This is a genomic window from Aliidiomarina soli, from assembly GCF_003986975.1.
Classification (GTDB): Bacteria; Pseudomonadota; Gammaproteobacteria; order Enterobacterales; family Alteromonadaceae; genus Aliidiomarina; species Aliidiomarina soli.
Genome location: NZ_PIPO01000003.1, coordinates 115,344 through 230,686, shown reverse-complemented (window position 1 = coordinate 230,686; position 115,343 = coordinate 115,344). Strand labels below are relative to the sequence as shown.

At 51.5% G+C, this 115,343-nt stretch carries 110 protein-coding genes, 12 tRNA genes, 1 pseudogene and 1 other annotated feature (2 of these 124 cut by a window edge); of the genes and pseudogenes, 40 read left to right on the top strand and 83 right to left on the bottom strand.

Features of this window, described 5'->3' with window-relative positions; genetic code table 11:
• On the bottom strand, nt 1-34 hold the 5' portion of the coding sequence (locus CWE14_RS07660; RefSeq protein WP_126798831.1) for an amidohydrolase family protein. It extends 3,062 nt beyond the left edge of the window; the window shows 34 of its 3,096 coding nt (coding positions 1-34); its start codon is at nt 32-34; its stop codon lies off the left edge, out of view.
• Between the two features lie 194 nt (nt 35-228).
• On the opposite strand from CWE14_RS07660, the gene CWE14_RS07655 reads away from it, so the two are divergent.
• The 3 genes from CWE14_RS07655 to CWE14_RS07645 are packed head-to-tail and all read left to right on the top strand — an operon-like array spanning nt 229 to nt 1,771.
• A complete protein-coding gene (locus CWE14_RS07655) occupies nt 229-699 on the top strand; it encodes a c-type cytochrome (RefSeq protein ID WP_126798830.1) in 471 nt (156 codons plus the stop codon).
• A 15-nt stretch (nt 700-714) separates the two neighbouring features.
• The gene (locus tag CWE14_RS07650) at nt 715-1,362 is read left to right on the top strand and encodes a cytochrome b/b6 domain-containing protein (RefSeq protein ID WP_126798829.1); all 648 of its coding nucleotides are present in this window, start codon (nt 715-717) and stop codon (nt 1,360-1,362) included.
• A 43-nt stretch (nt 1,363-1,405) separates the two neighbouring features.
• Nucleotides 1,406-1,771, top strand: a complete 366-nt coding sequence (locus CWE14_RS07645) for a response regulator (protein WP_126789787.1) — start codon at nt 1,406-1,408, stop codon at nt 1,769-1,771.
• 36 nt (nt 1,772-1,807) lie between these two features.
• Here the strand turns inward: CWE14_RS07645 and tyrA are convergent, their stop codons facing one another.
• The 9 genes from tyrA to rpsP all read right to left on the bottom strand — a co-directional run bounded on the left by tyrA (nt 1,808) and on the right by rpsP (nt 7,723).
• Nucleotides 1,808-2,935, bottom strand: a complete 1,128-nt coding sequence (gene tyrA / locus CWE14_RS07640; protein WP_126798828.1) for a bifunctional chorismate mutase/prephenate dehydrogenase — start codon at nt 2,933-2,935, stop codon at nt 1,808-1,810.
• Between the two features lie 39 nt (nt 2,936-2,974).
• On the bottom strand, nt 2,975-3,580 hold the full coding sequence (locus tag CWE14_RS07635; RefSeq protein WP_126789789.1) for a DNA-J related domain-containing protein: 606 nt from the start codon (nt 3,578-3,580) through the stop codon (nt 2,975-2,977).
• A gap of 48 nt (nt 3,581-3,628) precedes the next feature.
• A complete protein-coding gene (locus CWE14_RS07630; RefSeq protein WP_126798827.1) occupies nt 3,629-4,582 on the bottom strand; it encodes a DUF4097 family beta strand repeat-containing protein in 954 nt (317 codons plus the stop codon).
• Between the two features lie 10 nt (nt 4,583-4,592).
• Nucleotides 4,593-5,108 carry a hypothetical protein gene (locus tag CWE14_RS07625; protein ID WP_126798826.1) on the bottom strand — a complete coding sequence of 172 codons (516 nt, stop codon included), beginning with the start codon at nt 5,106-5,108 and terminating at the stop codon, nt 4,593-4,595.
• Nucleotides 5,098-5,613 carry an RNA polymerase sigma factor gene (locus CWE14_RS07620; RefSeq protein WP_126798825.1) on the bottom strand — a complete coding sequence of 172 codons (516 nt, stop codon included), beginning with the start codon at nt 5,611-5,613 and terminating at the stop codon, nt 5,098-5,100. Before CWE14_RS07620 ends, CWE14_RS07625 begins: the two co-directional genes overlap by 11 nt.
• A gap of 138 nt (nt 5,614-5,751) precedes the next feature.
• Nucleotides 5,752-6,117: a 50S ribosomal protein L19 gene (rplS, locus tag CWE14_RS07615; RefSeq protein ID WP_126789793.1), complete on the bottom strand. Its 366-nt coding sequence runs from the start codon at nt 6,115-6,117 to the stop codon at nt 5,752-5,754.
• 32 nt (nt 6,118-6,149) lie between these two features.
• Nucleotides 6,150-6,911, bottom strand: coding sequence for a tRNA (guanosine(37)-N1)-methyltransferase TrmD (gene trmD / locus CWE14_RS07610; protein ID WP_126798824.1), 762 nt, complete (start codon nt 6,909-6,911; stop codon nt 6,150-6,152).
• The gene (gene rimM / locus CWE14_RS07605; RefSeq protein ID WP_126789795.1) at nt 6,911-7,438 is read right to left on the bottom strand and encodes a ribosome maturation factor RimM; all 528 of its coding nucleotides are present in this window, start codon (nt 7,436-7,438) and stop codon (nt 6,911-6,913) included. Before rimM ends, trmD begins: the two co-directional genes overlap by 1 nt.
• Before the next feature lie 33 nt (nt 7,439-7,471).
• Nucleotides 7,472-7,723 (bottom strand): 30S ribosomal protein S16, encoded by a 252-nt coding sequence (rpsP, locus tag CWE14_RS07600; RefSeq protein WP_126789796.1) that lies wholly within the window; start codon nt 7,721-7,723, stop codon nt 7,472-7,474.
• 392 nt (nt 7,724-8,115) lie between these two features.
• On the opposite strand from rpsP, the gene CWE14_RS07595 reads away from it, so the two are divergent.
• Complete coding sequence (locus tag CWE14_RS07595) at nt 8,116-8,631, top strand: hypothetical protein (protein WP_126798823.1); 516 nt, start codon at nt 8,116-8,118, stop codon at nt 8,629-8,631.
• 13 nt (nt 8,632-8,644) lie between these two features.
• Here the strand turns inward: CWE14_RS07595 and CWE14_RS07590 are convergent, their stop codons facing one another.
• The 7 genes from CWE14_RS07590 to CWE14_RS07560 form a co-directional block, all read right to left on the bottom strand.
• On the bottom strand, nt 8,645-9,649 hold the full coding sequence (locus CWE14_RS07590) for a hypothetical protein (RefSeq protein WP_126798822.1): 1,005 nt from the start codon (nt 9,647-9,649) through the stop codon (nt 8,645-8,647).
• A gap of 187 nt (nt 9,650-9,836) precedes the next feature.
• Complete coding sequence (locus tag CWE14_RS07585; RefSeq protein WP_126798821.1) at nt 9,837-10,244, bottom strand: hypothetical protein; 408 nt, start codon at nt 10,242-10,244, stop codon at nt 9,837-9,839.
• A gap of 65 nt (nt 10,245-10,309) precedes the next feature.
• On the bottom strand, nt 10,310-12,277 hold the full coding sequence (locus CWE14_RS07580; RefSeq protein ID WP_126798820.1) for a hypothetical protein: 1,968 nt from the start codon (nt 12,275-12,277) through the stop codon (nt 10,310-10,312).
• Nucleotides 12,278-12,343: 66 nt separating this feature from the next.
• Nucleotides 12,344-14,284 (bottom strand): hypothetical protein, encoded by a 1,941-nt coding sequence (locus tag CWE14_RS07575; protein ID WP_126798819.1) that lies wholly within the window; start codon nt 14,282-14,284, stop codon nt 12,344-12,346.
• Between the two features lie 688 nt (nt 14,285-14,972).
• On the bottom strand, nt 14,973-15,728 hold the full coding sequence (locus CWE14_RS07570) for a hypothetical protein (protein ID WP_126798818.1): 756 nt from the start codon (nt 15,726-15,728) through the stop codon (nt 14,973-14,975).
• A gap of 68 nt (nt 15,729-15,796) precedes the next feature.
• Nucleotides 15,797-17,080, bottom strand: coding sequence for an HlyC/CorC family transporter (locus tag CWE14_RS07565; protein ID WP_126798817.1), 1,284 nt, complete (start codon nt 17,078-17,080; stop codon nt 15,797-15,799).
• Between the two features lie 80 nt (nt 17,081-17,160).
• A complete protein-coding gene (locus CWE14_RS07560; RefSeq protein WP_126798816.1) occupies nt 17,161-17,955 on the bottom strand; it encodes a cytochrome C assembly family protein in 795 nt (264 codons plus the stop codon).
• A gap of 159 nt (nt 17,956-18,114) precedes the next feature.
• Here CWE14_RS07560 and ffh point away from each other — a divergent pair, with 159 nt between their 5' ends.
• Entirely contained in the window at nt 18,115-19,485 is a 1,371-nt protein-coding gene (gene ffh, locus CWE14_RS07555; protein WP_126798815.1) for a signal recognition particle protein, read from the top strand.
• Between the two features lie 22 nt (nt 19,486-19,507).
• Here the strand turns inward: ffh and CWE14_RS07550 are convergent, their stop codons facing one another.
• Entirely contained in the window at nt 19,508-20,194 is a 687-nt protein-coding gene (locus CWE14_RS07550) for a transglycosylase SLT domain-containing protein (RefSeq protein WP_241972349.1), read from the bottom strand.
• 39 nt (nt 20,195-20,233) lie between these two features.
• The gene (gshA, locus tag CWE14_RS07545; protein WP_126798814.1) at nt 20,234-21,826 is read right to left on the bottom strand and encodes a glutamate--cysteine ligase; all 1,593 of its coding nucleotides are present in this window, start codon (nt 21,824-21,826) and stop codon (nt 20,234-20,236) included.
• 84 nt (nt 21,827-21,910) lie between these two features.
• Between gshA and CWE14_RS07540 the strand changes: the two genes are divergently transcribed.
• Nucleotides 21,911-24,544 carry a response regulator gene (locus CWE14_RS07540; protein ID WP_126798813.1) on the top strand — a complete coding sequence of 878 codons (2,634 nt, stop codon included), beginning with the start codon at nt 21,911-21,913 and terminating at the stop codon, nt 24,542-24,544.
• Nucleotides 24,541-24,708: a hypothetical protein gene (locus tag CWE14_RS14740; protein ID WP_198675745.1), complete on the top strand. Its 168-nt coding sequence runs from the start codon at nt 24,541-24,543 to the stop codon at nt 24,706-24,708. Before CWE14_RS07540 ends, CWE14_RS14740 begins: the two co-directional genes overlap by 4 nt.
• Nucleotides 24,709-24,799: 91 nt before the next feature.
• Here the strand turns inward: CWE14_RS14740 and CWE14_RS07535 are convergent, their stop codons facing one another.
• From CWE14_RS07535 to CWE14_RS07495, 9 genes are all read right to left on the bottom strand, one after another.
• The gene (locus CWE14_RS07535; RefSeq protein WP_126799099.1) at nt 24,800-25,885 is read right to left on the bottom strand and encodes a sodium ion-translocating decarboxylase subunit beta; all 1,086 of its coding nucleotides are present in this window, start codon (nt 25,883-25,885) and stop codon (nt 24,800-24,802) included.
• A gap of 48 nt (nt 25,886-25,933) precedes the next feature.
• Nucleotides 25,934-27,739: a sodium-extruding oxaloacetate decarboxylase subunit alpha gene (gene oadA / locus CWE14_RS07530; protein ID WP_126798812.1), complete on the bottom strand. Its 1,806-nt coding sequence runs from the start codon at nt 27,737-27,739 to the stop codon at nt 25,934-25,936.
• Nucleotides 27,740-27,763: 24 nt separating this feature from the next.
• A complete protein-coding gene (locus CWE14_RS07525) occupies nt 27,764-27,994 on the bottom strand; it encodes an OadG family protein (RefSeq protein ID WP_126789803.1) in 231 nt (76 codons plus the stop codon).
• A gap of 175 nt (nt 27,995-28,169) precedes the next feature.
• A tRNA-Arg gene (locus CWE14_RS07520) sits at nt 28,170-28,246 on the bottom strand.
• 42 nt (nt 28,247-28,288) lie between these two features.
• Nucleotides 28,289-28,365 (bottom strand) — tRNA-Arg (locus CWE14_RS07515).
• 76 nt (nt 28,366-28,441) lie between these two features.
• Nucleotides 28,442-28,534, bottom strand: a tRNA-Ser gene (locus tag CWE14_RS07510).
• A gap of 163 nt (nt 28,535-28,697) precedes the next feature.
• Nucleotides 28,698-28,892 (bottom strand): carbon storage regulator CsrA, encoded by a 195-nt coding sequence (csrA, locus tag CWE14_RS07505; protein ID WP_126789804.1) that lies wholly within the window; start codon nt 28,890-28,892, stop codon nt 28,698-28,700.
• Nucleotides 28,893-29,143: 251 nt separating this feature from the next.
• Complete coding sequence (gene alaS / locus CWE14_RS07500; protein ID WP_126798811.1) at nt 29,144-31,741, bottom strand: alanine--tRNA ligase; 2,598 nt, start codon at nt 31,739-31,741, stop codon at nt 29,144-29,146.
• Nucleotides 31,742-31,866: 125 nt separating this feature from the next.
• On the bottom strand, nt 31,867-32,343 hold the full coding sequence (locus CWE14_RS07495; RefSeq protein ID WP_157981795.1) for a regulatory protein RecX: 477 nt from the start codon (nt 32,341-32,343) through the stop codon (nt 31,867-31,869).
• A gap of 144 nt (nt 32,344-32,487) precedes the next feature.
• Here CWE14_RS07495 and CWE14_RS07490 point away from each other — a divergent pair, with 144 nt between their 5' ends.
• The gene (locus CWE14_RS07490) at nt 32,488-33,189 is read left to right on the top strand and encodes an SIMPL domain-containing protein (protein WP_126798809.1); all 702 of its coding nucleotides are present in this window, start codon (nt 32,488-32,490) and stop codon (nt 33,187-33,189) included.
• Here CWE14_RS07490 and CWE14_RS07485 read toward each other — a convergent pair.
• Genes CWE14_RS07485 through CWE14_RS07460 form a run of 6 tightly spaced genes read right to left on the bottom strand, consistent with a single transcriptional unit; the run spans nt 33,186 to nt 38,125 of the window.
• The gene (locus CWE14_RS07485) at nt 33,186-34,286 is read right to left on the bottom strand and encodes an agmatine deiminase family protein (RefSeq protein WP_157981794.1); all 1,101 of its coding nucleotides are present in this window, start codon (nt 34,284-34,286) and stop codon (nt 33,186-33,188) included. The genes CWE14_RS07490 and CWE14_RS07485 overlap by 4 nt on opposite strands.
• Nucleotides 34,267-35,205, bottom strand: a complete 939-nt coding sequence (gene rluB / locus CWE14_RS07480; protein ID WP_126789809.1) for a 23S rRNA pseudouridine(2605) synthase RluB — start codon at nt 35,203-35,205, stop codon at nt 34,267-34,269. Before rluB ends, CWE14_RS07485 begins: the two co-directional genes overlap by 20 nt.
• 2 nt (nt 35,206-35,207) lie before the next feature.
• A complete protein-coding gene (gene scpB, locus CWE14_RS07475; RefSeq protein WP_126798807.1) occupies nt 35,208-35,819 on the bottom strand; it encodes an SMC-Scp complex subunit ScpB in 612 nt (203 codons plus the stop codon).
• Nucleotides 35,816-36,598 (bottom strand): segregation and condensation protein A, encoded by a 783-nt coding sequence (locus CWE14_RS07470; protein ID WP_126798806.1) that lies wholly within the window; start codon nt 36,596-36,598, stop codon nt 35,816-35,818. The genes scpB and CWE14_RS07470 overlap by 4 nt, the downstream gene beginning before the upstream one ends.
• 23 nt (nt 36,599-36,621) lie before the next feature.
• Nucleotides 36,622-37,245, bottom strand: a complete 624-nt coding sequence (locus tag CWE14_RS07465) for an L-threonylcarbamoyladenylate synthase (protein WP_126789812.1) — start codon at nt 37,243-37,245, stop codon at nt 36,622-36,624.
• Nucleotides 37,246-37,249: 4 nt separating this feature from the next.
• A complete protein-coding gene (locus CWE14_RS07460) occupies nt 37,250-38,125 on the bottom strand; it encodes a PHP domain-containing protein (RefSeq protein WP_126798805.1) in 876 nt (291 codons plus the stop codon).
• 391 nt (nt 38,126-38,516) lie between these two features.
• On the opposite strand from CWE14_RS07460, the gene CWE14_RS07455 reads away from it, so the two are divergent.
• From CWE14_RS07455 to trpA, 6 genes are read left to right on the top strand one after another with little or no spacing between them, the layout of a single operon-like run.
• Nucleotides 38,517-40,109: an anthranilate synthase component 1 gene (locus tag CWE14_RS07455; protein ID WP_126798804.1), complete on the top strand. Its 1,593-nt coding sequence runs from the start codon at nt 38,517-38,519 to the stop codon at nt 40,107-40,109.
• Complete coding sequence (locus CWE14_RS07450; protein WP_126798803.1) at nt 40,106-40,732, top strand: anthranilate synthase component II; 627 nt, start codon at nt 40,106-40,108, stop codon at nt 40,730-40,732. The genes CWE14_RS07455 and CWE14_RS07450 overlap by 4 nt, the downstream gene beginning before the upstream one ends.
• Nucleotides 40,720-41,724 carry an anthranilate phosphoribosyltransferase gene (gene trpD, locus CWE14_RS07445; protein WP_126789816.1) on the top strand — a complete coding sequence of 335 codons (1,005 nt, stop codon included), beginning with the start codon at nt 40,720-40,722 and terminating at the stop codon, nt 41,722-41,724. The genes CWE14_RS07450 and trpD overlap by 13 nt, the downstream gene beginning before the upstream one ends.
• Nucleotides 41,721-43,184, top strand: a complete 1,464-nt coding sequence (gene trpCF, locus CWE14_RS07440) for a bifunctional indole-3-glycerol-phosphate synthase TrpC/phosphoribosylanthranilate isomerase TrpF (RefSeq protein WP_126798802.1) — start codon at nt 41,721-41,723, stop codon at nt 43,182-43,184. The genes trpD and trpCF overlap by 4 nt, the downstream gene beginning before the upstream one ends.
• A complete protein-coding gene (gene trpB / locus CWE14_RS07435; RefSeq protein ID WP_126798801.1) occupies nt 43,181-44,383 on the top strand; it encodes a tryptophan synthase subunit beta in 1,203 nt (400 codons plus the stop codon). Before trpCF ends, trpB begins: the two co-directional genes overlap by 4 nt.
• Entirely contained in the window at nt 44,380-45,207 is an 828-nt protein-coding gene (trpA, locus tag CWE14_RS07430; protein WP_126798800.1) for a tryptophan synthase subunit alpha, read from the top strand. Before trpB ends, trpA begins: the two co-directional genes overlap by 4 nt.
• Before the next feature lie 18 nt (nt 45,208-45,225).
• Here the strand turns inward: trpA and CWE14_RS07425 are convergent, their stop codons facing one another.
• Nucleotides 45,226-45,522, bottom strand: a complete 297-nt coding sequence (locus CWE14_RS07425; RefSeq protein WP_126798799.1) for a hypothetical protein — start codon at nt 45,520-45,522, stop codon at nt 45,226-45,228.
• Between the two features lie 17 nt (nt 45,523-45,539).
• Nucleotides 45,540-46,661, bottom strand: coding sequence for an AI-2E family transporter (locus tag CWE14_RS07420; protein WP_157981793.1), 1,122 nt, complete (start codon nt 46,659-46,661; stop codon nt 45,540-45,542).
• Between the two features lie 138 nt (nt 46,662-46,799).
• Here CWE14_RS07420 and CWE14_RS07415 point away from each other — a divergent pair, with 138 nt between their 5' ends.
• Nucleotides 46,800-47,699 (top strand): TIGR01777 family oxidoreductase, encoded by a 900-nt coding sequence (locus CWE14_RS07415; RefSeq protein ID WP_126798798.1) that lies wholly within the window; start codon nt 46,800-46,802, stop codon nt 47,697-47,699.
• Between the two features lie 19 nt (nt 47,700-47,718).
• On the opposite strand, the gene CWE14_RS07410 is transcribed toward CWE14_RS07415, so the two are convergent.
• On the bottom strand, nt 47,719-50,217 hold the full coding sequence (locus tag CWE14_RS07410) for an ABC transporter permease (protein WP_126798797.1): 2,499 nt from the start codon (nt 50,215-50,217) through the stop codon (nt 47,719-47,721).
• A complete protein-coding gene (locus tag CWE14_RS07405; protein ID WP_126798796.1) occupies nt 50,207-50,887 on the bottom strand; it encodes an ABC transporter ATP-binding protein in 681 nt (226 codons plus the stop codon). Before CWE14_RS07405 ends, CWE14_RS07410 begins: the two co-directional genes overlap by 11 nt.
• Between CWE14_RS07405 and CWE14_RS07400 the strand changes: the two genes are divergently transcribed.
• Together CWE14_RS07400 and folK are read left to right on the top strand one after the other, a co-directional pair.
• Complete coding sequence (locus CWE14_RS07400) at nt 50,888-51,520, top strand: arylesterase (protein WP_241972348.1); 633 nt, start codon at nt 50,888-50,890, stop codon at nt 51,518-51,520. It abuts the gene before it with no gap.
• Nucleotides 51,517-51,825, top strand: a pseudogene (folK, locus tag CWE14_RS14885) (2-amino-4-hydroxy-6-hydroxymethyldihydropteridine diphosphokinase); the annotation flags it as partial. The gene CWE14_RS07400 and the pseudogene folK, both read left to right, overlap by 4 nt.
• Before the next feature lie 135 nt (nt 51,826-51,960).
• Here the strand turns inward: folK and CWE14_RS07390 are convergent.
• The 7 genes from CWE14_RS07390 to gltX form a co-directional block, all read right to left on the bottom strand.
• Entirely contained in the window at nt 51,961-52,701 is a 741-nt protein-coding gene (locus CWE14_RS07390) for an SDR family NAD(P)-dependent oxidoreductase (RefSeq protein ID WP_126798794.1), read from the bottom strand.
• Between the two features lie 224 nt (nt 52,702-52,925).
• Nucleotides 52,926-53,001 (bottom strand) — tRNA-Glu (locus tag CWE14_RS07385).
• A gap of 145 nt (nt 53,002-53,146) precedes the next feature.
• Nucleotides 53,147-53,222, bottom strand: a tRNA-Glu gene (locus CWE14_RS07380).
• Between the two features lie 118 nt (nt 53,223-53,340).
• A tRNA-Glu gene (locus CWE14_RS07375) sits at nt 53,341-53,416 on the bottom strand.
• A 22-nt stretch (nt 53,417-53,438) separates the two neighbouring features.
• Nucleotides 53,439-53,514 (bottom strand) — tRNA-Ala (locus tag CWE14_RS07370).
• A gap of 208 nt (nt 53,515-53,722) precedes the next feature.
• A complete protein-coding gene (gene can / locus CWE14_RS07365) occupies nt 53,723-54,367 on the bottom strand; it encodes a carbonate dehydratase (protein ID WP_126798793.1) in 645 nt (214 codons plus the stop codon).
• 1 nt (nt 54,368) lies between these two features.
• Entirely contained in the window at nt 54,369-55,778 is a 1,410-nt protein-coding gene (gltX, locus tag CWE14_RS07360) for a glutamate--tRNA ligase (RefSeq protein ID WP_126798792.1), read from the bottom strand.
• A gap of 224 nt (nt 55,779-56,002) precedes the next feature.
• On the opposite strand from gltX, the gene CWE14_RS07355 reads away from it, so the two are divergent.
• Entirely contained in the window at nt 56,003-56,593 is a 591-nt protein-coding gene (locus tag CWE14_RS07355; protein ID WP_126798791.1) for a DUF4377 domain-containing protein, read from the top strand.
• A gap of 19 nt (nt 56,594-56,612) precedes the next feature.
• Here the strand turns inward: CWE14_RS07355 and CWE14_RS07350 are convergent, their stop codons facing one another.
• The 7 genes from CWE14_RS07350 to CWE14_RS07320 form a co-directional block, all read right to left on the bottom strand.
• Nucleotides 56,613-56,819, bottom strand: coding sequence for a DUF2061 domain-containing protein (locus CWE14_RS07350; protein ID WP_126799096.1), 207 nt, complete (start codon nt 56,817-56,819; stop codon nt 56,613-56,615).
• A 216-nt stretch (nt 56,820-57,035) separates the two neighbouring features.
• Nucleotides 57,036-57,111 (bottom strand) — tRNA-Val (locus tag CWE14_RS07345).
• Between the two features lie 62 nt (nt 57,112-57,173).
• Nucleotides 57,174-57,249: transfer RNA gene (locus tag CWE14_RS07340), tRNA-Val, on the bottom strand.
• 46 nt (nt 57,250-57,295) lie between these two features.
• Nucleotides 57,296-57,371: transfer RNA gene (locus CWE14_RS07335), tRNA-Val, on the bottom strand.
• A gap of 90 nt (nt 57,372-57,461) precedes the next feature.
• Nucleotides 57,462-58,706, bottom strand: coding sequence for a hypothetical protein (locus CWE14_RS07330; protein ID WP_126798790.1), 1,245 nt, complete (start codon nt 58,704-58,706; stop codon nt 57,462-57,464).
• Nucleotides 58,706-60,715, bottom strand: coding sequence for an excinuclease ABC subunit UvrB (gene uvrB / locus CWE14_RS07325; RefSeq protein WP_126798789.1), 2,010 nt, complete (start codon nt 60,713-60,715; stop codon nt 58,706-58,708). The genes CWE14_RS07330 and uvrB overlap by 1 nt, the downstream gene beginning before the upstream one ends.
• Before the next feature lie 11 nt (nt 60,716-60,726).
• Nucleotides 60,727-62,136 (bottom strand): MATE family efflux transporter, encoded by a 1,410-nt coding sequence (locus tag CWE14_RS07320; RefSeq protein WP_126798788.1) that lies wholly within the window; start codon nt 62,134-62,136, stop codon nt 60,727-60,729.
• A 225-nt stretch (nt 62,137-62,361) separates the two neighbouring features.
• Between CWE14_RS07320 and CWE14_RS07315 the strand changes: the two genes are divergently transcribed.
• The 3 genes from CWE14_RS07315 to CWE14_RS07305 all read left to right on the top strand — a co-directional run bounded on the left by CWE14_RS07315 (nt 62,362) and on the right by CWE14_RS07305 (nt 64,431).
• Nucleotides 62,362-63,549, top strand: coding sequence for a pyridoxal phosphate-dependent aminotransferase (locus CWE14_RS07315; protein ID WP_126798787.1), 1,188 nt, complete (start codon nt 62,362-62,364; stop codon nt 63,547-63,549).
• 694 nt (nt 63,550-64,243) lie between these two features.
• Nucleotides 64,244-64,320 (top strand) — tRNA-Asn (locus tag CWE14_RS07310).
• Between the two features lie 34 nt (nt 64,321-64,354).
• A tRNA-Asn gene (locus CWE14_RS07305) sits at nt 64,355-64,431 on the top strand.
• Between the two features lie 86 nt (nt 64,432-64,517).
• Here the strand turns inward: CWE14_RS07305 and CWE14_RS07300 are convergent.
• Nucleotides 64,518-65,048 carry a phosphatase PAP2 family protein gene (locus CWE14_RS07300; RefSeq protein ID WP_126798786.1) on the bottom strand — a complete coding sequence of 177 codons (531 nt, stop codon included), beginning with the start codon at nt 65,046-65,048 and terminating at the stop codon, nt 64,518-64,520.
• Nucleotides 65,049-65,314: 266 nt separating this feature from the next.
• Between CWE14_RS07300 and rsxA the strand changes: the two genes are divergently transcribed.
• Genes rsxA through nth form a run of 7 tightly spaced genes read left to right on the top strand, consistent with a single transcriptional unit; the run spans nt 65,315 to nt 71,417 of the window.
• Nucleotides 65,315-65,899, top strand: coding sequence for an electron transport complex subunit RsxA (rsxA, locus tag CWE14_RS07295; protein WP_126789834.1), 585 nt, complete (start codon nt 65,315-65,317; stop codon nt 65,897-65,899).
• Nucleotides 65,896-66,465, top strand: a complete 570-nt coding sequence (rsxB, locus tag CWE14_RS07290; RefSeq protein ID WP_126789835.1) for an electron transport complex subunit RsxB — start codon at nt 65,896-65,898, stop codon at nt 66,463-66,465. Before rsxA ends, rsxB begins: the two co-directional genes overlap by 4 nt.
• Nucleotides 66,462-68,306, top strand: coding sequence for an electron transport complex subunit RsxC (rsxC, locus tag CWE14_RS07285; RefSeq protein ID WP_241972347.1), 1,845 nt, complete (start codon nt 66,462-66,464; stop codon nt 68,304-68,306). The genes rsxB and rsxC overlap by 4 nt, the downstream gene beginning before the upstream one ends.
• The gene (gene rsxD / locus CWE14_RS07280; RefSeq protein WP_126798785.1) at nt 68,306-69,385 is read left to right on the top strand and encodes an electron transport complex subunit RsxD; all 1,080 of its coding nucleotides are present in this window, start codon (nt 68,306-68,308) and stop codon (nt 69,383-69,385) included. The genes rsxC and rsxD overlap by 1 nt, the downstream gene beginning before the upstream one ends.
• Nucleotides 69,382-70,023, top strand: coding sequence for an electron transport complex subunit RsxG (rsxG, locus tag CWE14_RS07275; RefSeq protein ID WP_126798784.1), 642 nt, complete (start codon nt 69,382-69,384; stop codon nt 70,021-70,023). Before rsxD ends, rsxG begins: the two co-directional genes overlap by 4 nt.
• Nucleotides 70,020-70,778, top strand: coding sequence for an electron transport complex subunit E (locus tag CWE14_RS07270; RefSeq protein ID WP_126798783.1), 759 nt, complete (start codon nt 70,020-70,022; stop codon nt 70,776-70,778). Before rsxG ends, CWE14_RS07270 begins: the two co-directional genes overlap by 4 nt.
• 3 nt (nt 70,779-70,781) lie before the next feature.
• Nucleotides 70,782-71,417 (top strand): endonuclease III, encoded by a 636-nt coding sequence (nth, locus tag CWE14_RS07265; protein ID WP_126798782.1) that lies wholly within the window; start codon nt 70,782-70,784, stop codon nt 71,415-71,417.
• A 69-nt stretch (nt 71,418-71,486) separates the two neighbouring features.
• Here nth and CWE14_RS07260 read toward each other — a convergent pair whose 3' ends face one another.
• On the bottom strand, nt 71,487-72,395 hold the full coding sequence (locus CWE14_RS07260; RefSeq protein ID WP_126798781.1) for a flagellar protein MotY: 909 nt from the start codon (nt 72,393-72,395) through the stop codon (nt 71,487-71,489).
• A gap of 270 nt (nt 72,396-72,665) precedes the next feature.
• Between CWE14_RS07260 and rnt the strand changes: the two genes are divergently transcribed.
• Nucleotides 72,666-73,274, top strand: a complete 609-nt coding sequence (gene rnt / locus CWE14_RS07255) for a ribonuclease T (protein WP_241972363.1) — start codon at nt 72,666-72,668, stop codon at nt 73,272-73,274.
• Between the two features lie 64 nt (nt 73,275-73,338).
• Here rnt and CWE14_RS07250 read toward each other — a convergent pair whose 3' ends face one another.
• Both CWE14_RS07250 and grxD read right to left on the bottom strand, forming a co-directional pair.
• Nucleotides 73,339-73,944: a peroxiredoxin gene (locus CWE14_RS07250; RefSeq protein ID WP_126789841.1), complete on the bottom strand. Its 606-nt coding sequence runs from the start codon at nt 73,942-73,944 to the stop codon at nt 73,339-73,341.
• A gap of 80 nt (nt 73,945-74,024) precedes the next feature.
• Nucleotides 74,025-74,387, bottom strand: coding sequence for a Grx4 family monothiol glutaredoxin (gene grxD / locus CWE14_RS07245; protein WP_126798780.1), 363 nt, complete (start codon nt 74,385-74,387; stop codon nt 74,025-74,027).
• 243 nt (nt 74,388-74,630) lie between these two features.
• Here grxD and CWE14_RS07240 point away from each other — a divergent pair, with 243 nt between their 5' ends.
• Nucleotides 74,631-75,212 carry a superoxide dismutase gene (locus CWE14_RS07240; RefSeq protein WP_126798779.1) on the top strand — a complete coding sequence of 194 codons (582 nt, stop codon included), beginning with the start codon at nt 74,631-74,633 and terminating at the stop codon, nt 75,210-75,212.
• Between the two features lie 186 nt (nt 75,213-75,398).
• Here the strand turns inward: CWE14_RS07240 and fadR are convergent, their stop codons facing one another.
• Complete coding sequence (fadR, locus tag CWE14_RS07235; RefSeq protein WP_126798778.1) at nt 75,399-76,109, bottom strand: fatty acid metabolism transcriptional regulator FadR; 711 nt, start codon at nt 76,107-76,109, stop codon at nt 75,399-75,401.
• A gap of 170 nt (nt 76,110-76,279) precedes the next feature.
• Between fadR and CWE14_RS07230 the strand changes: the two genes are divergently transcribed.
• Nucleotides 76,280-76,837 carry a disulfide bond formation protein B gene (locus CWE14_RS07230; RefSeq protein WP_157981792.1) on the top strand — a complete coding sequence of 186 codons (558 nt, stop codon included), beginning with the start codon at nt 76,280-76,282 and terminating at the stop codon, nt 76,835-76,837.
• Here the strand turns inward: CWE14_RS07230 and CWE14_RS07225 are convergent.
• From CWE14_RS07225 to CWE14_RS07180, 10 genes are all read right to left on the bottom strand, one after another.
• Nucleotides 76,834-77,331: a YcgN family cysteine cluster protein gene (locus tag CWE14_RS07225; RefSeq protein WP_126798776.1), complete on the bottom strand. Its 498-nt coding sequence runs from the start codon at nt 77,329-77,331 to the stop codon at nt 76,834-76,836. The two genes, CWE14_RS07230 and CWE14_RS07225, sit on opposite strands and share 4 nt — an antisense overlap.
• 15 nt (nt 77,332-77,346) lie before the next feature.
• Nucleotides 77,347-78,027: a fumarylacetoacetate hydrolase family protein gene (locus CWE14_RS07220; protein WP_126798775.1), complete on the bottom strand. Its 681-nt coding sequence runs from the start codon at nt 78,025-78,027 to the stop codon at nt 77,347-77,349.
• A gap of 6 nt (nt 78,028-78,033) precedes the next feature.
• Nucleotides 78,034-79,035 (bottom strand): lytic murein transglycosylase, encoded by a 1,002-nt coding sequence (locus CWE14_RS07215; RefSeq protein WP_126798774.1) that lies wholly within the window; start codon nt 79,033-79,035, stop codon nt 78,034-78,036.
• Between the two features lie 11 nt (nt 79,036-79,046).
• Complete coding sequence (locus tag CWE14_RS07210; RefSeq protein WP_126798773.1) at nt 79,047-79,322, bottom strand: YcgL domain-containing protein; 276 nt, start codon at nt 79,320-79,322, stop codon at nt 79,047-79,049.
• A gap of 36 nt (nt 79,323-79,358) precedes the next feature.
• The gene (gene rnd, locus CWE14_RS07205; RefSeq protein ID WP_126798772.1) at nt 79,359-80,507 is read right to left on the bottom strand and encodes a ribonuclease D; all 1,149 of its coding nucleotides are present in this window, start codon (nt 80,505-80,507) and stop codon (nt 79,359-79,361) included.
• Nucleotides 80,504-82,162, bottom strand: a complete 1,659-nt coding sequence (gene fadD / locus CWE14_RS07200) for a long-chain-fatty-acid--CoA ligase FadD (RefSeq protein WP_126798771.1) — start codon at nt 82,160-82,162, stop codon at nt 80,504-80,506. The genes rnd and fadD overlap by 4 nt, the downstream gene beginning before the upstream one ends.
• A gap of 172 nt (nt 82,163-82,334) precedes the next feature.
• Nucleotides 82,335-83,198, bottom strand: coding sequence for an alpha/beta fold hydrolase (locus tag CWE14_RS07195; RefSeq protein ID WP_126798770.1), 864 nt, complete (start codon nt 83,196-83,198; stop codon nt 82,335-82,337).
• Between the two features lie 13 nt (nt 83,199-83,211).
• A complete protein-coding gene (locus tag CWE14_RS07190) occupies nt 83,212-83,898 on the bottom strand; it encodes a Slp family lipoprotein (protein ID WP_157981791.1) in 687 nt (228 codons plus the stop codon).
• Between the two features lie 26 nt (nt 83,899-83,924).
• A complete protein-coding gene (tsaB, locus tag CWE14_RS07185; protein WP_126798768.1) occupies nt 83,925-84,641 on the bottom strand; it encodes a tRNA (adenosine(37)-N6)-threonylcarbamoyltransferase complex dimerization subunit type 1 TsaB in 717 nt (238 codons plus the stop codon).
• Nucleotides 84,638-86,617, bottom strand: coding sequence for a DNA repair helicase YoaA (locus CWE14_RS07180; protein WP_126798767.1), 1,980 nt, complete (start codon nt 86,615-86,617; stop codon nt 84,638-84,640). The genes tsaB and CWE14_RS07180 overlap by 4 nt, the downstream gene beginning before the upstream one ends.
• A gap of 167 nt (nt 86,618-86,784) precedes the next feature.
• Between CWE14_RS07180 and CWE14_RS07175 the strand changes: the two genes are divergently transcribed.
• Nucleotides 86,785-88,800 (top strand): YfiR/HmsC family protein, encoded by a 2,016-nt coding sequence (locus CWE14_RS07175; protein WP_126798766.1) that lies wholly within the window; start codon nt 86,785-86,787, stop codon nt 88,798-88,800.
• A gap of 22 nt (nt 88,801-88,822) precedes the next feature.
• On the opposite strand, the gene CWE14_RS07170 is transcribed toward CWE14_RS07175, so the two are convergent.
• The gene (locus CWE14_RS07170) at nt 88,823-89,173 is read right to left on the bottom strand and encodes a hypothetical protein (protein WP_126798765.1); all 351 of its coding nucleotides are present in this window, start codon (nt 89,171-89,173) and stop codon (nt 88,823-88,825) included.
• A gap of 195 nt (nt 89,174-89,368) precedes the next feature.
• Nucleotides 89,369-89,484, top strand: a sequence feature (His leader region).
• A 51-nt stretch (nt 89,485-89,535) separates the two neighbouring features.
• Here CWE14_RS07170 and hisG point away from each other — a divergent pair.
• From hisG to hisIE, 8 genes are read left to right on the top strand one after another with little or no spacing between them, the layout of a single operon-like run.
• Nucleotides 89,536-90,432, top strand: a complete 897-nt coding sequence (gene hisG, locus CWE14_RS07165; RefSeq protein WP_126798764.1) for an ATP phosphoribosyltransferase — start codon at nt 89,536-89,538, stop codon at nt 90,430-90,432.
• A 5-nt stretch (nt 90,433-90,437) separates the two neighbouring features.
• Nucleotides 90,438-91,805 carry a histidinol dehydrogenase gene (gene hisD, locus CWE14_RS07160; RefSeq protein ID WP_126798763.1) on the top strand — a complete coding sequence of 456 codons (1,368 nt, stop codon included), beginning with the start codon at nt 90,438-90,440 and terminating at the stop codon, nt 91,803-91,805.
• A complete protein-coding gene (gene hisC, locus CWE14_RS07155; protein ID WP_126798762.1) occupies nt 91,802-92,914 on the top strand; it encodes a histidinol-phosphate transaminase in 1,113 nt (370 codons plus the stop codon). The genes hisD and hisC overlap by 4 nt, the downstream gene beginning before the upstream one ends.
• Nucleotides 92,915-92,925: 11 nt before the next feature.
• The gene (gene hisB, locus CWE14_RS07150) at nt 92,926-94,002 is read left to right on the top strand and encodes a bifunctional histidinol-phosphatase/imidazoleglycerol-phosphate dehydratase HisB (RefSeq protein ID WP_126798761.1); all 1,077 of its coding nucleotides are present in this window, start codon (nt 92,926-92,928) and stop codon (nt 94,000-94,002) included.
• Nucleotides 93,999-94,631, top strand: a complete 633-nt coding sequence (gene hisH, locus CWE14_RS07145; protein WP_126798760.1) for an imidazole glycerol phosphate synthase subunit HisH — start codon at nt 93,999-94,001, stop codon at nt 94,629-94,631. Before hisB ends, hisH begins: the two co-directional genes overlap by 4 nt.
• Entirely contained in the window at nt 94,625-95,362 is a 738-nt protein-coding gene (hisA, locus tag CWE14_RS07140) for a 1-(5-phosphoribosyl)-5-[(5-phosphoribosylamino)methylideneamino]imidazole-4-carboxamide isomerase (protein WP_126798759.1), read from the top strand. The genes hisH and hisA overlap by 7 nt, the downstream gene beginning before the upstream one ends.
• Complete coding sequence (hisF, locus tag CWE14_RS07135) at nt 95,344-96,117, top strand: imidazole glycerol phosphate synthase subunit HisF (RefSeq protein ID WP_126798758.1); 774 nt, start codon at nt 95,344-95,346, stop codon at nt 96,115-96,117. Before hisA ends, hisF begins: the two co-directional genes overlap by 19 nt.
• A 42-nt stretch (nt 96,118-96,159) precedes the next feature.
• Nucleotides 96,160-96,780 carry a bifunctional phosphoribosyl-AMP cyclohydrolase/phosphoribosyl-ATP diphosphatase HisIE gene (gene hisIE / locus CWE14_RS07130; protein ID WP_126798757.1) on the top strand — a complete coding sequence of 207 codons (621 nt, stop codon included), beginning with the start codon at nt 96,160-96,162 and terminating at the stop codon, nt 96,778-96,780.
• Between the two features lie 125 nt (nt 96,781-96,905).
• Here hisIE and CWE14_RS07125 read toward each other — a convergent pair whose 3' ends face one another.
• From CWE14_RS07125 to CWE14_RS07060, 15 genes are all read right to left on the bottom strand, one after another.
• A complete protein-coding gene (locus CWE14_RS07125) occupies nt 96,906-98,249 on the bottom strand; it encodes an MATE family efflux transporter (protein WP_241972362.1) in 1,344 nt (447 codons plus the stop codon).
• A 124-nt stretch (nt 98,250-98,373) separates the two neighbouring features.
• On the bottom strand, nt 98,374-99,561 hold the full coding sequence (locus tag CWE14_RS07120) for an aminotransferase class V-fold PLP-dependent enzyme (RefSeq protein WP_157981790.1): 1,188 nt from the start codon (nt 99,559-99,561) through the stop codon (nt 98,374-98,376).
• Between the two features lie 103 nt (nt 99,562-99,664).
• Complete coding sequence (locus tag CWE14_RS07115; protein WP_126798755.1) at nt 99,665-100,423, bottom strand: alpha/beta fold hydrolase; 759 nt, start codon at nt 100,421-100,423, stop codon at nt 99,665-99,667.
• A gap of 28 nt (nt 100,424-100,451) precedes the next feature.
• The gene (locus tag CWE14_RS07110; RefSeq protein ID WP_241972346.1) at nt 100,452-100,850 is read right to left on the bottom strand and encodes an MAPEG family protein; all 399 of its coding nucleotides are present in this window, start codon (nt 100,848-100,850) and stop codon (nt 100,452-100,454) included.
• A complete protein-coding gene (gene adk / locus CWE14_RS07105; protein WP_126798754.1) occupies nt 100,847-101,491 on the bottom strand; it encodes an adenylate kinase in 645 nt (214 codons plus the stop codon). Before adk ends, CWE14_RS07110 begins: the two co-directional genes overlap by 4 nt.
• Before the next feature lie 117 nt (nt 101,492-101,608).
• The gene (htpG, locus tag CWE14_RS07100) at nt 101,609-103,534 is read right to left on the bottom strand and encodes a molecular chaperone HtpG (protein ID WP_126798753.1); all 1,926 of its coding nucleotides are present in this window, start codon (nt 103,532-103,534) and stop codon (nt 101,609-101,611) included.
• A gap of 118 nt (nt 103,535-103,652) precedes the next feature.
• The gene (gene recR / locus CWE14_RS07095) at nt 103,653-104,252 is read right to left on the bottom strand and encodes a recombination mediator RecR (protein ID WP_126798752.1); all 600 of its coding nucleotides are present in this window, start codon (nt 104,250-104,252) and stop codon (nt 103,653-103,655) included.
• A 27-nt stretch (nt 104,253-104,279) separates the two neighbouring features.
• Complete coding sequence (locus CWE14_RS07090) at nt 104,280-104,612, bottom strand: YbaB/EbfC family nucleoid-associated protein (protein ID WP_126789872.1); 333 nt, start codon at nt 104,610-104,612, stop codon at nt 104,280-104,282.
• Nucleotides 104,613-104,635: 23 nt separating this feature from the next.
• A complete protein-coding gene (gene dnaX / locus CWE14_RS07085) occupies nt 104,636-106,567 on the bottom strand; it encodes a DNA polymerase III subunit gamma/tau (RefSeq protein ID WP_126798751.1) in 1,932 nt (643 codons plus the stop codon).
• 50 nt (nt 106,568-106,617) lie between these two features.
• Nucleotides 106,618-107,160 carry an adenine phosphoribosyltransferase gene (locus tag CWE14_RS07080; RefSeq protein ID WP_126789874.1) on the bottom strand — a complete coding sequence of 181 codons (543 nt, stop codon included), beginning with the start codon at nt 107,158-107,160 and terminating at the stop codon, nt 106,618-106,620.
• Complete coding sequence (locus CWE14_RS07075; protein ID WP_126789875.1) at nt 107,150-107,527, bottom strand: response regulator; 378 nt, start codon at nt 107,525-107,527, stop codon at nt 107,150-107,152. The genes CWE14_RS07080 and CWE14_RS07075 overlap by 11 nt, the downstream gene beginning before the upstream one ends.
• A 193-nt stretch (nt 107,528-107,720) precedes the next feature.
• Entirely contained in the window at nt 107,721-107,843 is a 123-nt protein-coding gene (locus CWE14_RS14835) for a hypothetical protein (protein WP_275065554.1), read from the bottom strand.
• 152 nt (nt 107,844-107,995) lie between these two features.
• Entirely contained in the window at nt 107,996-110,884 is a 2,889-nt protein-coding gene (locus CWE14_RS07070; RefSeq protein ID WP_126798750.1) for a TonB-dependent receptor domain-containing protein, read from the bottom strand.
• A gap of 299 nt (nt 110,885-111,183) precedes the next feature.
• Nucleotides 111,184-114,105: a TonB-dependent receptor domain-containing protein gene (locus tag CWE14_RS07065; protein WP_126798749.1), complete on the bottom strand. Its 2,922-nt coding sequence runs from the start codon at nt 114,103-114,105 to the stop codon at nt 111,184-111,186.
• 298 nt (nt 114,106-114,403) lie between these two features.
• Nucleotides 114,404-115,343, bottom strand: partial view of a tetratricopeptide repeat protein gene (locus CWE14_RS07060; protein ID WP_126798748.1) — the 3' portion only. It continues 452 nt past the right edge of the window; the window shows 940 of its 1,392 coding nt (coding positions 453-1,392); its start codon lies off the right edge, out of view — the gene reads right to left on this strand; the stop codon is at nt 114,404-114,406.

The following is a 115,343-nucleotide window of genomic DNA, read 5'->3' as shown; positions in this document are numbered from 1 at the left end:
GCAAACAACTTGCCAGACGCCCTTTCCCCTTCATGTGGATCCCCTATATTCTAATTTACTTATATTTTGTGTATGTTCAGGCCAGTAGGCATTAAAACCGACTGAACCAGGAAGCACAAGAGAGCCGCCCGTTTAGTAAGTTAAATCCACAGCTTTGCTCGACAAACCGCGATAAATCTCTAAACTAAAATAAATTTCAACCTTTACAAATAATTAAAGGATGCTCTCATGCACACAACTATGCTCCGCTCGCTTAGCCTGCTCACTCTGTTGGGCATTAGCTCACTCAGCTTTTCCGCCCATTCTTCTGCCTTTACCGAAGCAGAAGAAGCCGTCGAGTACCGCCAGTCGGCACTCCAGCTGATGCGCGAAAACTTCTCCGTCATGGCCGACATGGTTCGGGGTGACATTGACTACGACGCAGCCACATTTGAAACCCGCGCGGAGGCTTTCTATCATGCCAGCCATTTACCCTGGGATGGGTTCCGTGATGCAGGTGAAAACTTTCGCGGTGATGGCGACGCTCTGCCCGCCGTATGGGAAAACTGGGATGATTTCAGCCAACGCATTGAGCAACTTAAAAGCGATGCCAAAGCATTAAGTGAGGCATCCGCCAGTCAAGATATGAGTACCATTCGTAGCGCATTTATGAGCACTGCACGCAACTGCCAACAATGCCATGACCGCTATCGCGAGTAACCAGGACGACTAGCAATGACCCACTTAGTTCGCGTCTGGGACAGTTTCGTCCGCGCCTTTCATTGGATACTGGTGCTATTACTGCTTGGCCTGTGGTTTACCGGCGGTAAAATTGACTACATCGACATACACGTCAAGCTGGGGTTGTTCACCCTGGCGCTTCTTATTAGCCGCCTGATGTGGGGAATCGTCGGCAGTGACAGTGCCCGTTTCGCCGATTTCGTACGCGGCCCGGTGCGCGCGTTGCGCTTTTTGCGCGATGAAATACGCGGTAGAAACCCAGAGCTTGCTGGGCACAACCCGGCCGGTGGCTACATGATCCTGCTGCTATTGGCGCTGGTGCTGGCACAAGCAGTAAGTGGGCTGTTTACCAATGATGATCTGTTCTTCATGGGTCCACTGGCGAACTGGCTCGATTATGACACCCAGCGCATGCTGACCCGCTTTCACGGGACTAACTTTAACTGGATCCTTATTGCTACCGCGGTTCATATTATTGCGATATTTATTTATATGGCGCGCAATAAAGATCTAATTACGCCCATGTTCAGTGGTAACAAAAAGCTAAGCAAAGACACCGCAAAACCCCGTATCATCAACGGGGGCATTGGCTTTGCCATTTTTATTGCCAACCTGGTCTGGGTATTTTGGTGGCTTGGTTAGCATGCTACACTAGCCGTTCACTTATACGACGAGCAAGGTTGTTATGCACACAGTGTTGATTGCCGATGATGATTTCATCAGCCTTGAAGTGCTCAAAGCGATGCTGGATGAGTATCCACTGGATTTACTGGTCGCCAACAATGGCGAAGAAGCCCTTAAGCTGGCCCGGGAAGGTGAACCCGAGCTGCTTATTCTTGATTACGACATGCCCGATATGACGGGCGCCGAGGTTTGTCGGGCATTGCGCGAAGACGCGCAATTCAGCGATCTCCCCATTATTGCCTTAACCGGGCATCAAAGTGTCTCAGAACTGAATGCTTGCCGCATGGCTGGCATGAACGAAACGTTGCACAAGCCAGTTTCACCGGACAGTCTGCACGTGATTATGCAGCATTATCTGAGTTTGTAAGGTAGCAGGCGGATTGAGATCGGACTGAAGCCACCTTCAACGTGCTTTTGCATCATCCGCCTGTTGCAATAAAGCGCTCGACTCGGCCAGAAATGCCTCCGCATCCTCGCCAAACCAGTCGGCTACTTTATTAAACTCGGCAATAAAACTGTCCCGGCCGCCCTGTTCCAGCGCTTCCAGCAAATTCGCGAAGCGTTGCAGGTAGCGCCGGATCATGGCGAAATTCTGCGGAGCGTCGAGAATAATATCGGCATACAAAGCCGGGGACTGAGCAAACAACCGTCCGACCATCATCAGTTCGAGACGGTAAATCGGCGAACTCAGGGTTTTTAACTGGTTTAGGCTGGCATCCTCCTCCATCAGATGAACACCATACGCGAACGTACTCATGTGACGCATAACCTGAATCAGGCTCATGCTCTCATCGTGAGATGTTGCATCCAGCCACTCAATATGTGCGCCCCAGGTCTGCAACTGAGTAATTAACCAGCTATAAGTTTCAGCTTGACGTCCAGCGGTGGCCACAATCAACTGCTTTGCCATGCTGGATACATTGGGACCGAACATCGGGTGCAGGCCGACCACGGGCCCTTGGTGAGCCGCCAGCATCGCTTCCAGTGGTCGTGACTTAACTGAGGTTAAATCTGCCAGCACGCAATCCTGAGGCAAGTTGGTTAAGCTACTAATCACTGCTTCAGTGCTGGCAATAGGCACGCTCACAAGAACCAGCGCCGCATCTGCAACCGCCTCTGGCAATGTCTCTACGTTGTCGGTATCAATCACATGCACCGGATAACCAGATAACTCAAACCAGTGCACAAACAGAGAGCCAAGCTGGCCGCGACCACCAATTACCACCACTGCGCGATCATCCTCACGTGCTTTTTTAAAACCGCGACCTTTCTGGCTCAGGTAAGACTCGCGCATCACTCGTCGTAAAACATCTTCAGCTAACTGAGGGTTAATTCCCTGCTGACGTGCTTCTTCGCGTCTGGCAGCGAGCAGTGCCCGTTCCCGTTCAGGAACATAAAGCGGTTGGCCTAACTGGGATTTTATCTCGCCGATCTCGCCGGTGACCTGTAAACGCTGGGCGAGCAAGCGAACCAGTTCGCTATCAATAGAATCAATCCGGGCACGCAATGCATCCAGGGAAGGTTTTGCCATGGTTACAATCTCATTTTTATGAAAGCAAAAGTTTAAACACTAACTACGTATACCGTTTTGCAACACCTGTCGCAGGACTCCATACGCCCATTGCAGTGACTGCATGGCATCGCTACTACCACCTTTATCAGGATGTTTATGGTGAACTTGCTGCCGATACAGACGCTTTAACTGACGTTCATTTTCCGGCATGGTCTGCACATCCATAATCATCATCGCCTGACTGCGCTCGTCTGCGCTCACGCTCACCACATCATGGCTGAAGCGACGCCAAAATCCATCCAGCAATGCTTCCACGTCATCACCACTAGTTTCTTTCAGGTGGCTAATATCCAGATAGTACTCGGCTAAAGGGTCGGTCGACTGAAGCCCTTTATCATGTCCATCCGCTAAGGGCTGCAGTTCAATCGAAAGCGGCTCAATGCGCAAATCCGAGAAGCCCTCCCCCCGCCACTGTTCACGTAACAGGTAGAGGCAATGAAAGAGCAGAAAATGAGTCTGAAACAAGCTCAGACTTCCGCGCAGAGCACGCTCACTCAGTAATTCATAGGGTTCGTTCTGTAATATTCGTATCAGTTCAAATTCACTCAAGGGTTGCACCTGAGTCAGTAAAATTTCACTGATAGCCTGTTTCATCGCTTGCATTCATTTACCATAACAAAAAGCTCTGCCGTAGCAGAGCTTTTTTCACCGCTATTCGCTGCGGGTCCTGAATTCAATGGTGCCACTGACAGATCTCACATCCACACGCCCCTGACCATCGCCAAGGCTAAACCGTAGGTTGCGGGCTGGCCCATAAGTCGCTCGTTCAGCCTGGTCATCTGACAGATGATTGTTAATCTGACCTCCGGCACTGGTGTTGACACTGAAACGGGCATCCGCCGTAGCGGGCAAGTTAAAAATAAGCCGACCGCTGACTGACTGAGCCTGCAGTCGCGGTGACGATGCACCCAGAGTCACTTCGGCCTCACCACTGACACTGTTCACATTTATAGTGGTAGCATCGGGCAGCGCAAGACGAACCCGACCACTGACCGTAGAAACTGACACTTCCTCTGCCTGCGACTGCACCTCAATGTTGCCGTTTACGGTTTGATACGCAACCCGTCCGCTTGAGTTGGTATCTTCAATACCGCCATTCACCGTGCCCAGCTCAATACGTCCCTGATTGTTCTCGCTGCGGATATTCCCATTTACCGTTTTCAGACTGACCTGAGTGCTCAGACTCTCGCCGTGCACCGCTCCGTTGACGGTACTCAGCGAACTGGCACCTTCAATACCACGCGCCCGGACATTCGCATTAACCCCTTCGAAGCGAACGTCAGCCTGCACAGGGACGCGAATTGTTAATCGTGAGCCTGACTGCCGGCTGTCCGCCTGAACCTGTTGGGGCATACGAACTTCAAAGCTGGTAAAGCCATCGTCTGACTCTAAATTATAACCTTCAGCCAGACTATCAAGCTCACCCCTGACCTCAAAGGTAGCCTGCTCATGGGCAATAATCTCAACTTCACCGCGCATATTTTTAATGTAAATTCGCTCGTTCGCGCTGACCTCACGTGATTCATTGATGACCTCAGCGGCCATACTCACGCTGCTCAGTAAGAGCGTTATGCTTGCCAGTGCTACTGCTATATTTTTAGACATGGATGTCTCCTTAGCTCAGCGTTGCTGAGTGGTAACTGGATATGGCCTGTAACCAGGCCAGTTGTTGTTGGTACACATCCTCGAGTTGTTGCAGCAACCCCGGGTTGTGTGGTTGAAAACTAAGAGCAAAACGAATCTCTGCCACTGCCGAACGAAACATCTCTAACTGATGATCCACATCACCCCAGTTACTGTCGGCGCTATGCAGAACATGAATCCGCTCAGCGATAGCCGTTTCATACGCAGTGATAACCTCGGCTTCGGCGGAGGCTTCTACTGCAACGCTAAAGTCCGGCTGCTGGTCCCCCGGCGGCACATAATTCACCGCCAGTAAGACAGCGACCAGCAAAACACTGGCCACAGCGCCCCAAACAAAAGCCTGCCTCCCCTGCGCAGGTTTGTGCGCTGTAGGTTGTTCGAGTTCAGGCTCAAGTCGAGCCCACAAATCAGTCTGCGGGGTAATCTCCCGACTCAGGCTGGCGATCTGTTGCTCCAGGTATAGATCCGGGTCCTTTTCATGACTCATGAGATAACGCCTCCTTCAGCAACTGCCGCGCACGAAAATAATGAGATTTACTACTACCTTCGGCGATGTGCAGTAACTCAGCGACTTCGCGATGGGTATGCCCTTCAATGGCAACTAACACAAATACCGCTTTTGACTGCGCCGGTAAGCGCTGAATAGCTCGCTCGAGTTCATTGTCGAACGCGCCCTCCGCAGTGGCTTCGCTTTCATGTTCATCGCCAACCTCGACCAGCCGTACCTGCTCCCGTCGCCACATATCAATCGCTGTGCGCTTAGCGATACTGTGCAGCCAGGTGGTAAACTGGCTGTTAAATGAGAATTCCGGTAACTGTCGCCATACTTTGATAAAAACCTCCTGAGTGGCCTCCTCCGCTCGCCCTCTATCACTGCATAAGCGACGGCAAATGGCGTATACCCGGCCGACATAGCTCTCGTAAAGCTGACGAAATGCCGCTTTATCACCCGCCTGGGCATGTTGAATTAAGCCTTTCTCAGAATTAGTCATAGTTGGTTAATTTATTGCTTTACCTGGTTAGTCGCAGGCGGTACCAAAAAGGTTTAAACAGAAGTTACTTTTTGCCCATAAAAAAAGCCCGCACAAGGCGGGCTTTTCTGCAAAACGTTAGCGGGTAAGCTAAAAAGCTTACTTAGTCGCCAGCTTCTCGCGGATACGTGCAGACTTACCTGAACGCTCACGCAAGTAGTAAAGCTTAGCACGACGTACCGCACCACGACGCTTCACATTAATGCTATCAACTTGTGGGCTGTGCGTTTGGAATGTACGCTCAACACCTTCACCGTTAGACACTTTACGAACCGTGAATGCACTGTGCAGACCACGGTTACGCTTACGGATTACAACACCTTCAAAGGCCTGCAAACGCTCGCGTGTTCCTTCTTTAACCTTAACACTCACCACAACGGTGTCGCCCGGAGCAAATTCCGGTAAATCTTGCTTAAGCTGCTCGTCTTCAAGCTGCTTAATAATATTCTGATTAACTTTAGCCATGATAATCTCTCTTCCTAGAATTACACTGCCCGTTACTCTGCGCCGTCCTGGTGTTCTTCAATGAAGACTTCCAGTAAACGCTGTTGCTCGTCAGTCAGAGCTAGGTTGTTTAAAAGTTCAGGTCGACGCAACCAGGTTCTGCCTAGAGCCTGCTGCATTCGCCATTGACGAATTTTTTCGTGGTTGCCACTCAGTAAAACCGAGGGCACCTGTTTACCATCCAACACTTCAGGGCGAGTATAATGCGGGCAATCCAGCAAGCCATCAACAAACGAATCTTCTGCTGCTGAAGCCTGGTGACCCAATACGCCCGGCACTTGTCGTGCGAGGGTATCAATCATCACCATTGCCGGTAACTCACCGCCACTTAACACAAAGTCGCCAATTGACCATTCCTCATCAATGTCGGATTCAATCACCCGCTCATCAATGCCTTCGTAGCGCCCTGCAACCAGTACCAGTTTATCGTACTGACTTAGCTCCAGAACTCCGCGCTGGTCTAGCTTGCGCCCTTGTGGTGACAGGTAAATAACCCGAGCACCTTCACCGACCCCTTGTTTCGCTGCAGCAATGGCCGCACGGAGCGGTTCCACCATCATCAGCATGCCCGGACCACCGCCATAAGGCCGGTCATCAACCGTACGGTGTTTGTCGTGGGTAAAATCACGAGGATTCCACGTTTCGACACTAAGCAGATCCTGCTCCACCGCGCGGCGGGTCACGCCGTAACTGGTAATTGCTTCAAACATGTCAGGGAATAAACTAACCACCCCAACCTGTAATGCCGCGGCCATTAAAAGTCCGCAGGCCAGTCCACGGTAATCCGTTTTTCTTCACGATCCACTGCAACCACATACTGTGACTGAATGAACGGAATTAAACGCTCCCGCTTTCCAAAAGCATCATTGCTGTTTGCCGTCACCACCAGGACATCATTCGATACCGTTGGCAGCATCTGGCTCACCGTGCCCATGTCATAGTTTTCAGTGTTAACCACTTTCAACCCGACCAGGTCACGCCAGTAAAACTCGTCTTCCGGTAATTCCGGCAGTTTATCTGCCGAAACCGCGATTTGCCGACCTACCCACTGCTGTGCAGCGTCGCGGTCGTCAATAGTCGCAAACTTGGCAATTAGCCCTTTGTTGTGCCAGCGCCATTGCGCGACCTCAACAGACTGCCAATTCCCTTCCTGGCCTAACAGCCAGGGTTGGTATTCGAAAATACCTTCGGCCTGATCCGTAAAACTAATGACCTTCAACCAGCCCTTAATGCCATAGACCGCACCTAAGGTGCCTAAAATGACTGGGTTGTTGTCGCTCATGTTTACTCCAGAACCGTTAATAAATCAGCAAAGTTACGCAGCTGCTTTGTTTGCGTCTTTGACTAATTTTGATACACGCTCAGACAACTGTGCGCCCTGGCCTACCCAGTGCTCCACACGCCCTAAATCAACGCGTAATTTTTCTTCCTGACCACGTGCTACCGGGTTAAAGAAACCGACATTCTCGATGAAACGACCGTCACGGGCGTTGCGGCTGTCGGTAACAACCATTTGGTAGAATGGACGCTTTTTTGCGCCACCACGTTGTAAACGAATGGTTACCATACCGTCCTCTACAATGTTAATGAATGTTTCTAAGGATAAAGAAAGCCTCCCGACCGAAGTCAGGAAGCGCGCCAATTGTACGCATTTTGATGTGAAATGCAAGGTAAAACAGCGTTACTGGGGTTAGCTGCAGGTTCACTCAATCTGTTAACTCTGCACGCTCGTTCGTTGCGCAAGCAACTCGCGTACGTCTACATTAGGAGATGCGTGTAAGCAGTAAAATAACGCCTGAAAAAAATTTCTAAATAGATGTCACAGACCTTTAGCATGGTTTATACCAAGCAAGTAACTAGTATCATTAGCAACCGTTGCAATGTCATTTGCAGCGTATTCTTAATCATTCTCCACAAGGCATTGTAATGTTCAGATATTTATTAATAGGAGGGTTCTTGATGACCCTGACAACTGGGTGCACCACCACATCGGCAAAACCACAAAAGCACCGTGACTTGCTGCCTGAGCAAGCTAAGCTCACTCTTATCCTAATTGATGAAGCCTATTTTTTCGACCTCAAAGAGTCCGACGAAGCGGCGTTCCATTTAGCCGCTGCTGAGATTAAAGCGGATCAAAGCCTCAGCGATAATTTTGACAAATTTCTAAGTCAGTTCATCGCTAAAATACCCTTTTATGGTGAAAACTGGCGTGATACCTATAACCACACGCTTGTATTTTATGTGCAGGGACACCAGCAACTCGACCCGCTGCGAGGTTATCAGGTGACCAACGCAGCAGGTGAGACCATCAGCCAGGGTTTCCAGTTAATTCCGGGCGATCATTTGCTCGAACTTTCAATTTTACCCAACAAATATAGCCTCAATGGCGATCTACAAATTGGCATTGCGCACAAAAGTGGCAACATGCTGGAGTTCACTATCCCGCAAGCTGCTTTACCCTCGCCGCCTGGCTGATACTGCATTCTGCTTAGGCGTCAGGTGTCCATTTATGCAATCCTGCTGGCAGTGCTTTGAATGCCAGGACCCGGCAACGTGACCAGTAGACTGAGAGCGCCAGTAGCCCAAGCCCCACCACCAGACCGGTAATGGCAAAGTTGAGGCTGACAATACCGTATTCCGCGAGTACCTTGCTGTAAGTAAAGACCAGCACACTCAAGGCCGCCAGCATTAAGGCGCGGCGGTCTACCCACAATGACACTAACGCCAGGCATGCGTAGATTAATGTCACTGCAACGGCATGCCACAAGGTAACCGAGTCCTCGCCATACATTGCGACGAAACTAAACGCACCTGAGACAATCAGCGGCGCTGCCAGAATATGTAACCAGAAAGCAACGTCCGCGCGATAGTTATTTCGCTGCGGGTCTTTCACATCCCACCACATGGCAAATATAAACACCGCGATCCCCATCGCTAGTTGCAAAATGGGAATGCTAACCAGTACGCCATGGATCTGTCCGGCTATCGTCAACTGCCCACCTAATACCAAGGTGCCGGCGATCATAGCGACCGCAACAGGTACTTTAAAGCGCCACCAAAATAACATCTGCAAAGCCGCGGCGAACAGACACACCAAGCCCGCTCCCCAGCCCTCGAAACCAAAGCTCAGGACTAAGAAGAAGACACTAGCGCCACCAAAAGCGAGCGAGAGCGCTACGCCGGGTAACGCCATGTGTCGACGGCGCACAAAATACTCAGCCAGCGCCCAGGCACCAACGGCAACCCCGACACTAGGGCTCAAGCCAGTAAGATGGCCGAACAAGCTACCAAGCGCCGCAAGTACAAGCGCACAAGCCACGACTACAAAGATGTCGTTGAACCCGGAGATTAAACGAAAATGTTCACTATCCTGGGGCTGAGCTTCGGTGCTCGCAACACCATGCACATGCGCTTTTACATCGGCGAACTGTTGATCAGTTAAAATACCTGCATCTACGCAAGACTGAAGATCTTCATTTGTATAATCTGTCACGACCTTGATTCCTTAAATATCCGTGAACGTTAAAATCGGTACACTCGAGGTAAAGCTACTCGCGGCGCACGCTGACAACTATCTCATTATCATCGAATGCCAGACACAAGCCATTCGCATATAAGCATTGCCTGATCCAGCTTTGCACCAGCATATTCCTTCCTTTGCTTGTCATCTTCCACATCCTTTAGGGACCACGCCGCACTGATCGAGCCTGGTCAACTCGCTTAATCAGGTCGGCAACTATCGGGCTTTGGGTAAACGGAAACCACTTGTTTAGCGGGCAAAATGCCAGTTCCTTTCCTAATGGCCCTGAAGACCGTGCATGGATTGTGACGCGCTCAGGGTTTGTCATATGCTCGTAACTAATATTAATAATATCTTCCAGTTTGACTCGCTGCCGCTTGCCCTTTTTATAGAAGACCAGAGAATCACCCTCATCATAAGCCTGCACCAGATCGCCATACGCCTTTTTAAATGCTCTATAACCAAATACCAGCATCAGTGGAGGCACGAGCGCAAAAAGCATACCGCTGCCAAATGCGGTGTGATAGAACATCAGAATGCACATCCCTGCAGTGACAGTGAACCACATAGCGGGGAATACCTTCCCCGCTAAAATCAGTGATTTAGATATTCTCTTCCTGTTCTTCATCTTGCTTATTGAGCCTGAATACCGTCACCAGAGAGCAGTGGAAGCTCAACTTCATATTCGTGCAGCGTCGTTTGGCCCTTATACCAGATCTCGACCGTCTCTGGTTCACCATAGAAATAGTAAACATCGACTGCGACTCGTCTGAGGTGCGGATGAAAAAAGGTATCTTTGCGGATTTCTGCCAGATACCCATGGCTGTCTTTGACGAAGACCTGGTTTCTGCGCTGAGTGACTTCATCCGTCACCTCTGCAATCTCACGTGGCTCGAATACGGCGTAATCAATCATCAATTGATTGCCGTTCAGCGTGATACCAGTAGGCAGGTCATCTTTGGCGTAGCTGTCCTTGATCAGATTTGGCGCCACAATCATCGGCAGTTTAGCTTTGACACTCGCAGGTTGAGCGGTGAACTGGTCGGGATTAAAGAGCAACTGCCCGATCATAAACGGATATTCGATCTTTCTGTGTTGGTACTCATAAGCACGGGCCTCACTTTCAGGTCCCTCTGTACCTTCTATATTACTTTCAGTCTCTTCTGGCTCCAGGGCTTCAACAGGCTCGCCCTGTTCATCGTAAAAATCGAATGTCGCCAACACATGAAGCCCGCCTGCGCGGTCGCGCTTATTCAGAAAGAAATCACTTTGTACCGGCGGATAAAACCATGACATATGACTAGAGTATTCACTCTCGGCGAACCCTTCACCGGGGGCATGCTGATATTGGACCATTCTCATTTGTTGCTGCAGTAGCTCTTCATTTAACTCAACAACAGATGTTCTAAGCTGAATACGCCCGTCATAAACCGGGGCAGTGAGCGGAATTTGTGGCAAGGCACGCAGATTTTCTTCGCTCGCGGCCATCGGTGCTGGGGAATTATACACAGGGAGCTCCAGTTCCCGTCGAACCTCCTCACTATCCTCGGAGTAAACCATCAGCGTGATCAGCGCTTTGTCCACAGAGCCGTTGAACGCCCGTGATAAAAACAGTTTCCGGCCCTGCTCTTCTTTCAGCGTGTCGCGCAAGTTAATGAGCTCACTGCGCGCCGTTGCTTCATCCAGCGTTCCTTGGTCCGCGCGGTTAAACAGATCATCCAGCAAATTGTCGATGCGCTGCGCACGATGCAGTGGTTCCCGCTCTGTACCGCGCCATGCAATGTAATTGCCATACTCATCGACTGCCTCGGCGAGCACATCCTGACTACCAAAATCCATGCTCTGACCTTCAACCGCGTCGATCTCGATTGCGTAGCGCCCTTGTTCGAACTCTAACAAGGTCACTAAGTAGCCGTCCTGCTCCATCGTCTCCCCGACATCAGCAGCAGTGAATTCAAATTCAATCAGATTGGCCGGCAATTGGGCATCAAACTCAGCCGAAACGGTCGCCGGTTGGGGGTCATCCGCGGTAAATTCGCCCTGGTAACAATAGAAGTCTCCGCGATGAACAATATCATTGGTTTCGCGCTCCCCATTTGCGACATCAGGCATCTGCAGCACATCGCCGTCATCAAGTGTCATCTGTAAATAAGCCAGCCGATGGCGAAACGGAAATTCAAACCCTTCTTTCAGCACAAAGCCCTGGTTATGTGAATAGCGCAGGCAAAGCGAATGTTCGCGGCTGTTAATCGGCACCAGGCTCTGCACATAGGCTTCAGTCATTGCTGCCATATCATCATAATCATGCAGATGAAGTAACTCTGGCTGGGTATACTCAAACCCGTCAAAGTGCATCTGGTGTGGAATCAGGTTCATCATTGAGTAAAAGTTGCCCATTTGCTCTTGCCATAGTAACTGGCCAAGCTCTCTATTCTCTTCAAGCTTTTCCAATACGGCGGAACGGGCGTCGTGAACTCTCTCCAGCTCCTCAAATTGCTCTTTTACACTCATACTGCTTTGCTCCTGCTCCGTGTCCATGTCGCCTGTGCAACCCGCTATTAGCATCGCACTGACTAACCCAACCCATCCTGTCTTTGTCATCTTCGTTAATATCCTTACTTATGTGCTTACAACCTATTGTTTACGGTTTAGCGGGGCTGATGCCCCTTAGTCAGCGGCGCTGTATTCTCTCAACAATCGAATATCGAAGTCATAATCAACATATTCGGTGTCGCCCAGGTACCAAAACTCAACGGTGTCTGGCTCGCCATAAAAGTAGTAAATATCTATCGCGACCCGGCCAGGTCGAGCGTGAAACGAGTGAACTTTCTTCATTTCTGCCAGATACCCACGAGCATCTCTGGCAAACAGCTGATTTCTGCGCTCGACTAGCTCGTTATTAACCTGGTTAACCTCTCGCGGTTCAAACACGGCATAATCAACAATCAACTGATTTCCATTCAGGGTCATACCTGCTGGCAGCTCGTCTTTGCTATAACTGTCCTTGATCAGATTAGGTGCAACCATAATCGGCAAGGTGCCTTGAACCCGCACCGGTATGCCGGTAAGGCGCTCAGGGTAATACAGCAACCCACCCACCATAAATGGGTTTTCCAGGCGTCGGCTGCGCGTCTCAAAGCCAATATCTTCGATTTGAAGATCTTTTAGCGTCGGGTCGCGCACGAGTTCGCCGTGCTGATCATAAAAGTCGAACGCAGCCAGCACAAAAAGCCCTGCGCGGTCTCGTCGATCAAGCAAAATATCGCTTTGAACCGGAGGCGTGAACCAAAGTATTTCAGCAGGATAATCATTCGGCGGGGCTTTCATCAGCCTTTGCACGGTTTCAATGCGTTGCTGCATCTGTTGCGCATCTAAGTCCACAATATCGGTTCTTAACGCCGCACGGTCATCGTAAACCGGCACCGTCACGGGAATTTGTGGCAAGGTATTTAACTGAGCCTGACCCGCGCCTGACAAGTTCGAGAACCTGTGTACCGGCAATGCCAGTTCTCGGCTGACCAGCTCGCTGTCATCGGAATAAACCATCAACGTAATTAGGGCTTTGTCGATCACACCGTGGAACTGCCGTGACAAATACAGCGAGCGCCCCTGTTGTTCATCCAGCATGTCGCGCAATGCCCCAATTTCACTGCGTACTGTTGCCTCATCAACGGTCCCCTGCTCTGCCCTGGCAATCAGATCGCCCAGCAAATCGTCGAGCTTTAGCGCACGCTCATGTGGCTGCCGGCGTGTCGCCCACCACTCAATATACTCGCCATGTGCATCCACCGCTTCAGCCAGCACGTCGCCGCTGCCAAAATTCAAAGGGACACCCTCAGCCGCATCGATCTCAATCGTGTACAAGCCTGTTTCAAGCTCCAGCAGGGTGACGACATAACCGTCCTGTTCCTGCGTCTTGCCTACGTCCGCGGCAGTGAACTCAAATTCAATCAGCTTGTCCGGCAGCTGTGCATGAAACTCACCAGTGACAGTCGCTGGCTGTGGATCGTCCGCCGTAAAAGACCGCTGATAACAGTAAGAATCCCCATTGAAAGAAATATCATCGGTCTCACGCTGACCATTCTCGACGTCAGGTATCTGCAATACATCACCGTTATCCAATGCCATCCGGGAATAGGTCAAACGATGACGGAACGGAAATTCAAACCCTTCGCTAAGCGCAAATCCCTGATGCCTTGGCTGTGAGTAACAGAAAGGATGGTCCTGACTTTGAATCGCCAGTAAGCTTTGTAAATAGGCCTCTGTCATCTCAGTCATGCCGCCGTAATCATGCATACGAAGTAACTGCGGCTGGGTATACTGAACTTCGCTGATGCCTTCGCCGACAACGAAAGGCATAATGCCGAGCAAGGTATGAAAATTAGCCTGTTGCTCAGCCCATAATAGCTGTGCCAGTTCCCGTTCATGTTCGAGTGTCATCAACAGGTCGCGACGAGCCTTGTGAACTTCGCTCAGCTCATCAATTTTCTCAAGTTGCATTTTCACATTCATACCGATCTGCTCCTGCCCTGATTCCTTGGTCCCTGCACAGGCAGTCATAAGCATTGTGGTGACTAGTGCGATCCCTACCTTATTCATGCCCATCATGGTGTATCCCTTCCTTTTGATGCAGTATCGACCCTGGTATATGTGAGGGTTAGCTGATAAACGAAAGATTATCATTTTCGTTTATGTCTGAGAATTACAGGTGAGAGATAAACGTCATGCTTTACAGGATCTTAACTAAAAAACTCCGGAGACCTCGCATGCAACTCACACACGAGATCATCCGGGCCAGCGGGACTGGCGCATCGGGGTCGTCGCCCCAGTGAATGCGAGCGATATTTTCAAGATATCCATTGATTGTTTCAATCTGGATGCGACTGGGGACACTGTAGGGCTGAATAAAACAGACTTCGACGATGCTTTTTCCCCCAGAAAGGAACGCCCAGAAAGGACAGGTCCAGCGCTCCGATAAGCAGGTCGTCTTCTCATCTAAGGCTGTTATACCAATGCCTTAACTCCATTCTTGTCCACTTAAGTCCATTTCCATTGACTGTTCAGGTGATGAGCTGTTGGAGGATGGTCCAGGTTGAGAACAGTATACTGGCCATAAAACCGACAAAAACAAGCCCCAGAAAGGTATAAAAGCCAAACCTCGTAGCGTTTACAAGACAATGATATAGCACAGAAAAGAATGGTTCTGACGCTACTGCAGGCCTTTCTGCCAGCGAGAACCCGCGGGACCAGGCACTGCCGAGGGTATACAGCACGCCTGCCAGCATCCCAATGTAGATTATCGAAAAATACGCTTCAAGAAAGAGGATCCAACCCATCCCTTACGAGGCCTTCTCTGGAACCACCAGGACAAAAAAGGATAACCTTTTACAGCATCTGGCGGGGGCTGCTGCAAAAGGCCATATCCGGGGTCGATGTCCAGCGCTTTCGTTTCCATCGCTATCTCCCGGATTGCAATAATGGAGCGGTTTGATTTCGCCGCGTCCAATGCGTCCTCTGCACGAAACGACCACAAATCCACGCCTAAAGCGGTATACCAGAGGCTGATCAATTCGCGGTTATTCTGCGCGCGGCCGGCCACCACGACCTCTTTGGCCAGATCTGCCATATCCAGCTTTGCCGGCGGTATTGCATCATCACCAGTGAGCACACCTGATGTAACAAACTGCTGCCACAACGGCGAGCCCGCGTCACAGTATAAGTAAGGTGGATCGATATAACCCGCAGTTGGATTGGTATCGCCATTCCATCGTTGCTCAGGGTGAAGGCCGACGAAAGTAAAATCCCGCACATTATCAAAAAATGCCTGATGCGCTGAATAGTCAGGATGCTGAGTAGGTTCAAACTGATAGACAAATTTATGCTTCAGCAAAATATCCAGCACCCGAAGGTGAGTGAACCCCGTGTCCCAGGCTTCCTGGAACTGATACAGATTATAAAATAAAGTTCGCAGTTCCATGCTGTCGTGCTGACCAGCCTGGTCAAGGCATCTAATCGAGGTTTCAACCAGGTCTTCAAATTCGTGCATCGACATGCTGCAGTTCCCTATGCTTGTATACCACCGAAGGGCCCTTTCGAGCCCTTCGATAGAATCGACTTTACTTATTTTTTCTTGCGTTTGCGTTTACTAGGCATGACGCGAACGGTCTTGACCATGTTGTTTTCGACCTCAGTGACTTCGATCCGGTAAGGACCCACCACGATGCACATCGGATTTTCCGGAATGTCGCCAAAGGCTTCAATGATCAATCCATTAATCGTTTTTGGTCCGTCAGTGGGGAAATTCCAATGCAGATCTTTATTCAGCTCACGCAGGTTAGCAGTACCTTCGATCAGGTAGCTTCCATCCGCTTGCAGCTGGACATGGTCACTAGTGACACCACTAATGGTAGTGGTAAAGTCACCAACAATTTCTTCAAGGATATCTTCCAGCGTAACCAGCCCCTGAATATCGCCATATTCGTCGACGACTAAGCCAATGCGTTCTTTATTACGCTGAAACTTCAACAGTTGCACATTGAGCGGGGTACCTTCAGGAATAAAGTAGATATCGCGAGCAGCACGGACCAGAGATGCTTTATCCGGTTCTGCCTGGTAGCGGGTGACTAATCGCATCATATCCCGAGCATGAAGAAAGCCGATGGCATCGTCTATTTGACTGCGGAATAGCAAAACCCGGGTGTGTTGCATGTTCATCACCTGCTTCATGATAGCAGGCCATTCCTCATTGATATCGATGGCAATGATTTCATTGCGCGGGATCATAATGTCATCAACGGTTACTTTTTCCAGATCGAGCACACTGACCAGCATGTCCTGGTGACGACTTGGAATAAGTGAGCCCGCTTCATTTACGATAGTTCGCAACTCGTCAGCGCTCAGTGCATCCCGCTGCTGCTCGTTAGGGTTCATCCCGAACAGTTTCATCATGTTGTTAGTGATGAAGTTTAACGCAATGACGAACGGAAGCATGACCTTCATTAGCAACGTAATCAGAATCGAACTCGGCATTGCCACCCGTTCAGGGTTCAGCGCCGCAACAGTTTTCGGCGTTACTTCAGCGAAGATCAGAATAACCAGAGTCAGCACTATGGTCGCAAAAGCGATACCGGCGTCACCGTAGAGACGCATCCCGATAATGGTGGCTATTGCCGAGGCGGCAATATTAACCAGGTTGTTGCCAATTAAAATAAGACCAATCAGACGATCAGGTCGGTCAAGTAATTTACTGACCCGCTTAGCCCCGCGATCCCCACTCTGCGCCAGGTGGCGAAGCTTGTAGCGGTTGACCGAGACCATGCCAGTTTCCGTGCCGGAAAAATAGGCAGATATAATAATGAGTACGGCTAATATAATAAAAAGCGTACTCGTCGATATGTCGTCCAAGGGGGGTTCCTATTCTATTCGAAAGAGTAATAACTGTACGGCGTTCATGCAATAAGTCAAGGCTGTGCGCAGCACTCACCTCAGGCTAAAAGAACGTCCCGTACAAAGCGACTGCCATAATAGGCAAGAATGAGTAGCAGGCTGGCAATCAGGGTAATAATAACCGCCGGTTTACCGCGCAGTCCGCGCCAGTAATGAACCACCAGAATACCGTTAAAGGTTAGCCAGGCAACCAGGCTGAGTGAAGTCTTATGCAACTGACCAGGCGCGAACATATTCTCGACAAACAAAAATCCGCTGACAATCGCCAGGGTAAGCACGCCAGTCCCTACTGTCAGCAAGCGGAAAAAATAATTCTCCACCGTCATCAATGGCGGCAGGTTGTCACTTAACGCCTTGGCTTTGCGCTGCTTAAGCAGTCGATTAAGGTACAACAGTTGTAACGAATACAGTGCAGCCAGAGCAAGAATACTAAATGCCAGTAAAGACAAGCCAATATGTAAAGTGACACCCGGTTGCACGGTAATAGCATGGCCTGCGCGCAGCGGTGTCACAGCAACCAGTAGCAGGCTGAAAATGGCAAATGTGAAAATAACCGGACGCAGCAGGTTGGCTTCGGCCCGTAAACCACGACTAAGGTTGAAAATAGATAGCAGTGCCGCAATGATCAACAACGTGGCGGCCATATTGAAGTGGCGGAACCCCGTTTCATTGAGCACCAACGCAATACTTAACACGTGGGTGAACACCGCGACAGCACTACTGACTTGAATGCGACGCTGACCCCAGCGCGGCGATGCAGCAAAACGCTGGCCGGTAAAGACAACCGCCATCGTGTAACTGACGATACTAAGCATCAGCAGGAAGCTAATCATGTCAAGCTGAACCTTGTAGTAGTTGTAAGGTTAGTAAGTGTAAGTTCATGTTTTATGGAAAGTTCATCATGTTGGGTTGAGTATACTGCGCAACATCGCCAAACCCAACCGTCTTAAGGTATAATAGCGCAAACTTTTCCCACAGGACGTAACGTTACTATGTTCGAGAATCTAAGTGAACGATTATCGCAAAGCCTGCGCAACATTGGTGGCCGCGGCCGCCTGACTGAAGACAATATTAAGGATACTTTGCGCGAAGTGCGCATGGCGCTGCTCGAAGCAGATGTCGCACTGCCGGTGGTTAAAGAATTTATTAAGGCAGTCAAAGAGCGGGCTATTGGTGCCGAGGTCAATAAAAACCTCAACCCAGGTCAGGTCTTTATCAAAATTGTGCGTGAAGAGCTGGAAGCAGCCATGGGCGAGCCGAATGTCCCCCTCGATCTGGCAACTCAGCCACCCGCAGTGATTATGATGGCGGGTTTGCAGGGGGCTGGTAAAACCACCAGTGTCGGCAAACTGGCTCGTCACCTGAAAGAAAAGCAAAAGAAAAAAGTCATGGTGGTCAGTGCTGACGTCTATCGGCCAGCCGCGATTAAACAGTTAGAAACCCTGGCTGCAGAAGTGGATGTTGAATTTTTCCCATCAACAGTAGATCAGGACCCGGTCACTATCGCCAGCAATGCCATTGCCCAGGCACGTAAGCAATTTATGGATGTGGTACTGGTCGATACTGCAGGTCGCCTGGCGATTGATGAAGCGATGATGGATGAAATTGGTCGCTTGCATAAAGCCATCAACCCCATCGAGACGTTATTTGTAGTCGACGCCATGACCGGTCAGGATGCGGCCAATACCGCCCGTGCCTTCAACGAAGCCCTGCCTTTAACTGGTGTCATTCTGACTAAAACCGACGGTGACGCGCGCGGTGGTGCGGCGTTGTCGATCCGCCACATAACAGGCAAACCAATTAAGTTTCTTGGGGTTGGCGAAAAAAATGACGCCCTCGAACCTTTCCACCCTGACCGGATTGCATCGAGAATTCTGGGCATGGGGGATGTGCTTTCCCTGATTGAAGAAGTTGAGAGCAAAGTTGATCGGCAGAAAGCCGAGAAAGTGGCAAAGAAAGTCATGAAAAGCGGCAAGTTCAGCCTTGAAGACTTTCGTGACCAGCTGCAGCAAATGAAGAACATGGGCGGCATGATGGGCATGCTCGACAAACTGCCCGGTATGGGTGCCATGAAAGGCCAGTTGCAGGGCCAGATGGACGACAGCCTGACCACCCGCATGGAAGCTATCATTAATTCGATGACGCCAAAAGAACGTGAACACCCTGATTTGATAAAAGGTTCACGCAAGCGTCGCATCGCGACCGGTTCAGGTACTCAGGTGCAGGACGTCAATAAACTGCTCAAGCAGTTTACCCAGATGCAAAAAATGATGAAGAAAATGAAAGGTGGCGGCATGCAAAAAATGATGCGCCAAATGGGCGGTAAAATGCCACCAGGCATGTTCCCTGGCGGCGGACGTTAAGCAATACGTTTAAGCACTACCGTTAACCGAACAATAAACGGCGCAGCCAGCCACGGTTGAGCCGTTCTTCACAACCACGTAACTGACCAGCATAATTCAGTGACCGCTGATCGACGCGGCGTGAGGTTGCTACCAACCACTGCTTTTGCAAATAAGTACGACGTTGATAGCCGCCCCACCCTTCGTGGTAGTTGAGGTACTGAGCGTAGGCATCCCACTTAGAGACGCCATTGATTTGCTGGCTTTTACTAATAAACCAACCCATGAAATCAATCGCATCAGCGAAGTTGTCGCGCCGCCCGCGGCGGTTTCCTGTCTCGCGTATGTAGTCATCCCAAGTCATGGTTTTGGCCTGTGCATAGCCATAGGCATCGGACACTCGGCCCCAGGGAATAAACCCCAGGACATACTTACGCGGCGGTAATGCTCGTGAACGAAACGAGCTTTCCTGATACATCATTGCCATGGGTACGTGAATTGGCACGCCCCATTCATCCCGCATCGCTTTAGAGGCTCGCCACCAGTCCCGACGCTCTTCAAAAATATTACAGATATTCTCGGGGTCTTTCGGAGGAGCTGTCGAACATGCACCTAAAAATAGCGTGGAAACAATGGCTAAGACAGCAATCGTGATTTTTTTTCGCTTTTTTGCCAGCGACAGGAACTTTCCGCCTCGCTGCGCCTCTGAGTAAGTAAGCGATTTACACATGATTGGTCTTCCCCTGGACTACATCCCTTTTACGCGCCTCTAGCAGGCGCGTTCTTTTTTCTCTTCTGCCGCTGCAAAATAAGCCTGCAAATAAGCCGCAAAGGTCCCGCTTTGCTGAGACTCAATTGTGCTTTGCTCTGTTAACGACTTTGTCGCCAGCGCTTTTAGTTCGTCTTCGCTGTAATACTCCAGCGACTCCTGCAACAGCTGCTCTCGGTAGTGCTGGGCAAGCTGCATCGCAAACCCCTGTCCGTGCTGCTGTGCTTTACGCATATCGGCGATCAACTGACCTGACAGGGTCCGTTCCGGATTATCGATTTGCGGGCCTAAATGACCTAAAACACAACGGTAGGCATCACCACCGTTTGCATTGTCCATCACTTCTGCCAGGGGTTCCAGCGTCTTGAACAAATCTTTAAGTTGCTCTTTCAACAGCACCTGGTGTTCTCCTTGCTGTAACCGCAACCGAGGGTCACGACCATCAAGTACCACCTTGGTGAGATTTTTACCTGCCTGTTGTTGATCGTCCCAGCTCATTTTAGGACTGTCACTAAGCAGACAATGCATGAGTAACAAATCGAGAAACAGCATTTGCTCGGCGGTAATCCCCACTGGCGTGTAGGGATTGGTATCCAGCGCACGAATTTCAATGTACTCGACACCCCCACGCTCAAGAGCCTGGGTTGGAGTTTCACCAGAATGCGCTGTGCGTTTAGGCCGGATCGGCGCATAGAATTCGTTTTCAATTTGCAGAATATTGCTGTTCAGCTGACGGAACTCGCCCTGGTCATCCTGCACACCAATCTTGGCAAAACGCTCAGATGGAGTCGATACGGCACGACGCAGGCCATCAATGTATTGCTGCGCCGAATCATAAGAAATACGCAGTGCAGCCTGCTCTTTGTTGGTGTAACCAAGATCGCTCATGCGCAACGCTGTGGCATAGGGTCGGTAACTCATGCCACCGCCAAATGATTGCAGGTCTACGTCACCCGGGCTATATCGGGTAAAAGAGCTGCATACGACGGGTGACGCACCAAAGAAATATGGTACGACCCAGGCATGCTTAAGGAAATTACGGATCAGGTCAAAATACCGTTCCGAACGATAGTCGCTGCAATTCTGCGCCCCATCCTGCGCAGCCAGTTCATCCCACAGTTGGTCAGACACCGAGAAGTTATAATGCACACCTGCAATGGTCTGCATGACGGCACCGTAACGATGGGTCAATCCCTGACGGTAGGTGCTTTTCATCATACCCACATGAGATGAGCCAAAATCAGCGATACGAATGTCTTTGGGCTCATTCACATAGCAAGGCATGCTTAATGGCCATAAAAGCTCATCCCCAATATGGCGATAGGTAAAGCGATGTAAATCCCGCAGTTGGGTAAGGGTCTCCCTGACCGAGCGGGAAACCGGAGTAATAAACTCGAGTAAGGATTCCGCATAATCTGTGGTAATCAGCGGGTGGGTCAAGGTTGCACCAAGAGACTGCGGGTGCATGGTTTGCGCTAACTGACCACTATTGGTAATGCGCAACGTTTCCCGCTCAACACCCCGATTAATTCCAGCAAGGGTTGCTGTTTGCTGGCGCTGACGAAGAGCGTCGAGGCGTGCAGATAAATTCATCGACAAAGCAATTCCTATACAATTCCTGCTATCATGCGGCTAGTGTGCCATATTCGACAGTAAAATACAGCGCAGGGAGTTAACTTGAAGGTTTTATTTAAACCCAGCCAGCTAAATGTATTGCAGCATCATTTCTGGTGGATCTGCACGTTATTAGTGCTTTCTATTATCGTTCTGCCTGGTATTTGGATCACTATTCCCAGCGCCCTACTGGTCGCCCTAGCTACTGCCATCAGTATAGACAACCAGCAAAGCCGACAAAGTAAAACTATCAGTGCTGATAGCTCGCAGGTGCTCCGTCAGGTGTTCAACGACCTGCCCAACCGGGTTTACTGGCGCAATACCGAGTTAAAATTAATTGGCGCCAACCGGGCTTTTCTTGACGATTTTGGCCTTAACGACCTCAATGAAGAGGACTTTGCGCAACAGGAATTCGATGCTTTGGCCGCCAATAAAGAGCTGTTCCAGCGCGATCAGGCGACCCTTCAGGGGCAGCAGGCATGTAGCAGTGAAGAACTAAAATTGAAGCTTGGCGAAGCCGCCGACCAGACGCGCTGGGTCGAGCACGCCAGTGCCCCGCTCTACAACGACCATAACGAATTAATCGGCGTTCTCGGCAGTTATTATGACATTTCAACAATCAAGGCAGCCACGGTTGAAATGGCAGCTGCAAAAGAAGCAGCGGAGCAGGCAAACCAGTCTAAAAGCGATTTCCTGGCCAATATGAGTCATGAAATCCGCACCCCGATTAACGCCATTGTGGGAATGGCTAACCTGGCGCTTAAAACCGAACTGAATCCCAAACAACAGCGCTACCTTAAAGTGATTAATTCGTCATCCAATGCGCTGCTTGGGGTTATCAATGACATTTTGGATTTCTCCAAGATCGAAGCAAATAAGCTTACTATCGAGCATATTCCCTTTGATCTCGACGAGGTGCTCAGCACCCTGGCGGACATGTTCGCCTATAAAGCATACGACAAAGACTTAGAATTCATTATAAATCTGCCCGCCAACATACCTACCATGCTGATCGGTGATCCCATGCGCCTCAACCAGGTTCTGGTTAATCTGGTCAGCAACGCGATCAAATTTACCGATGAAGGTGAAATTAACGTCTCCTGTACCTTGCTCGAACAAAGTGACGATAAAGTCTGGTTGCGGATGTCAGTGACTGACACCGGCATCGGAATGGACGAAGAACAGCGCGCAAACCTGTTTCAGGCCTTCACTCAGGCTGACACCTCTACCACCCGAAAATTTGGTGGTACCGGACTGGGGCTGACCATCTCACAACGCCTTATAAAGCTTATGAACGGCGATTTGGGGGTTATTAGTGCCACCGGGCAAGGGTCGACGTTTTACGTCGAAATTGCGTTGCCGTTGCAGCCTAATCAGGACGCATCACACCATCAGTTGCTGCTGGAACGTCTTGAGGGCGTGCGTATCCTGGCCATCGACGACAATCTTAGTACCCGGGAAATGCTCTACGAGTTACTTCGCTCCTACAAGATGGATGCAAAAGTGGCACGCAGTGCCGAACAGGGTCTGCAAATCATGCTCGATGCTGAAACCGCGGGCACTCCGTATCAGATAGTTTTGATCGACTGGCGGCTTCCTGGCATGGACGGCCTTACCCTGGTCGAAACCATGCAGCAGAAGCTGGCTGCGGAGACCATGCCCAAAGCTATTCTGGCGACCGGGTATTACGCGGAAGAACTGGCCGAGAAAGCAAAACTGGTCGGTGCCTGTGACTTTATTACCAAACCCTATACCACCGCCACCCTGGCGCGGGTTCTGAATACCGCGGTATATGGGAACAGCAATACTGATTATGCAAATGCCAGCGATACCATCGCTCATCCGGCTAGTTCCGAACGGGTTCCGGTTGCCTTGCGCAATGCACCGTTACTGGTGGTGGAAGACAATGAAATTAATCAGCACGTAGCGAAGGAATTATTACGCGGGCACGGCTTCTCGGTGGATATTGCCGAGAATGGTGAGGTCGCGGTGAATATGGTGCAGAGAAAAGCCTACGCCCTGGTATTAATGGATATTCAGATGCCAGTGATGGATGGCTACCGCGCCGCCGAAACCATTCGCCAGAATTATAGTTACCAGCAACTGCCCATTGTGGCAATGACCGCTAATGCGATGTCTGGTGACGCAGAGCGTTCTCTCGCTGCGGGAATGCAAGGGCATATACCGAAGCCCATTGACGAAGACATGCTGCTTAGTCAAATCAGCAAGTGGGCCATTCCCGGGCCTTATGACAGCTCTAAACCGGACGACGACGGCGTCCGTGAAACACCGCCGCTGCAGCAACATAAGTATCCCCAGGTGAAAGGTATCGAGTTTGCCTCGGCTCTGGCGCGTCTCAATCATAACGCGGCGCTCTATATACGCCTGGTCAAGCAGCTAGTCGACAGCTACCAGCAAAGCGCGATGAAAGTCGCAGAGTTTATTACCCGTGGAAAACATGATGAAGCACGCCGCTATTTCCACTCGTTAAAAGGAGCCTCGGCTAACCTCGGCTTAATAGCGCTGGAGAAAAAGGCGGGTCGCCTTGAAGATGCAATGAAAGGGGGCGATATTGCGACTGTAGCAGACTTGATCGGCGGTCTTGATAAATTACTGAACGAAGCAGAACAAGCCGCCGATGACTTCGCGGCGCTGCATCAGTCACAGCAAAATTCCGACACAGGAGCAACCGGATGATCCGTTTACTATTTTTAATTCCCCTTGTTCTTTGCCTGCTTTGGATGCTCTTTCTGACCTACCGGGGGTATAGCTTTACTGAGGGTAAACAAGGGTTTATCTACATTCTGGTCATCAGCACCGTAATTGCTGCCTTCTATACCCTAATGTGGTTTATTACCTGACGCCTGGTTATTGTGAGCAGCAGACAGCTGAAAGACTGTCTGCTGCCTGGCTCTCGTTTCTTGCTCTCTAGTACGGAGAAAGTGTCTCTAACTATCCAACCAGGGCGAGTAAAATACCCGCCGCGACCGCAGAGCCAAGTACCCCGGCTACATTCGGCCCCATTGCATGCATCAACAGGAAGTTCTGCGGATTCGCGGCCAGCCCCTCTTTATTCACCACTCGCGCCGCCATCGGCACTGCAGAGACGCCCGCAGCACCCAGCAATGGGTTGATAGGGTCTTTGCTGAGTACGTTCATCAGCTTCGCCATGAGCACGCCTGCTGCCGTACCAATCACAAAGGCCACCGCACCCAACAGTAAAATCCCCAGGGTTTGCACATTAAGAAACGATGTGGCCGACAGTTGGGCGCCAACCGCCAAGCCGAGAAAAATGGTCACAACATTGATGATCTCATTCTGTGCCGCATTACTCAGGCGCTCGACTACCCCGGATTCACGCAACAAATTACCTAAGCAGAGCATTCCCACCAAGGGCGTTGCCGTGGGCAATAATAACGCGGTTAGAATCAACACCATTAACGGAAACAGGATTTTCGCCTTCTTTGAAACCGGCTTTAATTGCTCCATTTTTATTTGCCGTTCCGCTTTGCTGGTCAGCAAACGCATAATCGGTGGCTGAATAACCGGCACCAGCGCCATATAAGAATAAGCAGCAACGGCAATGGCACCGAGTAGCTCCGGCGCCAGCTGAGAAGACAGATAAATTGCAGTCGGACCGTCGGCTCCACCAATAATCGCAATCGCGGCCGCCTGTTCCAGCGTAAAGCTCATCCCCGGCACCCAATTCAATGCAATAGCACCAATTAAGGTCGCAAAAATACCAAACTGCGCCGCCGCTCCAAGAATAAACATTTTCGGGTTGCCGAGTACGGCGCTGAAGTCAGTCATAGCGCCAACACCGAGGAAAATGAGCAGTGGAAAGACGCCAGTGCTAATTCCCACCTCGTAAATGTAGTAGAGCATACCGCCTGCATCGCTCATGCCGGCGAGCGGAATATTGGTCAGAATTGCACCAAAACCAATTGGTAGCAGCAATAAAGGTTCAAACTTATGCCGGATGGCGAGATAAATCAGTAGCGCACCGACTGCAATCATCAGCAGCATGCCCCACTGCATGTTAGCCAGTCCGGTGCTAACCCATAACGTATGCAAATCTTCCAAGGTTTATGCTCCCTTTACCGCTACCAGCTCATCACCAACCTGAACATTGTCGCCCTCTTTCGCGATCAGACGTGAAACTACGCCGGCGTGTTCGGCCCGTACTTCCGTTTCCATCTTCATCGCCTCAAGAATAACCAGCACGTCCCCTTCGGCCACTTCATCGCCAACTTTGACGTTGTGTTTCCACATAGTGCCCGCCAGTGGTGCGGTAATAATGACCTCGTCGCCATCGCTTTTTGTGGGTGCAGATTCTGGCGCTTCGCTTTTCTCAGCTGGAGTTCCTTTTTCACTTGCAGCCAGACTGCCGTCAGGGCCGACCTGGACCGAGAAAACCTTACCATCGACATTCACATCATAACGTTCCACGTTGCTGCTGCTCTTATCCTTAGAGGCAGGAGCGGCCGACGGTGCTTCGGCTTGTTCGCCTGGCGCCGGTTCAAAGGCATCAGGATTGCCTCGATTCTGCAAGAATTTGAGCCCTACTTCAGGGAAAAGCGCGTAGATTAGAACGTCATCTTCAGCGTTTTCAGCCAGCTTAATATCCAGCTCGCTCGCCTTGTCTTTCAGCTCGCTTTGCAGGCTGTCCATTTCCGGCTTAAGGTTATCAGCAGGCCGGCAGGTCACAGGCTCAGCACCTTCCAGCACACGCTTTTGTAGCTCTTCGTTAACTGGGGCGGCTGTTGCGCCGTATTCGCCCTTAAGTACCGCTGCAGTTTCTTTTGAAATTGACTTGTAACGCTCACCGGTCAGCACATTTAACACCGCCTGCGTGCCCACGATCTGAGACGTCGGCGTGACCAAAGGGATGTAGCCAAGATCTTTGCGTACCGTTGGAATTTCCTTCAGCACCTCATCAAACTTATCCAGTGCGCCCTGCTCTTTAAGTTGATTCTCCATATTGGTGAGCATGCCACCAGGCACCTGAGCCAACAGGATTCGTGCATCAACCCCTTTTAACGAGCCTTCAAACTGCGCATATTTTTTTCGTACATCGCGGAAATAAGCAGCTATTTCTTCGAGTAGCTCGAGATCCAGCCCGGTGTCGCGCTCGGTCCCCTGCACCATGGCCACCAGCGTTTCTGTGGCGGAGTGACCATAGGTCATACTCATCGAGGAAATCGCGGTATCAAGCATGTCGATCCCGGCATCAATCGCTTTTTGGTAAGTCGCTGTGCTCAGCCCCGTCGTCGCATGGCATTGCATCGCAATCGGCAGGTCAACGGCGTCTTTCAATGCGGTAATCAACGACTCGCATTCATAAGGTCGAAGTAACCCCGCCATGTCCTTAATACAGATTGAATGACAGCCCATGTCTTCCAGCTCACGGGCCATATCGACCCACTTATCGATGGTATGCACCGGGCTGACAGTATACGACAAGGTTCCCTGAGCATGCCCTTCATTCTCGATGGTCGCCTTCACCGCGGTTTTCAGATTGCGCATGTCGTTCATGGCATCAAAGATACGGAACACATCGACACCGTTCTCTTTGGCCCGGGCGACAAAACGTTCAACCACGTCGTCCGCGTAGTGACGATAACCCAATAAATTCTGTCCGCGCAGGAGCATTTGCTGCGGCGTATTGGGCATAGCTTTCTTAAACTGGCGAATTCGGTCCCAGGGGTCTTCCCCTAAATAACGGATGCAACTATCAAAGGTCGCTCCGCCCCAGGATTCTAGTGACCAGTATCCAACCTGATCCAATTTTTCGGCGATCGGCAACATGTCATCAATACGAAAGCGCGTGGCCAACAGCGACTGATGCGCATCACGCAGTACAACGTCCGTGAGGTAAAGCGGCTTACTCATGAAATGGCTCCTGATAATACGAAATTAATTGGAATGTCGGGATTTACGATATTGAGCAACAGCAGATGCAATCGCGGCCATGTGGGCCGAATTCGGGCTGTTGCCTGCAGATTGTGGTTGCTTGGCTGGCGATGCCTGTTCTGGCGCCATGCGGGTTAACAAACTCACGCAGCCAGTCAGTACCAGCAGAAAGCAAAATACAGTGGCCATGCCAATTAGCATCAGCGTAACTGCATCTAGAAGCATAGAAGTCATCTGTTATCTCATCTCCATGTGGTACGACCATTACATAGGAAAGCCAACAAAAATGCAACGTTAGCAGGCATGGCAGAGATTAAACTTTGGTGGAATAAAGCAATAGCTTCACGCCTGAATCTTCAGGGTAAGCATAGTCGAAACAACGAGGATTTAAATCATATGGGGAAAGAAATGGCGCGCTCGGGAGGATTCGAACCTCCGACCGCCTGGTTCGTAGCCAGGTACTCTATCCAGCTGAGCTACGAGCGCGCTGATATCTCTTATAAAGACTTGTTATGTGATGGAAAGGAATGGCGCGCTCGGGAGGATTCGAACCTCCGACCGCCTGGTTCGTAGCCAGGTACTCTATCCAGCTGAGCTACGAGCGCGTCGTCACTTACACATCTATCGAGTCGGGACCATTTTGATGCAGTCACTGTTTATAAAAAACAATTTGCAGAAAAATGGCGGTGAGGGAGGGATTCGAACCCTCGATGAGGCTACAAACCCCATACTCCCTTAGCAGGGGAGCGCCTTCAGCCGCTCGGCCACCTCACCGGGACTTGATGGGGCAGAATGATAGCGACTCACAAAAATATGTCAAACGCTTTTTGCAAAGCACACCATCGTTTGCGTTATATTTAGCCAACTCGGGCAAATAACCTGCAACTTTTAAGCGCTAGATACAAAAAAGCTGGCGGAAGCCAGCTTTTCTGTAAGGTTATTCGTTCGAGTCGGTTGAACTCTCGCCCTTTTCTGCCTGGATGCGCATGTAAATCTCTTCCCGATGTACCGACACATCTTTTGGTGCGTTGACACCAATTCGAACTTGATTTCCTTTCACACCCAGCACTGTCACGGTGACGTCGTCACCGATCATCAGGGTTTCACCTACACGGCGGGTTAAGATCAACATTCGTCTGCTCCTTCAATACCTTATTCCCAGTACACTCGATCCACTGACGAGAACCTCGCCGAGGAACAGGCATACTACCAGCCTTTCTTTTAATAGCACTATATCAATACTCATATAGTGCTACGACGTGCTACACGTTCGGTTACCAGCCTTGGATAGCCGTTATAGCATAACATAACCTGGCTAAAGTCTAACCGCTAACTTGCTGTAGCAAGGGTAAAGAGCAGGAAAATACGACCAACGTCAAAAACTCATAATCGTTCGTTCAACCAGGCCGACACAGACTGTAAGGCCGCTTGCACGTTTTCCGGCTGTGAGCCCCCTGCCTGAGCCATATCAGGGCGACCTCCGCCTTTACCGCCAACCTGACTCGCCACATGGTTCACCAGGTCTCCAGCTTTAACTTTAGCAGTTAATGATTTAGTTACACCTGCAATCAGACTTACTTTTTCATCTGAGCTGGTTGCCAGCATCACAATGCCTTCCCCTAGCTGGTTTTTCAGGTCATCAACCATGCCGCGCAGCGATTTTGCTTCAGCGCCTTGCAGCTCCGCAATAATCACCTTAACGCCATTCACTTCGACCACCTGATCAATCAGGCTAGCGCCAGCTTGCTGGCTTAACTGCTGCTGCAAATCCGCAAGCTGCTTCTCTTGCTGCTTTTGTTTGTCCAGTAATTGCTCAATACGCGATACCAGCGTCGATTGATCAGTTTTGGTCAGCTCAGCAAGTTTCTGCAGTTGGTGTTGCTGCTGCTGGATAAAACGAACCGCAGCGGCACCTGTGGTCGCTTCGATACGACGCACGCCGGACGCAATACCACTTTCTTGCAAAATGCGGAAACAGCCAATATCACCAGTACGAGAGACATGCGTTCCCCCGCAAAGTTCGAGCGAGTAGTCGCCCATTTGCACAACCCTTACGTTGTCGTCGTACTTTTCACCAAACAACGCCATCGCGCCTTTCGCTTTCGCTTCGTCAACCGGCATAACGGCAGTCGTCAGCTCAGTATTGCGACGAATTTCAGTATTCACTTGAGTTTCAATCTCACGCAGTTGCTCTGCACTAACCGCCTGACCATGGGCAAAGTCGAAACGCAAGCGTTCTGCATCAACCAACGACCCTTTCTGGGCCACATGCTCACCAAGCACCCGGCGCAGGGCCTCATGGATTAAATGGGTTGCCGAATGGTTACGTTTAATCGCTTCACGGCGCTCCGCATCGATACTGGCAGTCAGTTCCATTCCAATAGCAAGGTCCGCTATAGCTTCACCATGATGCCCGATGGCTTTCCCGATGTACTGGGTGTCAGTCACGTTAAAAACAGCGTCAGCGGCACTCAGAGTACCTATATCGCCAACCTGACCACCGCTCTCGGCGTAGAATGGCGTGCGTGACAGCACCACAACCCCACTTTGACCGGCAGCTAATTGCCCGACCGCCTTGCCTTCGTGGAATAATTCGACAATCTGAACGCTATCTGAGGTATTTCCATAGCCGCTAAATTCAGTCACCTGCTCTGACTTCAACTGCTTAGTGTAATCAGTGGTGAACTGAGACGCTTGCTGAGCACGTTTTCGCTGCTCGTCCATCGCCACCGCAAAGCCTTCTTCGTCCACTTTGACATCACGCTCACGAGCGACGTCTGCGGTTAAATCAAGTGGAAAACCATAGGTGTCATACAGCTTGAATGCGACATCGCCGGGGATAGTATCACCCTCCAGCTCACTCAGTGCGTCATCCAGAATGCTCAGTCCGCGTTGCAAGGTGCGGGCAAACTGCTGTTCTTCCTGCAGCAGTGCCTGTTCGATGCGCTGCTGGTTGCTGACCAACTCAGGGTAGGCGTCGCCCATTTGTTTAATTAAGGCATCCACCAGCTTGTAGAAAAATGGTTCTGTCGCGCCCAATTTAGTGCCATGGCGAACCGCCCGACGGATAATGCGTCGTAACACATAGCCGCGCCCTTCGTTGGATGGCAATACACCATCAGTAATCAGAAACGAACAGGAGCGAATATGATCGGCAATCACGCGCAATGACTGGTTACTAAGATCTTCATAGCCGACCGCATTTGCTGCAGCCTGGATCAGCGCGACAAAGGTGTCGGTTTCATAGTTGGAATGCACGCCCTGCATAATTGCAGCAATTCGCTCCAGCCCCATACCGGTATCAATCGACTGCTTCGCCAGCGGCTCCATGGTGCCGTCCGGCTGGCGGTTATACTGCATGAAGACCAGGTTCCAGATCTCAATGTAACGGTCGCCATCTTCTTCCGGGGTGCCGGGAGGACCGCCCCAGACGTCAGCGCCGTGGTCATAAAAGATTTCCGAACAGGGCCCACAGGGGCCGGTATCGCCCATCGACCAGAAATTGTCTTTCTCGCCAATGCGACTGATCCGGTCTTCCGGTACACCGATTTCTTTGGCCCAGATATCATAGGCTTCGTCATCGGTTTCAAACACGGTTACCCATAATTTATCCGCAGGTAAACCCAACTGCACGGTCAAAAACTGCCAGGAGTACTGGATCGCTTCACGTTTGAAATAGTCGCCAAAGCTGAAATTGCCCAGCATTTCGAAAAAGGTATGGTGGCGGGCGGTATAACCTACGTTTTCCAAATCATTGTGCTTACCACCGGCGCGGACGCAACGCTGGGAACTTGTCGCCCGCGTATAGCCACGTTTATCGGTGCCCAGAAACACATCTTTAAAAGGCACCATACCGGCGTTGGTAAACAGCAGGGTGTCATCATTGTGAGGGATCAGGGAGCCACTGGGGACCACTTCGTGGCCGCGCTCAGTAAAGAAATTTAAAAACGCGGAACGAATCTCGGCGCTGGTCATACTCATGGAAAATGTCCTAACTTATCTGTTCGTTACTCGAAAAATGAATGGCGATTAGCCTACCATAACGTGCTGAGATTGGCACTCAGATTACCCGCGTCTTTTGCGGCGAAAAATGCGCTGCGACGAGCTCAGGAGCGATCGTCGTCATGCACTTTACTGATGGCTGCATAGACATGAGACGACAAAAAACCGCGCGAGGCCAAATGCCGCTGACGCCGGGCTTTTTCTTTATCCTCAGTCGCCGCTTCGGTACCAAAACGACGCTGGTACCGATCAGCTGCCACAGCCACCCAGTCAACGTTGGTGGATTCAAGAATTTGCTCGACCAGCGTTCTCTGGATGCCTTTCTGTGCCATGTCCGAATAAATTTTCAACGGCCCGTAGCCCGCTTCAATACGCTGTCGAACATAGCTTTCAGTAAAACGCTGATCCGATTGCCAACCACGTTCCTGCAGTTCGCTGATGACCTCATCGACCGCATCAGCCGCAAAGCCTTTATCGCGCAACTTACGGGCTAATTCGCTCGCCGAGTGCTCGCGTCTTCCAAGCAAAAAAACCGCACGCTGCTCGATTGCTTTCTTGTCATCTGGTTCAACTTTTGCCATAGATATCCTTAGCATGCTGGTTAAAACCGAGTAAAACGATCACGCTCAAAGTGAACCTTTTATACCAGCAACCGTTCCAAGCTCCAACTGAGTTCGTTTTCACAATCGTTTTATACGTCTGTTTTACTAAACAAGGATACATCCATGCGTTCTTTTTCGTTCATCTCAGTCATCACTACTTTGTCACTAACGCTGTTGCTGGTTGCCGGCTGCAGCGCCCAGGCCAATACTGCTAACGATGACGACCAGATAGTGGTCTCCGGCCAGGGCACAGTGCATGTCGTGCCCGATACCATGCGCTTTAGCCTTTGGGTCGAAGCCGACGGCCATCAGCTAAGCCCGATTAAAACCCAGGTCGACCAAATTACTGCCGCAATCTTAAACCAGTTGCAGCAACGCGATATCAAACGAGAAGACATGCGTTCGTTCCAGCTGGCAATTCATCCAAAGTATAAACGAGAAGGCGATCAAACCGTACAGGACGGTTTTCAGGTAAGCCGTCAGATTGACGTGACCCTGCGTGATGCCAGTAATTTCGACCACCTGATCGACTATGCACTTGCCCAGGGCGTCACGCGTGTCGGAAGTATTCAGTATCAGTTGGGAGATGCCAGCGAAGCGTCGCAGCAGGCTTTATTGCGCGCCATTGATGATGCCCACACCAAGGCTGCGTTAATCGCTGAACACAGCGACCGCGAGCTTGGCTCAATCATCACCATCCGCGAAAGCAGCAGCAACGGCGCCCCTATTATGCGTATGGCGGCTGAAAGCCGCACAATGGACGTCTCAGAGCCTGGCCAGCAAGCCATTAACGCACAGGTTGAAGTCGTTTTCCGCTTACGTTAAACCACGGCGTGGCTGGCACAGTGCCAGCCACCACCGCCGGGTAACAGTGCCCTCGCCGGTAACTCGATTACCGTCAGCCTGGGTTCAGCCTGCTCAATTAAACGCCGGGCAAGAGCATCTTCAGGCACGCCGAAAGTTGGCATCGCGTAGATGTCTCCGAGCCGGATACCGTTGCAGTAGCTGGCACACAGAGGCATGCCTGGCGGGCGCTGCAGCGTATTGGAGCGGCGTTGTATAGTGAGGGCCTCGGCTTCGCTCAATTGCAGTTGCGGCATCGGTAACGGCAGTAACTCGACCGCCAGTTGCTGCTCGCTCAGTTGCTGACGTAAATACGCGATAGTCTGCTGACACCCTTCATATTCAGGATGCATCGGATCGTCCGGTAGCGTCACCGCCAGTGTGCGCGAGCTTAAAAACGTCAGTAAATTGTCCGCATGACCACCCGTTTCATCACAGACTAAGCCTCGCGCCAGGGCAATACTGTTGCGTGCCGCAAACTTGTCGCGAAATAACTGGTGCAAGGTTTCTTGATTAAGCGTGGGGTTGCGCTTCGGCTCCAGTATCGATGAGGCGACATACAGCAATAGTCCCTCGCCATTGGTATGCAATGAGCCACCTTCCAATACCAAGTCAAGGATTTCGCTGTCTAACTGATAGCGCCGACACAACCAGTCACGGGCCGCCAGGTCATCGGCAAAATCCGGATCAAGACCGCCCCAGCCATTAAAGTCGGTGAGCAGACTAACAACCCTGCCGGGCTCATGGGGCAACGATGTCGGATCGGAGCATGTAGCCGATTGCTGAACATAAAAAGGTGCGCAGTCGCGCACCCATATATCCGCATAATCAACCACATCAAGCTGAATAGAGGAAAGCTGATGCGTTTTTAACTGTTCGGCTGCCTGGGCTGAGCAAGACGAATGCACTTGCAGTACCAGTTGGATTGAACGTGCCTGCAGCAATGGCTGCAGTCTGCATAGTGCATCCACAACCGCTTGCTGCGCCGCTGCCGCCTGAAACGGCCAGATATCAGTACGCCAGGGCCAGCGCAGTATTAGCGCGCGCCGAGGCGACCATTCAGGAAGAAGAACGTCCATTGCGGGTGGAAGGCTTCCTCGCCGGTGATTTTGATTTACTGCGTGGTGATGATTTAGAGCTGTCCGGCTTGCTACCTGACCCCGCCCGTCCATGCTTACTGCGTCGCACGGCTCGGCGCGCGCGTTGCAGTTGCCGCTTGCCTTCTTTCTTATCAGTCATACTAACAAAGCTTTGCTCTTCTTTCGGCAAGTCAACCAGTCTGCGAAGGTAGTTGACGCGGTCTAAAGGCAATTCCATCCATGCCCCCTGAACCAGGCCTTTCTCCAGCTTGACGTCACCATAACGGACGCGGATTAGGCGGCTCACCTGCATTCCCTGAGATTCCCACAAGCGCCGTACTTCACGGTTGCGACCTTCAGTCAGGGTGACATGGAACCACTGGTTCATCCCTTCGGCCGCCGTTGGCACTATCTTCTTAAAACGGGCGGGCCCATCGTCCAGTTTCACTCCACCGCGCAAGTTATGCAGGTGATGGTGCATGACCTCACCAAACACACGGACCGCATATTCACGTTCAATTTCCCGGCTTGGGTGCATTAAGCGGTTTGCCAGTTCACCATCTGTAGTAAACAGCAGCAACCCGGATGTATTTACATCCAGTCGGCCGACTGCGATCCAGCGCGCACCATGCAATTTAGGCAGACGGTCATAGACGGTTGGCCGGCCTTCCGGGTCTTTTCGTGTTACCAACTCGCCTTCAGGCTTGTGGTACATCAAAACCCGGCACACCATGGACGTTTCGTCTTTGACCACCACTTTATGGCCGTCGATACGCACGTCGGCCTCGCCTTCAATACGCTCGCCTAGCTGAGCCACATGACCGTCCACGCGGATACGTCCGCTGGCAATCATCTGTTCGATTTCGCGGCGCGAGCCGTGCCCTGAACGGGCCAGTACTTTCTGTAACTTCTCAGTCATAGTTAATGCAATGTCGCCTTGGTTTCGCCACGCTCTCGCGTGTCTGGTTCGTGATCGGCCGCTTGTGGTTCGGCCAGTGCTTCAAGCTCTGGGCGTTCTGCTGCCAGTGCCGGAAGATCCGCTATGGATTGTAAAGAAAAATAATCTAAAAATGCTTTCGTAGTTGCATACAGCGACGGCCGCCCTGGGACTTCTTTCTGCCCCACGACCTTTACCCAGCCGCGTTCCTGCAAGGTTCGCATAATCTGAGTGCTGACAGAAACACCGCGCACCGCCTCAATCTCACCGCGGGTGATCGGCTGACGCCAGGCTATCAGTGCCAGCGTTTCCAGCAATGCCGCAGAGTAACGTGGGGACCGCTCCTGCCACATATTTGCCAAAGCAGGTGCCAGTTCGGCACGGGTCTGAAAGCGGTAGCCTGAGGCCACTTCCACCAATTGTACCCCACGCTCCTGGTAATCTGCTATTAATTCATCCAGGATCTGGCGCAAGCGAGGGCGGTTCAGCTTATATCCGGACAACGCGCCCTGCATCAGCTGATCCAATGTGACTGCTTCATTAGCAGCAAACAATGCCGCTTCAACCAGCTGTTTTAACTGACTGTCTTTGATCATTTTGCATCCACATAAATCATTGAAAAATTTTCTGCCTGAGTAAGCCGGATCATACCCTCTTTATTCAGTTCCAATAACGCCAGAAAGCTAACCACCACCCCGGCACGCCCTTCAGCGACCTCGAAAAGCTGCTGAAACTCGAGCCGTGGCTGGCTTTGCAGCCGATCCAATATGCTACTCATGCGCTCGCGCGTCGATAAGGTTTCACGACTGACATGGTGATGCTGGGTTACATCGATTTGACGCATTACCGCACGCATCGCCGTGACTAAGTCATCTAACCCGACTTGCGGTGGCTCTGGTTCGCTGTCTTCGGCCTGAACCAGCGCACTACCAATAAAAAAATCGCGCTCTTGCTGAGGCTGGCTATCCAGCTCCATCGCCCCCTGACGAATAATCTCATATTCTTTCAGGCGACGGATTAACTCTGCCCTGGGGTCGTCTTCCTCGTCATCTTCTGCCGGCGGCCGCGGTAGCAACAAGCGGCTCTTAATTTCAGCCAGCATGGCGGCCATCACCAGATAGTCGGCGGCCAACTCCAGCTTCAATTCGCGCATCAGGTCGACGTAGGTCATGTACTGGCGAATCACATCGAGAATAGGTAAGTCCAGAATATTCATCTGATCGCGCCGGATCAGGTACAACAACAGGTCCATAGGGCCACTGAATGCATCCAGCATCAGTTCCAGAGCATCAGGCGGAATATACAGGTTTTCCGGACGTTCCAGTACCGGTTCGCCACGCACAAAGCCTAAGGGTAAGGACTGCTGTTCAGCCACTTATGAACTCCTGTTCCGTACTGTTAATCCGCAAAAGGACCCGGGTCGCCCTGCCCTTCCCGCAGCACGCTAACATCGCCATCGGCCATGTCAATTACTGTGGTCGGTTGCTCGCCAATATGGCCACCGTCAATGATCACCCCAACCTGATTGCCTAAGCGCTGTTCAATTTCATACGGGTCTGATTCCGCCATTTCATTGCCTGGCAAGATTAAGCTGGTCGACATCAAAGGCTCATTTAATTCAGCCAACAATGCCTGCGCTATTGGATTCGCCGGCACCCGCAAACCTATGGTTTTACGTTTTGGGTTTAATAGCCGTTTAGGAACCTCTTTGGTTCCTTTAAGAATAAAAGTATACCCCCCCGGCGTATTGTTCTTAATCAAACGAAACGCCTGATTATCAACCCGCGCGTACACCGAGAGTTCCGACAGGTCACGTACCATTAAGGTGAAATTATGGTCCTTATCGATATCGCGAATCCGGCAAATCTGCATCAACGAATTCTTATCGCCTATCTGGCAACCAATCGCATAGCCAGAGTCAGTCGGATAAATCACTACCGCGCCTTGCCGGATCATTTCGACTGCTTGTTTAATTAAACGCGGCTGTGGGTCTTGCGGATGAATGTACAGGTATTCACTCATAAACTTAATGCCTTTGATCCCTAACTAAGGTACTCAGATCCCAGTGCTGCCAAACGGGTCGGCAGCCATCCGGCAAACTCAAATTACGGCCTAGCTCGCGCCAGCGGCCAGGGCCATGGAAATCAGAACCTACGCTGCTCATCAGCGAATAGTCATTTGCCAGCTGCGCTAACTGCAAGCGTTGCTGTGGCGCCTGTTGACCACTAGCCACCTCAAGCGCTTCGCCGCCAACATCTTTGTAGGCAGCAAGCAATCGTTTCAGCCATTTACTACTTAACTGATACGCCAATGGATGGGCCAGCGAGGTAACACCACCGGCCGCCTGAATAGCGCCAACCGCATCCTCCAGGCTACACCACTGAGGCGCCACATACGCACAATTGCCTTTGCCCAAATAGCGTTTGAATGCTTCATCTACGGTCGCAACATAACCGCCAGTGACCAGTGCATCGGCCAGATGCTTACGGGTAATCACCTCGTCAACGTTGTCCTGCCGCGCCCGCACTGGCTGCAAGCAAGCCTCATCAATCTGCTGTTTACTCAATTTGTCTATCATCTGCTCAGCCCGTTCCTGACGTGCTCTTTGCTGAGCCGCTATCAGCTCAGTTAGCGCTTTGTTGTCAAGATCAAAGCACCAACCCAAAACGTGAATTTCATGCCCCTGCCAACGACTACTAAGCTCGATGCCTGTCACTATCTGGGGGACCACGCCGCCAGTCAGTTTGGCCGCCCGTTGACGAGCTTCTGCAATCCCGGCCACGCTGTCATGATCGGTTATTGAGATCACCTCAACATGGAGGTTGTGTGCACGCTCAACCAACTCGCCAGGCGTCAGGCTGCCATCCGACGCAGTACTGTGCATATGTAAATCAATTTTCATTCCGCTATCATACGCGTATACGCCTGTTTAATCATCCATTCAGTATTGACAGCCTCAGTCTCCGTGGGTAAGGTATAGCCAATATAGACAACTTCCTGATTCGTACTCAGGAAATTTTCAGCAGACTAAAGCGGATTCGCGATGAAAATCATGCAAATCGATTCAACAACAGTGCATAACAACCAACCTAACCGTTGGTGGTGGCATCACGCAACTATGCGGGTGCTGTTGTTATCTTTTTGTCTGCAACCAAGCACGTTAGCGCCAACCAGAGCCTAGCGTCAGCAACGAAAAGAAAATCAATAAAAAAGCCCGCAACCTTTGCGGGCTTTTTTATTGAGCCCGGCAGAGGCAGGCGACGACAATCACTTATTAGATTCGGGAAAATACGATGCAGCCGGCAAAAGATATACAACTTGGTTTTGTAGAACCTATTTCTATTCGCCTCGACTATCAGGCCGAACCCCTTAGCGTGCTAAATACACTAGCCACTAAGGACGGGGAGCACCTCTTACTTGAGTCCGCCGAGGTCGATTCAAAAGAAAACCTGAAAAGTTTGCTGATGGTGGATGCTGCGCTGCGTATTCGCTGTGACGGGCTGCAGGTTGAAGTCAGCGCACTGAGTGACAATGGCATGCCGTTACTCGACTATCTTCAACATCAACTACTGGAGCAGCACGGCGACCAGTTTAAGCTTCAGCGCAACGGTACCGAGCTGAGCATCCAGTGTCCGCAAGCCCCCATTCACCTGAATGAGGATGCCCGATTGCAGGCTCCGGGAAACCTGACCCCACTGCGCCTTTTACAACAGTTAGAAAGCACCCGAGCGCACCCGTTTGCAGTGTTTCTCGGCGGCGTCTTTGGCTACGACCTGATCGCCAGTTTCGAAGATTTACCCGCGGTCAGTGCTGGCCATAACAATTGCCCCGATTATCAGTTCTATTTTGCCGAAAGCCTGATTGTCATGGATCACCAGGCGCAGCGTACTGAGCTTATCGCGACACTGATCGGCGGCGACAATATGGCGCAACGCGAGGAACGGCTGTACCAGCGCATGGGTGAGCTAAGTGCCCGTTTACAACGGCCAAAGCCAGTCAGCCCGGTGACCAGCGAAACGACAGCAACCATTCAGGCAACGCCGGACCGGGCAACCTTTGCCCGTCATGTTGAAACACTTAAAGAATCCATTGTCGCTGGTGATATTTTCCAGGTGGTACCGTCCCGCGAATTTAAGTTACCCTGCCCACATGCGCTCGCCGCTTACCAGCAGCTCAAAGTTGAAAACCCAAGCCCCTACATGTTTTACCTCAAAACCCTGGATTTCGAACTTTTCGGTGCATCGCCCGAATCTGCTCTCAAATATACAGCCGCGACCAATCAGGTCGAGCTTTACCCCATTGCAGGTACTCGTATACGCGGAAAAGATAAAGAGGGTAACGTCAGCGCGGATTTAGACTCACGAATTGAACTTGAGCTGCGCAATGATCAAAAAGAGCTGGCCGAGCATATGATGTTAGTGGACCTGGCACGAAATGACCTGGCACGTATCGCAGTTACCGGTAGCCGCTACGTGGCGGACCTGTTGCAGGTGGACCGCTATTCACATGTGATGCATTTAGTCTCACGGGTAGTCGCCCAACTGCGCCCTGAGCTGGATGCGCTGGACGCATACCGCGCCTGTATGAATATGGGAACCCTGACCGGCGCGCCGAAACTTAGTGCCAGCCGTCTGATCCGCCAGGTCGAACAACAACGTCGTGGAAGTTACGGCGGTGCGGTCGGTTACCTTAACGGCGATGGGGACATGGACACCTGCATTGTTATCCGCTCTGCCCTGGTTCGCGATGGAATGGCAGTGGTGCAGGCTGGAGCCGGGGTTGTCTATGATTCAGACCCGAGCGCAGAAACCGACGAAACTGAAAACAAAGCCCGGGCAGTACTGAATGCCATTCGCCGCAGTCAACAGGGAGGCCAACTGACATGAACCTACACAAAGGTCGTATATTTCTTCTCGATAATCAGGATAGTTTTGCCTACAACCTGGTCGATGAACTGGCCCAACTTGGCTTTAGTCTTGAGGTCTATCGCAACCAGTTGAGTGCCGACGAGATTTTCCGGCACATGGAAAAAGCAGCCCTTAACGAGCCAGTTATGCTTTGCCTGTCACCCGGTCCCGGCCACCCCAGTGCCGCTGGATGCTTGCTTGATCTGCTGCAGCTGTGTCGCGGCCGTTTCCCGGTGCTTGGCATTTGCCTCGGTTTCCAGGCTATGGTTCACCAGGCTGGCGGTGAAGTTGGACGCAGCCGACAGGTCATGCACGGCAAGACCAGTTTAATGCAGCTTAGCGAGCATCCGGTCTTTGCCGGCCTTGGCTCACCACTGCAGATCGCCCGTTACCATTCGTTGCAGGCAGTGAAAGTGCCCGAGTCACTGACTGTTATTGCGCAGGTCGATGACATCCCGATGGCCGCCTATGATCAGATAAACGCCTGCATTGGTTATCAGTTTCATCCGGAATCGATTATGACTACTCAAGGCAGCAGCCTATTACACGCCACAGCAAACTTTTTACTTACTCAAGCGGAGCGTCTGACATGCAACAACTAGCCCGGGTTTTAAACGGTGAAGTACTCGACCAGGTTGAGACAGACACCATGTTCTCCTACCTGATCCAGGGGCGGATGACCGACGCACAGATCGCTGGCATGCTGCTGGCGATGAAAATTCGTGGAGAAACTCCAGCTGAGATAGCTGGTGCCGCACAGGCATTGCGCCGGGCGGCTAAGCCTTTCCCTCGTCCTGACTATACCATTGCCGATACCTGCGGCACTGGCGGTGATGGCTCCAATACGATCAATATTTCCACCGCCGCCGCTGTTGTCGCTGCCAGTATGGGCGTCGCGGTAGCTAAGCACGGTAATAGAAGCGTGTCCTCTCGTTCGGGCTCAGCCGATGTGCTGGAAGCGATGAAAATACCGCTCGATGGGCCACCCGATGAAGCGCGTAGCATGCTCGATAATTACAACTTTTGTTTTCTCTTTGCCCCCCATTACCATCCTGGCTTTAAACACGCTATGCCGGCGCGCCAGGAACTGAAAACACGGACCCTGTTTAACCTGTTAGGGCCGCTGATAAACCCGGCCCAGCCCGATGTACAATTGCTCGGCGTATACCGGCCTGAACTGTGCGAACCAGTTGCGCAGACCTTGCAGCTTCTCGGTTGTAAGCGGGCCATGGTGGTGCACGGGAGCGGTCTCGATGAGCTGGCACTGCATGCACCGACCAAAGTGGTGGAAGTGAATGGTGCTGACGTAAGCAGCTATGAACTCACACCGGCTGATTTTGGTGTTTCGCCCGCCCCGGTCAGTGACCTTAAGGGCGGCGATGCGAATATGAACGCCCGCTTGCTGAACGAAGTATTCCGTGGCGAAGGGCCGTCAGCGCATCGTCATGCGATTGCAATGAACGTGGCCGCTCTGCTTCATATGACGGGCCGTGCCGACAACTTTAAAGACGCGACCGAGGAAGCGCTGACGCACATCGATAGCGGCGCCGTGGCAACCCACCTGCAACACATGCAATACGGAGTTGCACTATGAACAGGTCAGCAACTAACTCGCAGCAGCCAAGTATTCTGCAGCAAATAGTCACTCAGCGTCGCCAGCGTATTGCTGAGCTGGCAGAGGTGTATTCCCAGGCCGGGCTGTATCAGGCAACTCAACAACAGCAGCGGCCCCGTCGAAGCCTCGCAGGCCAGTTACGACGTAGCGACAAAGGGTTTATTCTTGAATGCAAAAAAGCCTCGCCATCGAAAGGTCTGATCCGGGCCGACTTTGATCCGGTTGCTATCGCCCGGACCTATCAGCCTCATGCCGCGGCAATTTCGGTACTGACCGAACCTGACTACTTTGACGGAGACTTTGCTTATTTGCAGGCGGTCAGCCGCGAAGTGCAAATTCCGGTCCTGTGCAAGGACTTTATCGTGGAGCCGCTGCAGTTGTATCTTGCCCGCTACTTTGGTGCTGACGCGGTACTGTTGATGCTCTCAATACTTGATGATGACGACTATCGAGCCTTAAGTGACCTGGCTGGCAAGCTCGATCTTGAGGTACTAACCGAAGTTAGTACGGAAGCAGAAATGCACCGGGCTGCGGCATTAAACGCGCCTGTTATTGGCATTAATCATCGCAACCTGCATGATCTCAGTATTGACCTGAATCGCAGTCAGCGTCTGGCCGCACTCGCGCCGAAAGAAGCCTTGCTGATTGCAGAATCCGGTATTACTGAACACAGCCAGGTGCGCGCTCTCGGCGCTTTCGTCGACGGCTTTCTGGTCGGTAGCCATTTAACCGCCCAGGCCGATATTGACCGCGCCTGCCGCCAACTAATTTATGGCGAGCATAAAGTGTGCGGTCTTACCTCGCCTGCCGACGCGCTCATGGCGGCAACAGCGGGTGCCCGTTACGGCGGTCTTATTTTCGCCGAAGGCTCGCCCCGTCAACTCACTGTGACCGAGGCCAAAGGCATTTGCCAGCAAGTACCCGCGCTGGATTATGTCGCTGTGGTGACCACTGATGCAGTGAACGATATCGTTCAGTTAGCTCAGTCACTGCCATTGAGCGCTATTCAACTGCATGGTCAGCAACCCCTTGCGGTAGTCGAAGCAGTCCGCCAGCAACTCCCCACGACCACCGCCCTCTGGTATGCCGTCGACATGGCCAGCCAAGAGGCAACGGACTTTTTTAATTGGCCAGTGGAGCGTCTGGTGCTCGACAATGGCCGCGGTGGCAGTGGCCAGTCATTTGACTGGCAAAAACTGAATACCCTGACCGAAACCCAGCGCCAGCAATGCCTGCTAGCTGGCGGTATTGGTGCTGACAACGCCCGCGATGCGATGGCAACTGGCTGTCGGGGGCTGGATCTAAACTCAGCGGTGGAATACAAGCCTGGTCAAAAAGATGCAGCCGCACTTAATTTAGTCTTCACCCGTTTGAGTCATTATTTTCGCAGTTCCGCTCAAACACCTTCTTCGCTTAGCCCAAAGGACATCAACTCATGAGTAGTCAAGACAAAAAGCTGGACCCTTATTTCGGAGAGTTTGGTGGTCAGTACGTACCTGAAATTCTATTACCTGCACTAGACCAGCTCGAGCAGGCGTTTATTGACGCTCAGCATGACGACTTGTTTCGTGCTGAATTTAACGACCTGTTGAAGAATTATCTGGGTCGTCCAACGCCACTAAGCCTGTGCCGCAACCTGCCCCGCACCGGGCGCAGTAAGATCTACCTGAAACGCGAAGATCTGCTGCATGGCGGAGCCCACAAAACCAATCAGGTGCTCGGACAGGCATTATTGGCCAAACGCATGGGTAAACACCGTATTATTGCCGAAACTGGCGCCGGTCAGCATGGTACAGCAACTGCATTGGCGTGCGCCCTGCTCGACCTTGAATGCATTATCTATATGGGCAAAAAGGATGTTGAACGCCAGCAGCCGAATGTCTTCCGCATGGAGCTGATGGGGGCCAAGGTGGTGCCCGTTGACAGTGGCAGTGGCACACTCAAAGACGCAGTTAATGAAGCCTTGCGCGACTGGACTGCAAGCTATCAAAGCACGCATTATTTACTTGGTACCGCCGCTGGGCCTCATCCCTTCCCGACCATTGTGCGTGAATTCCACCGTATGATTGGTGAGGAATCGAAACGACAGATAATCGATCAGGCCGGGCGCCTGCCAGACGAAGTGATTGCCTGTGTTGGTGGCGGCTCCAATGCAATTGGCATGTTTGCCGACTTTATCAACGAACGTGAGGTTCGTTTAACGGGGGTCGAGCCGGGCGGCAAAGGGCTTAGTTCGATGCAGCATGGTGCTACGCTGAGCGCCGGAAAACCAGGCCTGTTGCACGGGTGCTACTCGTTTTTAATGCAGACCGATGAAGGTCAGATTGAAGAGTCGTATTCAGTATCAGCCGGGCTTGACTACCCCGGGGTCGGCCCTCAACACGCTCATCTGCACGCCACCGGCCGCGCCCAATATGTCTCGGTCACTGACGATGAAGCGTTAGAGGCTTTTAAATTGCTAAGTGCCCATGAAGGGATTATTCCCGCGCTGGAAAGTGCTCACGCCCTCGCCTATGCCATCAAGGTCGCTGAAGCCAGTAAAGAGCCACAAATTTTGCTGGTTAACTTATCCGGCCGTGGCGACAAGGACATTGATCATGTACGTAAAATATTTGCCAGCCAGGAGGCATCGAAATGAGTCAGTCACCCTTTGTTAGTGAGCGCTACGCAGCGATGTTCAAACGCCTGAGTGAAGCCGACCAGGGTGCCTTTATTCCGTTTGTGACTTTAGGTGACCCGGATCTTGAACAAAGTGAAGCGATTATAAAAACACTGATTGATAATGGTGCCGATGCACTGGAGCTGGGCTTTCCGTTTTCTGACCCTGTCGCCGACGGCCCGACCATTCAACGTGCATCGATCCGGGCGCTGCAGGCGAAGATGTCCGTCGATAAGTGTTTTGCTTTGCTCAAACGTATTCGCCAGTACAACGCCGACATTCCAATTGGCTTGCTGGTCTATGGCAACCTGATTATGGCCCAGGGGCGCGAGCACTTTTACCAGCGCTGTGCGGAAAATGGGGTGGATTCAGTGTTGGCGGCTGATATCCCAGTGCGGGAAGGCAAAATCTTTCAACAGGCGGCTAATCAAGCCCATATCGCGCAGGTTTTTATTGCTCCACCTGACGCAACTCCGGTGACATTGCAGCGTATTGCGGCCCATAGCCAGGGTTATATCTACCTGCTTAGTCGTGCCGGTGTGACCGGTGCCAATGCTACGCTTCAGCTACCCGCGGGCAAGCTTATTAACTACCTCAAGCAACAGGGAGGCGCGCCGGCGGTACTTGGCTTCGGGATTTCAGCGCCAGAGCACGTTCGCCAGGCTATTGAGGCTGGGGCGGCCGGCGCTATCAGTGGCTCTGCGGTGGTTCAGCGGATTGAACAGCATCTGGATGACAAGACGGCAATGCTGGCAAGTCTTGCTGAGTTTATCGGCGACATGAAAGCAGCTACCATCAAGTAGTACATAAGACGGCGCCTGCTAGGCCCAGGCGTCTATCAGGTTACCCACGGCCCCGACTCCGCGGGGCTTGTTGACACCGCTTTCCATCGAGGCTCCCTGATTGATGGCTGGCGGTGGCGGACCAATACGGTTGATCTGATCATTGGTGACCCGTGTCAGTTCAGCGCGCGGAGCATTGCGCATGCTGGCAAGGCGCGCATCGTTCTGCACATCCGACTGCCGCTGGCGGAATACATCCGGCCCTGTTTTAACCCGGCTGTTCTGTGCAGACCGTCCTTTTGAGACGGTATTTTCCGGGACCATGTTACTCGACACTAGGTTAGCTCCTGGCTTTACTGCCTTTTCGTTTCCGCCGGTTCAGCCATGACGTGTGTATTTTCGAGACCTGCAGCCCCGCTTCCTTCTTCGTTATCGGCCATTCTCAGAATTTCATCACCAGCCAAAGCAATTGCCAGCCAACGCGTACTATCGCTCTCCATTAAGGCTATCTTCACCACCATGGTTAAAGGAACCGACAGCAGCATACCGACGGGACCCAGCATCCAGCCCCAGAACAATAAAGATAAAAACACGACCAGGGTTGAAAGGCCAAGTCCACGGCCCATCACTCTCGGTTCAATAATGTTCCCCATAATGACATTCACCGCCAGATAAAGCAGCGCGACGGCCCCCGCTATCCAGGGGTTGTACTGGATCAAAGCCATAATTATCGCTGGTACTGAGGCGAGAATAGAACCAATATTTGGAATGTAATTAAACAGAAAGGCGACCACGCCCCAGAGTAAATAGTGGTCAATGTTCATCAACCATAGACTGAAACCTATCAGCACCCCGGTAAACAAACTGATCAGCGTTTTCAGTGCCAGGTACTTATTGATGGCATGCAAAATTGCACCGACATTGCCCATCGTCCGTTCCGGATGTTTAATGGCAAGGCGTATTTTAGCTGGCACTATGCGCGCTTCGCCTATCATAAACACCATAATTAATAACACGATAACGAAACTGGCCATGAAGTTACCGACACCGCTGAGCATATTCACGGTGAGGTTAATGGCGCGGGACGGGTCCAGCTGGGACTGCAACAGTTCCCAGTTGAGGGATATATTGTAGGATTCAGCCTGCGCCACTAACCATTCAAACTGGGCGGCGCTGCGATCGCGATACTCTGGCAGCTTTTGGGTAAACTCGTTGACCGACTGTACAACCAACCCTGTCAGCAATAAAACGATGATCGCAATAACTCCGACTACCGGCAGTAAGGCCAGAAAACGCGGTAACCCCTGGCGGTGAAACCATTCAATCAACGGGTGACAAATAATCGCTATGAACAACGCCAGCAAAACCGGCACTACTACGACACTGGCCGCCTGCACGCCGGCCAAAACCACCACAATGGCAGCCATGGTAAACAATATCTTTCCGGCCGAAGTAATCTGAGCTGAGTTGTTCATCGTAATCCTTACTGAGGTTAAGCCCTGGCTATGCACGACAATGAAAACAGTGTACTCAAGCTGATGCGTTTGAGCAATGTGAGCGAAAAGCTGCTTTACTTGAACTAAGTCACTGAGCACAACAACATAGGCATGTTCATGAAACTATTAATAACAGGCGCAACCGGTCTTATCGGTACAGCGCTGTATAAAAAATTACGCAACCAGCACCAGTTAACGGTGTTAACCCGCAACGCAAACAAGGCCTATCAGAAACTAGGCCATGATATAGAGGTCATTACCCAGCTCAGCGAGCTGAACGACCTCAACCCGTTTGACGCGGTGATCAATTTAGCCGGTGAGCCCATTGCAGACAAACGCTGGAGTAATGACCAGAAGCGCCGAATTGAACAGAGTCGCTGGCAGATTACTGAGCAATTAGCGCACTTATTCGAAGCCAGTGATCAGCCACCGGGGGTGCTGATCTCGGGTTCAGCTATTGGTTACTATGGTCGCCAGGGTCGCGAGCCGGTGACCGAGGACAGCCACAAGGTTCACGATGAGTTTACCCATCGTTTATGCGCCCACTGGGAAGCCCTTGCGATACAGGCCGAGTCGGACAAAACCCGGGTATGCCTGCTGCGAACAGGTATAGTGCTGGCCCAGGATGGCGGAGCCTTACAGCGTATGGCCCTGCCATTTAAATTCGGTTTAGGTGGCCCGATTGGCGATGGGAAACAAATGATGTCCTGGATTCACCTCGACGACATGGTCGATCTCATTCTCTACCTACTGAATAACGAGGAATGCAAAGGCCCATATAACGCTACGGCGCCCAACCCCGTCAGCAATGAAGAATTCAGCCGCACCTTAGCCCGGGTGCTCAACCGACCTTGTCTGTTGCGGGTTCCTGCTGTGGTAATGCGGGCCTTGCTCGGTGAAATGGCCGATATGATCCTGACCGGTCAGGCAGTACTTCCGGAGCGTATCCAGCAACACGGGTTTGAATTCCGCCACAGTACCGTGCGAGACGCCTTGCAACAATGTTGCAAGGCGTAAACTCGAGCGACCACTGCCATCAGCTAAGCCGGCGGATCAGACCCGCTGCATTCTGGGCCAGTAGCCGGGCGCAAACCGCCTTGCCTAATAAGGCAACAATGGTAGCGCCTAATACCGGCCCCAGAATCCAGAAACGCCAGTGAATACTGGGTTGCATCGCAAAGACCTGAGTTTGCAGCAGAAACACTGATAACTCCATGGCGACCGCCGCAATGAGGCCCGCCAGCGCTCCTAAAATAACAAACTCATAAGTCACAGCCCGGGACAGTAACTTGCCCGGAGCACCCAGAGTGCGCAGAATCACCAGTTCTTTTTCGCGCTCTTCCAGGGTCGCCTGTACCTGCGCCACCAGTACCAGAGCACCCGCTAAGACCACCAGCACCAGTACAAAGGTAATCGCCAGCGAGACCTGCTCTATAACCTCACGCAACTGACCAATAATGGTATCGACATCAATCAGCGAGACCTGGGGGAAATTACGAAACAGTTCATAGAGTTCATCGCTTCGCTCGGGCGCCAGGTAAAAACTGGCAATGTAAGTTGCCGAACTGGTCTGCAACGTGGCCGGATCAAAAATCATATAGAAATTCGGCTGCATCGTATTCCAGTCGACTTCACGAATACTACTCACCGGCACAGTAAACTCGTCGCCCCCCACCGAGAAGCGCAGCTCGTCACCCACGACCAGGTTGAGTCGATCAGCTACTTGCGACTCAACAGAGACTGAACCTGTCTCTTCCTCGCTAAACCAGTCACCTGCAGTCAAGTCATTATTCGGTGGCAGATCAGCGCGCCAGGTTAGCTGCAGCTCGCGGCCGAAACCTTCGCGGAATTCGCTGGCATCACGCTCTTCTTTGCTCACCGCGTCACGCACCAGTTCATCGTTAATCGCCATCAGCCGACCCGGTACAATCGGGTACAAATCAGTCGCCGAGATCTGTTCCCGCTCAAACATAGCGTTCAGTTCGGCAACCTGGTCATCGGCGACATTGACGACAAAATAGTTAGGCGCATCATCGGGCAGTTGATTCTGCCAGTCAGCAAGCAGCTCGTTACGCAAGGCCAGAACCAACAGGAAAAGCATCAGGGCGGTGGCAAAGCTTATCATCTGCACTGAGTTCTGCTTGGCACGACGCTGCATTCCTGCCATTGCCAAACGCCAGCTACTGCCTGCCTGCATACCTGCCGTGCGACTAGCACGGATAAACAGGCGACTGATCCCGAGCAATACCAGCACCGCCATCGAGCCGCCGGCAAACAAGGCTGCCGATAGCAACCAGCTGGAGGAATACACCACCATTAATACATAAATAGTGCCGCCACCAATCAACCACTGCAGCCAGGCACGCAAGCTCGACTGCGCAAGGTCACGTTGCAGCACTCGCAACGGCGGTACTTTGATCAGTCGCAGTAACGGGTAGAGGCTGAACATAAGCGCACAGAGCAAGCCCGTTCCGATGGCCAGAAAATACGGCCCACTACCAGCGGACGGCAGACTTTGTTCAAGATATGCAGCGACAAAGTAGATCACCCCAGCCTGCAATAGGTAACCCAGCAGCGTACCCAGGGCGATACTAAAGAACGTCAGCAGCAACAAATGGAGGGTGAAAATACGCGAAATCAGGCCGCGCGATCCACCCAGTGTTTTCATAATGGCCACCGCATCGTAATTGCGCTGGCAATAACGCTGAGCAGCGACTGCCACCGCTGTGGCGGCTAACACCACCCCCAGCAGACTGGCCAGCAGCATAAATTGCTCAGCCCGCTGCAGTGAGCTTGCCAGCGGTGTGTCACCGTCAGTGATTCCCTGCCAGCGTTGAGTCACATCATCGAGCTGGGGCAGCAGCCAGCTTTCAAAACGTTCGATATCGGCGTTGTCGCCGGCAAATAAGTAATGGTAATTAACCCGGCTACCAGGTTGAATCAAGCCCGTCGCGGCGAGATCATCATAGCCAATCAACACATTTGGACTGTCAGTAAACACATTCAGTCCGGAATCTGGTTCGTGGGTCAGAACCTGAGTCACGGTGAATTCGCTGTTACCAATTTCCAGTGTGTCACCCAAGGCTAATTCAAGTCGCTGAAAAAGCTGTGACGCCACCCAGGCTTCGCCGGACTGAGGCAACTCGTCAGTCGGCGCGCCTTCCGCAAATGCCTGATTGCCCACTTCAAGCTGGCCGCGCAACGGGTATTCGCTGCTGACGGCTTTAATATCGACCAGTGCCATATCATTGGCTGCAAAGGCCATTGAATTGAAACTGGTTCGGCGTGCCCAGCGCAAGCCTTCGTCGCTGGCTTGCTGCAGCCACTCTGTATTCACTTCATCGCGCGAACGAAGCACCCGGTCGGCAGCAAGGAATTCTGCGCTTCGCTCCAGTAAACCGGCCTGCAGACGTTCAGAAAACAACGACAGCGAGAGTACGGCGCAAACCGACAACGCTATGGCTGCAGCCATGATCGTCAGTTCACCACGCCTCAGTTCATGCTGCAGTAAACGCCAGGATATTTTATGCCACATTGACTGACTGCTCCTTCAGTTCACCTGCCTGCATCTCCAGCACGCGATCGCATTTTTGTGCCAACGTGCTGTCGTGAGTGACCATCACCAGCGTAGTACCATGTGCTTTGTTCATCTCGAACAGTAATGCCTCCACGGTATGCCCGGTGGTGCTATCGAGATTACCAGTTGGTTCATCAGCAAAGAGTATTTTAGGCTGACCAATAAATGCCCGGGCAATAGCAACGCGTTGTTGTTCACCACCAGACAATTGATTCGGATAATGGGTTAAACGTTCACCCAGGCCTACCTTGCCAAGTAATTCCCGTGCCTGATCTTCGGCATCTTTACGCCCGGCCAGCTCGGCGGGCAGCATGACGTTTTCCAGTGCAGTCAGGCTTGGAATCAGCAGAAATGACTGAAAAATAAAGCCGACTTTATCCGCGCGTATTTTTGCTCGCTGCTCCTCATCCAAATCGCCTAAATTTTCGTTATCTATAAGGACTTGGCCTGTCGTGGCAATATCCAGCCCGGCCAACAGTGACAACAAAGTGGATTTACCTGAGCCGGAAGCTCCCACAATGGCGACGCTTTCACCCGCTTTAATAGCAAGAGTAATTGCGTGTAGAATAGTGAGTGGGCCTGCACTGGTCTCAACTTTTTTCGAAACAGCGGTGGTTTGAATAATCATATGATGAAAAAATTCCTTTATGTCAGCTCAATGCTCGTGCTTTTGCTGGTTATACGGCCGGCAAGCGCAAATGTTTCACTTTTAATTTTTGGTGACAGCCTCAGCGCTGGCTATGGCATTTCTCAAGCCGACACCTGGGTCGCTGAAATCGAACGCCGCTGGCAACAGGACTATCCAGAATACAGTATTATTAACGCCAGTATTAGTGGTGATACCACTCAGGGCGGGTTAAGACGCCTTGCCGAGGTGGTTGAACGCCATCAACCAGACGCTGTTTTTATTGAACTCGGCGGCAATGACGGCCTGCGTGGATTCCAAATCGACAGTATTCGCAGCAATCTGAGCGAAATGATTCACTATCTGCAAAACCGTGATATTCATGTCGCACTCAGCCAAATCGAAATTCCGCCCAACATGGGTCCACGCTACACCGACCAGTTCCGTAGCTTGTTTGCTGACATTGCCGAGCAGCATAATATCGAGCTGGTGCCCTTTTTCATGCTTGATATTGCCACTGACCCCGGGTTGATGCAAAGCGACGGCATTCACCCCAACCTGCAGGCCCAGGAGGCCATTGCTGATATCATGGAGCCCCAATTGCGGGCTATCGCTGAACAGGCAGCCAGCGAATGACAGCAGGCTATTACTACTTCCTCGGACTTGGCAGTAATCTGCAACCCACCCCTAATTTGCAGACTGCACTACACAAACTGCAAGCACAGTTTGCGCAGATAATACTATGGCCAATAATTGAAACCGAGCCGGTCTCGATCGAAAGTCAACGGAGATTCCTCAATACACTGGTCGTGATTGAAAGTAACTGGACACCAGAGCAGTTGAAAGCCTGGTGTAATGAGCTTGAGGAAAGCCTGGGCCGGAACCGCAACGATCCGCTAAGCAGTATCAAAGACCGACCGCTTGATATCGATATTTTAGCCCAGCAAAGTCAGTTGAACCCCAGCGTCCTCAAGTGTTTTACTGAACCCTATGTGCGCCAGGTGCTTGCCTCAGCTGAGAGATCGGCGGAGAGTCTCAGCTCGACGACTCACCCTGTTTCCTTATGGGGACACCAGCTAGGCCAGCGCGCGGCCACCGTCTACACGAACCACGCTGGCGGTCATGTAATGGTTGTCGAGGATAGCGTAGATCGCCTTTTCCAATGCTTCGAATCCACCTTCGACCGCGAGCAGAGTCTCTGCTAAGACTTTAGATTGTTCACCCGCACTATGCTCAGGTAAAAACTTAACCGGCCCTGGCTGTATGGCGTTAACCCGCACCTTAGGTGCCAGCCGCTTGGCAAAACTCTTCATCAGGTTTTCTGAGCCCGCTTTCGTTGAGCAGTACAGTGCATAGTCAGCATTGGGATTATCGACGTAAATATCAGTTATATGAATCACATTGCCGTGGTCCAGAATACTCTCCCTAAGCTGCTTGCTTAAGCTGCTATTGAGGCGTGCGGGCAACTTCATGTGGATCTGATAAAGGGCGTCGTAAAAGTCTTCCAGCTGCCCTTCATGGGCACTGTCTTTTTCATAAATAGAAGCGTTGTGGAGTAGCAGCTCAATGTGCTTAGTGTGCTGCTGGATAGTCTCAATGGCGTGGCTGACGCTGGCGTCATCAAGGGCATCAAACTCAACACCAATTAACTTATCCGGGTCTGTGGCGGTGTCATTCGTTAACGCAGCAAGTTCTCCACTGAAGCTGCGTGTCAGCACTATCACTTTCCAGTCGTTGGCTAACAACGATCGGGTCATATGTAGACCGAGTCGCTGGCTTGCGCCACTGATTACTGCTACGGGGGGGGTTACTGCCATGCCTGCGCCTCACTCAACTTGTTTGGTTTAAGGCATTGTATACGAACAACTTAACGACTTGGATGTTGAAACAAAAGAATTGTGGCAGGTAAGATTTCAAGAAGTGGCGTCCCCAAGGGGATTCGAACCCCTGTTACCGCCGTGCCAAAGGTTCAGCGCGGTGTCCTCAAGACAACGCCTTCACGGCAACGCTCAAACAGAGAAATAGATATGAATTCAAGAAGTGGCGTCCCCAAGGGGATTCGAACCCCTGTTACCGCCGTGAAAGGGCGGTGTCCTAGGCCTCTAGACGATGGGGACCCTGGACTGCTGTTGATATTGAAAGTGGCGTCCCCAAAGGAATGCGTACCCCTGGTATTGCCGTGCCAAAGCTTGGCGCGGTGTCCCTGGGGCACCGCCTCACGGCGGCCAATCTCACGGCATGTGCCGTTGTTCATATTGAAAGTGGCGTCCCCAAGGGGATTCGAACCCCTGTTACCGCCGTGAAAGGGCGGTGTCCTAGGCCTCTAGACGATGGGGACGCAAAATTTCAATCGCTGTTAACTAAGTCACGTTTACCTTGTGTTGCCCTTGCGCTGTTTTACTCGCACTCACGCATACCACAAGATCTTCTTTTTAGTGCCAAAGGCACATAAAAGATGGCGTCCCCAAGGGGATTCGAACCCCTGTTACCGCCGTGAAAGGGCGGTGTCCTAGGCCTCTAGACGATGGGGACCCGGACTCAGTTATGACAGGTTTGGTGGAGCTAAGCGGGATCGAACCGCTGACCTCTTGCATGCCATGCAAGCGCTCTCCCAGCTGAGCTATAGCCCCATCCTGATAAACAATCGCTTCACCGATTGCTTTACCCTGACAGCGGGGCGAATTATAAGGGTCACTAAAAAACTGTCAATACTTTTTTCGTAACTTCTTTCTATTCGGTCAATTTTTTAACAATTCGACGCAAAAACAATCAAAAAGCTGCGTTTTGACAAGTTTTCTTTCACCTAAACGATCCCGCAAACGGCTCCCCTGTCGCTGGTTAGCAATCACCATTTGGACAGTCGAAATGGTAGATCCGCTCTACCCCTTCACGGTCCGACATAGTCACGTCAAGATCGCGAACCAGGCCGTCTTTTACGCTGTATATCCAGCCATGAATAGTGAGCTCCTGACCACGATTCCAGGCTTCCTGGATAGTGTGACTTTTGGCCAGGTTACGTACCTGTTCGATGACGTTCAGCTCACATAAGCGATCTAATCGCGGATCATACGGCAAACCTTCAAGCTCTCGCCGATTCTCACGGAAAATGTCTTTGATCGGAAACAGCCAGTTATCAACCAGGCCGTGTGCGCTGTTGTCCATCGCCGCCGCCACGCCACCACAGCCATAGTGGCCGACCACAAGGATATGTTTAACTTTCAGGGCGTCTACCGCAAATTGCACCACAGACAGGCAATTAAAGTCAGTTTGTACAATCTGATTAGCCACATTCCGATGCACAAAAAGTTCACCAGGCGCCATTCCTACGATCTGATTTGCAGGCACCCGACTGTCAGAACAGCCAATCCAAAGGTACTCAGGTTTTTGCTGATTGACCAGGCGGTTGAAGAAATCAGGATCTTCTTCAATCTTACGCTTGGCCCACTCCTTATTGTTATTAATGAGTTCTTTTACTTTCGGCATTTTAGCTTTGCTCCTCCCGCGCTTTTATAAATTCTAACGCTAGGTTAATCCGTGCCACCACGGTTGCTTGTGGTAATGCAGCCAATGTCGCATCCAGTGAGGGTGAATTACCACCGCCAGTGGCAGCTACACGTAATGGCATACCAACTTTACCCATACCAATATCAAGCTCACTACAGGTAGCCTGAATGGCCTGCTGAATGCCGTCCTGGTTCCATGACGTCAAGTCGGCTAGTTTATCGCGAACCAGCGCTAAAGCAGCTCCGGCCACTGGGCGCAAATGCTTTTTCGCGGCACCAGCTTCAAATTCAGTCACTTGCTCAAAGAAATAGCGACTAATCTCAGCCATTTCTTTCAACGTTTTAACACGTTCCGCCTGCAGGCTGACAATGTCAGTCAACGCTGGGCCGTCACTGGTATCGACCCCTAGCTTATTAAAATGCCAGGCAAGCTCGGTGGCAACTTCGTCGGCGGGCAGTGACTTCATATAATGCTGGTTCAGCCAGTTCAATTTTTCGGTATTAAATGCCGAGGCCGCCTTGTTGATATCCGACAATTTGAACAACTTAATCATCTCATCAACCGAAAAGACTTCCTGGTCACCATGGGACCAACCGAGCCGAACCAGGTAGTTCAGCAATGCCTGCGGTAAGTAGCCGTTGTCACGGTATTCCATGACACTTACCGCGCCATGGCGCTTTGACAGTTTCTTACCGTCGTCGCCGAGAATCATCGATACATGAGCATACTCAGGCACAGGCGCGCCAAGTGCTTTGAGAATGTTAATCTGCCGCGGTGTATTGTTGATATGGTCTTCGCCGCGCACGACATGAGTGATCCCCATATCCCAGTCATCGACGACAACACAAAAGTTGTAGGTCGGCGTGCCATCAGTGCGCGCAATAATCAGGTCATCCAGTTCCTGATTGGAAAATTCGATGCGTCCACGTACATGGTCATCGAAGATCACAGACCCCTCTTGCGGGTTACGAAAACGGATAACATAGGGCTTACCCGGCTGTTCTTCCTGATCGCGACAGGCACCGTCGTAACGAGGTTTCTCACCTGCAGCCATTTGCTCTTCACGCATTTTCTCCAACCGCTCAATCGAGCAGTAACATTTATAGGCTTTGCCTTCGTCAAGCAAACGGTCGATCAGTTGCTGATAGCGTTCAAAACGCTGAGTCTGATAATAAGGCCCTTCGTCGTAATCCAGCCCCAGCCACTGCATACCTTCAAGAATCGCATCAATCGCCGGTTGAGTTGAACGTTCGCGGTCCGTATCTTCTATCCGTAGAATAAATTTACCGCCCGCAGCTTTCGCCACCAGCCAGGAATAAAGAGCGGTACGAGCTCCACCAACATGCAAATAACCAGTAGGACTTGGCGCAAAACGAGAGACTATGCTCATAGAAACTTAACCTTGAGATTCACGTGAATGTACAAATGCCGATAGTCTACCACAGCGCTAATGGACCGCGGTATAGGGTCGTGTTGTGTTTAATACAGAGCTGAGTTTATTACTGCTACAGACCGCTTTCTCCGCTCACTTTACAAAAATCCCAAACGTAACATATTTACATTTAATCAACACGAAAGTACGATAAACAACCTAAACAAAATAAGGATGTTGTCATGCTCAAACCTCAATTGTCGTTGATTCTAAAAGTTAGCAGTCTGACGTTGGCAGTGCTGCTAACTGGCTGCAATTCGTCTGATGAAAAAGGCGATACCTATACTCGGGAAGTTGTCGTTATTGATGGCCAACCCGCGATCTTTAATGGAGCATTCTTTACTTCACTTGGTTATTCCATAGAACGCGAATCAGGTCAACAAACTACCGCGCCATGGATTGAAGATTTCACTTTCCGTTGGGGTTACCAAGTAACGGCGCGAATTGAAGTGGTTACTTACGCCGAACCACCGGAGGATGGACCTATGCACGAATATCGTTTGCTTGAAATACTGGATAGCAGCGAGGATGAAGTGGGTACAGTTTATTCCTTCGACGGGGTCTTCTTGCGCAATGATAATACCTTCCAAATCGATGAAGATAATGAGGGATACTATTTATTCCTGGATGAGTCTTTTGTTTGTGCGCAGAACATAAATTGTGATCAACTGGTCGATATGAGTAATGATGGCGGTACCATTTCACTCGAGTTCGAATACCTCGGCCAATCAGATGACCGTCCCACTGCAGTCATGCTGACCGACTGGAACTAAGCCCCTCTCCGTCTGCCGGTTACTTAATAGTAAGTGTAACCGGCTTTTCCAGGTCCTGGCCGCCAAAACGGGCCCAGGCTTTCTCATGAAAGAAGTAAGCGACCGTATTGACCGCAGGCTCAATCATCGCGATCAGTCCGCCAAGTACAAAGCTGCCTGTCAGCAACCAGGTTACGGTAAACGCAACACAGAAGTGAACCACCGCAAAGGTTAGTGTTTTATTCATGAAATGCATACCGACAACTCCTCAATACCTGATTACCTTAATAGACTATCTTTAATGATAATAGTTCTCATTAATAATGAAAATCAATAATATCGATTGAGATAAAGGATTTTTCACCCTTCAGCGGTCAACTCGCCAATGCGCATAGGTTTTGCCACAGCCATTAAGCGCCGCGAGATTGGTATAGAACAGAACGAGAATAATACAGACAGAAATTGGTGGGTGGTACTGGGCTCGAACCAGTGACCCTCGCCTTGTAAGGGCGATGCTCTCCCAGCTGAGCTAACCACCCATCGTGGTCGACCTTGAGGTCATGGCAGCGCCTGTGAGGCGTGCCTGGGATATGTGAAATGCTGGTGGGTGGTACTGGGCTCGAACCAGTGACCCTCGCCTTGTAAGGGCGATGCTCTCCCAGCTGAGCTAACCACCCATCTTGGTGTATCTCAGCATTTCTTGTCTAAATTGCAGCCACAAAATGGTGGGTGGTACTGGGCTCGAACCAGTGACCCTCGCCTTGTAAGGGCGATGCTCTCCCAGCTGAGCTAACCACCCATATTTCGCTGGACTGCGGGGCGCTATTATAGAGATCGGCGAAAAGCTGTCAACAACAAATTGCGCCTTGAGCACTTGTTTGCTGGTAATTTAGTCAGCCTGGCTGAAGGCTGCGTTGTTCTCATACCCTGCCACATGAACGTCGACAAGACGCCCGGTAAAGGGCGTCAGTTCTACCACCGCATAATTGCCACTTTGCACATCTTCCAGCTGCACCAGCCGACTCCCCATTATGGGCAGGCTAGCTCCCGAGCGCAAAGCCAGTATCGTAGCCACAATACTGGCATCGGCATGCTCGCTAGCACCGGCTTCATCCATCAATTGAGCAAACACCTCAGTCTCAAGGTACACATGCAAATCCACCAGGCTAGTTGAACGCGCGTAGGGAATACGTGGTTGAGACTCTGACACTCTTGCTGCAAACGCCAGTAAGGAAAGTAAGTTATTGATCCTGAATGGCTCATCAAAATGGCTATTTTGCAGCGTGTTCGCAGTGTCGGTCGAGCTGGCTTGTTGCAGCAGCGCGATATCCTCCTGCAGTGCCTTCGTCATCACGATGGGGCTATCCAGCGGCAAATTGAGCAGAGGGCCTATTCCCGGCCGTTGATCAAGCAGCATTAAATCAAACGGATTGCCGCCAAAGCTATCTAGATTGACCAGTTCCAGCAGTAAAGCCTGGGTGGCGTACTCGTCATCCAGGCCGTATAAGGACGTCAGCCAGGACAGTACCTCAGGAGGATCGTCGCCCTCGACAAGTATACCCTCTCCTTCCGTCAAGGGACTAAGTTGACGCAACACCTCAGGAAGGCGCGGATTCGCTTGCAAAAAAGTAGCCTCGATCGCTGCAAGCTCATCAAGCTCGGGGAAAAGCCCGGCGTTAAAATCCGCTAAGCGGAGAAAAAAAGCCTCCTGGATTTGCATTGATACCCAATCCTGGGCATGGCGCACATCGGCGAGCACCTGGAAACGGTGGGACAGGAACTGAGCCATTTCCTGTTGCATTGCTACAGAGGGGCGTTCATCACTATTCATCACCGCTATGAATCGCTTAAACTCAGCAGTGTCACGTAACGGGACTACCGCTGCCTCACCGCGCCCTTCGGCGATTATGCTCTGAATAAACCCTACGTAGTCAGGAATGTTGGCAAATCCCAGCAGTTCGGCGTAGCGATATAAAATCTGGCAGGGTTCAACCGTATTTGCGCTATCAAAACAATCTTGAGGAAGGCTAAGATTCCCGTTCTCATTACTTTCAGATGCCGGCGCCGTGTCGCCAATTGCGCTGCCTATATACAGAGAAAAGATTAGCGCCAAGGCCCCTGCTCTTTTGTTCATTAACCATATTCCTTCAACTGTTCACGCAGCTCGTGCAGCTCGTCGCGAATGTTGGCCGCTTTTTCAAACTCGAGGTCCTGGGCAGCTTTGTACATGGCTTTTTCCTGAGCTGCGATAGCTTTCAGAATATCTTTGCTGTTGCGATACACTGGCAAGTCTTTTTTCAGTCGTGCCACTTCTTTCTTGCGTTTGCGAGCAGCTCCACCACCGAGATCCATGACGTCGGTGATTTTCTTATTCAGCCCAAGCGGGGTAATGCCATGTTCTTCATTGTATGCGACCTGGATTTTACGGCGACGATCGGTTTCGTCAATAGCTCGCTGCATCGAGCCCGTAATGCGGTCTGCATATAAAATAGCGCGACCATTAATATTACGCGCCGCACGACCAATAGTCTGAATTAGTGATCGCTCAGCGCGCAGGAAGCCCTCTTTATCTGCATCCAGAATAGCAACCAGCGACACTTCAGGCATATCCAGGCCCTCTCGCAACAGGTTGATGCCGACCAGACAATCAAATTCACCAAGGCGCAAGTCACGGATGATCTCCATTCGCTCCACGGTATCAATGTCGGAATGCAGGTAGCGCACCCGGATCCCATGCTCGTCCAGATAATCGGTCAGGTCTTCAGCCATCCGTTTGGTCAGTGTTGTTGCCAGTACGCGTTCACCTGCTTCTGCGCGTATCCGGATCTCCGACATTAGATCATCCACCTGGCTGCCCACCGGGCGAATTTCAATAATCGGGTCAAGCAAGCCTGTCGGTCGTACTACTTGCTCAACCGTTTCACCACCGCTGCGTTCAAGTTCATAATTTCCCGGCGTAGCGGACACATAAATGGTTTGCGGAGCGATGGCTTCAAACTCATCAAACTTCAGCGGCCGGTTATCCAGCGCTGACGGTAAGCGAAAGCCGTACCCTACCAGATTCTCTTTGCGCGAGCGGTCCCCTTTATACATCGCGCCGACTTGGGACACGGTGACATGGGATTCATCAATAATAAGCAGTGCGTCGTCCGGCAAGTAATCCATCAGCGTTGGTGGCGGCTCACCGGGTGCCCGGCCCGACAGATAACGGGAGTAGTTTTCGATACCTGAGCAATAACCAAGCTCCAGCATCATTTCGATATCAAACTGAGTCCGTTCGCGAATACGCTGCTCTTCAATCAGCTTATTCTCGCCAAAAAACTGCTCGCGGCGGTCTTTCAGCTCTGCTTTTATATGGTCAATGGCATCAATGATTTTTTCCCGCGGCGTCACATAGTGAGTTTTCGGGTACACCGTGAAACGCGCGATATCTGCCTGCAGAAGCTGTCCGGTCAAGGGCTCAAACAAACTTATCCGTTCGATTTCATCGTCAAACATTTCCACCCGAACCGCCGCTTCATCGGATTCTGCCGGAAAGATGTCAATGACTTCGCCGCGGACACGGTAGGTGCCCCGCTCAAACGCCTGATCATTGCGGGTGTACTGCAAAGTCGCCAATGTGCGCACCATGTCGCGCTGGTCAACGATGTCGCCACGGCGCAGGTGCAACATCATCTTCATATAGGATTCAGGATCGCCAAGACCATAAATGGCGGAGACAGAGGCAATCAGAACCACGTCACGGCGTTCCATTAGCGCCTTGGTCGCCGACAAACGCATTTGTTCAATATGGTCGTTCACCGAGGCATCTTTTTCTATAAAGGTATCAGTAGTCGGCACATAGGCTTCAGGCTGGTAGTAATCGTAATAGGAAACGAAATATTCCACTGCGTTATTGGGAAAAAATTCTTTCATTTCGCCATACAGCTGGGCGGCCAGGGTTTTATTGTGGGCAAGGATTAAGGTCGGACGATTGGTCTGCTCAATGACATTCGCCATGGTGAAGGTCTTTCCCGAGCCAGTAACCCCGAGTAACGTTTGGTGCGCCAGCCCAGCATCAATGTTTTCCACCAGCTTCTCGATGGCAGCAGGCTGATCACCGGCAGGTTTATAATCAGAGACAAGTTCAAACTTACGTGACATTCGTTTCCTCGTTATTTACCTGACCGGGCACCCGGGCTCGTAACCGGGCCGGCCATTTGCAAAGGCCCGGTATCCTGTTCGTAGTCATTCAGGATACGCATAAACCAGTGATAAGACACAATCGCAGTGAGAATGTTCGCAATCAGGCCACCCACAAAAAGACCTTGCAAGCCCGCCAGATGGCTGCCCAAATAAGACAAAGGCACAAACAGCATAAACAACCGCACCATGCTCAGCAGCAAGGCGCGTAGTGGCATGTGCAACGCATTCATCGACGAGTTGGTTAGGATCACCCACCCCTGTAAACCATAGCTGAGTGGCATGATCCAGACAAACCAGGCCAGTACCTGAGCAACCGCTCCTTCGCGGGCAAAGGCCATTTGGATCAGCGGCAGGCAGACGACCATAAGCCCATAGATGACTAACTGAATAATAAATACGGCCGCTAGCGCAGTGCGGTATGCAGCCCGCACCCGGTCCATTTTACCGGCACCAAAGTTCTGGCTGATAAAAGGCGGTAAACTCATAGACAGCGCTAAAATAAAGATCGATGCCAGGGATTCCAATCGTATCCCGGCACCAAAGCCAGCCACAGCCGCTGCCCCGTAGGTAGCAACAATGGCGGTCATGATGCCCATCGCCAACGGCGTCATCATATTTGCCCCTGCAGCTGGCAAGCCAATACTAAGAAGCCGTCTCGATGATGCAACAAAAACAGAAAACGAAGGTGGCCAGGGGTCAATCAATTTCTTACGCACCACCAGCCAGTACACAATCAATACAAAACCAATGCTCCAGGACAGGACACTGGCCAGAGCGGCCCCTTGCATGCCGAGCGCTGGGACAGGCCCCCAGCCAAAAATTAGCAGTGGGTCAAAAATCGCATTCAGTACCCCGCCCAGGGCCATAATCATTGATGGTGTTTTAGTATCCCCTGATGCGCGCAATACGCTGTTACCAATCATGGGTATCACCAGCATCACGGCACCTAAAAACCACCAGTTCATGTAGCTCATGATAAGTGGCATTAACTCATCGGTCGCGCCAAGCACACTGAAAATTGGCCGGGCCAGTAACCAGCCGGCTAATGACAGTAAGGCGACCAGCAACGCCGCAAGGTACAGTGCCGAACTTCCTACATGGCGCGCTTGGCGAGTTTTCTCTGCACCTAGCTTACGGGCAATGACTGCCGAAGTACCGATGCCTAAACCAATAGTCAGGCTGATCACGGTAAATGTCACCGGAAAAGTAAAGCCTATCGCGGCAAGTGCTTCTGTGCCGAGTAAACTAATAAAGAAGGTATCAACCACGTTGAAACTAATCAGGGTAGCGACACCAAAAACCATCGGCCAGGTCATTTGCCACAACGTTTTCGTAATTGGCGCGTCGAGCATAACCCGTGCTGGTCTGGTCTGACTCATGGGACTCCTGAAGAGGTTTTTCGGGGCAATCAAAGAAAGACCATAGCATATCTTAATAATCGCCCTTTGGCCATGTATGGCGGGCGCTTTAAGACTCCTGGCCGACACTGACTAGACCAGCCGCTACTGGACTTTGTGTGTCGCCCCGCTTAGTATAAGCAGCGCAACAAACACGCATGCAGGCTCTGCATATTTCATTTTTAGTGTACGTAAAAAGGTGCTCTGGTGGATTACAAACTGTCCCGTCGCGTCAACGCAATAAAGCCTTCCCCAACGTTAGCCGTCAGTCAAAAAGCTGCCGAACTTAAAGCCGCAGGTAAAGATGTCATTGGGTTGGGTGTCGGTGAGCCCGATTTTGATACCCCTGAATTTATTCGTGAGGCGGCTAAACAAGCTATCGACGAAGGGCATACACGTTACACCGCTGTAGATGGCATTCCTGCACTAAAACAAGCTGTTTGTGACAAATTCAAACGGGATAATCAGCTCAGCTACACGCCCGACCAGGTGCTTATTTCCAGTGGCGGTAAACACAGTATTTTCAACCTGCTGACGGCATGGCTGGACGAAGGCGATGAAGTCGTTATTCCCGCCCCTTACTGGGTGTCCTACCCCGACATGACATTACTGGTTGGGGCCAAACCTGTGATTGTGCAAGCGACTATTGAGCAGGAGTATAAGATTACCGCTGATCAACTGCGCTCTGCGATCACCGAGAAAACGCGATTGCTGTTCCTCAACAGCCCATCCAATCCAACAGGGATGGCCTATAGTGCCGACGAACTGAAAGCGCTTGCTGAAGTCCTTCGAGATTATCCCAACATTCTGATTGCTACCGATGATATGTATGAGCATATTCTGTGGGGTGACGAACCTTTCGTAAACCTGCCAATGGTAGCGCCGGATCTGATTGAGCGTACCGTTATTCTATCCGGGGTGTCTAAAGCCTATGCGATGACTGGTTGGCGGATTGGCTATGCAGCCGGCCCCAAAGCGATTATCGCAGCGATGAAAAAAGTTCAGTCGCAAAGCACCTCGAACCCTGCCGCCGTGTCACAACACGCCGCGCTAGCCGCTTTAGAGGGCGACCAGAGCTGTATTCAAACCATGGTCACAGAGTTTAAAAAGCGTCACGACTATCTGGTTAAAGCGCTTCACGAGATCCCTGGAATTCAGTGCTTACCGGGACATGGCACTTTCTATACCTTCCCCAATGTCACTGGCTTAATGCGTAAAGCAGGGGTAGATACTGATGTCGCGCTATGCGAGCGGCTACTGGAAGAAGCCAATGTCGCCCTGGTACCAGGCTCAGCCTTCGGTACTCAAGGCTATTTCCGTCTGTCTTTTGCGACCAGCATGGATGTGCTTGAAGAAGCAGTGAAACGCATCAGAGCCTTTGCGGAATCTTTATAGTTACTTGCTTGCATTGAGAATAAGCCCGCCTTGACTCGCTCAGGCGGGCTTTTTTGTATCCTTTCGGTACTTAAGTCGTAGTATTAAGGCCAATTGTAATAACTTTTTATTGTAAAACGTTGAATTTGCATTTATTACAAAGTTATAACGGAACTGCTTTTTAAACCGCGCCTATGGAACGACTATTCTAAGAAATGCAAGCAAAAAAGATATAAAAAATCACTTGACTGGAAATAAAATACACAGGTGATGAATGGAAAAAAAGCAAATCGTTCAGGAATCCCGCATCTCGGCTAAAACGTCACCAATATTCATAACTTATTGATTTATATGAACTTTTAAAAACCGTGCCAATATTTAACCATGCTTACAAAATCGCTACAGCGCCCACCACTGCTTATAGCCCACAGACTTAACCACAAAGTTATCCACAGAAAAAGTGGATAAGATCCGCAATCGCTGACGGTGCGGGCGATCGCAGAAGCTGTGGATAAAAAAACAACAGCCATTTATACCTTTTGATATACTCAGTTTGAAATCAGGATGCAAAACGTATGAATTCAGGCCTTAGGGGCGGATTCTTGGCCAAGAAGAGCAAAAATCAGGCAAACAGAATCTTTTAAGGGCTTTTTGTTGTTTTCCATGTTGACAGGTTCAGGTAACGGCATTAATATTTCGCCCCGTTGACGGCAGTTCCCCAGTAGCTCAGTTGGTTAGAGCGGTGGACTGTTAATCCATGTGTCGTTGGTTCGAATCCAACCTGGGGAGCCAATTCGCTGCCGCAACATTTGCAAGACTTGTCAATTCCCCAGTAGCTCAGTTGGTTAGAGCGGTGGACTGTTAATCCATGTGTCGTTGGTTCGAATCCAACCTGGGGAGCCATTCAAGCAAATACCTTTCATCAATTAAATAGAAAGATCCCGCAGCGACCTCAAGGTCGTTTTTTTGTATTTGAAATTCGCAAACGGCTAATTAATCGGCAGTTGTAATACAAAACAGGCAATACCAGTTCCAAGCAAAGCGCCGGCCAAAATATCAGACGGAAAGTGAACCCCTAAGGCAATCCTGGAAAGCCCAACCAGACAAGCCCATGCATAGTAGATCAGCGCCCAGGCCGGGAAACTAATCGCGGCCAAGCCGGCAAACAGAAAAGCGGCTGTGGCATGCCCTGAGGGAAAACTAAAGCGGTCGGCCGGGGTTATTACCGGCCGGAATGAGAGCCGTTCAAGCGCAGGGCGCGCCCTTCGTAAGGTATTCTTTAGCCACCAGTACAATGGTAGTTCAATGGCAAAGGCAATCAGAGCACGCTGCAGGAACAGAACACTGCCTTCAACTGCCGCAACAATAAACAAACTGGCAAGAGCAGCATAATAGGGTCCATCCCCGGAACGAGATATCCAGATGGCGAGTCGACTGTCTCGCCCCCAGCGTGTCAGGCGGAACAACCAATAAAAAGTAAATTCGTCGACCCGACGAATACCTTCCCAAATGTTGGTCATTCATTCTCCCATTACTTAATTACCAACGAGTTGCCGGCCTATAGTCCGGCCTGACTGAAGGCTTGCGTATGCCCGGATACGGCCGTCTGCGACTACTGCAGAAACGCCATAATAGCCGAAAAGAGCGCTGCTTTACGAGAGTCGCTTGCAAAGTGTTGTTTATGACGCCTTAAACCCCGATAATATAGGCCGTTAATTTTCTTGCGGGATTCTGGCAGGCGTTTTTACCCTGTGTACCCTTTGCCATCATAACAACGCGAGCTTCAATGACTGATTACTTAGTATTGCTAATTGCCACCGTGCTGGTGAACAACTTTGTTCTGGTCCAGTTTCTCGGCCTGTGCCCGTTTATGGGGGTTTCCAACCGCCTTGAAACCGCCATAGGCATGTCCGCTGCCACGACATTTGTGCTGACCCTGGCCTCAGTCTGCAGCTATCTGGTCAATGCCTATATATTACAGCCGTTCGATCTCATGGCTTTGCGCACCTTAAGCTTTATATTAGTCATTGCTGTTGTTGTCCAGTTTACTGAAATGGTAGTACACAAGACCAGCCCAACGCTCTATCGGTTGCTCGGCATATTTCTGCCCCTGATTACTACAAACTGCGCGGTACTAGGTGTCGCTTTGCTGAACATCAACGAACAGCACAGCTTTATGCAGTCGATAGTCTTCGGCTTCGGCGCCGCCATCGGTTTCTCACTGGTTCTTATTGTTTTCTCTGCTCTGCGCGAACGTGTAGCAGCTGCCGACGTACCTCTACCCTTTAAAGGGGCCGCTATTGGTATGATTACAGCAGGCCTGATGTCACTCGCGTTTATGGGCTTCAGCGGATTGGTCTCGGTTTCATGAGTATGGTTGCAGGTATTATCGCATTAGCAGTGCTGGCATTAGCCTTTGGCTTATTGCTTGGTTTCGCTGCCGTTCGTTTTCGGGTCGAAAAAGATCCCATTGTCGAGCAAATTGACAGTCTGTTACCGCAAACCCAGTGTGGTCAGTGCGGGTACCCCGGATGTCGCCCTTATGCGGAGGCGATAGCGAATGGAGATGATATAAATAAATGCCCTCCAGGCGGACAAAGCACCATCGAGCAGTTAGCAGATTTAATGGGTCGCGAAGCTAAGCCGCTGGACGACGCCCATGGCGTCGAAGATGTCAAAAAGGTGGCCTATATACGCGAAGACGAATGCATTGGCTGCACCAAGTGCATCCAGGCCTGCCCAGTGGATGCCATTCTCGGTGCAACGAAACAAATGCATACTGTTATTGCCGACGAATGCACCGGGTGTGACCTCTGTGTGGAGCCCTGCCCGGTTGACTGCATTGACATGATCGAGTTACAGCAGGGACCAGAACGGTGGAAGTGGGATCTTGAACAAATTCCGGTCACACAATTAGCAACTGAGGTGAAATCGTGAGTTCATTAGTCCATCAATTTAGTCACGAGGACCTGCTGCGTAACCGGGATGATATAGCCGCTGGTAAATTGTGGCAGTTTCCTGGCGGCATTCATCCGCCGCAGCGCAAAGAACTGGCCAATAAAACGGCTATCCGTCGACTCCCGCCACCATCCCGTTTATTGATCCCGTTTAAGCAGCATATTGGTCAGCCCGGCACTGTGCTTGTGCAGGAGGGTGACCATGTTTTAAAAGGCCAGCCCCTGACTGCCCCGGGACCGAATTCGGGTCTGCCGGTGCATGCACCAACCTCGGGTCGTATCAAACGGATTGGGGAGCACCCAAGCGCGCATCCGTCCGCGTTGCCGGTTGCAACTATTGAATTACTCAGTGACGGTGAAGATGAATGGGCTGAAAAACACCCCATTGCTGATTACACCGCACTAAGTAGCAGCGAACTTATCGCGCTGATTGCCGAGGCTGGGATTGCCGGTTTAGGCGGCGCTGCCTTTCCAACGGCGCAAAAGCTTGCCGCTGATGGTCAGCTTGATTACTTAATTATAAACGGCGTGGAATGTGAACCTTACATTGTCTCCGACGACCGTCTAATGCGTGAACATGCCGCCGGCATTGTCCGTGGCATTCGCATTTTGCAGCATATCAGCGGCGTCAAGAACGTCCTTATTGCTATTGAAGATAACAAACCAGAAGCTATCAGAGCGATGCAGGACGCCTGCTCCGGCACCGAGAACCTGGCTGTACGTATAGTGCCGACCCGTTATCCGTCCGGCGGCGAGCGGCAGTTAATTCAGTTATTAACCGGGCGCGAAGTTCCGGCCAACGGTTTACCCAAAGATGTTGGCCTGTTAATGCAGAATGTAGGTACGGCGTATGCGGTGTATCGCGCAATTATACTCGGTGAGCCTTTGCTGGAACGGGTTATTACCCTGACCGGAGAAGCATTGCAGCAGCCTGGGACGGTTTGGGCGATGCTGGGTACCCCTGTCGACACGCTATTAAAACAGGCCGGTTATGTGCCCTACCCTAATGCCCGGGTGATTATGGGCGGTCCAATGATGGGCTTTACCCTGCCTACGCTGGACGTTCCTATCGTCAAGGGCAGTAACTGCATCCTGGCTCCGGCCAAACGCGAATTGCCTGCGTCCACTACCGAGATGGCCTGTATTCGCTGTGGCGCCTGTGCCGATGTCTGCCCGGCGTCATTGTTGCCGCAACAGCTTTACTGGCTGGCCCGGGATCATGACCATGACGGCCTGCGTGAGCACCATCTGGCGGACTGCATCGAGTGTGGTGCCTGTGCATACGTCTGCCCCAGCGAAATTCCATTGGTCCATTATTACCGCCAGGCTAAAGCGGATATGCGCGAACAATACATTGAGAAACAAAAAGCCGAGATTGCCAAAGAACGTTTTGAAGCACGCAAAGCTCGCCTCGAACGTGAAAAGCAGGAACGTCTTGAACGCCATGAGCGCGCAGCTGAAGCTCGTAAGCGGGCGCTGGCTGAGCGCGAAGCCAAAGCCGCCGAGACTGCATCAGCCTCAGGCAGCGACACGACTGGCGAGCCGAACAAGCCAGCTAACGACCGGGTAGCAGCAGCCATTGCCCGGGCCAAAGCAAAAAAAGCCGAGCAACAGAAGGCTGCACAGGCAACCGAAAACCCCGAAGGTCAGGCAGATGCCAAGCCCGAAGCGCAAACTGAATCAAGTAATAGTGCAGAGGCGCTGAAAGCCAGCCCAGATGAAGCGCCTGAAAACGACCCTGGAAATGACAAAAAAGCCCGAATTGCCGCTGCAGTAGCACGTGCCAAAGCGAAGAAAGCCGCCCAGCAAGGATCTGATTGATGAGTTTTTATATCGCCTCCTCCCCTCATACACGACAGCGCCGCACGACTGCAAGACTGATGCAATTAGTCATTGTGGCGCTGATCCCGGGTATTCTTGCTCAGTGGTATTTCTTTGGCTGGGGCGTGATCCTGCAACTGCTGTTAGCGGTTACCACAGCCTATGCCACCGAATCACTATGTCTGCATGCCCGCGAACGCAGTTCACTAAGCGCATTGCGTGACAATACCGCACTGGTGACTGCGATGCTGCTGGCTGTCAGTATTCCACCGCTGGCACCCTGGTGGGTGATTGTTATCGGTGTCGCGTTTTCCATCATCGTGGTCAAGCATTTATACGGTGGCGTTGGGCAAAACCTTTTTAACCCGGCGATGGCCGGGTACGTAGTATTATTAATTTCCTTCCCGTTACAAATGAGCAGCTGGGTTGCTCCCGTGGAGCTGACCGGCCAGCATTTAAGCCTGTTCGAAAGCATTCATTTAATGCTCTTTCAGTACACCAGTGAAGGCTATAGCGTCGAACAAATGCGAATGGTTGCCAGCGGCACTGGCCTGGATGCCGTCGCCATGGCGACTCCGCTTGATCATATTCGTACCGATCTCAGTCAGGGCCTGACCCTGAGCGAAAGCCTGCAGGCTCCGCTATTTAGTGGCCTTGCCGGACTTGGCTGGCAATGGGTCAATCTGGCCTATTTACTTGGCGGCCTGTTTTTACTGCAACAGCGAGTCATTCAGTGGCATATCCCTGCAGCACTGCTGGCTTCACTAGCATTGCTGGCCGCATTGGGCACCCTGTTGGCGCCGGATCAGCTGCCCGGCATGGACATTCACTTATTCAGTGGCGGGACTATGCTGGCTGCATTTTTTATCGCTACCGACCCGGTATCGGCCGCTACATCGAACCGCGGACGCCTGGTTTATGCCGCACTCATTGGCCTTATTATCTACCTTATTCGAAGCTTTGGTGGTTACCCCGACGCCATCGCTTTTGCGGTTTTGCTGGCCAATATGTGTGTACCTATTATCGATAAATACACCCGTCCGACGACCTATGGCCATCCGCGGAGGAAGCTACAATGATGACGCAAATGCGCCGTAACGGGCTCATCCTGGCCGCGTTCGCACTGGTTTCGACGATACTGGTTATGACCACCCAGTGGCTGACTGAGGACCGTATCGCTGAGCAACAACGCAGCGAACTGATGACAACGCTTAATAGCCTGATCCCGCCCGCGCTGCACGACAATGATTTATATGCAGATTGCACCTTAGTCACTGCCGACGAACTTGGTCTAAGTGAACCTCAGCCGGTCTATCGAAGCCGTCGCGAGGGACAACCGACCGCGCTGGCACTGCGTACTACCGCGCCGGATGGATACAGCGGCAATATCCATTTATTGGTGGCGCTGAATGACAACGGCACCCTCCTCGGTGTGCGCGCCCTATCGCACCGGGAAACACCAGGTCTTGGTGATAAAATTGAAGTACGCCGCAGTGACTGGATTCACAGTTTTCAGGGGCAGCAAGTACGGGGGGCGGATGACCCACGCTGGGATGTGCAGCGTAATGGCGGTATGTTCGATGCCTTTGCCGGAGCGACTATTACCCCCCGCGCCGTCGTGAATGCCGTGCAACGTACCCTGCTCTATGCAACCGAACATCAGCAGCAGCTGTTTAATGCGAGCGCAAACTGCAGTCAGTCAGGAGATATGCAATGAGTGAAAGCATCGCCGACACCGACGTCGCCGACGAAGCCAGCGCAGAAACGACTAACGGTCGCTTTGATGAAGTCAGAACACTGACTCAGAATGGCCTTTGGAGCAACAACCCCGCGTTGGTGCAACTACTCGGGCTTTGCCCGTTACTTGCCGTCAGTGGCACCGTCACCAATGCGTTGGGGCTTGGCATCGCCACCATGCTGGTGTTGATCGGTTCAAACGTTACGGTTTCGCTGGTACGCAATTTTGTCCCTTCTGAGATCCGTATTCCGGTCTTTGTCATGGTCATTGCAACCTTCGTGACGCTCATCGAGTTGTTCATGAATGCCTTCACCTACGGTCTTTTTATGGCGCTGGGGATATTTATTCCACTTATCGTGACTAACTGCGCCATTATCGGGCGAGCGGAAGCCTATGCATCAAAGAATAACTGGCAGCTATCCGCAATTGACGGCTTTATGATGGGTCTCGGGTTTACCCTGGTGTTGGTTTTACTGGGTGCGATGCGGGAAATTATCGGTCAGGGTACGCTGTTCGACGGTGCCGAACTGCTGTTAGGTGACTGGGCCACCGTATTGCGAATCGAATTGTTCGCCGTTGACTACCCGCTCCTGCTTGCGGTCTTACCGCCCGGTGCCTTTATTGGCATGGGCTTTATCATCGCTGGTAAGAATTGGATCGACCACAAACGCGAGCAACGCAATCAAACAGACTCAGTCAAAAAAGTTGAACGAGCCCGGGTGACCTCTGCTTAGATTATGAATAAACAAAAACGCTACCAAATTCTCAGCCGGCTACGGGATAACAACCCCAACCCGACCACAGAACTCAACTTTAGCAACCCGTTTGAGTTGCTGATTGCGGTGCTGTTATCGGCGCAGGCAACCGATGTTGGGGTCAATAAAGCGACCGGGCCACTGTTCAAAGTAGCCGATAACCCCGCTGATATGCTTGCCTTAGGGGTGGATGGGGTTAAAAACTATATTAAAACCATCGGCCTGTTTAACACCAAGGCTGAGAATGTGATCAAAACCTGTCGCATTCTGGTCGAAAATCATGGCGCTGAAATCCCGCAGGATCGGGAAGCCCTCGAGGCACTGCCCGGCGTCGGACGCAAAACCGCGAATGTGGTCCTCAACACCGCCTTTGGCTGGCCGACAATTGCCGTCGATACCCATATTTTCAGGGTTAGCAACCGCACTAAGCTGGCCCCCGGAAAGAACGTCAACGAGGTCGAGCAAAAGCTGCTGAAGGTGGTACCTGCCGAGTTTAAAGTGGATGTTCACCACTGGCTTATTTTGCATGGCCGATACACCTGTATCGCCCGTAAACCACGCTGTGGTTCCTGTATTATTGAAGACTTGTGCGAATTTAAAGACAAAGTTGAAATCTAACGCGTTCACCATGTGCATCAACAAAAAACGGCAGCCCGAAGCTGCCGTTTTTTGTCTGCCTGATTTTGTTTAATCGGCTTGAGCACTCAACAGATTCGGGTTGAACGGTCGTTGCAGCTGCAATACCACCCGGCGGTTTTGCGCCCGTTCCAGCTCAGTATCGTTGGGCGCTGCATGACGGCGTTCGCCATGCGCGGTAATGCGAATTTGCGATTCGTTAACGCCATGCTCGAGGAGGAAGGTTTTGACTACCTCAGCGCGCTGTTCAGATAACGACTCGTTCTCTTCAAAAGGGCCGTAGGAGTCGGTGTAAGCATCCACCAACACCAGCTCGATTTCACGGTCATGACTAAGATACTGACCAATTTGCATAAGGCGCCGTTTCGACGGATTGGTCAGATCTTCAGTTCGCTCGTGATACTGCAACACGGTAAACGCAATGTCTTCAAAGCTATAGGGTAGTAAGTTGGCTACACAGTCTAAGAAGTCATCGTAACGAGAATGAAAATTGACCGCGGAAATACTCACCGCCACCTGGTCACGCTGATTATGCCAGTCGCGATAGAAAAAAGTCGGCATCATGCCCTTTTCCAACTCGGTCAAAACCGTCCATGCCATTTCTTTATTTAATTCACTGCTGAACTGGCGGTACATGTCCAGGTTGCCGAGTTCTTGAGACGCTACGCCGGGACGCCACTGGGGGGCGACCGACTTAATGCTGGCCACATCATAGGTATCAGGCAGACGCAGCATATCAAGCTGCAGGCGCAGGTTCATATCACGGCTGGCCTGGCTAACAAAGCGGACATTGCCGTAGCGCGGAATATCGTGTTCGAGTGTACACTGCAAGGGTGAGTATTCGCTTACCCGCCACTCCGAGTTGTCCAGACTGGCACCATAGGTGCGCACCGAGCTTTGTGCTGGTGTAGCAGCAATCAGGCTGGTCAGTAGCAGTGAGGTCAGCAGTGTCTTATACATAAAACTACATCCAATGTCAGGTTCAGCGTCTGTTAAAGGTATCGGCGCAAACCATGGTACCTTTAGCTTTTAAAATCCCTTTCTGGCATACTGAGCGCCATCAGAGTGGTCGGCTCCGAGCCAGTACCGATGCAGTTAGTCTACGGGAGTTACATGTCAGATTCCAACCAGACATCAACCAGTCAAGCGATGCCAAAACCTGTCCAAACCACCACCGCCAGCGATGAGCAGAGCAGCAGTTCGCAAAGTGCTCAGCAAAGCCAGGACAGTATGATGAAAGGACGCTTTCGTGGCTACCTGCCAGTGGTTATTGATGTCGAAACAGCTGGCTTCAATTGCAAGACCGACGCATTGCTGGAAATAGCAGCGGTGCTGCTGGACTTTAATGATGCAGGTGAGCTGTACCCGGTCGCTACCCATCACGCCCATATCGAACCCTTCGAAGGCGCCAATATTGAACAATCCGCTATTGATTTCCATGGCATTGACCCGGCCAACCCTTTACGCGGCGCGGTGGCAGAGGCGGATGGGATGAAAGACATTTTCAAAGCCATTCGTAAGCACCAGAAAGCGCTGGGTTGCCAACGTTCAGTGCTGGTTGGACACAATGCAACCTTCGACCATGGCTTCGTCATGCAGGCGGCCGAACGCCAGGCGTTGAAGCGTAACCCTTTTCACCCGTTCGTTACCTTCGACACGGCCGCGCTGGCGGCCCTGACACTGGGTCAGACTGTGTTAGCCAAAGCCTGTAAAGCAGCGGACATTCCATTTGATGGCAATGAAGCCCATAGTGCTATCTACGACACCGAACGCACCGCTGAGCTTTTCTGCTGGATGGTGAATCGCTGGAAGGCGCTCGGCGGGTGGCCCTCACCTTAGCTTTCTTCTTTACCCACAAAAAAACCGCGCCGAAGCGCGGTTTTTTTTTCAGACAGCTTAAACGTTATAGCTTGTCAGAGTTTTTCGACAGGTAAGCAGATACGCCAGCGGCGTCAGCTTTCATACCTTCATCACCTTCGTTCCAGCCTGCTGGGCATACTTCACCGTGCTTCTCGTGGAAGTTCAGGGCGTCAACCATGCGCAGCATCTCGTCAACGTTACGACCTAATGGCAGGTCATTGACGACCTGATGGCGAACCTGACCTTCTTCATCAATCAGGAAAGATGCGCGGAACGCTACACCAGCTTCCGGATGCTCGATGTCGTATGCTTTAACGACTTCGTGTTTAACGTCAGCAACCAATGGATATTTAACCTGGCCAATACCGCCGTTATCCACATTGGTGTTACGCCATGCGTTGTGCGAGAACTGAGAATCGATTGAACAACCGATTACTTTCACACCACGTTTTTCAAACTCAGCCAAACGCTTGTCAAACGCGATCAGCTCAGAAGGACAAACAAAGGTGAAGTCCAGTGGGTAGAAAAACAGAACAGCTTTTGAGCCTTTGATGTGATCCGCAAAGTTAAAATCTTCAACGATTTCACCATTACCTAACACTGCTGCCGCAGTAAAATCAGGGGCTTGACGTCCAACTAGTACAGCCATTTGTATATTCTCCATTTAATAGTCGTGAATAAAAATATAGACCTCAGCAATATGAGGGCGTTCAGTCCGAATTCAAGGGCTTAGCCTTCCGGTTGTTCCGGCGCAGCCTCTTCCACCATAGGTTGCAGCTCACCCTGCTGGAACATTTCCAGGATGATGTCACAGCCACCTACCAGTTCGCCACTAATCCAAAGCTGGGGAAAGGTTGGCCAGTTGGCAATTTTGGGCAGTTCCGCACGAATATCCGGGTTCTGCAAGATATCCACGTACGCGAAGGGCTTGCCACAGCTCATTAAAGCCTGCGAGGCCTGCGCTGAAAAACCACAGCTCGGTAATTTCGGTGAGCCTTTCATATAAAGTAATACAGGGTTTTCCGCGATCTGTTGACGAATGCGGTCGTGAACTTCCTGTTCCTGTTGTGGTGCTTGTTGGTTCTCTTGCATCGAGTCCACCTCAATCACTGCTTAAAGGTAAAAACCTAGTATAACACCCGGACTTTTTTTTGCTAAGCCCTTGAGATCTGAATCATTCGGCATCATGTATTGATTCTGGGACAGGCGGAACTTCCGCTCGCATAGCTTTCGACTATACTGCTAATACTCATTTTAATGAAGTTTAGCGCCTACATGCGAATGGATTTGCGCTAGATGACATGCATTGTTAAAAAAAAGAACGGAGAGCACATTATGGCTTTTGAACTACCCGCACTACCTTACGAAAAAAACGCCCTCGAGCCGCATATTTCAGCTGAAACTCTTGAGTTTCACTACGGTAAGCATCATCAGACTTACGTAGATAAGTTGAACGCTCAGGTTGAAGGTTCTGAGTATGCGGGCAAATCACTGGAAGACATCATCAAGTCTTCAAGCGGTGGCCTGTTTAACAACGCGGCACAAGTCTGGAACCACACTTTCTACTGGAACTGCCTGAGCCCAAATGGCGGCGGTGAGCCAAGTGGCGCTGTTGCTGATGCAATCAGCAAGAAGTTTGGTTCGTTCGACAAATTTAAAGAAGAATTCACCAATCAAGCGATTGGTAACTTCGCATCAGGCTGGACCTGGTTGGTGAAAACAGCTGATGGCGGCGTGGATATCGTCAACACTGACGATGCAGAAACCCCACTAACCGACGACAGCGTTACCCCTATCCTGACCGTCGACGTATGGGAACACGCCTACTACATCGACTACCGCAATGCCCGTCCTAAGTACCTGGAAGCATTCTGGAACCTGGTGAACTGGGAGTTTGTTGCTAAGAACTTCGGTTAATAAGCAGATATAAAAAAACCGCGCTCCGGCGCGGTTTTTTTATTGTTAGAGTGCGGGGCTTGAAGATTGAATTAGCCCCACCAATTCAATCTTCAAGCCCCGCGCTCGCTCTACCGGTCTCAATTCAAAGCACAAGCCTTAGACCCGACCTATTGATCGGTCAGATCGGCTAAGCTCTAATTTAACTCAATCCACCAAATTAGCCGGAATCCGCTCGCGCAAACTAAACCAAATCTTAGCCGACTGGTACCCATACTTACGCACCAGGGTGACTGACTCTTCATAATTGCCCTGCTCGGCCAGTGCACGCAGCTCACTGTAATATTTACGCGCCAGTGGGCGAGCTTCGTCTGAAGAAAAATAAAATTGACCGATGCGCGCGTACAGCCCTTTAAAACCATTCAGAACCAGAATATAAATCGGATTCTCCGACGCCATCGCCAACTCGTGGTTGAGCGTGTAATCGAAATCCGCGAACGCTTTTGGTGTGTCTTCTAAGGCTTCAGCTTTGGCCAGTGCAAGAACCGCTTTCTCTGGGTTCTTACGAATAGCGGCGCGAATATAAATGGTACTGATATTGGTGCGGGCTGAAAGAAGTTGATCAACCAGTTCTGGCATACCCTCTTCATCCAGTCGCGCCAATGTCTCCAGGATATTCAAACCAGAGGTTTCCCAAAAGTTGTTTACCTTGGTTGGCTTACCATGCTGAATCGTCAACCAGCCATCACGCGCCAGTCGCTGCAAAACCTCACGCAAGGTCGTCCGGGTCACCCCGATCAGCTCAGACAGCTCGCGCTCTGCAGGCAAGATTGAACCGGGCGCAAAATGGCCGTTCCAAATCGATTTAACAATGTACTCTTCGGCAAATCCCGCCGGACTTTGTGCTTTAATAATCATTCAGAAACCTTTGGTCAGCCCTGCTTTTTACAATGAAACAGGAGAAGGAATGCGCTGATTCTAACGCGCCGGCATTGGTCGGACAAGTATCCTGTCATTTTCCTTTTGACCTGTGCTACTCTGCCACCACGTTTTACATTGTTATCACCACTTCACTGAGTGTGACACCCTTGAAGCAATCTAACTTAACTAACATATCATATAGCATAGCACGCTGGCCAACCCTGCGCTGGCCCTGGCTGTTACTAGCCCTGAGCGCCTCGACCCTGGTCAGCTATGCGCTTTACACTCAGCACGGCCCCCAACAACTTTGGCCCTGCGTGCAATGCATTTATCAACGCACTGCAATGATAAGCGTCGCCTTATTCGCCTGGTTCGGGTTCTTCATCGCTACCCGCTCAGCGCTGGCTCGCTGGATAGCGCTGAGTGGCTGGTTACTAAGTGCCTTAGCCGGCGCCTATAGTGCTTACTACCACAGCTGGATTCAATCCGCCATTAACCCACTGTTCGCTCCTTGTCAGCCACATCCTGATTTTCCCAGTTGGGCACCGTTGCATCAGTGGGTGCCGCAGGTCTTCGATGCGGGTGGTATGTGTGGTGACATCGACTGGCAGTGGTTGGGACTTTCCATGCCCCAGTGGTTATTCATTATCTTTACCACATTCACTGTCCTCGCGCTGATTGTTATCGCAGCCCGCCTGTTAAGCGCTGCCAGAAGTAAGCGCTAAGCTTCGTTTAACGGCCAGGTAACAATACGCAAGTCGTAGTCCTGCTCATCCATTTCCCCATCTGAAATCGTAGTCTGCGTGGTAATGCTCATACCAGCCTTCTGCATAGGTACTTTCGACCCCTGGTGTAACAGAGGGTGCCATGCAGGCAGCCCTTTTCCTTCATGCAAGCGACGGTAAGCGCAGCTGGGCGGCATAAAGTGAATATTGGGTAGATCCTGCAGGGTGATATTGACGCAGTTTGGCACTTTCTCAAGACGTGTCGGGTAACAGTCGCATTGCGCCGTGACCGGGTCCAGATGCTGGCAGCGAACATCCGTATAGAAAACCTGTTCATCGGCGTGCATATAAAGACTGTCGCTGTCCTGGTCAGGCGACTCAGCATCCGCATCAAGCAATTTTTGCAGGCAGCACTTGCCGCAACCATCGCACAATGACTCCCATTCACGGGGCGTCATTTCATGTAATGTTTTACTCTGCCAGAATTCATTCATAACCGCGCCCGGAGGTTAGCCTGCCACCCGGGTTTTCCACGACCAGTGCTTTTCTGCGCCCTGCAGTTGCAAGTGCAACTCATCTCCCCGACGCAAGGCTCCGACGCCCGCAGGCGTCCCTGTCATCAGGATATCGCCCGGCTGTAAGGTGAAGATCGTCGCCGCTTCACAGAGCAACTCAAGGACATTAAACATCATTGATTTTGTCTCCGCCGCCTGGCGCACACCGCCGTTGATCTGCAATTCCAGTTGCAGATCACGGACTGAGCCAATTTCACTAGACGGAATAAAGCTTCCCATTGGCGCACTGCCGGCAAAGGCCTTCGCGCGTTCCCAAGGGTGTCCCTGTATTTTAAGCTTTTCCTGTTCATCTCGTAAGGTTAGATCCAAACCTAACGAATAACCCCACACCGCGCTCATAGCCTGTTTCGCTGTCGGGTTGGGATCACTCAGGCTACGCCCAATCAAAAGGCTAAGCTCGATTTCATGATGACAGCTCCCCAGCACCTGCGGCCACTGAATTGGCTGCGTCATCGGCTGCAGTGCACTGGCTGGTTTAATAAACAACAAGGGATGCTTGGGTACCTGGTTGCCGAGTTCCTCTGCGTGAGCGCGATAATTACGCCCCACACAGACAACCTTCCCCGGGGTAAAAGGTAATACCCGTCCATAAATATCTTTATGTTGATAACTCATTGATTTTTAGCGACCTAATTGTATTCGGTCGGCAAGGTGACCGACCGCGACGACGAAATAGTTTGAGCGGTTCCAGCGCATCAGGGAATCCCAGTTGGTATACGCAAGATAAATACGACCCTGTTCATCATCAGGGATGATCACGGATGCTTCAATATCATCGCGTAGCGGCAAATCTGAACCATCATAGCGGCGCACACCCAGCGCCTGCCACTCAGCTAAAGGCTTTTTCGTCGACAACCCGGCTAATTCAGTATCGAAGTTGTCCGGAATGCGTACCTGGCGTCCCCAGGTCACATCATCCTGCCAGCCGACCTGGCTGAGGTAATTGGCTGCCGATGCAAAAACATCTTCATAGCTGTTCCAGATATCGATTTTACCATCCTGATTAAAGTCAATCGCGTAACTTAAAAAGGAACTCGGCATAAACTGCGTTTGGCCCATTGCACCAGCCCAGGAACCACGCATCTGGTCTGGTTCTATATGGCCCGCATCAATGATTTCCAAGGCCTGCATCAGCTGGCCTTTAAAAAATGCTTCACGACGGCCTTCCCAGGCCAGTGTTGCCAGCGCCGAAACAACTTTGAAATTGCCGGTGTAACTGCCGTAATTGGTTTCAATACCCCATAGCGCAACGATAAAGCGTGGCTGGACGCCAAATTCCGCGCCAACGCGTTCCAGCAACTCTTTGTGCTCTGCAAATTTTTCTATGCCCTGGTTAACCTTCCAGTCAGGCACCGCTCGCGGCAGGTAGGTATCCAGAGTCAGCACGCGTTCTGGTTGATTACGGTCAGCAGAAACTGCTCGTTCGTAAAACTCAATCCCTTCAAAAGCACGGGCAACGGTGTCTTCACCGATGCCATGTTCGATGGCTTCATTTTTTAACTGTTCTACATAGCGTTCGTAATCGGGTCGCTCATTTTCAGCTTGTTCCTCGGCATAGACGGCTGGATTCGCCAGCGCGACGGCTAGCATTGCTGTGCAGGCTACTTTAACAACATGCATCATCAGGGTATCTCCTAATCAACAGGGTTTTGAGCGGTGTGCTCTTTAAGCCAGTCTTCCGTGGTGGCGGGTAACTGCAGGTAAAACCCTTCAGCTTCTATGTGTTGCTTAAGTTTTGATGCACTGAGACGCGCAATTTTTCGCTCCCCCTGGAGGAGTAAGGTCATTACGTGGGTATGCGGGGTGAAGAGCTGCTGGAGTGTCTCCGGCAGCTCTTCAAAAGAGGCGTCTTTGGCAATATACAGATATGTATCTGCTTTTTTATGTGACCTTAGCACTATGCAAAACATGGTTTACTCCACTTTCATGTCTGCACTCAGTCTACCTTAAGGCCGTGGCAGCAACAACGCTTCGAGCTCGCTTTTCAGCAGTTCTCCGCGCCAGCCGACCAGTAAATCCGGTGGGTTGAGCTGCTGCTTGAGCGCATCGTTACAGAACCAAAGCCAGTGAAACACTTCGTTAATTTGCTTACGGGAACCGATCAACGACGCAGGCACTTGTAATTCCTCAGCTTTCTTCTGGATCAGTGCTTTGGCTTTTTTAAACATGCCTTTATAGCCATCGACAAAATCAAGACGCGGCATTTCCGCTGGAATGTTTTCCTCCGGGCAGGCCAGGCCTGTTTTGACTGCAGCAATAATTTCATCGCCCCAGCGCCGAACTGCCTGTGGATGCATGCTATCAATCGCAGCAAGTTGCGCCATCGATTGTGCTTCTTTACGGGCAATTTCGATTAAAGTAGCGTCTTTAACAATAAAACCCACCGGCTTATCTTTGCGTCGCGCGGTGTTTAAACGCCAGGCCGCTAACGCTTGCAGCACTGCACGCTGCTGCGGTGAGGTTTGCCAGGCGTTGCCGATCTCGCGCCAGGCTAAATCAGGGTTTAGCTGGCGAGTGCGTTTGACGATCTGTAAGGCACATTCATCAGCTACCAGTGCTAGCTTGTCGGCCTGCTGAAGTTCAGTCAGCAAACGTGGATAAATGCGCGCTAAATAAAACACATCGGCCGCCGCATAATAGCGTTGGTCATCACTCAGCGGCCGTGCCAGCCAATCTGTGCGCGACTGTGATTTATCCAGTTCAACATCACAAAACTGCTGCACCATGGCCGCATAGCCAAGGGAATCGCCATACCCTAATACCGATGCCGCTATCTGGCTATCGAACACATTCTGTGGCATCCGTTGCGCGCATTGATGAAGTAACTCAAGATCTTCGCCGCCTGAATGCAGCACCTTGGTCACGTTTTCGTCGGCAAGCAGCTGCCAGAATGGCTCCAGCTCGAATCCAGCTAACGGATCAACCAATACAATGTCATCCGCCACGGCCAACTGCAGCAAACCAAGCTGAGCATAAAAGGTCCGTTCACGGACAAACTCGGTATCCAGCGCCAGCCATCCAGCCGTTTTTGCCTGATCGCAAAACGCCACCAATTCCTTGGTGGCGTCTATAAAGCGATAATTCACTTCGCTCATTCGTCGTCTCTTAGTTCACGACGAAGGATTTTCCCAACATTGGTTTTCGGTAGTTCCTCGCGGAACTCAACCAATTTAGGAACCTTGTACGCAGTCAGGTTTTCGCGACAGTATTCAACTACTTCTTTCTCGGTCAGCGAGTCATCTTTTTTCACTAAGACGACTTTGACCGCTTCACCTGATGCATCGTTCGGTACACCAATGGCGGCAACTTCAAGAACCTTCGGATGGCTCGCCACCACTTCTTCGATCTCATTTGGATAGACATTGAAGCCAGACACCAGAATCATATCTTTCTTGCGATCTACAATGCGGAAGAAACCATCATCATCTGCCACCGCCATGTCACCAGTCGCGAACCAACCATCTTTGATCGACTCCGCGGTTGCATCCGGACGTCCCAGATAACCAGCCATAACCTGCGGACCCTTGACCCACATCTCGCCAGGCTCTCCCAACGGCAGCTCGTTGCCTTCTTCATCCACAATCATGATATCTGTAGAAGGAACCGGAATGCCAATGCTGCCAGTGTAGTGTTCAATGTCATAAGGATTAACTGTCACTACCGGCGCACACTCCGTCAGGCCATAGCCTTCCAGTAAAGGCGCTTTAGTGACCTTCTCCCAATGCTCAGCAACCGCGCGTTGCACCGCCATGCCGCCACCCAACGCTATTTTCAGTTTACTGAAATCAAGATCTTTAAAGCCCGGGGTGTTTAACAAGCCATTGAACAGCGTATTAACGCCTGAAATCATCGAAAACTGATGCTTGGATAGCTCCTTAACGAAGCCAGGCATGTCACGCGGGTTGGTAATTAAAATGTTTTTGCCGCCATGCTTGAGGAAGGTCAGGCAATTCGCCGTCAGCGCAAAGATATGATAAAGCGGCAAGGCAGTGATAATTACTTCTTCACCATCACTCATCATTGGCGTAATGACAGAAGATACCTGTTCCAGGTTGGCCACCATATTGCGGTGCGTCAGCATAGCGCCTTTGGAAGGCCCAGTAGTACCACCGGTATACTGTAAAAAGGCCAGGTCGTCGCCATTTAGCTCGTTTTCTTTAAAGCTGGCGGCGCTGCCTTTACTAAGCGCGCTGTTAAAATCAATGCTGTTGCTAAGACTATAAGCTGGGACCATCTTTTTAACGTACTTCACGACGAAGTTTACAATCCAGCGCTTCGGCGCTGGTAATGCATCCCCAATCCCCGTCAGAACCACCTTATCCAGCTTCACATCGTCTTTAATTTTGTCAAAGGTGTGAGCGAAGTTTTTCAGAATAACCAATACTTTGGCGCCAGAATCACTAAGCTGGTGCTTGAGTTCGCGAGCGGTGTAGAGCGGATTAACATTCACTACTACCATCCCAGCCCGCAAAATGCCAAACAGAGCAATCGGATACTGCAGCAAATTCGGCATCATCACGGCCACGGGGTCGCCCTTTTTCAGCCCGATACTTTGTAAGTACGCGGCAAAGTCACGAGTTTGCTTATCTAACTCGTCAAAGGACAGCTCCTGATCCATGTTTACATAAGCACTTTTACCCTTGTATTTGCTTACACTGTCGTTAAAAATTTCAACCAACGAGCCAAAATGGTCCGGATCAATCTCGTTTGGAACACCTTTGGGATAGCGCTTCTGCCAAATTCTTTCCACCGTGTCGCTCCTGCTTTCTGTTATTTCTAACCCATCCAAATGATGCGTCCGGCCTTCTAATGACGGGCCGTTTAAAGAACATTATTGTACATAGCAAAGCGCCCCAACGGGGCGCTTGTCAAATCTGTAGCCCAATATATTCGCATATCCGACCAGTAGATCCTAGCGGATTTTACACTTGTTCGATGAACTGGCAAGTCAAGGCATTTACTACCCTGGCAGGGTTTTGCATGTGAAAATGATGCCCTCCGGGCAGGGTTTCAAAGCTAATTCGGCGTACATCTGTAGCCCATTTTTCAACTGCTTCTGGTAAGTCATTGTGACCCTGGTCGCCGAGAATCACGTGCATTGGAGCTTCGATGCCCTGCAGAATTGGCGGCACCTGTTGAGCACAAAAACGGAACGGCGAAGGCGCCCGGACACGCGGGTCGGTTCGCCAGCGATAGCCCCCCTCGACCGGCTGCAAATTTCGCTGCAGCAATAACAGCGCCAGGTCTTCGGAAAATTCACTTATTTCAGCTCGCGCTTTGACCAGGCTGGTAATATCAGCATAGACAGGGTCACGCCGTTTGCTCTGCTTTAAACGAGCCTGCAGCCCCTTACGTAACTGCTGCAGCGAATCGGATGCCGGGCTAACCACCATACCAAAGGCTTCCAGAGTGACCAGTTTTTTAATCGGCTGCGGAAATACCGCCGCCAGTGTCTGTGCCACATAACCGCCCATACTGTGTCCGACCAGGTGGATATTCTGCCACTTTTGGACTCTGATAAGCGCCTCGATATCGGCCACCCAGTCGACAAAGTAATAAGCCCCGCCAGCTGGGCGATGGCCTGAGTAACCATGACCAGGAAAGTCGATGGCTACCCAGTCAAAAGCATCCAGATAAGGAAACATGGGTTCGAAGCTTCTGCAGTTATCCAGCCAGCCATGCAACAACAATAAAAAAGGCCCGCCCGGAGTACCTCCACGCAGACCCTTTAAGCTGATATGAGGTAATTCAAAGCTTACCTCGCTAACCTCGTTCTTTGTCGTCAAGCCAACCTCTGGTTTACTGTTCTTTTATTATGCGCTGCTGCACACTCTGCGGACGTTCTATCTGCGGACGTTCTATATGTGGCTCCCGCGAACTGAGCGGGCGCTGCATCTGTTGCGGCTGCTGCTGAGAGCGCTGCGGACGGCTTTCGCCATAGGGAAAGTAATATGGGTGATAGCGGTAAGGTCCTACGCCATACAGCGAATGCCGATACCATAACGAATAAGGGTCATAGTAGTAATAGCCAACCCCTATCTGGTCGCGTTGTTGTTGTGGCCGCCACAACTCGACACCAGTTGCCTGCAACACCGGATAGATGTAATTAAACTCACCAATCTTACCCTCTTCACTGGCGCTGATCTGGCCCAGAGCAGTCAGTGAGCGGCCTTCCTTGTATATTTCCGGGTCCACAAAGCGATCCACATAGACAATAAACCGCCCTTCACTGTCGTCTTCAATCTGCGGTCTGCCGTATCCATTGAGGCGGAAATGAACCAACTCAATACGGGTAGCGTCTGCGCTATTCTCAATATTCGCAATAACGCCTCCCCACCGCGCAGTTCGCCCTTCAAGCTCTGCTGTGCTTCGCAAAGCCTGGCTAAATGGCACCAGATCAGTGGCCTCAGTTCGAATTGGCTCCGGGTAGCGAGACGCACACCCCGCTATAACCAGTGACACAACTAAACCCAAAACTGTTTGCATTATCAGGCGCATGAGCACCTCCCATATCAGCGTCCCGGCAACTTTTGCCAGGTTACTTCATTACGTAAGTAATGCGGTGAAAGATCCTCCGCAGCAATTGCTCGCCCTTGAGCAAAATAGACCTCACCTAAGCTTAGCATGTCTATTGCGTGGGGCAGACGTACACCGTTCGCTGGTCGTAAATCAATCTCAGCGCACTGTGCTTTGATGCGGTCACTAAGCACTTGAGGGTAGGTTTCCCAGCCAGTTCCACAGCTAAACCAGAGGTCCTTCTGTCTCGCGGAGGCGGGCAAACTGACCTGCTCGGGCGCACATACCCGTTCTTCATCTATTGCCTGCATAAGACCATTTTGCAGGCCGTAGGTTCCCCAGTACACCTCGCTCATGCGCGCATCGATAGCCGCCAAAACCTGCTTCGCCTGGTGCAGTCGGTAGCTCGCCTGCGCCATCGCAGCCAGGGTCGACACCTGGATCAGAGGTAAGTCCTGACTAAACGCCAAACCCTGAGCCATGCTAGCGCCGATGCGCACGCCGGTAAAACTACCCGGTCCCTGACTGACGATAATAGCACTCAACTGATCCAGGCTGAACCCGGCTTCTGCCAATACCTCGTCAATATAAGGCAGTAAGGCCTGGGAATGCTGGCGTGGAAGCTCTGCCCCTCGGCTAATCACGTCAGCGCCCTGACCTAAGGCCACCGAGCAATACTCGGTCGCACTATCAATTGCTAAAAAAGCTTTCATTGTTGATTATCTTCCTGCTGTTCAGCTCGCGCCTCGTCAATTTGACGAGCCAAAAATTCTTTTACCACCGGTAATGATCGTGTCCGCGCCATTGCAGGCAAACTATTCAAAAAAATTTGTCCATACTGCTTAGTTACCAGACGATTGTCACAAACCACCAGAGCACCATAATCATATGCATCACGTATTAACCGCCCTGCACCCTGCTTGAGACTAATTACCGCCTGTGGCAACTGCACCTGATTGAACGGGTTCTGACCGCGCAATTTACAGTCTTCAATCCGAGCCTGCAATAATGGGTCGTCCGGCGCTGCAAACGGCAATTTATCAATAATCACCAGGCGCAAGGCATCACCGCGCACGTCTACGCCCTCCCAGAATGAACTGGTGCCGAGCAATACCGCATCCCCTGCGGCGACAAATTGGTCGAGTAACTCCCGTTTACTGGTTTGGCCCTGTACGAGTACGGTGCGCTCCAGTTCAACCTGCAACACCGCTGCGACCTGATTCAGCATGCGATAACTGGTAAACAATAAGAAAGTGCCGCCATGATTGACCGCAATCAACTCACGGGCCAGCTGCAGAATATGCTGCGCCATCGCCGGGTCACTCGGTTGCGGCAAGTACCGTGGCATGTATAGCATCGCCTGACGGGAGAAGTCGAACGGGCTGGATAAGACTAAGGTTTGAGCGTCCTGCAGACCGAGTCGCCCGCTAAAGTGACTGAAGTCTCCGTCCACTGCCAGCGTAGCAGAGGTAAACACCCAACGCGCTTGCTGACGCTGGATAAACTCAGCAAACTTATCTGCGACGCTCAGCGGGGTCTGATGCACCGTTAGATGGCGACTGGTCGTTTCATACCAAAAGCTATACCCGGTGCGAGCAGTATTTGTTAATTGCTGCCAGCGTGTTTTCAGGGCCAGAATGCGCTCGTAACACTGGTCGAGGACTTTGTTACGCCCCAGCGATGCTTTAACAATGTCATAGGCTCGCTGCAATGTCGTGGTTAAGCGCTCACTATCCGACGCCACAGCGGTTTGCTTATGCGCGTCGCGCCAGTTGCCTCGTTCAGGGTCGCGGGCAAACTGCAAACGCAGATCAAGACCACCTTTATCCAGTTGGTCAGCAATACTCTCCAGTTGCTTAAGATCTTTCAATTCAGTGCGGTAAAGCATCCGCAGATCCTGACCAAGCTCAACAAGCTGACGGGTACTCAATGACTCGCTAAAATAGTTGCTGGCAATATCAGGTACCTGATGGGCTTCATCAAAAATAACCATATCCGCATGCGGAATAAGCTCGCCAAACCCCGTGTCTTTCAACACCGCATCGGCAAAAAAGAGATGGTGATTGACCACCACTACATCGGCTTCCAGCGCCTTTTGTCTGGCTTTAACTACATAGCAGTCGTCGTACGCTGGGCATTCGCGACCCAGGCAATTGTCAGCAGTGCTGGTAATTTGCGGCAAAATAATCGAATCTTCGGGCAACTCGGTGAGCTCTCCAAGGTCGCCGCTACGGGTTTGGTTAGACCATTGTTTTACTACCCTGGCCTGCTGCATTTGGGCCAGATATTGGGGGTCAAAGCGAGAAGGCTGCTGCACGAACTGCTCCATTCGCTGAATACACAGGTAGTTGTTACGCCCTTTCAGTAGCGCCACCACCGCATCCGCTGCCAGTACATCGCGAACTTTGGGTAAGTCACGATGAAACAACTGTTCCTGCAGGTTCTTAGTGCCCGTCGACACGATCACTTTTGGCCGCCTGCCATCCTCACCTTTCGCCATTAACGCCGGCGCCAGGTAAGCAAAGGTCTTACCGGTTCCAGTTTCAGCTTCCACGATTAACACAGGGTGGGCGTCCGCCATTGATGCAATTGCTTCTGCCATCTGCATTTGTGCAGGGCGCGGCTGAAAGCCCTCAATTGCCTGACTGAGTAGCCCGTCATTGGCAAAAACATTACTTATGTTTGCCATGCTGCTCCCTGATCTATTGTTACCATCTTGTACCCCAGCTAGTTGAAGCTGCATTATTTCACAGCATTTGATTTGCTTCATCCGTTTCATTCAGCTGGCTAACTTTCCAACAACCGTAGATTTCAGATACAATGCAGCGCTAACGTTTGGCATAGGAAGAAGTTTTGGTGCAGGTTGTTCGTCAATCCCTTACAGCGTGGCTTTTGTCGCTCACTATTCTCGTGGTCAGCCATTCGGCGCAGGCCGTGCAGCCTGAGCCATTGCCAATGAATGATGACAGCTACAGCCTGGCTGAGATCCGGGCGGCCTATTTAATAAGTGTCATGCGCTATGTCAACTGGCCCAATGAAGAGCAACGCTCCGAACTGACCATTGGGGTGCTGGGTGATGAAAATGTTTTCGAGCTGCTCGCTTCTATTCCGCTTGGAGAGATGCGCGATAAACCCATTCAGGTTCAACTACTGACCCGTAACTCTCAGGTGGCCCAGGTCGACTTAGTCTACGTCGGGCCACGCCATAGCGGTGCCAGCGAACTGATCCTCAATCAGGCCATGCGCAACAACGTGCTGGTGATCACTGAAGACCGCCTGGTTCGCCAGAACATGATGATTAATATCAGCGCAGACAATGCTGGTGCAATCAGTTACCAAATCAATGACCAGCGGATTAACTCCGCTGGCCTTGAGGTTACCTCAGGGCTACTGCAAATCAGCGGGCAGGAACTGAATACCCTTGCTGCGCACCACAGGTCGATGCTTGAAATTGCCAGTATTCAAAGCAGCCGTCAGGAGCTGAGTGAACAGAATAGTTTGCTCCGTGAGGAACTCCGTCAATTGCAGGAGCGTATTTCCAGCCTCGAGCAGGCGCTGAGTGAACGTGACCAGGTCCTACGCGTGCAGGAAGGAACCATCGAAGAAAAGCAGGAAGTGATGGACTCGCAGCAGGCTACCCTGAACAATTTGCTGTCAGAGCTGGAACAACAACGCGAATTATTATTTAACCGTGAGGAACAACTTAACCGGATTCAAAACTTACTTGATGACAGTGAAAGAACCTTACGTGAGCAGGAAAGCTTATTGGAAACCAAAGAGGCGCAACTGGCGGCTAAAGAGCAGGAAGGCAATGAGCTGGCTCAGCGTATTACGGCCAATCGCGACATTCTTGCTGCACAACAGCAGCAGCTGCGTGACCAACGCAGTGCTCTGACGGAACAGGCTGCACTCATCGAAAATCGCGAACGCACTATTGACCGGCAGCGCGAATACCTGGTTTATATCCTGATTGCATTAGCGGCGGCCTCAATATTAGGTGTCCTCAGCTTGAGCTTGTACGTCAAGAAACGGCGCACCGCGACACAGCTCATGGATGCCCTTACCGAACTGCATAACGCTCAGGACAAACTGGTAGAGTCAGAAAAGATGGCGGCGCTTGGTAACCTGGTCGCTGGTGTTGCCCATGAAGTCAACACGCCGCTGGGTGTTGCATTAACGGCCACCTCGATGCTTAACGACCGTCGTGAAATTCTGCAGCAAAATGTACGTGAAGGGCGGCTTACCCGGGAGCAACTGGACCGTTTCCTCGGCCAGTCAGAAGAGTCACTCAGTCTGACTGAAAAAAATCTGAGTCGGGTAGCGCGGTTAATCAGTAACTTCAAACAGGTTGCTGTGGATCAGATGGTGACTGAACGGCGCACGATTGATCTCGGCAATTACATTGAAGAAATCATGTCAGCGCTATCGATTGAATTAAAACGTGCCCACATAGACTTCCAGATTGATGTCGATGGTGAAATCGAAATGGACACCATCCCCGGCGCGATGGCGCAAATCCTCACCAATCTGGTGACCAACAGCATACGGCACGGCTATGCTGCCGCGTCGACCCAGGGGGCCGGTGACAGCGATACTCGCGGCACTATCACCATTCGCGCGGCTCGGGCAGATGCCGACTATGTGCGACTGAGCTTTTGTGACGATGGTAATGGCATGGATGACGCAACCTTGCAGAAAATCTTTGAACCGTTCTTTACCACCAAACGCAACCAGGGTGGTACCGGACTGGGGATGCCCATCGTCTACAACTTAGTGCGCCAGCAGTTGAAAGGCGATATCACAGTCAGCAGTACGCCAGGACAAGGCACATGCTTTGAGCTGCTGTTACCGCGTCGAGTGCGGATAAATTAAGCTACCGACGCAATTCACCTGATCAGATAAAGGTATCCAGATGGATACCTTTATGGGTATCGTCATCATGATCAGCTAACTTTTTACGTGGATCTTCAGCCACTGGAGGCTCTTCGGGCGGCTGATGGCTGGCATGATTATCGCCACTTGCCTGCTGTTCAGGTTGCTCTTTTTGCCGCTGCCCGGATTGCTGTTGCGGATTACGATAACGCGCCAATACCCGGGCGTCCTGAGTATCGTTAAAGTCTTCATCGTCCTGCACCGCCGAGCCAGCGGGTGGCCTTTCAACCCGCTTTACCCGCAAGTTTGGATCACGCACATCAACCTGCGTATTGCGCGGTAAAAATGGAAACAAAATATCCTGATTTGCCATAGGTGCCCCCCAGCACAATGCTACACAGCTTCTGTATCGGCCACGTTACACATTCGTCGAGTAGTTTCTATGACCAATTTTAGTCTTTAGGGTTGCATTTTGCGTACTAGTCAGTAGAATTTAGACAACTTAACCACTTTACCGCCGTCAACCATAGGTTTTTAGCATGAATAGTCTATACAACTCTATTTCTGTACATCACCACCATCATTCTGACTGACGGCCTTCAGAGTGTGGAAGGTCCGTTATACCGGTACCTTCCAGGAATCTAATAAAGCCCCCGGAAGCGTACCTTTCGGGGGCTTTTTAATTGTATTTGGTACGCGCCTCGCGCTACGCCCAGCAGACACTAAGGAAATGTTATGAGCAAACAACGTCTAACCATCGCCGTACAAAAGTCCGGCCGCCTCAGCAAAGAATCAATCAAGCTGCTCAGCGCCTGTGGCGTCAAATTCAACATGCATGAAGCTCGCTTAATGGTGCACAGCACCAGCCACCCTATCGACTTATTGCGGGTGCGTGACGATGATATTCCTGGTTTGGTCATGGATGGGGTTGTTGATCTGGGGCTGGTTGGCGAAAACGTGCTGGAAGAAGAGTCACTTGAGCGCGAAATGAAACAGCAAAGCAATCAGTTTCGTTCTCTGCGCCGACTCGATTTCGGCCACTGCCGCCTAAGTATTGCCTTACCAACCGAGCAAAATTTTAACGGCATTGCGGATCTGGAAGGCCTTAAAATTGCGACTACCTACCCTCGTTTGCTGGAACGCTACCTCAAAGATCAGGGGGTCAAAGCGAAGCCAGTGATGCTGACTGGTTCGGTTGAAGTCGCACCGCGGGCGGGCCTGGCCAATGCGGTCTGTGATTTGGTTTCCACTGGCGCGACCTTAGAAGCCAATGGTCTGCGTGAGCAGCAGGTTATTTTCCGCTCTCAGGTGCAACTGATCCAGCGCGCCGAAGCCCTCGACCCCTCTAAACAACAAATGATGGATAAGCTGCTGGCACGTATTGACGGCGTCCAGTTAGCGAAAGAGAGCAAGTACATTATGCTGCACGCGCCGAAAGACAAACTGCAGCAAGTGGAAGATATACTACCCGGCGCCGAGCGTCCGACTGTCCTGCCGTTATCGCACAGCGACGACGTGGTTGCGGTTCACGTGGTGAGCACCGAAACGTTGTTCTGGGAAACGATGGAACAACTGAAAACACTGGGTTGCAGTTCGATTCTGGTACTGCCGATTGAAAAAATGCTGGGGTAGTGACAATGGCAAGATATACAATCGCCAGCGCTGTGCGCTGGCAATCCTTGAGCGAAGAAGAACGGCGCAGTCGTCTTCAACGCCCGGCGCAACGCGCCAGCGAGCAACTGATGAGACAGGTTCGCGACATCATTGAACAGGTTGAGCAGCAAGGCGATTCTGCCCTGCTTGAGCTGACACAGCGTTTCGACAATGTCAGCCTCGACTCGCCTGTGTTAGCCATGGAACAGGTCGAAACTCTCGCCGGACGGACCGAGCAAAAGGTAAAGCAGGCCATAGATCTGGCCTACGACAATATTCGCCGTTTCCATGCGCAGCAGCAACCGCAAACCGTGGACATCGAAACCATGCCCGGTGTGCGTTGCCAACAACGCATCGCGCCATTACGCAAGGTTGGCCTGTATATCCCTGGCGGCAGTGCCAGTTTGCCAAGCACTGTACTGATGTGCGGCGTGCCGGCTCAGTTGGCGCAATGCAATGAACGTATTCTGGTCAGCCCGCCGGACAAAGATGGCCTGTTAAGCCCGGCTATTTGCTATGCAGCATTAAAATGCGGCGTCACTCAGGTAGTTCTGGCAGGCGGTGCGCAGGCCATTGCGGCGCTCGCTGTAGGTACCCAAAGTATCAATGCGGTGGACAAGATTTTCGGTCCCGGCAACAGTTATGTCACTGCGGCAAAACAGTACGTCAGCCAGCTCGCCGGTGGCCCGGCTATCGATCTGCCTGCAGGTCCCTCTGAGTTGCTGATTATTGCAGATGACACTGCCGATGCTGAATTCATTGCCGCTGATCTGTTGTCGCAGGCGGAACACGGACCGGACTCTCAGGTTATCCTGCTCAGTCCTTCAACGAAGGTGGTGGAAGCCACCCGCGCCGCGTTGCAACGTCAGCTAGCCGAGCTACCACGCGCTGAAATCACTGCGCAGGCGCTGGCGTCAAGCAGCTTTATTGTGACCGAGGATTTAACCGAAGCGGCGGCTATTTCACAGCGCTACGCGCCGGAACACTTGAGTCTGCAAATCAAAGACGCCGAGGACTGGATTGAGCAAACCGATCAGGCGGGCTCCATTTTTGTCGGCCACTATGCACCAGAGTCGGGGGGCGATTACGCAACCGGCACCAACCATGTACTGCCCACTTACGGTTATGCGCGTAACTACAGCAGCCTTGGGTTAGCCGATTTCTATCGCCGTTATACGGTGCAGCAGCTAACCCCACAAGGGCTAAGTCTGTTAGCGCCAGCGATCACTGCGCTGGCTGCCGAAGAAAAGCTCGACGCTCACCGCCTCGCCGTCACCCGACGTCTCGACAGTGCGCGTATGCAAGCGGATCTGCAAACTGCTACAGCAAGCACCGAAGGAGAGCGCCAATGAACCTGGTTCAACAATTACTGCGCCCTCACCTGCGCGACGTGCAGCCCTACGCCTCGGCCCGCCGTAGCATGAGTGGTGGCCGTATATGGCTAAATGCCAATGAATCACCCTATAGTGCTGATTACAACGTTGATACCGCAAACCTGAACCGGTATCCGAATTTCCAGTCAGTGGAGCTTAACCAGGCCTATGCGCGCTATGCGGGGATATCACCTGACCAACTGCTTAGTCACCGTGGCAGCGATGAAAGCATCGAGCTTCTGATCCGCAGCTTTTGCGAGCCGGGACAGGACAAGATCCTCATTTGTCCGCCTACTTATGGCATGTACAGCATTTCGGCCGGGCTCAATAATACGCCCGTGGTGAAGGTGCCTTTACAGAGAATGCCGTTGCAGCAAGCCGATACAGTTGACCCCAGCGACGACTGGCAGCTCGACATTGAAGGCATTAAACAACAAAGCGAACAGGTTAAGCTGGTCTTTCTCTGCAACCCATCGAACCCGATTGGTAACCAATTACGCAGCGCGGATATTGAACACTTACTTGAGTATTTTGCTGGCCGTGCCCTGGTCGTAGTCGATGAAGCCTACATCGAATATGCCGATTCAGCGTCTTTCGCTACCTTGCTGACACGGTTCGATAACCTGGTGGTGATGCGCACGCTGTCCAAAGCCTTTGGCCTGGCAGGTATCCGGGTCGGTTTTACACTGGCTAATAGTGAGGTAATCAATGCGCTGGTGCCGGTGCTTGCGCCCTACCCGCTGCCTGACGTCAGTATTCAGATTGCCACTCAGGCGCTGAGCCCGGACAACCTAATCGAGGTCCGTCAGAACGTGATTGAGGCGCAGGGTGAACGTGAAAGGCTCAGTGCTGCATTGACTGAACTGCCGTATGTGCGCAGCGTGCTGCCAAGTGCTACCAACTTTATTCTGTTCAGGGTTGCAGACGCAGACGCGGTGATGCAGTTTTGCGTCGATGCCGGTATTTTACTGCGCAACCAGTCAAGCCAGCCCGGGCTGTCAAATTGCCTACGGGTGACGGTCGGTGCACCGGCTGAAAATGAACAACTGATCGAAGTGTTGGCTAAATTTGCCACCACCTCGCGCTAAGGAGTACACAGATGCTTTCGCAACAAAAAATTCTTTTTATCGACCGTGACGGCACCTTAGTGGAAGAGCCAGCAGTGGATAAACAGCTCGATCGTCTGGATAAACTGGTCTACGAGCCGGGCATGGTGAGCGCGCTGCTGGCATTGCAAGAAGCCGGTTACCGCCTGGTCATGGTGAGTAACCAGGACGGTCTGGGTACAGACAGCTTCCCGCAGGCGGATTTTGACGCCCCGCATCAGGCGATGATGCAGTTATTGCAAAGCCAGGGCATTGAATTTAGTGATGTTCTTATCTGCCCGCATTTTGAAAGTGATAACTGCAGTTGCCGCAAACCAAAGCTGGGGCTGGTGCAGGAATTCCTGCAACAGGGTTTGGTTGATTTCAGCCAAAGCGCGGTGATCGGCGATCGAGAAACCGATCTTCAGCTCGCTGCCGCGATGGGCATTCAGGGCATTCGCTATGACCGCGACAGCAACGGCTGGAGCGATATTGTGAAGGCTCTGACCCTGAAGCCACGTCAGGCCACTGTCGTGCGCACCACTCGTGAGACCGACATTGAAGTGAAAGTTAACCTGGATGAAAAAGCGCCAGTCTCTATTGCCACCGGCATTGGTTTTTTCGATCATATGCTGGAGCAGATTGCGACCCACGGCGGTTTTTCCCTAAGCGTTAAGGTGTCCGGCGATTTACACATTGATGATCACCACAGTGTGGAAGACACCGCGCTGGCACTCGGTGAAGCACTACATAAAGCCCTGGCAGACAAACGTGGCATCGGCCGCTTTGGCTTTGTGTTGCCCATGGATGAATGCCGCGCCGAGGCAATACTGGATGTCTCCGGTCGACCTTTCCTGGTCTTTAATGCCGAGTTCACGGACAGCACGGTAGGAACCTTGTCAACTCAGATGGTTGAGCATTTCTTCCGTTCGTTATGTGACACCATGAAGATCAGCCTGCACCTGAGCACCACCGAAGGCAATGCCCACCACCAGGTGGAAAGCCTGTTTAAAGTATTTGGTCGCGCGTTGCGCCAGGCGATTACTAAACAGGGTAATGAAATGCCCTCCAGTAAAGGGGTGCTGGCATGAAGCTGGTTATCGTCAATACTGGCGTTGCCAATCTCGCCTCCGTTAACTTTGCGTTCAAACGGTTGGGGGTTGAAGCAGTCGTTAGCGCCGATCCAGACATCATCCGCAGCGCCAGCCATGTTGTATTACCTGGGGTTGGTACCGCCAGTGCGGCGATGCGTTCGCTGACAGAGTTGCAGCTGATCGACGTACTGCGCGAACTCACCCAGCCGGTGCTGGGGATTTGCTTAGGCATGCAAATGCTCACCAACAGTTCCTCCGAACAGTACAGTCAACAGTCCAGCAATCACATGGGTGACGCCCCTTTACCCTGCCTGGGCGTGATAGATACTCAGGTTGAACGGTTGCAAAACAAAGACAATCTGCCGCTGCCTCATATGGGCTGGAATGCAACCGAAGTGACCGATCACCCACTGTTCAAAGGCTTTGCCAGTGAACAACCTTATTTTTACTATGTCCATACCTATGCAGCACCAGCTGAGCGGCACTGCATAGCCCGCTGTGAATACACTCAGCCTTTTGCTGCGGCTATTGCCCAGGGCAACTTTATGGGCGTACAGTTTCACCCGGAACGTTCTGGTGATGCAGGCGCACGGGTACTACAAAATTTTCTGGAGATCACATGTTAATTCCAGCGCTGGATATTATTGACGGTCAGGTGGTACGCCTCAAACAAGGTGATTTCGCACGCCAGACCACCTACCATTCTGATCCGGTTGAGGTGGCCTGTGAGTATGCGCAAGCCGGTGCGGAATATCTTCATATTGTTGATCTTGACGGAGCCCGTGACCCCTCCAAACGACAGCTAACGCTGATTAACCGGATGCAGCAGGAAAGCGGTTTGCCCACTCAGACCGGAGGGGGCATTCGTACCACTGAGGATATACGTAGCTTACTGGCCACCGGCGTCGAGCGCGTGGTAGTGGGTTCGACCGCAGTCAAAGACCCGGCCCTGGCGGCGCAGTGGCTGAACGAGTTTGGCTCAGAGGCCATTGTGCTGGCGTTAGATATCAATATTGATGCGGACGGCCAACGCTGGTTAGCGACACACGGCTGGCAGGAGCAAAGCGATGTGCGCATTGAAACCTTGCTCGGCGACTTAATTCCTGCAGGCTGTAAACATGTGCTGTGCACCGACATTAGTCGTGACGGCATGCTCTCCGGCCCCAACGTGCATTTATACCGCGACTTAAAAATCGATTTCCCGGAGGTCGTCTGGCAGGCATCGGGAGGTGTTTCCAGCTTGCATGATCTGAAAGACTTACGTGCGGTAAACTGTGACAGTGTCATTTTAGGTAAAGCGCTGTTAACCGGACAATTTACCCTGGCGGAGGCAACCGAATGCTGGCAAAACGCATAATCCCCTGTCTCGATGTACGCGACGGACTCGTGGTCAAAGGGGTTCAGTTTCGTAACCATGAAATCATCGGTGATATTGTGCCACTCGCTAAACGCTATGCAGCCGAAGGTGCCGATGAACTGGTCTTCTATGACATTACCGCGTCCTCTGATGAGCGTGTGGTGGACAAATCCTGGGTGGCCCGGGTCGCAGAAGTGATCAATATTCCGTTTGCAGTGGCTGGCGGAATTAAATCAGTCGACCAGGCACGTGAAATCCTGTCGATGGGGGCCGATAAAATATCAATTAACACCCCCGCCCTGCGCGACCCTGATCTGATCAACCGGATGGTCGATGAGTTCGGCCAGCAGTGTATTGTAATTGGTATCGACAGTTTTTATAACGAAACCAGTGGTCACTACGAAGTGCATCAGTTTACTGGTGATGAAAAACGCAGTGGTAAAACGGCGTGGCACACCAGTGACTGGGTGCAGGAAGTGATTAGCCGTGGCGCCGGTGAAATTGTTCTTAACTGCATGAATCAGGACGGCGTACGTCAGGGCTATGACGTGGCCCAACTCAAAGCGATACGCGAACAATGCTCGGTACCCTTGATTGCCTCAGGCGGTGCCGGTGCGCTTGAGCACTTTGTTGATGTCTTTCATCAGGCGAACGTCGATGGCGCCTTAGCCGCGTCGGTCTTTCACAAAGGCATTATCGACATGGATGAACTCAAAGCGAGCTTAGCCGACAATGGCATTATTATTCGTCGCTAAGACATCCGTGGCTAAAACGACTCTGGAAAACAAGGATATTTCATGCAACTAACCACAGATAATATGGCGTCGCTCGACTGGCAGAAAATGAACGATCTGATCCCGTGCATGGTGCAGGACGCCAGCAGTGGCCGTCTGTTAATGCAGGGCTATATGAATCAGGATGCCCTCGCCGCTACCCTGCAAAGCCAACAGGTTACCTTCTTTAGCCGCAGTAAACAGCGTCTTTGGCGCAAGGGCGAAGAAAGTGGCAACACACTGCAACTGGTTGAATTAGTGGCTGACTGCGACAACGACGCCATTCTAGCCCTGGCTCGTCCGCAGGGGCCTACCTGCCACCTTGGTACTGAGAGTTGCTGGGTACCACAGCAGCAACCCATGATCAGCGAGCTCAGCGAGTTACAGCGTACTATAGAGCAACGCAAACAGCAGGCCGACGGCAGTCAAAGTTATACTGCCCAACTGCTTGAGTCCGGCATTCGTCGCTGTGCACAGAAGGTCGGTGAAGAAGGGGTTGAAGTGGCACTGGCCGCCGTCGCTCAGGACGATGACGCGCTGCTGAATGAAAGTGCTGACTTAATGTATCACCTGATGGTGGTGCTAAGTGCGCGCGATCTCAGCATTGACGACGTGTGCAAAGTACTGCAACAACGTAAGGGCTAATCCCCAGCGGCCGCTTGCATCCATTGAATTCAATATTCAAGCCCCGCGCTTGCATTCATTGAATTCAACGTTCAAGCCCCGCGCTTGCATTCATTGAATTCAATGTTCAAGCCCCGCGCTCGCATTCATTGCGCGTTGAGTGTTTGCCGGTGGACACGGAATAGTCGGATGGTTAAGAGCACGGCTGCAACGCTAAGGCCACTGATAAAGCCTATCCAGAAGCCCGCCGGACCCATCGCTGGGACCAGCAAGTCGGTGCGGCCCAGCACCACGCCAACGGTCAGGCCAAACGGCCAGTACGAGACCAGAGTCACCACCATTGCAGCCCGGGTGTCTTTATAACCACGCAAGGCCCCGATGGAAATCGCCTGGAATGTGTCGGAGACGGTAAAGATGGCGGCTAAACCAAGCAAGGTCCCGGCAAGCTCGATAATCGCGTTGTCCTCAGTATAGAAACCAGCTAAGTAACGACCACCCAGCCACATCCCCAGGCCATTCACAACCGCAAAGCCAACCCCAAGCACCAATGCGACTTTGTAGCTTCGCATCGCGTCCATCACCTGAGCAGAGCCAAGCGCAAAACCAACCCGCAAAGTCACAGCCATGCTCAGACTAAGCGGAAACATATACACCAGGGATGAAATATTCAGCGCAATCTGATGGCTCGACACCATAATTGAGCCAAGTGGTGCAATCAGAATCGCCACTGCTGCGAACAGGCTAACTTCGAAGAACAACGACATCGAAATGGGAAAGCCAAGCCGCACAAAATGCCAGATATCATCCCAACTAGGCAGGTAAATCTGACTTAATAGCATCAGTTTGCGATAGCGCTTCGCCACCAGTACATAGCCGAGCAGTGACAGCCCCATGCCCCAGTAAACCAGAGCGGAAGCCACACCGGCGCCTGCCCCACCTAGCGCCGGAGCGCCAAAACTGCCGTAGATAAAGATATAGTTGGCGGGAATATTGATCAGCAGCCCGATAACGCCGATTACCAGTGACGGCATGGTATGCGACAGGCCTTCGCAAAAGTTGCGCAGCACCATGTAGAGCACAAGCCCCGGGGTGCCCCAAAGAATATAGGTAAGGTAATCAAAGGTTTTACGACGGAAGTCTTCTTCGACGTCCATCATGTTAAGGAACAATGGCGCCAGGTAAACTAACCCCACCACCAGCAAGGCGCTGATGGCGCAGGTATAAAAGCCCTGCTGCAGCATGTTGGCCATGCGCTTATATTCGCCAGCACCATGCGCGTGTGAAATAACCGGTGCCAGAGCCAGCGCGAAGCCAAACACTAACAGGGTCGCAGGGGTCCAGATTGAACCACCCACAGCAACAGCAGCTAAATCAGTTGCACCCACCCGTCCAGCCATCAAAGTGTCGACGACACTCATCAGCATCTGGGTCAACTGGGCGATCAGGATCGGTCCGGTTAGCAGCGATAATTTGCGAACTTCAGACCACACCCCTGCGGATGCAGCGGGCAGATTCCCGGACGTTTCAGACACAGCGCAGCTCCAATCAGCTCCAAAGTAATAGGCGCGCGCATCATAGCACATTGTCACTGATCAGGGGCATGATCAAAACTAGTCAGGGCTTTAACTTACACTCACGAAGCCCGCGTGCCAGCCGTTCAATATCAGCCTCATTGGAGTGCAGACCGAGCGAAAAACGTAAACATCCATTGCTGGTCAGTTTGTCTGTTAATGGCTGCGCACAGTGTCGACCAGCCCGCGCCGAGACGCCGTCCTGATCCAGACATATCGCCAGCTCACGCGGGTGAACCGCGGGGTTGTGAACGCTAATAACCGGGACCCGCCCTCCGCTGTGCGGCAACGCCGTCAACCAGCTCACATCGGCCAGCACCGCTTCCAGTTGCTTAAACAGACCTCGCAGGTACTCACTGCTACCATTCGCCCGTGCATCCTGCAGAAACTCCACCGCAGTGGCAAGACCCGCCGCCCCAACAAGATTTGGAGTACCCGCTTCAAAGCCCTGTACACCGCTGTGAAAGGTGGAATCCTGCTGATACACCTTATCCACCATACCGCCACCCACCTGGTAAGGAGGCATCGCAGCAAGCACATCGTGGCGCACATACAAGCCACCAATACCGGTTGGTCCATATAATTTATGGCCCGAAAATGCGAGTGCATCGCAGCCCAGCTGGTTCACGTCAATCGCCATATGGGCCGCACTTTGCGCGGCATCGACCACGCTCAGTACACCTTGCTCACGCAATTGATGACAGATTTCCGCGACCGGGTTAATAACCCCTAATACATTGGATGCGTGATTTAACGATACCAGACACGTTCTTTCATCAACCAACTGCATCAGGTTGTCGACCGTGCCGTCATCTTTCAGGTCTGCGACCCGAAACTCCGCACCGACCTGTTCGCAGACTCGCTGCCAGGGCAACCAGTTGGCATGATGTTCAGATAAGGTCACCACCACATTGTCACCGCGCTGTAAACGGGGACGTAACAATGACTCAGCGAGAAGATTCATACTTTCGGTAGTACCGCGGGTGAAAATCAAACTGTCACTGGTCGCGCCGACAAAGCCAGCAACCTTGGCCCGCCAGCTTTCATACAGTGCGGTGGCATGCTGGCTTTGCTCATAACTGCCGCGGTGTACATTGGCGTGATAATGGTGTTGGTAGTCACAAATGGCCTCAAGCACAACATCCGGCACCTGACAGGAGGCGGCATTGTCAAAATAGGCCCAGTCGGGACGTTGTCTGAATACGCTAAACTGCTCGCGCCACTGGCTCATAATCACCTCATTATTTGTTTGCATCAGGGGTTAGCATCAGCTGCTGGTACCCGAACCACTTAGAGGATACCAATATAACTTATAATGAAATCGAATAAAGCCTTTAGCGCACTTGTTGCTGTAAAAATTTTACCAAACCGGGGATCACCAGATCAGGTTCAGTTAAAGGCGCCATATGACCGGCATTTACAGATTGCGATACAACCTGTGGCAGACCAGCCAAAATTTCAGCAACCCGCCGGCTTGAGGCAGGCGACTGTTGGCCATGCATCAGAAAGATCGGGCAATTCAGAGTGGCGTAGTCATTGAGCTGAGCGGGTTCACCCAGTAAGGCCGCGAAATCCGCCTCAACCTTCGGCTGTTTTTGTACCATCCCGGCCTGTACCCGCGCAGGTAAAGCCGCAAAATACCCCGGGTGATTCCAGTAGTCGACGAACGCCTGTGCGGCTTCGGCTTCAGATGTGGTCTCCATCTGTTCGGCAATCGCAATAATTTCAGCCCGCGCCGGGTCTGCTGCGGGTAACAGGTGGAAGGCGACTGGTTCATACAACGCAATACTACTAAGACGTATTCCCCGCTGTTGTAACTCGCGGCCGAGGCGAAGCGCGAGAGCCCCGCCATACGAATGACCGACCAAATGAACAGGTCCGTTCTCAAGCGTCGCCAACAAGGGTTCCAATGCAGCCAGTTCATGGTCAAAACAAAATGCAGAGGACGACCCCTTAGGTAAAGGGTTACCACCATAACCAATTAAATCAGGCGTATGAAGATTAGCATCAGGAAGGAATTCAGTGAGCTGCTTAGTCAGCGGGCGCCATTGGGCGCCGCTGCTTTGTGAGCTGTGTAAACAAATGATATGCATGAAATTAGTAGATTTTATCTATTGCGCCTTACAGGCTTGCGAGTACGCTACCAAGTAAAAAGCCCGCGCTGATAATCAGCATCGCAAAGGTTCCGAGCACGCCGATGGTCCGATAAATACTGACCCCAATACTCTTGGTCAATCCGATTGCATGGAATATACGCGCCACAAACAAAAGGCCACCGAGGGCGAACATGAGGCCTTCAGATGCGTTATTCAGTTCCATTAAAGCAAGCAGGATAAGACCCAGCGGCACATACTCTGCAAAATTGCCATGTACACGGACCGCAGCTTTCAACGGCAGACTCTCGCCCGTGCCAAGACCGACCCGCTCTTTCCAGCGTAAACGAATAATCCGGATCGCCAGAACAATGTACAACAGCGTTAACAGCGCTGCGAACAGGCTGGTTAATGGCAAGGTATTCACGATAAAACGTCCTTCAATTCATCACTGATTTCATTCACATCGCGGGTACCGTCGACACTATGGTATTTGACCACACCTTGTTCTGCCAGATTCTGGTAATAGCTCACCAGTGGTTCTGTCTGCTCATGATAGACACTAAGGCGGTGACGAACGGTTTCTTCTTTATCGTCATTGCGAACGATAAGATCTTCGCCGGTAACATCGTCTTTACCATCTTCTTTTGGCGGATTATAACTGATGTGATAAACACGGCCAGACCCTGGGTGAACACGACGACCCGCCATACGCTCGACAATAACATCATCGGGTACATCAAACTCAAGCACATAGTCAATTTCTATGCCCGCTTCCTGCATCGCATCTGCCTGTGGAATTGTCCGTGGAAACCCATCCAGCAAAAACCCGTTCTTACAGTCTTCCTGAGCAACACGCTCCTGCACCAGACCGATCATGATATCGTCAGAAACCAGCTTGCCTTCGTCCATGACTTGCTTGGCTTGTTTGCCAAGTTCGGTACCTTCTTTGATCGCCGCGCGTAGCATGTCGCCGGTGGAGATTTGCGGGATATTGAACGTGTTCATCAGAAATTGCGCCTGGGTGCCTTTACCAGCCCCTGGAGCGCCTAGCAGAATAATCCGCATGTCGTGTCCTCAATGACTTTTTTAAAAAATGTAATACGAATGGAACAAACTTTACCTCTCAGGCCGAAAAGATACAAGGCTCGCGATGCGAGCCTTGTACCATAGTCGTAGTTGAGGTTACTTGTTAGTCAGCGCTAACATCATCTCATTGAGCTTGCGCACATAGGTGCCAGGATCTTTAAGGCTACCGCGTTCAGCCAGTGTGGCCTGCTGCAATAACAGATCAGCCCAGTCGCTAAAGCGCTGTTCGTCGCTTTCTTCGGCAATGCGCTTAACCAACGCATGCTCCGGATTCACCTCAAAAATATACTTGGTTTCCGGCACTTTCTGCCCGGCGGCTTCCATCAGCTTAGCCATCTGCGTGCTCATATCGTTCTCATCGGTCACAATACAGGCGGGTGAATCAGTCAGACGATGGGTAACACGCACGTTCTTAACCTGCTCGCCCAACGCCTTCTCGAACCGTTCTACGGTACCAGCAAATGCCTTTTCTGACTCTTCCTGTGCTTTCTTCGCTTCCTCGTTATCCATGTCGCCTAAATCAAGGTCGCCACGGGTCACTGACTGGAAGCTCTTGCCTTCATACTCGTGTAAATGGTTCATCAACCACTCATCAATACGATCGGACATCAGCAGCACTTCGATCCCTTTCTTGCGGAAAATTTCCAGCGCAGGGTTGTTCTTCGCTGCTTCGTAGCTATCCGCCACGATGTAGTAAATTTTTTCCTGATTCTCAGCCATGCGGCCAATGTAGTCATCCAGACCCACACGCTGCTTGGCGCTGTCTTCATGAGTGGACGTAAAGCGCAGCAAGGACGCAACTTTTTCGCCGTTGCCCTGGTCTTCCGCCGGGCCTTCTTTCAGCACCTGACCAAAGTTATCCCAGAACTCTCCGTATTGGTCCGCATCACGTTTCGCCAGTTTCGACAGCATGCTTAGCACTTTCTTGGTGCTTGCAGAGCGCATTGAACGGGTGACTCGGTTGTCCTGCAGGATTTCCCGCGAGACATTGAGAGGCAGATCGTTGGAGTCAATCAAGCCTTTCACAAAACGCAGGTAGGTCGGCATGAATTGCTCAGCATCATCCATAATGAAGACGCGCTGAACGTAGAGCTTAATGCCTTTCTGACTATCCCGGTTCCATAAATCCCACGGCGCGCGCTTCGGGATATAAAGCAAGCTGGTGTATTCGTGCTTACCTTCAACTTTGTTGTGGCTCCATAGCAATGGATCTTCAAAGTCATGCGCGACGGTTTTGTAAAACTCTTTGTAGTCCTCGTCACTAATGCTGTCTTTGTCGCGGGTCCAGAGCGCCTGACCCGAATTAATGGTTTCCCACTGACCTGGCTGAGCTTCCACTTTTTCGCCGTCCGGACCTTCACTTTCTTCAGTCGGCTCTTTCCACATCTGTACCGGAATACTCAGGTGGTCCGAATAGGTATTAATAATTTGACGCAACTTCCACTCGTCTGCGTATTCTTTTGCATCGTCTTTCAAATGCAGAATAATATCGCTTCCACGGGTCGTTTTCTCGATATCCGCAACGGTGAACTCACCGTCACCATCGGACTTCCATTCGACGCCGTGGGTGGTATCTGCACCTGCTGCGCGGGTGCGCACGGTAACTGAATCAGCAACGATAAAGGCTGAATAGAAACCAACACCAAACTGGCCAATCAGTTTGGAATCTTTACTCTGATCACCAGATAACTGGCTGATAAATTCTTTGGTGCCTGATTTCGCAATGGTGCCCAGGTTGGCCATCACTTCGTCACGGGTCATACCAATACCATTGTCGCTGACAGTGATGGTATTAGCGTCCTTGTTCACACTAACCCGAACGTGCAGGTCCGCATCGTTTTCGAATAACTCATTGTCTTCCAGTGCTTTAAAACGCAGTTTATCGGCTGCATCTGAGGCGTTGGAAACCAGCTCGCGGAGAAAAATTTCTTTGTTTGAATACAAAGAATGGATCATCAAATGAAGCAGTTGCTTCACTTCAGTTTGAAAGCCATGCTTTTCAGCCTGGGTAGTGTCAGACATCGGTGTTCTCCCAACTCTTATCAGTTATACGCAAAATAAAAGGTTAACCAAGAGATGGGGATACCCATACCAATTTCAAGGGCAAATGAGGATTTTCCTGCGTCAGGTATGGCCAGCCTTACACCTGTTTACGGCCAGAGAAGGCATGACTAAGGGTGGTATGGTCGACGTACTCAAGTTCACCACCGACCGGGACGCCATGAGCAATACGTGAAGCCTTGACGTTATTGCTACGGGCAAGGTCGGCAATATAGTGCGCGGTTGCATCACCTTCCACCGTCGGATTGGTAGCAAGAATGACTTCTTCTATGCCACCTGCGGCAAATCGGGTGGCCAGTTTATCTAAGCCGATATCATTCGGTCCGATTCCATCCAGGGGTGACAAATGCCCCATTAAGACAAAATACTGACCTTGATACTGCGACGTCTGCTCGACCGCGATCACATCAGCTGGCGACTCGACAATACAGAGAATACCGCTTTCAATTCGTTGCGGGTCACTGCATATTTGACAGCGTACCCCTTCAGTTAGCGTGCGACAGGTATCGCAACGACCGACCACTTCGACCGCATGGGCGAGCGCCTCAGCCAGTTGACTGGCGCCATCGCGTTTTTGCTCCAATAACTGAAAGGCCATGCGCTGAGCCGATTTCTGGCCAACGCCGGGCAATACTTTCAGCGCGCGAATCAAATTCGCGATAGCGGGACTAAGTTGCATAATTTATTTGCTGGCTTATTTGCTGGCTTAGAAAGGCAGTTTCATGCCCGGCGGTAAACCCATACCACCAGCCAAACCAGACATGTGCTCTTTGTTGGCTTCTTCGACCCGACGGACGGCATCGTTGGTCGCTGCCGCAATCAGATCTTCGAGCATTTCTTTTTCCTCTTCATCACCCACTAATGACGGATCAATCTCAACCCGTTTCACATTGTGATTACCATACATGGTGACTTTGACCATGCCAGCGCCGGCTTCGCCGACTACTTCCATTTTCGCAAGCTCTTCCTGCATCTGCTGCATCTTTTCCTGCATCTGCTGCGCCTGCTTCATCATGTTTCCTAAACCGCCTTTAAGCATGGGGTATCTCTCTCTTTGCTAAATTAAACAGGTTTTACCGAGCTTTCGTCCAGCTCGGCATTAAAACGTTGCACCAGGTCCTGGATACGTTCGTCATTGCGAACCAAATCCAGCGCTGCCTGAGCGCGTTGTGTATCTATCAACTGCTGAATCAAAAATGGCGTCGCTTCAGGTGTCGCGTACTCTATGCTCAACGCCACATCGCCGACCAACTGACGCAGTCTGCTTTCAAGTTCGCTTAATAGTTGCTGCGAACACAGCACTTGTTGCTGGCTATCAACAATAAGCTGGTAGCCGTCGCCCTGTTTTTCAAGGACTGAGTGCAATAATACCTGGCGCAGCCGACCTGTCGCCTGCATCCCATCCACTGACGCACTCCAGGCATCAATCTCAGCAGCAGTGCGAACGTCAGCGGTTACTTCTGGCGCTTTTTTTTTTGCTAACAACTGCTCCCGCGTTGCCATTAAACTTGCGATTCCACTGTCTGGATTCGGCTGAGGCTCTGGCACCGGTGCTTGTCTGGGTTCTGGTTCCGGCTCTGGTTCTATCTGATGCTCAGGTTCCGGGTCCGGATCGGGCTCCGGGTGAATCTCTGCCGTTGCCTGATTTAAACCCTGCTGCGCCGCTTGCTGCATAACAGACGCTTGTTCCTGGGCCAGCGCAGACTCTTCATCGGGGCTCAAAAAATCTTCATCCGCGTCATCATCAGCCAGCTGCGGCTCATAGTCTGAGGCCACTTGCCGCCCCGCCTGCTTATCAGCAGACGTGTCGGGCGCAGCTGGCTCAGCCACATTGGCTTGCGCCGGACTGACCTGTGCCACATTGAGCTTTGCAACACTGGCCTCTGCAACCGGCATCTCCTGCATAGTTGCAGGGCGAAATGCGAGCAGCCGTAACAGCGTCATCTCGACGGCACTAAATGCATCCACCGCATGAGGCAATTCACGGCGCCCTTCGAGGACGATGCGGTACATGACCTGAACCAACTCTGGTGACAGCGTTGCTGACAGCGACTGAATGCTTTGCTGGTCGCGAAACAACTCGACCTCGGCAAAGGCCGGGCTAATCTGCAGTAATGCCAATTGGTGCAATAAGTTTTGCAGTTCAGGCAATACCACCGCGATATCTGGGACTTTATCCTGCATTTCGCGCAACGTTTGCAGTACGCTTGCGTGGTCGCCGCTTACAATAAGCTGAAGCAACTGTACGATCCGCTGCCCTTCAATATGACCAAGCATAGCCCGCACTGAATCAAGCTCCACGCTCTGGTTGCCCTGAGCAATCGCCTGATCGGTTAAACTCAACGCATCACGCATACTGCCACGGGCAGCACGTGCCAGCAGCTGAATAGCTTCGGCGTCGAACGACAACGACTCAGCCTGCAGGATATGGATCAGTTGAGCGGAAATTTCTTCACGGGTAAGTGCCCGCAGATGAAACTGAAGACAGCGTGATAGCACGGTGACCGGCAGCTTTTCAGGATCGGTGGTAGCCAGTAAAAACTTGACGTGTTCAGGCGGCTCTTCAAGGGTTTTCAACAGTGCATTAAAGGAATGACGAGACAGCATATGGACTTCGTCAATCAGGTACACTTTATAGCGGCCGCGGGTAGGACGATACTGCACGTTATCAAGCAGTTCCCGGGTGTCTTCCACTTTAGTCCGCGATGCAGCATCGATTTCAAGCAGGTCGACGTAGCGGCCCTGATCGATTTCCTGACAGGTATCGCATTCGCCACAGGGGGTTGCACTGATACCCTGTTCGCAATTCAGGCTCTTTGCCAAAATCCGCGCGATGGTTGTTTTACCCACCCCTCGGGTACCGGTCAGCAAGTAAGCATGGTGCAAACGCTGATTAGTCAACGCGTTGCTAAGAGCCTGCAATACATGCTGCTGCCCGACCACCTGAGCAAAGCTGTGTGGTCGCCATTTTCGAGCCAGTACCTGATAGTTCATGAATGTGCCCCTGCGCTTGCTAAATCGTCGTTTCCGGGTGCGCTAGTAGTCTAATCGTACGCGCAAATGGCGTAGCATGGAACACCTGATTGCTCAATTCGCTGGCGACCCGGCAAGCCTGTTAGTTCAATCAGAAAGGCAGCCTCTATGACCTCAGCCTGAGTACGTTGCACCAGCTCAGCGGCAGCACACATGGTGCCGCCGGTAGCAAGCAAGTCATCCACCAGCAGAACCTTGTCAGTGCTGCTGAGTGCGTCCTTATGCAACTCAAGGGTATCATTGCCATATTCCAGGCTATAGGCCTGTGAATGAACAGCGCGAGGCAATTTGCCCTGTTTACGCACCAAAGTCACCCCACAATTGAGTCGATCAGCCAGTGCTGCTGCAAAAATAAACCCGCGCGCTTCAATGCCGGCAATTTGCGTCAGTCCTTTGTCCTGATAACGCTCTGTCAGCAAATCAAGGATCAGGTGCAACGCCTTTGCATCGGCCAGAGTACTAGTGATATCACGAAAAATAATACCGGGCTTCGGATAATCCTGAATACTGGTTACTGTGTCGCGAATATACGCAATCCGAGGCTCAAGCGACATAACGAGGCGCCAGACGTTTGAGTTCTTCGAGCAGGGTTTCACGACTTAGCGGTTTCGCCAGTACACGAGTAGCTCCTAGCCGGGATGCTTTTTCAGCTACCTGACGTGGATCTTCAGTGGTCATAAAAAGCAATGGAGTTTGCCCATAGGCATCCAGCTCCCGCAGATTACGCAGCAGACTTAATCCGTCCATCAGCGGCATCTTATGGTCAAGCAGAACAATATCATAGGTGCTCTTCTTGGCATCTGTCAGCCCGCCCAGGCCGTCTTTCGCCCGCGTAACCTGAAATGGTGTATCGGCGAGGATCTCCGTGATCTGCTGAGCAGTGCGGTCGTTATCTTCAACCAATAAAATTTGCAGGGCCATGCATACCTCGGGTAAAAAATTCGACGCAGATCTTACAAGATCCAGACGCAACTTAAAAGCAATCGAACTCAGTTTAGACCAGCTCTCTGTCAACGAATTGTAAAAACGCAAAAGCCCGGGATGTTCCCAGGCTTTTTAAGCAAAAAACGTCAGGTGCAGCGCACCAGAACTTATCAGTATGGTACTGATAGCTTTAAACGAAGAACTGAATAACGGCAATCACTACCGGCAACAATGCAACCAGTACAAATGCACCCGCTCCCAGTAGCAAATGCCAGTTAGTGCTTTCTTCACGATAGTTTTCGTTGTCAGCCATAGCTAACTCCTTTGCTCAGTCACTTTAGTTGAACAGATTTTACTGCATCCGCCAGCAACTGAAAAGGCATCTTTCCCACCTCTTTGCGATAGGACAAAAAAAGCCCCGCTGCTGCGGGGCTTGTCCTACCAAATTATCCAGGGAGGGATAGCTTAGAAGTTGAAAGTAACTCCAGCAAAGACACGGCGACCAACAAGGTCATACAGCGCGTTGCCTGTATAGCCTGGTGGTACCTTATCCAGCACGTTACGGATACCTGCATTAAATGTCAGGTTTTCACCGAAGTAGTAGGTGCCTGAAATGTCATGCGTGGTAATTGACCCAATGTAACCCGGACTGACGTTCTCATAGCTTTCGAGACGTGGAGTCACGTTAAACAACGCAGAACGGTCAATAAAGCGCATAGTCCAGTTTGCCGACCAGTCATTTAGACGATAGGTGTTGGTCAAACGGAACTGCCAGCTTGGGTCACCCACCTGGCCGTCGTTTACGTTATCCAGCTCAGGCTGATCCTGGAAGTCATAACGTACCCATTTGTCCAGATGGTTAACAAACAATGAGCTTGACAGTGAGCCAGGTAAGTCCCAACGCGCCAAATCGGTGCGGTATCTTACGTCTAACTCAATACCACGGGTCTCGATTGCCGCTGCGTTCAGATAACCCGACGTTACTGCAGTTAACTGCAAGTCATCGCCACGGGTAACCTGAGGACAGAAGTCAGTAGATAAACCACCTTCTGAATCCACACAGTTATTGATAATGTCCTGCGGCTGAATGAAGGTAATCGCGTCTTCAATCTGAATATCATAGATATCCAATGTCAGGCTCAGACCTTCAACGTAGGACGGTGTCCAGACAACACCAGCGGTCCATGAGTCAGAAGTTTCAACGTCTAGGTTAGGGTTACCACCTGATACCAGGTCGATACTCGCATTGGTAACCGACTCGAAATCAGCAGGAATACCTAACGCAGCACAGTTAGCCGCACGGTTCGGGTTCATATCCTGACGCGTTTGGTCACACGGATCTGTTACGTTAACAAAACCTGGTGATTGCGGGTCGAACGCTTCGGTAATATTCGGAGCGCGAACCGCTTGACCGATGGTACCACGAAGACGTACATCCGGAATCGGCGCATACATAAAGCCAACTTTCCACGCATCAGCAGAACCAGCATGCGAGTAATCGGCCGCACGATACGCAAGATCCACAGTCAGCTCTTCAACACCACGCAACCCGGCAAGAATTGGCAAGTTAACCTCGACAAAACCTTCCGTCACGTCATAACTACCAAATGCATCTGGTGTTGCTGCACTGCCGCTTAAACCTGCTTTGGTAAAGGCGTCAGTAGTAGTCGAAGAAGTCTCTTCGCGCCATTCCGCACCAAATGCCACGTCAATAGCACCGCCCTGTAATTCAAAGAAGTTCGCGGTGTCTGTTACAAAGCTGGCACCAACGTATTCTTGTGTAATTACGTCCTGACGGTTTGAATCATGTGAAATGAACGCAATAGCTTCTGGCGTCGCATTGGTACCAAATGGGTTATAAGGTACACATTCGCCACCTGCGTTGACCAGACCTGCGTCCGGGTCACGACATACGATATTACCGTCACCATCGCGGATGGTATCGATAGCCGCGTTGACGTTGCTGACACCAGCTGCGTTACGAATAATTTCGTTTTGCGTGGTCCGGCTGTTGCGAGTTTCGCCATAGCCATAATATACATCGTACTGGAGGAAGCTACGATTCATATCAAAAATACCATCAACACCCATTACCGTGCGGAATGTCTGGCGGCGGTTGTCTGCAGTACGAGGACCCCAGTCGTCAAACCACTTCCATAGTGGCACTTCTTCAATGCCTGCACCCTGGAAGATTGCGCGTAAATCTTCTGGCAAATATGGGTTGTCGTCGACGTTGATGACCATGCCCTGTTCAAACATCGGCTGGAACTGCTGAGTCACGTCCGCTTCAACGTATTTGAAGTCGGCGTATAAACGCGCATTGTCATTCATCTCGAAGTTTAACGATGAACCAGCTGTAACCCGGTTCAGACCTGGCTGGAAGTTTACCCAGTCGTCTGGGTATCCACAGGTTTCACAACCATCAGGGAACCAGCCAAATAGCGCTGAGTTACTACCTTGACGCTCAGGCTGCTCCTGCCAGCTGCCATCTGGGAAGAAGCCGTAGAACGGCCCTAATGGGATAACACCTGTACCGGAAAGGTACTCGGTACCAACGCCCGGAGCCCAAAAGCGATCAGGAATACCATCTAAACGACCAGTATCCTCTGGGTTCAAAACCGTTCCCCAGTAATCGAACTGGCGAATGTCACTTTCCATGGTTTCCTGAATACGGTTCATGCCAATATTGAAAGTCGCGTTACCGCGGCCATTCATAAAGTCACCACCGCCTACCAGGCTGAATTCGTGAGTCCGCGCGCCAACACCTTCAGTTGAAGTGGTACCACGGGCATTGAATTCAACGCCTTCGAAGTCACGACGGGTAATAACGTTAATTACACCAGAAACCGCATCTGAACCATAAATGGCCGATGCACCACCGGTCATGATTTCGATACGTTCAATCATGGCAGATGGAATGGTTGATAAATCAACCTGCGCCGAACCCGGATCACCAGCTACATGGCGCTTACCATTTACCAGTACCAGCGTACGAGAGGCGCCCAGGCGACGTAAGTCAGCCGAACTAACACCAGCTGAAGCATTACTTTCGCGGTTACCGATTAATGTGTCAGTAGCACCAATTGCTGGTAATTCAGCAAGAATCTGACCTAAGTCAGGCGAGCCAAAATTAGCCAGCTCTTCCCGACCGATTGACACCACAGGTGCTGCTTGCGACAACTCTGGACGAGCGATGCGCGACCCTGTGACCTGAATTCGTTCTGTACGATCTTGAGCTTCTTGTTCTTCAGCTTCCTGTTGTGCAAATGCAGCAGGCGCAGCCAGCAGACCGGCCCCCAAAGACACAACTAAAGCGCTCCGGATAGAGCTCGCTAAGAATGATTTGCGACTCATAAGTCTTCCCTTGTGTGTATGAATAATTGTTGTAGTAAGAAGTGAACCGGGTTACTTGTATACATTATTGTTTACGCTACCCGCACCGCTTCACGTTTAATTTTTAACACTTAAAATACATTTACGCAACATTAACGCGTCATATTGTTCTGAGATCAGTATAAATATGTTTCCACAATTAACAAATTGAACTATTTGTTGCAGAAAGTAAGAACGCTCATATCCAGGTGCAAAAAACTTGTACAAAAAAAGGCGCCCGGAGGCGCCTTTTTAGATTTTGAGATTAGATCAGAGTTGATTTAGAACGAATAGCCTACACGCACATAACCGAAACGGCCGATGTTATCGTAGTAAGCAGCTCCGGCAGTGGTACCTGTTGAGTTGCGTGGCATATCGCGATCAAACAGGTTATCCAGACCTAACGTCAGACGTACCCCATTATTGAACAGGTACGAGCCTGTCAAATCAGTCACTGCGTACGAACCATAATCCATGAAGTTGCTTGGATTCGGATTTTGTGACAGCTGAGTTGGGTTATACAGATTGACACCGTTGCTGAAACGAGTACGAGTTCCCACCGACCAGTTGTCACGTGAATAATCCAGGGTCAAACGTAACTGCAGGTCAGCGTCACCCAATACACCGGCATAATCCGTGTAGTCGTCTGGCTCGTTCTGGAACGGATAGCTCTTCGCATCTAGCAGGTAAGTACCCAGTAATGCGGTGCGGAAGCGCCCCTCCAGCGCATCAAAGTCATAACCAAATTCGAAGTCAACACCGCGATTGAAGCTGCGCGCAATATTCAGCGAGAAGTTTTCAATCTGAGTAATCTGGCCCTGGTTTGGTCCATCCTGCTCGCGGGTAATACGAGCACAATACTGGTTGTTAATGCTGCCGGCATCCAGACACTCAGTCAGAATACGTTGTGCATTCAGCGATGAAATCGTATCCGTGATATCGATTTCCCAGTAATCCAGTGTGGCAGAGAAACCTGCCAGCCAATCTGGCTGATACACCACACCCACCGTATACGAGCGTGACTCTTCTGGTTGCAGATCAGGGTTACCACCTGAACGACCTTCCAAACGCGCACTGTCGTAGTTGTCGTCAAAGCCTTCCGGTACTCCCAGGGCCTGACAGGCAGCGCGACGTTGAGCTGCGGTTTCTGCGGTTACGTTGGCAAGTTCGGATGCTTTACACGGGTCATCAACATCATAGAATGTCTGGCTCTGGGCCGAGAACAACTCGTTAATGTTAGGGGCACGCAAGGCTTCAGATGCAGTAAAGCGCGCACGTAGCTCGTCGGTGATGCTCCAGTCCAGACCTACTTTCCAACTGGTGGCGTTGCCCACAGTCGAGTAATCGGCCAGACGAACTGCAGTATCCAGTAGCAGATCACGTACCAGGAATACGTCTGCCACCAGCGGGATGGAGAGTTCAGCGTACACTTCAGTAACGTCGAATTCACCGTCGACTTCACCTAAGGCATTGAAAAAGGTCGCACCCGTAGCTGCGAACGCGTCTTCGTTGGTCACTGCACTTTCTTCACGATACTCAACACCACCGGCGAAACCGACATAACCTGCTGGTAAGGTGTATAAGTACGGATTCTGTACGTTAAAGGTTGCGACGCGCTGCTCTACTTCGGCCGTACCCACTGAGGTAGTAGTGATGTAGTCAGCTGCTTCCTCAGAAATACCTTCGCGGCCCATGATGTTGATCGGCACACAGCCTTCAGCGCCACTGGCACATACAATTTCACCGGCGTTGTTATAGACTGCATCGATCGCATTTTCGTAATTCTCAATAATAACGTTGGCGCCGTTCACTCGTTCAATGTCCGTACGACCCCAGACCAGTGACGCATCATAGCTCCAGTCGTCGGTGAAGTGACCTTCGACCGCCGCCACAAAACGCATGGTTTCACGCGTATTGTCTTCAACGCGACGACCCAGGTCGTTATGGAACTTATTGACGTTCAGGTATTGCTGCCCTGCATCGTCCATCATCCCGCGCAATTCATCATTTATAAAAGCGTTGTTGCGGGCGAGACGGTAAGGGCCGGCTTCCGGGTTATACCCATAGTGGAAAAACGGCTGACCAATGTTCTGCCCTTCGGTACGAACGTACTTGGCTTCTACAAATGCAGTCAGGTCCTGATTAACTTCGTAGTTACTCTTAACATTAACCCCTACCCGCTCAAACTGCGGTTGTAACTCGGAGTACTGACGCAGGTTGATATAGTCACATGGTTCCTGACAGTAGCTATAACCCGGGTCGACCAGGCCGCCCATAGTGTTCTTACGGAAGCTGCCGTCGTCTTCAAATACATACCAGTTATCAGGGTTACCGGCATCACCGACAAAGAACGCGCCCGCTTCCGACATATCGTAGTAGCCTGCGTTCGGCACCGTATAGCGGTCAGGAAAGTCTGGGTTGGTTGCTTCACTGTCTGGGCGTGGGCCATCCGGCATATACTGATGCCCAATCGTCGCCCAGGAGGTATTAGCGTAGTGATGATCCATTGCATTCAATGAATCCTGCGCATTGTATTCAAACGAGGCTGCGACGTTACCGCGGTTATCAGCAAAGTTTGTACCATACGACAGCGTGAAACGTTCGTTGTTGTAGCCGTGATTTTCGGCCCAGCCTTTGGTCACTGTGGCATCGAAGCCTTCGATATCACGCTTGAGGATAAAGTTAACTACCCCAGTTACAGCGTCGGCACCATAAACGGCAGAAGCACCACCTGTGATAATCTCAACACGTTCGATCCAGGTACTTGGAATCGTATTGGTATCAACCGCTGCTGAGCTTGCTGAACCTGCAACATGACGACGTCCGTCAACTAGCACCAGTGTACGGCTGGTACCCATACCACGAAGGTCGAGCAGGCTGGCACCGGCGGTACCAATGAAACGGCCGGAATTCGCCAGGGTGTAGGTGTTCGCCATTGCAGGTAAACGTGACAACACTTCACCGATGTTCATAGCCCCGGATGCAAGCAGTTCATCGCCTGAAATGACCGTAACCGGCGCTGGTGCTACGGCACCTTCACGAATAATGCGTGAACCAGTAACCTGAATACGTTCAGTTCCATCAGCGCCTGAATTGGTATTTGTGTCCTGCGCAACCGCCATCCCCGGTAACGCGATACTTAGCGCACTACCCGCGAAAAGAACGCGGCGTACACTACTGTTAAGAGAATTATTTTTAAACATGACTTGTATACTTCCTAACTACAATTTTTATTATGTCAGTTGATAAACCACTGATATGGACTCAAAAGAGTCAATGAAAAGGAACCACGCATCCTATAACAAGCCTTTATCTATGATCAATGACTTATGCCGATTGAATTATGATAACTATCATAGACAAATGAAATTATATATGTCTATCAATTAGTTACGAAATTAGTAAAGTTGGAGGGATGCGCTGAAATGCAGGAAATATAAGATAGAAAATAAAAAAGCCCACCACAAGGGCGGGCTTTCATAGTTGTATAATTAGCAAACGTTAGATGTCGACACCACGGCGTTCGGCAGTCTCACGAATGTAATTGGCCCAGCTTTCAGCATTGCGACGCTGATCACTGTATCGTGCAGCACGTTCTGCAGCACGAACCGCGTCAGTATAACGCTCTGTATAGAAGTACGCTTCTGCCAACGACATGTAAACACGACCTAGGCCGTCGTCGTCTGATTCAGCGGTTTCTAAGGCAGCGTTAAACGCGCGAGCAGCTTCTGCATAGTTATCCGCTAGCAGCAACGAGTTGCCGCGGCGACGGTGATAATCATGACGATCTTCACGTGACTCCGCATTCTCGGCAGCTAACACGTACATCTCATTCGCCTGCTCAAACTCACGGGCGCTATGGTATGCACTTGCCGCAATCGAGTAATTGCGAGCGGTCTTGTCAATATCATCAGATTCCAGATGACGACGTAACACTTCCGCCGCACGATAAGGGATCATGTTGTTACTGAACATCTGCGCCAACGCACGGAAGTCATTCTGCTGCGACAGGAAACCAGCGCGGTACGCCAGATCCATCGTTGCCAGCGCTTCATCAGAACGTTCCTGCTGGAAGTACAACATTCCCAGCTGCGCCCACCAACGTTCTTCAGTTGGTATCGCCTGCACCGCTTCTTCAAGAACCTCTATCGACTCATCCATACGTTGCAGTTCATATAAAGACGCGAACTGCAAAATGTACGGGTTGCGATTTGGTTCCATCTGATAGTGACGGGCTTTACGAGCCAACGGAACAACCTGCGCGTAATTCTCCATTTGCATGTGCGCATTTGCCATGCGAACAAACACATCCGGGTCCATACGGCCGGTGAACTGAATCCAACGGCGGTAGTTTTCTACTGCCTGCTGAAAGTTCTCTTCCTGAAGATGCAGGTTGGCGACCAATAGCATTGCTGCTTCCTGGTCGTTAAAGCCCAGAATA

Excerpts from the sequence above, each read along its gene's own strand:
- CWE14_RS07655 (WP_126798830.1), top strand. The coding sequence starts at position 229 with ATGCACACAACTATGCTCCGCTCGCTTAGCCTGCTCACTCTGTTGGGC.
- CWE14_RS07650 (WP_126798829.1), top strand. The coding sequence starts at position 715 with ATGACCCACTTAGTTCGCGTCTGGGACAGTTTCGTCCGCGCCTTTCAT.
- CWE14_RS07645 (WP_126789787.1), top strand. The coding sequence starts at position 1,406 with ATGCACACAGTGTTGATTGCCGATGATGATTTCATCAGCCTTGAAGTG.
- tyrA (WP_126798828.1), bottom strand. The coding sequence starts at position 2,935 with ATGGCAAAACCTTCCCTGGATGCATTGCGTGCCCGGATTGATTCTATT.
- CWE14_RS07635 (WP_126789789.1), bottom strand. The coding sequence starts at position 3,580 with ATGCAAGCGATGAAACAGGCTATCAGTGAAATTTTACTGACTCAGGTG.
- CWE14_RS07630 (WP_126798827.1), bottom strand. The coding sequence starts at position 4,582 with ATGTCTAAAAATATAGCAGTAGCACTGGCAAGCATAACGCTCTTACTG.
- CWE14_RS07625 (WP_126798826.1), bottom strand. The coding sequence starts at position 5,108 with ATGAGTCATGAAAAGGACCCGGATCTATACCTGGAGCAACAGATCGCC.
- CWE14_RS07620 (WP_126798825.1), bottom strand. The coding sequence starts at position 5,613 with ATGACTAATTCTGAGAAAGGCTTAATTCAACATGCCCAGGCGGGTGAT.
- rplS (WP_126789793.1), bottom strand. The coding sequence starts at position 6,117 with ATGGCTAAAGTTAATCAGAATATTATTAAGCAGCTTGAAGACGAGCAG.
- trmD (WP_126798824.1), bottom strand. The coding sequence starts at position 6,911 with ATGGCCGCGGCATTACAGGTTGGGGTGGTTAGTTTATTCCCTGACATG.
- rimM (WP_126789795.1), bottom strand. The coding sequence starts at position 7,438 with ATGAGCGACAACAACCCAGTCATTTTAGGCACCTTAGGTGCGGTCTAT.
- rpsP (WP_126789796.1), bottom strand. The coding sequence starts at position 7,723 with ATGGTAACCATTCGTTTACAACGTGGTGGCGCAAAAAAGCGTCCATTC.
- CWE14_RS07595 (WP_126798823.1), top strand. The coding sequence starts at position 8,116 with ATGACCCTGACAACTGGGTGCACCACCACATCGGCAAAACCACAAAAG.
- CWE14_RS07585 (WP_126798821.1), bottom strand. The coding sequence starts at position 10,244 with ATGTGGTTCACTGTCACTGCAGGGATGTGCATTCTGATGTTCTATCAC.
- CWE14_RS07580 (WP_126798820.1), bottom strand. The coding sequence starts at position 12,277 with ATGACAAAGACAGGATGGGTTGGGTTAGTCAGTGCGATGCTAATAGCG.
- CWE14_RS07575 (WP_126798819.1), bottom strand. The coding sequence starts at position 14,284 with ATGATGGGCATGAATAAGGTAGGGATCGCACTAGTCACCACAATGCTT.
- CWE14_RS07570 (WP_126798818.1), bottom strand. The coding sequence starts at position 15,728 with ATGTCGATGCACGAATTTGAAGACCTGGTTGAAACCTCGATTAGATGC.
- CWE14_RS07560 (WP_126798816.1), bottom strand. The coding sequence starts at position 17,955 with ATGATTAGCTTCCTGCTGATGCTTAGTATCGTCAGTTACACGATGGCG.
- ffh (WP_126798815.1), top strand. The coding sequence starts at position 18,115 with ATGTTCGAGAATCTAAGTGAACGATTATCGCAAAGCCTGCGCAACATT.
- CWE14_RS07550 (WP_241972349.1), bottom strand. The coding sequence starts at position 20,194 with ATGTGTAAATCGCTTACTTACTCAGAGGCGCAGCGAGGCGGAAAGTTC.
- gshA (WP_126798814.1), bottom strand. The coding sequence starts at position 21,826 with ATGAATTTATCTGCACGCCTCGACGCTCTTCGTCAGCGCCAGCAAACA.
- CWE14_RS14740 (WP_198675745.1), top strand. The coding sequence starts at position 24,541 with ATGATCCGTTTACTATTTTTAATTCCCCTTGTTCTTTGCCTGCTTTGG.
- CWE14_RS07535 (WP_126799099.1), bottom strand. The coding sequence starts at position 25,885 with ATGCAGTGGGGCATGCTGCTGATGATTGCAGTCGGTGCGCTACTGATT.
- oadA (WP_126798812.1), bottom strand. The coding sequence starts at position 27,739 with ATGAGTAAGCCGCTTTACCTCACGGACGTTGTACTGCGTGATGCGCAT.
- CWE14_RS07525 (WP_126789803.1), bottom strand. The coding sequence starts at position 27,994 with ATGACTTCTATGCTTCTAGATGCAGTTACGCTGATGCTAATTGGCATG.
- csrA (WP_126789804.1), bottom strand. The coding sequence starts at position 28,892 with ATGTTGATCTTAACCCGCCGTGTAGGTGAAACCCTGATGATCGGTGAC.
- alaS (WP_126798811.1), bottom strand. The coding sequence starts at position 31,741 with ATGAGTATGACCAGCGCCGAGATTCGTTCCGCGTTTTTAAATTTCTTT.
- CWE14_RS07495 (WP_157981795.1), bottom strand. The coding sequence starts at position 32,343 with ATGGCAAAAGTTGAACCAGATGACAAGAAAGCAATCGAGCAGCGTGCG.
- CWE14_RS07490 (WP_126798809.1), top strand. The coding sequence starts at position 32,488 with ATGCGTTCTTTTTCGTTCATCTCAGTCATCACTACTTTGTCACTAACG.
- CWE14_RS07485 (WP_157981794.1), bottom strand. The coding sequence starts at position 34,286 with ATGGACGTTCTTCTTCCTGAATGGTCGCCTCGGCGCGCGCTAATACTG.
- rluB (WP_126789809.1), bottom strand. The coding sequence starts at position 35,205 with ATGACTGAGAAGTTACAGAAAGTACTGGCCCGTTCAGGGCACGGCTCG.
- scpB (WP_126798807.1), bottom strand. The coding sequence starts at position 35,819 with ATGATCAAAGACAGTCAGTTAAAACAGCTGGTTGAAGCGGCATTGTTT.
- CWE14_RS07465 (WP_126789812.1), bottom strand. The coding sequence starts at position 37,245 with ATGAGTGAATACCTGTACATTCATCCGCAAGACCCACAGCCGCGTTTA.
- CWE14_RS07460 (WP_126798805.1), bottom strand. The coding sequence starts at position 38,125 with ATGAAAATTGATTTACATATGCACAGTACTGCGTCGGATGGCAGCCTG.
- CWE14_RS07455 (WP_126798804.1), top strand. The coding sequence starts at position 38,517 with ATGCAGCCGGCAAAAGATATACAACTTGGTTTTGTAGAACCTATTTCT.
- CWE14_RS07450 (WP_126798803.1), top strand. The coding sequence starts at position 40,106 with ATGAACCTACACAAAGGTCGTATATTTCTTCTCGATAATCAGGATAGT.
- trpD (WP_126789816.1), top strand. The coding sequence starts at position 40,720 with ATGCAACAACTAGCCCGGGTTTTAAACGGTGAAGTACTCGACCAGGTT.
- trpCF (WP_126798802.1), top strand. The coding sequence starts at position 41,721 with ATGAACAGGTCAGCAACTAACTCGCAGCAGCCAAGTATTCTGCAGCAA.
- trpB (WP_126798801.1), top strand. The coding sequence starts at position 43,181 with ATGAGTAGTCAAGACAAAAAGCTGGACCCTTATTTCGGAGAGTTTGGT.
- trpA (WP_126798800.1), top strand. The coding sequence starts at position 44,380 with ATGAGTCAGTCACCCTTTGTTAGTGAGCGCTACGCAGCGATGTTCAAA.
- CWE14_RS07420 (WP_157981793.1), bottom strand. The coding sequence starts at position 46,661 with ATGAACAACTCAGCTCAGATTACTTCGGCCGGAAAGATATTGTTTACC.
- CWE14_RS07415 (WP_126798798.1), top strand. The coding sequence starts at position 46,800 with ATGAAACTATTAATAACAGGCGCAACCGGTCTTATCGGTACAGCGCTG.
- CWE14_RS07410 (WP_126798797.1), bottom strand. The coding sequence starts at position 50,217 with ATGTGGCATAAAATATCCTGGCGTTTACTGCAGCATGAACTGAGGCGT.
- CWE14_RS07405 (WP_126798796.1), bottom strand. The coding sequence starts at position 50,887 with ATGATTATTCAAACCACCGCTGTTTCGAAAAAAGTTGAGACCAGTGCA.
- CWE14_RS07400 (WP_241972348.1), top strand. The coding sequence starts at position 50,888 with ATGATGAAAAAATTCCTTTATGTCAGCTCAATGCTCGTGCTTTTGCTG.
- CWE14_RS07390 (WP_126798794.1), bottom strand. The coding sequence starts at position 52,701 with ATGGCAGTAACCCCCCCCGTAGCAGTAATCAGTGGCGCAAGCCAGCGA.
- can (WP_126798793.1), bottom strand. The coding sequence starts at position 54,367 with ATGCCGAAAGTAAAAGAACTCATTAATAACAATAAGGAGTGGGCCAAG.
- gltX (WP_126798792.1), bottom strand. The coding sequence starts at position 55,778 with ATGAGCATAGTCTCTCGTTTTGCGCCAAGTCCTACTGGTTATTTGCAT.
- CWE14_RS07355 (WP_126798791.1), top strand. The coding sequence starts at position 56,003 with ATGCTCAAACCTCAATTGTCGTTGATTCTAAAAGTTAGCAGTCTGACG.
- CWE14_RS07350 (WP_126799096.1), bottom strand. The coding sequence starts at position 56,819 with ATGAATAAAACACTAACCTTTGCGGTGGTTCACTTCTGTGTTGCGTTT.
- CWE14_RS07330 (WP_126798790.1), bottom strand. The coding sequence starts at position 58,706 with ATGAACAAAAGAGCAGGGGCCTTGGCGCTAATCTTTTCTCTGTATATA.
- uvrB (WP_126798789.1), bottom strand. The coding sequence starts at position 60,715 with ATGTCACGTAAGTTTGAACTTGTCTCTGATTATAAACCTGCCGGTGAT.
- CWE14_RS07320 (WP_126798788.1), bottom strand. The coding sequence starts at position 62,136 with ATGAGTCAGACCAGACCAGCACGGGTTATGCTCGACGCGCCAATTACG.
- CWE14_RS07300 (WP_126798786.1), bottom strand. The coding sequence starts at position 65,048 with ATGACCAACATTTGGGAAGGTATTCGTCGGGTCGACGAATTTACTTTT.
- rsxA (WP_126789834.1), top strand. The coding sequence starts at position 65,315 with ATGACTGATTACTTAGTATTGCTAATTGCCACCGTGCTGGTGAACAAC.
- rsxB (WP_126789835.1), top strand. The coding sequence starts at position 65,896 with ATGAGTATGGTTGCAGGTATTATCGCATTAGCAGTGCTGGCATTAGCC.
- rsxD (WP_126798785.1), top strand. The coding sequence starts at position 68,306 with ATGAGTTTTTATATCGCCTCCTCCCCTCATACACGACAGCGCCGCACG.
- rsxG (WP_126798784.1), top strand. The coding sequence starts at position 69,382 with ATGATGACGCAAATGCGCCGTAACGGGCTCATCCTGGCCGCGTTCGCA.
- CWE14_RS07270 (WP_126798783.1), top strand. The coding sequence starts at position 70,020 with ATGAGTGAAAGCATCGCCGACACCGACGTCGCCGACGAAGCCAGCGCA.
- nth (WP_126798782.1), top strand. The coding sequence starts at position 70,782 with ATGAATAAACAAAAACGCTACCAAATTCTCAGCCGGCTACGGGATAAC.
- CWE14_RS07260 (WP_126798781.1), bottom strand. The coding sequence starts at position 72,395 with ATGTATAAGACACTGCTGACCTCACTGCTACTGACCAGCCTGATTGCT.
- rnt (WP_241972363.1), top strand. The coding sequence starts at position 72,666 with ATGATGAAAGGACGCTTTCGTGGCTACCTGCCAGTGGTTATTGATGTC.
- CWE14_RS07250 (WP_126789841.1), bottom strand. The coding sequence starts at position 73,944 with ATGGCTGTACTAGTTGGACGTCAAGCCCCTGATTTTACTGCGGCAGCA.
- grxD (WP_126798780.1), bottom strand. The coding sequence starts at position 74,387 with ATGCAAGAGAACCAACAAGCACCACAACAGGAACAGGAAGTTCACGAC.
- CWE14_RS07240 (WP_126798779.1), top strand. The coding sequence starts at position 74,631 with ATGGCTTTTGAACTACCCGCACTACCTTACGAAAAAAACGCCCTCGAG.
- fadR (WP_126798778.1), bottom strand. The coding sequence starts at position 76,109 with ATGATTATTAAAGCACAAAGTCCGGCGGGATTTGCCGAAGAGTACATT.
- CWE14_RS07225 (WP_126798776.1), bottom strand. The coding sequence starts at position 77,331 with ATGAATGAATTCTGGCAGAGTAAAACATTACATGAAATGACGCCCCGT.
- CWE14_RS07220 (WP_126798775.1), bottom strand. The coding sequence starts at position 78,027 with ATGAGTTATCAACATAAAGATATTTATGGACGGGTATTACCTTTTACC.
- CWE14_RS07215 (WP_126798774.1), bottom strand. The coding sequence starts at position 79,035 with ATGATGCATGTTGTTAAAGTAGCCTGCACAGCAATGCTAGCCGTCGCG.
- CWE14_RS07210 (WP_126798773.1), bottom strand. The coding sequence starts at position 79,322 with ATGTTTTGCATAGTGCTAAGGTCACATAAAAAAGCAGATACATATCTG.
- rnd (WP_126798772.1), bottom strand. The coding sequence starts at position 80,507 with ATGAGCGAAGTGAATTATCGCTTTATAGACGCCACCAAGGAATTGGTG.
- CWE14_RS07190 (WP_157981791.1), bottom strand. The coding sequence starts at position 83,898 with ATGCAAACAGTTTTGGGTTTAGTTGTGTCACTGGTTATAGCGGGGTGT.
- tsaB (WP_126798768.1), bottom strand. The coding sequence starts at position 84,641 with ATGAAAGCTTTTTTAGCAATTGATAGTGCGACCGAGTATTGCTCGGTG.
- CWE14_RS07180 (WP_126798767.1), bottom strand. The coding sequence starts at position 86,617 with ATGGCAAACATAAGTAATGTTTTTGCCAATGACGGGCTACTCAGTCAG.
- CWE14_RS07170 (WP_126798765.1), bottom strand. The coding sequence starts at position 89,173 with ATGGCAAATCAGGATATTTTGTTTCCATTTTTACCGCGCAATACGCAG.
- hisG (WP_126798764.1), top strand. The coding sequence starts at position 89,536 with ATGAGCAAACAACGTCTAACCATCGCCGTACAAAAGTCCGGCCGCCTC.
- hisD (WP_126798763.1), top strand. The coding sequence starts at position 90,438 with ATGGCAAGATATACAATCGCCAGCGCTGTGCGCTGGCAATCCTTGAGC.
- hisC (WP_126798762.1), top strand. The coding sequence starts at position 91,802 with ATGAACCTGGTTCAACAATTACTGCGCCCTCACCTGCGCGACGTGCAG.
- hisB (WP_126798761.1), top strand. The coding sequence starts at position 92,926 with ATGCTTTCGCAACAAAAAATTCTTTTTATCGACCGTGACGGCACCTTA.
- hisH (WP_126798760.1), top strand. The coding sequence starts at position 93,999 with ATGAAGCTGGTTATCGTCAATACTGGCGTTGCCAATCTCGCCTCCGTT.
- hisA (WP_126798759.1), top strand. The coding sequence starts at position 94,625 with ATGTTAATTCCAGCGCTGGATATTATTGACGGTCAGGTGGTACGCCTC.
- hisF (WP_126798758.1), top strand. The coding sequence starts at position 95,344 with ATGCTGGCAAAACGCATAATCCCCTGTCTCGATGTACGCGACGGACTC.
- hisIE (WP_126798757.1), top strand. The coding sequence starts at position 96,160 with ATGCAACTAACCACAGATAATATGGCGTCGCTCGACTGGCAGAAAATG.
- CWE14_RS07120 (WP_157981790.1), bottom strand. The coding sequence starts at position 99,561 with ATGAGCCAGTGGCGCGAGCAGTTTAGCGTATTCAGACAACGTCCCGAC.
- CWE14_RS07115 (WP_126798755.1), bottom strand. The coding sequence starts at position 100,423 with ATGCATATCATTTGTTTACACAGCTCACAAAGCAGCGGCGCCCAATGG.
- adk (WP_126798754.1), bottom strand. The coding sequence starts at position 101,491 with ATGCGGATTATTCTGCTAGGCGCTCCAGGGGCTGGTAAAGGCACCCAG.
- htpG (WP_126798753.1), bottom strand. The coding sequence starts at position 103,534 with ATGTCTGACACTACCCAGGCTGAAAAGCATGGCTTTCAAACTGAAGTG.
- recR (WP_126798752.1), bottom strand. The coding sequence starts at position 104,252 with ATGCAACTTAGTCCCGCTATCGCGAATTTGATTCGCGCGCTGAAAGTA.
- CWE14_RS07090 (WP_126789872.1), bottom strand. The coding sequence starts at position 104,612 with ATGCTTAAAGGCGGTTTAGGAAACATGATGAAGCAGGCGCAGCAGATG.
- dnaX (WP_126798751.1), bottom strand. The coding sequence starts at position 106,567 with ATGAACTATCAGGTACTGGCTCGAAAATGGCGACCACACAGCTTTGCT.
- CWE14_RS07080 (WP_126789874.1), bottom strand. The coding sequence starts at position 107,160 with ATGTCGCTTGAGCCTCGGATTGCGTATATTCGCGACACAGTAACCAGT.
- CWE14_RS07075 (WP_126789875.1), bottom strand. The coding sequence starts at position 107,527 with ATGGCCCTGCAAATTTTATTGGTTGAAGATAACGACCGCACTGCTCAG.
- CWE14_RS14835 (WP_275065554.1), bottom strand. The coding sequence starts at position 107,843 with ATGGCTGACAACGAAAACTATCGTGAAGAAAGCACTAACTGGCATTTG.
- CWE14_RS07070 (WP_126798750.1), bottom strand. The coding sequence starts at position 110,884 with ATGAGTCGCAAATCATTCTTAGCGAGCTCTATCCGGAGCGCTTTAGTT.
- CWE14_RS07065 (WP_126798749.1), bottom strand. The coding sequence starts at position 114,105 with ATGTTTAAAAATAATTCTCTTAACAGTAGTGTACGCCGCGTTCTTTTC.